Source organism: Yimella radicis (assembly GCF_054778255.1).
This window is the reverse complement of the sequence record NZ_BAAGZR010000024.1, coordinates 1-112,204: the sequence shown is the minus strand read 5'-3', so window position 1 is coordinate 112,204 and position 112,204 is coordinate 1. Positions and strand designations below refer to the sequence as shown.

The window sequence follows — 112,204 nt, the reverse complement described above, 5'->3', positions numbered from 1 at the left end:
GACTGCCTGCAGCGCCTTGGTGATCGCGCTGACCTGAGTGAGGACATCGATGCAATAGGTGTCGTCCTCGACCATGCGCTGGATGCCGCGCACCTGGCCTTCGATCCGGCGCAGCCGCTTGAGGTAGTCGTCCTTGGTCCCGGTATAACCCGCCATGCAGTCACTATACCCCTCGGGGGTATTTCGACGGCGGGCCGAGAACGACGAACCCCGCCTCACCGGGAGACGGGGTTCGTGGTTGATCAGATCTCGACGCGTCCGCCGGGTGTGTCGAACGTGACCGACAGGACGCAGGGCGTGCCGTGCGGCGCGACGAACTCGAAGTCGATGCCGGGCTCCCACTCGTCGCGGTCGACGCCCGGCTCACCGAGCAGGCCGAGCCACTCACGCACGCGGTCGGGCGAACCGGCGATGGTCATTGCCCTCAGGTCGGCAGCGGTGTCGCCGATCTCGGACGGGTGCGGCGCGTTGCCGTCCCACGCGATGAAGAACGGCACCTGAGCATCGGACATCAGACCCTTGACACCCAACTGTGTCCAGGTGACCTCGGTGCCGTCCGGACGGTGCCGGTTGCCGGGCGCCGCGGTGCGACCGACGAGCTTCTCGGCGGCCCCCATGTCAGCAACCTCGACGACCCAGCCCAGCCAGCCGCCACCCTGCTCGGAACGGGCGCGGACGGCCTGGCCGAACGGTGCCTTGTCGGACGCCGGGTGGTCGAGCACCTCGACGACCTCGATGAAACGCCGGTTCGCCAACGGGATGATCACGTTGCGCGTTCCGAAGCGGGGGTGAACCCCGCTGTCGCCGGGTTCGACACCCAGCGCCTCCCCCAGACGCTTCGCCGTGGGGATCAAGCCCTCGGCCTCAGCGGCATAAACCACATGGTCGACTCGCATGCCATAGATCGTGCCACTGCGATCAGTCCGGAACGTAATCGGGGTCACCTCCACGGGGGCCTCCCCTGGTCGGACCACTCGCAGGTGAGGGCGCTCAGCGTCGGGCACGTTGACGCACCGCCTCGTACAGCACGATCGCGGCGGACGTCGAGACGTTGAGCGAGTTGGCGCGACCCACCATCGGGATCCTGATCCGCGCGTCCGCCCGCTCCAGCACTTCGTCGCTCAGGCCGTACTTCTCGGTGCCGACCGCGATGGCGACCGGTCCGGTGAGGTCGGCGTCGGTATGCAGAAGCTCGGTGTCGGGCGTTGCGGCGAGCAGGTGAATACCGTTGCGATGCAGATAGTTCAGAGCTTCATCCGTGGAAGCGGAGGCGACCGGCACCGAGAACACCGTGCCCTTCGAGCCGCGCACCACGTTGGGGTTGCCCCAGTCGGTCACCGGGTCGGCAGCGATGACCGCGTCGACACCGGCGGCGTCCGCAGTGCGCAACATCGCACCCAGGTTGCCCGGCTTCTCCACCCCCTCGGCGACGAGCACCAATGGGTCGGCCGGCAGGTCCAACTGGTCCAGCCCGTGTCGGACGGACGGAGCCACAGCGAGGAAGCCGTCCGCGCCTTCGCGATACGCGACTTTCTCGAACGCCTGCCGCGCCAGCCGCACCACCTCGACCCCGTTGTCGCGTTCCTCATCCACCACCTGCTGCTGCACGTCGGCGTCGAGCATCAGCTCCGGGCAGAAGTACAACGTGCGTAACCGGACGCCGGCTTCGAGCGCGAGCACGAGTTCGTCGTACCCCTCGAGCAGGGTCAGACCGAGTTCTTCACGAGTTCGCCTGCGCCGTAGTGAGATCAACTGCTTCAGGCGTGGGTTCGCCGCGGACGTGATGGTCAACTCAGCCATGATTCGCCTCGGAATCGCTCACAGCGACTCCAGCACCTGCGCGAGACCGTCTTCCTCGACGGTACCGGTCACCTCGTTCGCGACAGCCTTCACGTCGTCCGGCGCCTGACCCATCGCCACACCACGCCCGGCCCAGGTGAGCATCTCCAGGTCGTTGCGATGGTCGCCCACCGCGACGGTGTCGGCAAGGTCGATCTCCAGGTGCTCGCGGATCTTCTCCAACGCGAACGCCTTGCTGACACCCTCGGGGTTGATGTCGAGCCAGGCGGTGTAGCCGACGCCGTAGTTCACGCCGTGCAGTCCGAGGCCCTCGGCGAGCTCGACGAACTGCTCGGCGGTGCCGCTCGGTGAGCGGAAGGTGATTCGGGTGGTCGGCTGTGCGAGTTCCTCCCAGGGCACGACGCGCACCTCGCCGACGAGCTCGCCGTCCGGGAAGTGGTCACTGACCAGGTAACCCTCGCCGATGACCTCGACGGCGACGAGTCCGTCCGGCCATGCCCCCTTCAACCGGTCGAGCACCGGACGCGGATCGAAGGTGATGCTGTCGATCAGCCGGTAACCGTGCGGTTCCTGTGGGTCGATCTGCGCCGTCACTGCACCGTTGGAGCAGACGAGGTAACCCGCCTGCAGACCGAGCAGTTCGACGATCGGCATCGTGCCGGTGACCGAGCGACCGGTCGCGATGACCACCTCGTGCCCGGCGGCGATCGTCTCGGACACCGCCTTACGGACGCGGTCGGACGCGTGACCGTCGTAGTGGATCGTGGTGCCGTCGATGTCGAGACCGACCAGGAGTTTCGTCACGTCGTCACTGTACGAGCACGACCCTGCGTGCATGGCGAAGGGCGGGGCGCCGACCGGCACCCCGCCCTTCCGCAAACGTTCGTCGGCTACTTCTTCAACGCCGAGACCAGTCCCACCGCGATGGTGGCCAGTCCGAGCAGCAGAGCCATCCACAGGCCCCAACCGGTGCTGATGTCGACCTGCGCACCGCTGGTTGCGGTGTCCTTGAGCTTGTCCATGTCCTCCTTGACCTCGCTCCAGTCGAGCAACGCCAAGATCGTCGCGATGGCGCCGAGCGCAGCGGCGACGATGCCGCCGATGCGACCTCCCTTACCGAGCCCGCGCAGCACACCCATCGCCGCAATACCGATGCCCATCAACAGGATCGGCAGACCGAACGGGTCACGACCTTCCTGATCGGACTCGTCCGGCTTGTCGGCGCCGGGCGGGAGGCCCTCGTAGGACTCGCTGCCGAAGCCGTTGATCGAGTAGCTCATGTCGAAGTTGTAGCCGGAAGTGTTCATCTTCACGTTGGCGCTGGCCCACGTGCCGAAGGTGACGAGCGCGAGCAGCAGACCGAGAGCGAGCAACGCCCAACCCAACGTCTTGCCCAGACCGCTCGGACGGGTCGTGGTGGCGGAAGCACCGGAATAGCCGGGCTGGCCGTACCCGCCCTGCGGCTGGTTCCACTGACCCTGCGGCTGGTTACCGTACGGGCCGCCCTGCTGCGGGTACTGCGGCTGTCCGTAGCCGGGACCACCCTGCGGGCCGCCGTACTGACCACCCTGCGCAGGGCCGCCGTAGCCGGGTCCACCCTGCTGACCGGGGCCGTACCCCGGGCCACCCTGCTGCGGGTTTGCGTACTGACCGCCACCCTGCTGACCCTGGCCGTAGCCGGGGCCGCCCTGCTGCGGCTGTTGTCCGTAACCGCCCTGCTGGCCGTAGGAGTTACCCGAATTACCCTGCTGTGGGCCGGAGTTGGCTCCCGGCCGCGATCCGTGCTGACCGCCCTGCCGAGGGTCGGACTGCCCGCCCTGCGGCGGCAACTTCGGCATGGCGTGAGTCGGCTGATCCCAGCCGCCTGCTCCCTGATTGTCGGACACGTCCAACTCCTCTTGATCCGAGCGCCGATGGTGGGCACCGGCGATTCCCCAGAGCGAGGTTAGTGCAGGACCGTTGCGCGGCGCTGGAACAAGTAGCGGCAGAAGCGCTCGACCTAGGCGATCGGCTTGAGGACGTCCGTGCCGACGAGCGGCTGCAGCGCGGCCGGCATCCGCACCGAACCGTCCGCCTGCTGGTGGTTCTCCAGCAGGGCGACGATCGGACGCGTGTCGGTGAGCATCGTGCCGTTCAGCGTCGCCGCGACCTCCGGCTTACCGTCGGCGCCGCGGTATCGGACACCGAGGCGGCGGGCCTGGTAGGTGGTGCAGTTCGAGGTCGAGGTGAGCTCGCGGTAGGTGTCCTGCGTGGGCACCCATGCCTCGCAGTCGAACTTGCGTGCGGCGGGCCCGCCCAGGTCGCCGGCGGCGACGTCGATGATCCGGTAGGGCACCTCGAGGCCGTCCAGCACCCGCTTCTCGATGCGCAGCAGGCGGTCGTGCTCGGCCTCGGCGTCCTCAGGCTTGCAGTAGATGAACATCTCCGTCTTGGTGAACTGGTGCACGCGGAAGATGCCGCGGGTGTCCTTGCCGTACGAACCGGCCTCGCGGCGGTAACAGGTGGACGTCGCCGAGTAACGCAGCGGACCATTGTTCAGATCGAGGATCTCGTCGGCGTGGTAGCCGGCGAGCGCCACCTCGGAGGTGCCGGTGAGGAACAGGTCGTCGGCTTCGAGCAGGTAGACCTCGTCCGCGTGGCTGTCGATGAACCCGGCGCCCGCCATCGTCCGGCGCAGCACGAGGTTGGGCACCATCAGCGGGGTGAGTCCCTCTTCGCGGGCGATCTGCTGGCAGTACGCCATCAGCGCCTGGGCGAGCACCGCGCCCTGACCCTTGAGGTAATAGAACCGCGAGCCCGACACCTTCGCGCCGCGCTCCATGTCGATGGCGCCCAGCTTCTCGCCGAGGGCGAGGTGGTCGAGCGGCTCGAAGTCGAAGGTCGGCTTGGTGCCGCGCTCCTCGATGGTGACGAAGTTCTCCTCCCCACCGGCGGGCACACCGTCGATGACGACATTGCCGACCTGACGCATCAGGGCGGTGAACGCATCGCCCTCGGTGTCGGCGGCGGCGTCCAGTTCCTTGACCCGTGCGGCGAGGGTGGCGGCTTCGCCACGGACGCGGTCGGCCTCGGCCTCGAGTTCGCTGACGTCCTCGCCGGCCTTCTTCGCCTTGTTGAGGCGGCCCATCACCGCGCCGACCTCCTTGCTGACCGACTTCTGCTGCGCGCGCAGCTGCTCGAACTCACCGAGTGAGGATCGGCGCGCCTTGTCGGCGTCCAGAATCTTGTCGACGACGGACTCGTCCTCGCCACGGGCACGCTGGCTGGCTTTGACGGCGTCGGGGTTCTCGCGCAGCAACTTGATGTCGATCACGCGAGCCAGGCTAGTCGCTGAGCCAGACCCATTACCTCCCGGTTTACTGCAAGGCCGCATCGGCTGGCAGGCTTGGGCCCGCCATGAAGCGCGCTGCGGTGGTCGTCAACCCGATCAAGATCAAGGACATGCGCCTGCTGCACCGCGAGGTGGAGCAGGTGATGCGTCGTCATGGCTGGGCGGCGCCCGTCTGGCACGAGACGACGATCGAGGATCCGGGGTTCGGTCAGACCCAACAGGCGATCTCCGACCAGGTCGATCTGGTCGTTGCCCTCGGCGGCGACGGGACGGTCCGGAACGTCTCGACCACGCTCCTCGGAAGTGGCATCCCGCTCGCGATCCTTCCTGCCGGCACCGGAAACCTGCTCGCCCGCAACCTGGGCTTGCCGATCCGCAATCGCAAGGTCGCGCTGCGGGCAGCGCTCGCCGGCCGCGACCGGGCGATCGACACGCTGTTCGTGGAGATCGACACCACCGGGGACGGGGTCGCGGACGAGTCCGCGATCTGCACGGTGATGACCGGGTGCGGGCTGGACGCCGAGATCATGGCGTCGACGTCCGAACGCCTCAAGGCGCGAGCCGGCTGGCTCGCCTACCCGATCGCGGGACTACGGCACATCAACGCCCGGCGCACGCCGATGCGAATCGCATTGGACGACAACGACTTCGAGGATGAGCGTCCACTGACGACCGTGCTGGTCGGCAATTGCGGACGCCTGACCGGTGGCGTGCGCCTGATGCCGGACGCCGAGCCCGACGACGGCGTCCTGGACGTCCTCGAACTGTCTGCCGAGCGCGCCTCATGGGCGCCGTTGATCACGCAGGTGCTGTCGGCCTCGACCCGGACCACGTCCCAGGTGCGGCACCGCACCGCGGAGTCGATCCGGATCGAGTGCGAGGAACCGACCCGCGTCGAGATCGACGGTGAGGTGCACGAGCACGCGCTCGCCGTCCGGATCTCGATCAAACCGAAGTCGCTCGTGGTGCGCGTTCCTCGTTCGTCGAATCCCTCGTGACCCGCCTCTTCCGGTTCCACTCCGAGTTCGATCTGGACGCCGCGCCCGGCCGGGTCTTCGAGGTATTGCGCGACATCGACAGCTGGCCGCTGTGGTGGCCGCAGGTGCATTCGGTCGAACGCATCGACGACGTCAGCGGCCACGTCGCCATTCGCTCAGTACTACCGATCACGTTCCGAATCAAGCTGATTGCGATGGTGGAAGATCCCACCAGTGGGACGCTCAAGGCCTCGCTTGAAGGCGACCTGACCGGTTGGACGCAGTTCGTCGTCTCCCCTGAAGCCGGACGAGCCCGACTGGTCTACGACCAGGAGGCCGTCGCCACCAAGCGCGGCTACGGTCTTGCAGCCAGCATCGGCGCACCGGTGCTGGTCCTCAACCATCGACTGATGATGCGCGCAGGCATGCGCGCTCTGGAACGACGAAGCGCCGGCACCCCGTGAGGTGCCGGCGTTGTTGAACATCGGTCAGTAGAAGAAGACCTTGCAGGTCTTGTCCACGTCGGCGTACGACCCGAGCTTCTTGTGGTCGAGTCGGATGTGCACCTCGGCCCCGCGGGCGTTCGTGCCGCGCGCGGACTCCATCGTGATCGTGTCCCACACACCTCGCGTGATGTAGTAGCCCCCCCACCGATTTCCGCCGACCCAGCTGTGCTGCATCATCACTGCGGACAGTCCGCGGAAGGTGTAGTTGCTGTTGGTCTTGTAGTAGATCGGCTTGATGACGACCTTGTCGCGCAGCTTGCCGTTGTATCGCGTCACCTTGTAGGACGCCATCACTGTGCCGCTACTGGTCTTGACCCGGCAGGTCTGGATGTCGTCGTCGACCGCCTGCGCTGCGGGTGAGGCGACGACGCCGATCCCCGCCGCCATTCCGGCTACCACCAGCGCTGCCGCTGCCCGCGTACGAACCGTGTTCTTCACGGTGTTTCTCCCTCTCGGGCCCCGCCGCGCGGGGCGTGTGAACCGGCAGTGCGACGTCGAACTGCGATTCATGGTTCCCGGCACGTAAGCGAGCCTGCTTCGATCACCGGATACACCCAGGGATTGGAACCGCTCATCGGCGATCTCGGCGTGCTGGACGAGCACGGACGCCCCGTCGTCTCCCGCGGACATCAGGCGCCGGGCGCTGCGGTGCTGAGGGAACGTGGTTCATCGGCTACACCAACCCGATCAGCGGCAACCTGCGGGAACTGCGCATCGACTCCGGACGCATCGCCCACGCGATGCGTCACCGGGCGGCAGCGGAGCAGCGCGCGACCGCCTAGGCTGAACGCGTCCCGACCGGCCCGAGCAAGGACTGATCCGATGCGCTCCGCACTCGTTCCCGCCACCTTGGCCGCAACCGCCCTGGCGACGGGACTGCTCGCCGGGTGCTCCGACGACGCGGGCGACGGCGCCGCCACGTCGGCCACCTCCGGGACGACCGGCGTCTCGGGCACCAGTTCGGCCCCTGCCGATCCTGGCTCGACGAACCAGACCTCCAGCGGCACCAGCGGTGCATCCTCGTCCCCCGAATCCGGTTCTGCCCCGGGGACATCCGTATCGACTCCGACCTCAGCGACCAGTAGCCCGGCCGGCTCTTCGACGACGTCGACGGTGGTGCCCCAGCCGAAGGACAACAGTCGTCCGACATCGATCGCTGCGACCCCCGGACAGGGCTGCGTGCCGACGAGGGTCGACGTCCCGAGCGTCGGGATCACCGAGCCGATCGTCGCCATGGGCACGAACTCCCAGGGCCAGATCTACCCGCCCGCCCGCACCACCATGTGGTACGACAAATCGCCGCAGCCCGGCGACAAGGGCGTTTCCGTCGTCGCCGGTCACGTGACGTACGACGGGCCGGACGACTTCTACGAACTCGACCGCGTCGCGATCGGCGCGTCCGTCTCGGTGAAGTGCAGCAACGGACGCACCCTGGCCTGGAAGGTCACCGAGCGGCAGTCGATCAACAAGACCGCACTCACCAGGGACGCCCGCGTCTGGGGCTCCTCGCAAACCCCGGTCGTCGCGCTCATCACCTGCGACCGTGCGTCCAAGGTCGTCGACGGTCACCACCTGAACAACTACGTGGTCTGGGTTCGTCCGGCCTGACTTCGGGGTCGCTTCGTCTTCGTCCTGCCCCAGGGACCGAAGGCGCCTTCAACAGGCGCCTCGTAGGAGCAGGCGACCGCCACACCACGACCGGCTGCAGACGTCGCCTAGCTGAGAAGGGACTCGACCTGCCGACGAAGTTCCTGGGACCGCCCGGTCAACGGGTTCGGCGCAGGACGGAATCGCGGATCTGATGTCGCAGATACTGGGCGCGCCGATCTGACGACCGGTGCACCGGATACGTGCGCAATGTCGTTCCCCATCCGGACGACACGTATCCGCACCCGGTCCCGCACGCTCACTTGCCGGTGATCGTGGTCGATGCGCAGGTGGAACCCGTGGTGGCGGGCACGTGGGTCACGCTCGATGCAGCGCGTCAGTCTCTGGACGCGCGCCATTGGTGGCCGATCGTCGAACAAGCGCTTCGTCCGGCTCGGTAGCCGCCGTCAACCGGCGTCCGCGGCCTGTGGACAACCAGCGCCAAAACAAGGGGCTGTGGATACCCGCCGGTACGTGAATTTCGCTGCCGGCGAACGAAATTCATAACCGATCCTCTTCCATTCATATTCGAACACATGTACGATTAATGCATCAGGTAGAGCACTTCTGGGGAGGGCTGACCGGTATGGCCATCGACGACATTCCACTGCCGCACGACCCGCTGGCCCAGGGCCCGATCGCGTTCGGGATGCGCGAGGCTGCGCCCAGTCGCCCCGGTGAGGCAGCCGGCTGCGTCGACACCGTGGCCGGTGCGCTGCCGGCCGTGCGGCGCCTGGCCGACATCAGTACGAACCTCACCGACGCCGAACTCACCGCGGCCGCACGCTCCGCGCTCGCGCACATGCAACAGACCGAGGCGCTTGTGGTCGCCCTGACGACCGATGCGATCGATCGCGGCTTGGTGGCCTCCTCCACGGCAGCCGACGCAGCGCAGTGGATCGGCCGCCTGTCCCGCGGCGAATCGATCACCGCCGTCATGGGTGAGGCGGGCACAGGCGCGGCCGGCCTTCTCGTCCCGATCGATCAGGAGCCGAGCGCGGCGACGGACGCCGATCCGGAGGAACCCCTCCAGGTCGTCGCCGGACTGGAGCCCGGACACTGCTCGCGCCTGGCGAAGCTTGCCCAAGCCTGTCGTGCACCCAAGAACGCACTGGTGCTGGACGCGATCATCAGCGGACGCACCAACACCGCCATCGCGGCGACCGCACTGCACTGCACGAGATCGGACCGGTCACCGCGATACTGCCGGGCGCCGATCGCGACGAGTTGTTGGGCGCGTTCCTCTGCCTGCCGCCCGGGTCCGGCGCGAAGGCAGTCCGTGAACTCACCCACCGGATCGTCGCCCGCTTCGCTGACGACGACCAGCCTGATGCCAAGGAAGACGCTATGCAGCGGCACGAGTCGCTGTCGTGGTCCAACCTGCCGAACGGGTTGGTACGGCTCATCGCCGACCTCAGCCCCGACAACGCCGAGAAGGTGAAGCACGCGATCCAGGCGATGGCCGCCCCTTCGCCGGCCTCCGAGTGCTGCGACAACGTGCACCACAACCATCGGACGGACGAGGCCGACGGCTATGCTCACCACGACAGTTCGAAGAGCAAGGGCGAGCCCGATCTGCGCACCCCCGGGAAGCGCCGCGCCGATGCATTCACCGAACTCATCCGTATTGCCGCGCAGACGGTCGACAACGACGGTCAGACCAAGTCTGCCGGCACCGCGAGAATCGTGGTCACCATCAACTACGAACACCTCGCCGGAGTCCTGTCCGGCCTCGGTTACAGCCAAGGCGGAGTCGGGATGACGCCCGACACGGTCAGACAACTGGCCTGCGACGCCGAGATCATCCCGATGGTGCTCGGATCGAAGAGCCACCCGTTGAACGTCGGTCGAAAACGTCGACTGGTCGACAAGGAACTCCGCGCAGCAGTGATTCAACGAGATCGACACTGCACTCATCCGGGGTGCACCAGACCGCCGGTCATGTGCGAGGTCCACCATGTGAAGTACTGGTGGCACGGCGGCGAGACCTCGCTGCTCAACTCGGCACTCATGTGCAGCACCCACCACCGCATCGTCCACCGCGACAACCTGACTGCGACCGTCACCGATGAAGGCGTGACCTGGCATCAGCCCGGCGAAGGGGTGCAGCAATGGAGCACCGGGGCAGCGTCCTAACTGTCCACACGCAACATCTCGAACCACGTCTGCGATTCGCCGAACGCCTCGTCCGTCGCCGTCGGCACCACAGTTGCCGGACGCCGGTCGGCCCGCGGGTAGGAACCGAAGAAGCGCACCTTCGCCGCCACGCGGTGCAGCGACTTCAAGGTCTCCGCCACGCGGGCATCCTCCAGGTGACCCTCGAAATCGATCGAGAAGCAGTACGAGCCCATCGCCACACCGGTCGGACGCGACTCCAAACGGGTCATGTTGATCCCACGGGCGGCGAACTGCTCGAGCAACGCCAGCAGACCACCGGCGTGGTCGTCGTGCTGGAAGAGCATCAGCGTCGTCTTGTCGGCCCCGGTCGAGGCCGGCAGCTTGCCCGGCCCTGACACCACGACGAAGCGGGTCACCGCGGACGCGTTGTCGCCGATTCCCTCGGCCAGTACTTCCAGCCCGAACGTCTCCGCAGCCATCCGGGCACAGACCGCAGCCTGATAGGGCACGTCACCGTCCGACGCGAGCGCCTCGGCCGCAGCTGCCGTGGAGAGGGTCGGAACGTACTGTGCCGCAGGGGTGTTGGTGCTCATCCACCCGCGCACCTGTGCCCAGGCGTGCGAGTGCGAACCCACCGCATCAATGGACTCCAGCGGCGTTCCGGGACGCCCTGCAAGGACGAACGTGATCGGTACGAGAACCTCGGCCCGGATGAACAGGTCCTCGCGGGCGTTGAGCGCGTCGAGCGTCGCCGAGACTCCGCCCTCGACCGAGTTCTCGATCGGGACGACACCGAAGTCGACCTCGCCCGACATCACGGCGTCCAGCACCGCGGGCACGGTCGAGAACGGCACCGAACGCTCCAACTCGGCTGCAGCGCCGTTGGATTCGAGGTACGAGGCAAGCGCGGCCTGGGTGAAGGTGCCGCGAGGTCCGAAGTATCCGTAGCTCATGTGATCCTCATCGGTGCGGGTGCCGTTGCAAGTCGCAAGAATCGGCGTGCGTTTGTGCCCTTGGCCGCGCCCGGCGAAGGGCACCAACTCACGCCGATTCGGGTGGGGCGGTCAGGCATCGCGGTGGTCCGATCGCGCCGCAGCGAGGGCCTGGCGCTCTTCGGGTGACAGCGTGATCTCGCTGCGCCCGTCGATCACGCCCTTGGCGTAGGTGCGTGACTCGCCGCGGGCGTGGATCGAACTGATCACCAGACCATCCCCGGAGTCGTCCAGGATCGCGGCCGAGAACGACAGGCGACCGCCCATGTCGCCGAACGCGTCGTAACGGACCACCGAGACGTGTCGCAGCCCGGCGGCGACGTGCTCGTGCACTCCATCCACGCGTCCTGCGAGTGCGGTGACCCGCTGGTCGAGTGCACTGATGCGGTCGTGCTCCGCCTTCACCACGGACGCAACGTCGTGACCGCGTTCGCTCGAGCCCCAGAGCACCTCGAAGTTGCACTGCACCGCGCGCAGGCGCAGGACGGCCACTGCAGCACCCGCCAATGCGAGCACCGCGACGACGAGGGCGAGCAGCGCCACAGCGGTGGAGGTCACCTGGGCAGGTTAGTCGGGCACTAACCTGGCGCGGACATGGATCTCGCACTCGCCTTCACCGTCTTCACGACGCTCTTCATCCTCGAACTCCCGGACAAGACGTTCATCGCCACCTTGGTGTTGTCGACGAAGTACCGGCCACTGCTGGTCTGGATCGGGGTCGCATCCGCCTTCCTCGTGCAGACGGTCGTCGCGGTCGCGTTCGGTGGCCTTCTCGGACGGCTGCCGGAAACGCCGGTCAAGGCCGTCGTCATGGTGTTGTTCCTCGTTGCCGGTGTGCTGCTGCTCAAAGGCGCATCAAGGGCGGACGAGGAGGAGCACGAGGTCGAGGAGGAGTTCGGCGCCAAGGCGACGAAATCGGCCCAGGGCCTGAAGGTCATCTCGACCAGCTTCCTGGTGCTGTTCCTCGCCGAGTGGGGCGACCTGTCCCAGCTCGCCACCGCCGGATTCGTGGCCCGCGGCGGCAACCCATGGGCGGTCGGCGTCGGCGCCTTCCTTGCGCTGGCGCTGGTCTCCGGTCTGGCCGCGCTGCTCGGACGCACCTTGCTGCAGCGCATCCGGTTGGCCACGATCCGACGTATCGCCGGCTGCATCTGCCTGTTCTTCGCCGCCACGATGGCGCTGCAGCTGGCGGGGGTCGACCTGCCGCACTGGCTGCCCCTGTGAGCGACGCTGTCAGCTGCGGGTGAAGCGTTCGTCACGTTCGAACCCGGGGCCGCCTTTCGTTTCGGTACGGCACAGGCGCGGCGCCTAGGCTGACCTGATGCTGCGCCGCTGGATCCTCATCACCGCATTCACGGTGATGGCGTGCATCGCAGCGTCGGTCGCGTGGTCTGCTGTCCAGGCCCGACCACCGGTCCAGCCGGTGAGCGACCAACCCGGTCCGCTCATCGTCATCTCGGCTCGCGGCCTGACGCTGACCGACGGTCCGGACGCACGTACGTCCGCCCTGTGGGACCTCGCCCGGGAGGGTGCGGTCGGCGCGATGACGACCCGCGGCATGTCCGATCACAGTTGCTCGCCGCACAGTTGGCTCAGCCTCTCCGCCGGGGTCCGCACCACCCTGTGGAAATCCGTGCGCGCGACCCCGCCCGGCGAACCCACCGAACCGTGCCCAGTGACACCCGCACCCGAAACGTACCCGGATGGTTCGGCAAACTTCCCCGACTGGCCGTCCTGGCGACGGGCCACGCTGGCGCGCCAGCAACCGGCTCCGATAGGTGCCGTCGGCAGCCTGTTCAGCCAGTCCACGTCCGGGCGGTGCATCGCTGCCGGCGGCCGGGACGCGGCCCTCGGCGCCGCCGACAGGAACGGCGTCGTCGGGCACTACTCCCCGGACCCTCGCGCGGTCGACATCAATCGATGCAACATCACCTTCATCAGCCTCGACCGTCCGGACGACACCTTCCTGCGGCGCATTCTCGACAGCGCTCCCCCGCGCTCGACGATTGTGGTCGGCTCCTTCGGGGACGACGCCGGCCCGGAGCGCCTGCACCCCGTGGTCGTGGTCGGCCCCGGCGTCCAGCACGGGCTGCTCACGTCGGCCTCGACCCGTCAGCGCGGCATCGTCCAGCTCACCGACCTGTCCGCATTCATCTTCTCCCGCGCAGGCGACAAGGCCCCGAACCTGCCCGAGGGACGCAACCTGCTGGTCCAGCCGTCCGGCAGTCCGACCGCTCCGGTGCTGCGTACGGCTGAACTCAGCCACGCGCTGCACGTCGAGCACGCGACGGTCCGGGACTTCGTCATCGGCTTCTACGTCGTGATCGTCGTGCTTCTCGCTGCCGGGTATGCAATGGTGCTGGCCGCCCGCGGCCGCGACAAGCTGCGCGCAGCAGCGCACCAGTTCGTCGCCTTCGTCGCGGCGACCGCCGTCGCAATGCCGGTGTCGACCTTCCTGGTCAACGCCTACCCGTGGTGGCGGCACGACCGGCCCAGACTTTTTCTCGTCGGCGGGGTCGTGCTCATCGCGGTCATACTGGCAGCGGTCGCTCTGCTGGGGCCGTGGCGGCGCTGGCTCGGTGGTTCGACGGCCGCGCTGTGTCTGATCACGGGAACGGTGATCGCCCTGGACGTCACCCACGGGGACGACCTGCAACTGCTGTCGATGTTCGGACTTCAACCGGTCTACGGCGGACGCTTCTTCGGCATGGGCAACGTGGGTTTCGCCTTCTTCGCGACCGCGGCCCTGTTGTTCGCCGCGATCGTCGCCAGCCCGCTCACCCGGCACGACGAGGGACGTCACGGACTGGCAGCGCTCACCGTGGCCCTGGTCGGCGTGGCGGCGATCGTCGTCGACGGTTACCCCGGGTGGGGCGCCGAAGCCGGCGGGCCGATCGCGATGCTCCCCGCGTTCGCGTACCTCACGATCAACGCCGCCGGGCTGCGCCTGACCTGGTTGCGCTTCCTGATCATCAGCGCGGCCGCGGGATTGGTCGTCGTCGGCATGGCGGCCTTGGACTACCTGCGCGGCCCGACCGAACGGACCCACCTGGGTGACTTCTTCGCCCAAGCCGTGATGAACGGCAACTTCTCGCGCGCCGAGCGGGTGTGGCAGGCGAACTGGAACATGCTCACCGAGAGTCCGTTGTCGCTGCTCGTGCCGCTGATCCCGCTGCTGCTGAGCTACGTCCTGCTGCGCCCGCAGACCCCGTTGGGTGCACCACTGCGCCCGATCTTCGCGCACCTGCCGGTGCTGCAGAACGGAATGGCCGCCGTCACCGTGTGCTGGATCATCGGCTTCGCGGTCAACGACTCGGGGACGGGGATCCCTCCCGCCGGGCTGATGCTGCTGGCTCCGCTGGTCGTGATGCAACGGGCGCGGATCGCAGCCATCTCCCGATCAGCAGGAGAGCCCCGAACGCAGCGATGACGTAGCTGTTCGCCAACAGCTGCCAGAACGGGTTGAGCGACCAGTCGGTCGCGATGTCGCCCGGGGAGTTCATCGCCCAGAACGCCCACCACGGCCACTTGAACGTGTATGTCACGAACAGCAGCCCGATGATCGCCAGCCGCTTGCGGTCGCGTCCCGCGAGGCTGATCAGCACCGGGAAGACCACCAACAGCCAGTTGTGGTGGTGGATCCAGGACACCGGCGAGATGAGCACACCGACCAGGGCGACCGCGGCGACCGCGGCGAGAGTGTTGCGCCGGTCGTGGGCCTGCTTGGCGATCCGCATCCCGACGAACAGGACGGCCACCACGAGCACGATCCAGATCAAGGACCCAGCCAGGTTGTCGCCGCGCAGGCGGTAGATCGTGCCGCGGATCGACTGGTTGGAGACACCGGCGTTGGAACCGAGCCGGTGAGGGTCGAGCAACGCGCCGAACCAGAAGTCGACCGAGGTCTGGAAGTCGACCGCCGCTGCCAGGAGCGTGAGCCCAGCCGCTGTGCCGGTCGCGGTCCAGAACGCGCGCCACTGACGAGTGATCGCGAGATGGACGATGAAGATCGCCGGGGTGAGCTTGATCGCGGCGGCGAACCCGGTCAACACACCGAACGGGATCCGACGCACCGGACGCCACCGGGTGAAGTCGGCCAGCACGAGCAGCAGCAGGAACGCACCGACCTGCGCGAACCGGAACCCGTCGGTGACCGGGAGCATGTGCTGGGCGACCGCGAGCGCCAGACCGAAGGTCAGCGGACGCCACCATTCTGGCTTGGTCCACCAGCGCCGTCCGACGATCCAGACGATGGCGACATTGGTCAGTGCCTGGAGCGCGTACCAGAGCACGCCGGCGACGTGGAACGGAATGAGTGCCAGCGGGACCGCGAGCATCGACGGGAACGGCGGGTAGGTGAACGGCAGCAGCTGCGGCGGCGGCGTGATCGACTCGTACACCGGCCGGCCGATCAGGTGGGAGATGCCGGCATTGCGGTAGACCTCCAGGTCCACCTGCCAGCGACCCGGCCGGGCATCGATCAGGTGCAGCCAGACGAGCGGTGCGAGTGAGGCCAGGATCAGGGCCGCTGCACCGACCCAGGCGAGTCGGCGGCGGGTCTGATCGGTCACCCGGACATTGTGCCTGTCCACCGGCAGCAGGCGAGTCCCGGGATCATGCGGCGGTCGCAGCTCGGCACCGTCGAACTGCAGCACGGGTGGACGCCTACCCTTGAGCGCATGACCCGCCGGTACACCCTCGTCGTCCTGGCTGCTCTGGTCTCCTTCGCCGCTCTCCTGGGGTTGGTGAACCTGGTCGATCGCGCCCCCGACCGCACCGATCTGAAGGCCGACCGGTCGATCGTCGTGATCGCCGCACCCGGTCTTCGCTGGGCTGATGTCACCCGCGCCGCGTACCCGGATCTGCGGGAGACGCTCGACTACGGCGCGATCGGTTCGGTCACGCCTCGTGGCGGCAAGACGGGTACGTGTTCGACGGACGCCTGGCTCAGCGTCTCTGCAGGACGAGGTGTGTCGGTTCCTGCGCTCTGCACCGATCCGCCGAAGCCGGCGGTCGCCGGGAGCGGCGCCAGGTTCGCCGACCGGTCGTCGTGGGACACCGACGAGGCCGACCGGATCGGCCTGCTCGCCGACCGCTACCGCGCAGCCGGGAAGTGTGTCGCGGCCGTGGGCCAGGACGCGGCCCTGGGCGCCTTGGGCAGTGACGGCACGGTCGACTCGTTCACCGCCTCGGCGAAAGGCACTCGCTACGACAAGTGCGCCCTCACCCTCGTCGACGCATCCGGCGGTTCGGCGCGCACCACGATGGCCCAGCTGAACGAGGCGTTCGCCGGCATCCCCGCATCCGCGACGGTGATCGTCACCGGTCTCTCCGACGGACCCGGCCAGCAGGAGCCCGGCGACGCACGGCTTCGGATGCTGTTCGTGCTCGGCAACTCGGTGAAGCACGGCACGCTGTGGTCGGCGTCCGTGCGCCAGTCGGGCATCGTCCAGTTGCCCGACCTGACCGCGACATTCCTCGCACCACTTGGTCCCGTGCCCTCGCAGGTGCAGGGATCACCGTTGCAACTGGCTCCCAATGAGACTCCGTCGTCCTCGCTGGTCAATCAGGCGCGGCAGGCAGACGACCAGTTGCGCGGCGTGTTCGACCTCAGCGTCCCGTTCTTCGCCGGCTGGGCCCTGCTCGGACTCATCCTCGGGATCCTGCTGTGGCGCAGCCGCACTCGTGTCGTCGGCTGGCTGCCACCAGTCCTCACCGTGTGGGCCGCCGTTCCGGCTGCCACCTTCCTCAGCGCCTTGGCACCATGGGCGGCTTGGCCTGCGGCGCCGGTCTGGCTGGTGGTGTTCACGCTGCTGTTCGCAGGCATCATCGCGGCGATCGCATACGCCGGTCGGTGGCGCCGCACCCCGACCGGCCCGATCATCGCCGTCGCGATCGCCACCTGGGTGATCATCGGTGTCGACGTGATGCACGGTTCGAGGCTTCAGTTCGGATCGCTGCTCGGCCTGCAACCGATCAACGGCGGCCGCTTCTACGGCATGGGCAACGTGGGGTTCGGACTCTTCGCCACCAGCGCCCTGATCGCGGCCGGCCTCGGTGCCGGCGCGCTGATCGTCCGCGGTGAACGACGCCTCGCAGCGGTCACCATCGCCCTCGCCGGCCTGGCCACCGTGATCATCGACGGATGGCCCGGCTGGGGAGCGGACTTCGGCGGTCCGCCGGCCGTGGTGCTGGCCGCCGTGGTGCTGGCCCTGCTCGCGCTCGCCGTCCGGTTGCGTCTGCGTCTGGTGCTGTTCGCCGGGGTGGCCGCGCTGGCCGTGGCGGCAGTGCTCGCGTTCGCCGACTGGCTTCGTCCGGCCGAATCCCGCACCCACCTGGGCAAATTCGTGCAACAGGTGATCGACGGCGAGGGTCTCGACGTCGTCGGGGACAAGCTCGGTGCGAACGTGCAGTTGGTGTTCGGGACGCCGTTCAGCCCGCTCGTGCCCATCGCCCTCGCCGTGCTGATCTGGATGATGGCCCGACCGACCTCACGTCCTGGCCGGGCGCTCGATGACGCGCTTGCCCGCGTCCGCTTCGGCCGCGAGACCTTGATCGGTCTGCTGGTGCTCTGGACCATCGGATTCGTGCTCAACGACTCCGGACTCGCTTTGCTGCTCAACGGAATCGGACTCGCCCTGGCGCTCGCTCTTGCACTCGCGGCTCAGACCCTTCGCCGCGAGCAGGACCCGACGATCCACATCTGATCCGATCCTCGGATATCGAGCTTGCTCGGGTCGCGTGGCGGGGCTGTCTCGGCCCCCGCGCCGGTCAGGCCCGAAGTCTCGCCAGTGTGCTCACCGCACGGTTGACCTCTTTGCCGAGTTCGGTCGGCCAGTAGTGCACCCACGTGCCGCGGCGCTCGCAGTCGATGAGCCCGGCTTCGCGCAGTTTCTTCAGGTGGTGCGAGACCGTCGGCTGGGACACCCCGACGTCCTGGATGTCGCAGACGCACAGCGAATCGGTAACCGCGGCGATCCGGGAGAACAGACGAAGCCGCACCGGGTCGGCCACGGCCTTGAGCAGCACCGCAGCAGCCTCGGCATCCGGGACGCACAGTCCGGCCGGCTCACCAGGCGCACAGCAGTCGGTGGCGGGAGCAGGCGCGAGCTTCGTCATCCATCCATGTTGACAAATATCGAAGCAATCCGCCAGGGTTGCTGTATCGACGTTCATCTAATCCGAGGAACAACTCATGGTCGACCGGTCCGACATCCGTGAACAGGTACGGCAGCCGTACGCCGACTCCGCTCGCTCCACCTCTGAGCGAGGCCGCGTACCGAGACGCGCTCGAAGCGAGCGGATGGACAGACGTGGGGATCTGCTACACCCACGAGGTGCACGAGTTCGCCAAGGCTGCGATCGTCCGGGCGGTACGCCCATGAGCGACACGCGGACGCACACCGCGAAGTCCGAGCCATCGGTCGCCACCAAGCTCTCGACTCTCGATCGCTTCCTTCCGGTCTGGATCCTTGCCGCGATGGTCATCGGGCTACTGCTCGGCCGATTGGTGCCCGGCCTCGGATCCACACTCGGCGCCGTGGAGTTGGACGGAGTCTCGCTTCCGATCGCCATCGGACTGCTGGTGATGATGTACCCGGTGCTTGCCAAGGTGCGCTACGACCGGCTCGACACCGTTTCCGGTGACCGGCGTTTGTTGGGCGCGAGCCTCGCGCTCAACTGGATCATCGGCCCGGCCCTGATGTTCGTCCTCGCGTGGATCTTCCTGCCCGATCTGCCGGAGTACCGCACCGGCCTGATCATTGTCGGCCTGGCCCGTTGCATCGCGATGGTGATCATCTGGAACGACCTTGCCTGCGGCGATCGGGAGGCCGCTGCCGTACTCGTCGCGATCAACTCGGTCTTCCAGGTCATCGCGTTCGCGGCTCTCGGGTGGTTCTACCTGTCTGTCCTGCCGGGCTGGCTCGGACTCGACCAGACCCAGCTCGACGTGTCCGCATGGCAGATCGCCAAGTCCGTTCTGATCTTCCTCGGCATCCCCTTGCTTGCCGGATACCTGAGCCGCAGGATCGGCGAGAAGCGTTGGGGCGCAGACGCGTACGAGCGTTCCTTCCTGCCGAAGATCGGCCCGTGGGCGCTGTACGGCCTGCTGTTCACCATCGTGATCCTGTTCGCGCTGCAGGGTGAACAGATCACCTCTCGCCCGATGGACGTTGCCCGGATCTCACTCCCGCTCCTGGCCTACTTCGTCGTCATGTGGGGAGGCGGTTACCTGCTCGGCCGAGCTCTCGACATGAGCTACGAGCGCACCACGACACTCGCCTTCACCGCCGCCGGAAACAACTTCGAACTCGCGATTGCCGTCGCGATCGCGACCTTCGGAGTCACCTCCGGCCAAGCACTCGCCGGTGTGGTCGGTCCACTGATCGAAGTGCCCGTGCTCGTCGCTCTGGTCTACGTCGCCCTCGCCCTGCGTCCACGCTTCGACCGCTCTACCAGCACTGCCAGTTCCAAGGAGAATCATGTCTGAGTCGCGTCCGTCCATCCTGGGTCCGGCCGTCCGCGTCTTCGAGCCTGCGCTGTGCTGCAACACCGGGGTCTGCGGGCCGGAACTGGACGAGGAGTTGGTGCGCTTCACCGCCGACCTCGATCACCTGCAGCATCAGGGTGCCGACATAGAGCGGCACAACCTCGGGAACGATCCATCGGCGTTTGCCGCGAACCAAGTCGTCGCCGACTTTCTGCGGGTCGCGGGTTCAGCCGGTCTGCCGTTGACGACGGTGGACGGAGTGACCGTCGCGACCGGGCGGTATCCGGACCGCGATGAACTCTCGCGTTTCACCGGTATCACTGCACCGGCCGGTCTTCCCGCCGGCGTTACCGATGTGGGCCTGTCCTCGACCGCGAAAGCCTGCGGTCCCGACGCCGAATCCAACTGCTGCTGAACGGAGTTCGATATGACCTTGACGTTTCTGGAAGAACTCCCCCGGTTCGTCTTCTTCACCGGCAAGGGCGGAGTCGGGAAGACCTCGCTGGCCTGCGCAACAGCAGTGAGCCTCGCGGAATCCGGCAAGCGCGTCCTTTTGCTGTCGACCGACCCGGCATCCAATGTCGGGCAAGTGTTCGACCTCACCGTCGGTGACCGAATCACGCCCGTACCCCAGGTACCCGGACTGGATACGCTCGAGATCGACCCGAACGAGGCCGCCGAGGCCTACCGGGAGAAGATCATCGCACCGGTCCGTGACCTGCTCCCCCAGGCCGAGCTCGACTCGATCACCGAACAGCTTTCGGGTTCGTGCACGACCGAGATCGCCTCTTTCAACGAGTTCACCAGCTTCCTGGCCGACGACGAACGCATCAGCGACTACGACCACGTCGTCTTCGACACCGCACCGACCGGACACACGATCCGACTGCTGCAACTGCCCGGTGAGTGGAGCTCCTTCCTGGACGCCGGCAAGGGAGACGCCTCCTGCCTGGGCCCGATGGCCGGGCTCGACCGCACCCGCGCGGTCTACGCCGAAGCCGTCCGCCGCCTGGCCGACCCCGCCACCACCCGACTGGTGCTGGTCGCCCGAGCCCAGCAGGCGACCTTGCGCGAAGCAGCACGCACCAGCGAAGAACTCGCACAAATCGGCATCACCAGCCAACACCTCGTCGTCAATGCCGTTCTCCCCGCAGCCGCCACCGGTGACGACCTGGCCGACGCGGTCCACCGCCGAGAGACCGACGCCATCGAGAATTTGCCCGCCGCCCTGAAGCCTCTGCCGCTGACCACCGTTCCTTTACGGGCGCACACGGTCGTCGGCGTGGACGCCGTCCGAAACCTTCTTGCATCCGACATCGAGGTTCCCGACGGCGCCGAAAGCAGCGAGCAACTGGACCTGGGCCCGTTGGCCGGGCTCGTCGACGAACTCGCGACGTCCGATCACGGGCTGGTCATGTGCATGGGCAAGGGCGGAGTCGGCAAGACGACAGTGGCCGCTGCGATCGCCGTGGCGCTCGCCGACCGCGGGCACGCTGTTCACCTGACGACCACCGACCCGGCCGCACACCTGGACGAGGTGCTGGAACAGGAGGTGGTCGGCAACCTGACGGTGTCGCGCATCGATCCCCAGCTGGCCACGCAGGAGTACCGCGACAAGGTGATGGCGAGCAAGGGCAAGAACCTCGACGACGCCGGCCGGGCACGGCTGGCCGAAGACCTCTTGTCGCCGTGCACCGAAGAGGTCGCCGTCTTCGGGCAGTTCTCCCACATGGTCAACCAGGCCCGCCGTCACTTCGTCGTCATGGACACCGCGCCTACGGGGCACACGCTGCTGTTGATGGACGCGACCGGTTCGTATCACCGAGACATCGCCCGCAGCATGGGCGACTCCGGCACGTACACCACCCCGCTGATGCGACTGCGCGACCCCGACCTGACCAAGGTCGTGATCGTGACCCTGCCCGACACCACCCCGGTGTTGGAGGCGACCGAGTTGCAGAACGACCTGGAGCGTGCCGAGATCCACCCGTGGGCCTGGGTCGTGAACGGCTCGCTGGCCGCAGCGCACGCCACCTCGCCGTTCCTCGCCGCCCGCGCCGCCGCCGAGGAGCAACACCTGAACCAAATCAGCCGACGGGCCGACCGCACCGCGATGATCCCGATGCTCGCCGACGAGCCCCACGGCCCGCAGGCTCTCCGCCGACTCACCGAGTCGAGCCACCAACCCACCTGACCCATCACTCGGTCGTCCGCGAGATACGCGACGACATCCAGGCGGGCGTCACTACGCTGCTGCGCGAGATCCTCTGAGCATTCACCGATCTGCCTGCCCGGAAGGAACACGGATGTCCGAACACACTGATCGCCCGTCCGTCCTGTTCGTCTGCGTGCACAATGCAGGGCGCTCGCAGATGGGCGCGGCCTACACCCACCACCTGTCCGCCGGCGCGGTCGAACGGTGAGCGGCGCGCAGGGACACGGGCACGGCCACGACCACGCGTCCGGGTTGGTCGATCACCGCAGACGGTTGGCGGCCGTGCTTGCCATCACCGTCACCGTCCTGGTCGTTGAAGTCGTGGGCGCGATCGCGTCCGGCAGCCTGGCGTTGCTGGCCGACGCCGGCCACATGCTCACCGACGTCGCCGGCCTGACGATGGCGATGGTCGCCGCCACGCTCGCGCGTCGGCCGGCAACACCGTTCCGCACGTGGGGATTCCTGCGCGCGGAGATCGTCGGGGCGGCTGCGCAGGCAATGCTCCTGCTCGCCGTCGGGGTGTTCATCCTGGTCGAGAGTGTCCAGCGACTGCTCGAGCCGCCCGAGATCACTTCAACCGTCATGGTCGTCTTCGGAATCGTCGGTCTGGTGGGCAACGCCATCGGGATGGCCGTGCTGGCCGGTTCGCGATCAGCCGACCTCAACATGCGAGCGGCGTTCCTCGAGGTCGCCAACGATGCCCTCGGTTCGGTCGCGGTGATCGTTGCCGCTGTGGTGATCGCGACCATCGGCTTCACCCGGGCGGACGCGTTCGCCTCGTTGGTCATCGTCGCCTTGATCGTGCCGCGCACCGTCCGCCTGCTCCGCGAAGCGGTGCACGTGTTGATGGAGTCGACGCCTCCGGGTCTCGATCTCGTGGCCGTCCGGAAAAGCATCCTGGCCCTTCCCCACGTGCGTGACGTGCACGATCTGCACGCGACGCAGGTTGCGACCGGAATGCCCGTGTTGACCGCACACCTGGTCGTCGACGACACCTGCTTCCGCGATTCGCACACGCTGCAGTTGCTCGACGCCGTCCAGCGAAGGCTCCGGGACGACTTCGCGATCGAGCACTCGACCATCCAGTTCGAGGGACCCGCGCACGGCGGTCACGAGTACCCGACCCACGCCTGACCGGCGTGGGTTCTGCGCTACGTGTGGTCGGTTGCTTTCGTTGAGCGCCACGCGAGAGCGGCGAGCGCCAGCAGCGAGGCCCAGCACACGTACGGCGTGACATTGGTGCGGAACCCGAGCGTCCATTCCTGCACGGACGGCGCGACCCCGGTGGCGCGACCGGGCACGTACGCCAGCGTCATGAACAGGTGGCGCACCAGCAGGATCGCGTCCCACACGAACGGGATCACCAGCGGCAGCAACATCCAGGTGACTGCGTCGTACCAGGGCAGTGTGTACGGCGCGAGCAGCACGTAAGCGGTCATCAGCACGAACGTCCCCAGGACGGCGTCGCGGGTGCGGTCGTCGTGGATCGAGTCTGCGAGTCCGAGTCGGCACGCCAGCCGATAGCCGAACCAGGCGAACGCGATCATGCCGGCGGCGGACAGACCGAAAACGACTGCGGTGACGGCCCATTCGGGCATGAAATGGCGAAGCCCCCGGATAACCGGCGACCACGGGGACGCGTACGAGAACGAACCGCCGGCCGCCTTCAGCTGGCGCAGCACGTTGGGCCCGGCGATCAGATACGCAGGTACGACGACCAATGCGAAACCCCCGAACAGTCGCAGCACGGAAGACTTCAGTCGCTCGCGGTCGAGCGTCCGCCAGGCCCACAGGATCGCCACCAGGACGACGCCGTAGGTCACCTTCGTCGCGAAGGCTGAACCGACGAAGATCCCTGCCGCCACAGGCTTCTTGTGCATCGCCCAGAGCGCGCCGAGCACGAACACTCCGGCGATGAGGTCGACATGGGCGCCGAGCACCAGGACGCTGAACACCAGTGGGTTGAAGGTCCAGAGCACGTCCACGCGGCGCCGGGAGACATCGTCGGCGGCCATGCGCAGCAACAGGATTCGCACGGCGACCCAGGCGAAGACGACGAACCACTGCCAGATCCAGACGGTGTCGCGCAGGTTCGTCCCGCCGACCGCGGACGAGACCGCCTGCAGCGCGGTCGAGATAGGCCCGTAGATGCTGGGGGTGTCCTGCCACGGCGCCTGCACGGCACTGGCCACCGGGTCGAGGCCCTGATGCCACTTGATCGGTGACTCGACGTACGGGTCGTCACCACTGACGGCGATGCGACCGTAGGCGGCGTAGTTGATGTGGTCAGCCGAACCGAACGGTCCGGTCAGCAGCGCTCCCGCGCCGAGCAGCGCGACGGCCCACCACCGGGCCGGACGCGGAGGCATCCGCAACAGGCCGAGCAGAACGCCGATCGTTCCGGCGATGCAGGCGACGAACAGGATCGTCGTGACGACGGCGGCACTGGGATACCAGGGAACGAAAGGGCCGGGCGCGAACTCGCCCGGTCCGAGAGGAGGTTTGGCTGCGGAGGTGCGGCCGGCGCCGACCAACAGAAGAAGGCCGAACGCAAGCAGCAGCAACGGGATTCGTGACTGCCGAAGCAGCCTCACCGTTTGGCCCGCCGTTGGCGAAGCGCGATCCAGACGTCCTTGAACTGATTCGCACGATGCAACTGCGCGCCCAGATCGGTGCCGGTGACCCGGTGGTGCAGGGCGACCGGCACCTCTTGCACGCGCAGACCGGCCCGCAGGACATCGATCGTCATCCCGACCTCGACACCCCAGCCGGTGGCGAACGGCAGAGCTTCGTCGAGGGCCTCCCGGTTCAGACAGCGCTGTCCGGAGAGCGGCTGCTCGAAACGTCGCCCGGTGGCCTCCTGGATGCCATCACGAGCCAGTCGGACGACGCGTCCGGTGCCACCACCGGAGGTCTTCTGCGCAGGCAACGTGGCGATGGTCATGTCAGCCTCCTCCGCAAGGATCGGCCGAATGAGCGGGGTGATCTCGTGAGCGGAGTCCTCCAGATCGGCGTCGACGAACAGCACGGGGCTCCTGCCGTAACCGAGCTGCTCGGCGTAGACGACACCGCTGTCCATCGCGGTCGCCTTGCCGAGCGTGCGCGGGTGCCGCGACACGTAAGCGCCTGCGTCCGCTGCCAATTGGTGTGTTCCGTCGCCGGACCCGTCGTCGACGACGATGACGCTCAGCACCTCGGGCAGGCTCAACACCGCCTGCACCGTGGCTTCGATCCTTGCCGCTTCGTCCTTGGCCGGGACGATCGCGATGACCCCTTGCCGGACCGGCATCAGCGCAGCGTGATCTGTCGACTCACGACGCCGTTACGGGCGCGACGCTCCTGCGGCGTGAGCGCGGCGTCGTTCTTCACAGCCTTGTCGAAACGGGCGGCGAGCGCCTTCATCTCGGCGTCGTGCGCGGAAGCTTCCACGGACGCGTCCACCTCCCACACCGGGACGAGCAGGCCGTACGCACGGAATGCACCGAGCAGACGTCCCTGGCCGAGGCCGCTCTCACCGGCAGCGTGCAGACGCGCGAGGGCATCCGTCGCCTTGTCCTCGTCGACCTCGAGGATCCAACGCACATAGGTGCGCTGACCGATCTGACACCAGTACGCGGACGGGACGTCCTTCATCCGGACCGTCGGCGACACGGACTCGTTCGCACGGTCCATCGAAGCACGACCGGCCTCGTCGAGGTCCTGGCCCTCGACCCAGAAGTCGAACCCGTCGTGCACGGTGACCTCGAGGTCGTCGCTCTTGACGAAGTCCTGCATCCGGGGGCTGTCGGCGGTGGTGCGCGGAGCGTCCTCGAGCGGCATGCCGGCCTCGAGTTCGATTGCGGCGCGGACGACTTCGGCCAGGTCGCGGCTGGCATCACCGGAGCCGGTGAGCGACTGCAGGGCGACGAAGATCTCGCCGGTGTCGCGCTTCATCGCCGGCCAACCCATCGGCAGGACGGTGGCGAGCGTGATGTCGTGGCTGGTGCCGTCGACCTCGACGGTCACCGGGGCGGACGCGGCCGGCACGATCTCGCGCATGGCGACCCACTGGGCCTGGTTCGGCAGGCCTTCGAAGGGTCGGGCGACGTACGGTGCCGGTTGTACTTTCGCCGGCTTGATGCCGGCGGCCTTGTTCTGTGCTTTACGTCGCGAAGCCTTGCCCATGGTGGGTCAGCGTACCTACCCGTGGCACCGAATCGGTCCCGGGCTCAATGCGCTCCTCGCGTCACCTTGGTTTCGGCGCCTACGCCTTCCTTCGTCATGCGTAGGGCTCAACCAGCGCAGGTGGGTGGCCCGCAGGTGAGTTACCGGTCAGACCCGGCGACGACTCGGGCCACCCATGGCAGCCCAGACGGTGGTGCGGCTGTCCTCGTCCGCGACGCCCCACTCGTGGGCGAGGGAACGCACGATGCGCAGGCCGCGGCCGCTGTTGGCCCAGGGGGTCTGGGGCTTGGGCTGGGGCGAACGCTCACCACCGCCGTCGCTGACCTCGATCTCAATGCGCGGCGGCCGCACCTTCCAGTGCACTCGGATGGTGCCGTCGGGCAGCGGGCGGCCGTGCAGCAACGCGTTGGCGACGAGTTCGGAGACGACGGTCTCGGTCTCCTCGATGACCTCGGTGGGTACGAGTGAACCGGCGAGGTCCTCGGTGAACACGCGCCGCACCTCCGGCACGGAGTCGCTGGTGAAGGCAAGGCGCACGGTGCGCACCCAGGAGTCGTTGGTGGAGCCGTCTTCGGTCATGCGCGCAAGTTTGTCATCTCAGGAGTAGGCGCGCTCGACAGCCTCTCGAACTGCAGCGGGTCGGTTGGTGATGATCGCGTCGACGCCGAGGTCGAGGCACAACTGGATGTCCTCGGGCGAGTCGACGGTCCACGCGTGCACGTGGTTGCCGACCGCGTGGTGGCGGGCCACGAACTTGCGGTCCCGGCGCAGCAACCCCATACCGGGACCGGCGATCGAGGCATTCGGACCGACGCAGGTGCGGTAGCGAAGCAGTTGCACGGTCTCGACCAACTGCACCCGCTCGAGTTCTGGCGCCAACCGTACGAAGCGCGCGACTGCCCGGGACGAGAACGACATGAGTCGCACCTGCAGATCGGCCGTCGCCGTATCGAGCAGCCCGTACTCCTCCAGCACCTCGGCGAGCACTTCCTCGATGCGAGCCGGTTGCCGGAACGGGTGCTTGGTCTCGATCACCAGTTGCAGCTTGCGCGGCCCGTCGAGCAGCGTCTCGATCAGTTCCCGGAGGGTGAGCAGCGAGCCGGTGTGACCCTCGCCCTTCCAGGAGCCCCATTCGAACTCCTGCAACTGTTCCAGCGTCAACTGGGAGACGACGCCGGTGCCGCTGCTGGTGCGGTGGAGTGTGCGGTCGTGGACGCACACGAGCTGCTCGTCGGACGTCAGCCGGACGTCGCACTCGACGCCGTCCGCGCCGTCCTCGAAGGCTTGTTCGTACGCCCTCAGTGTGTGCTCGGGGTGAGCCTCGCTCGATCCGCGATGGGCAATCACCAGGGGCGGTGTCTCACGCACGACTGCAATCCTGCCGCACTCAACAGCCACCCCGCACCAAGGCGCGACCGTCGCGCCTTACGCCGTGGTACGGACTCGTGCCCGGGCGTAAGGCGTGATCGTCGCTCCTTACGCCAAGCGGACGCGTCCGTCTGAGAAGGTGGCGCTATGACTGACGTGGAGTTCCAGGTGGAGGGGCGTCTCGGCCGCATCGTGCTCGACCGGCCGAAGGCACTCAACGCACTGACGTTGCCCATGGTCGAGGCCGTCGATGCGCAACTGCAGCAGTGGGAGCGCGACGAAGCGATCAGCTCGCTCACGATCGAGGGCGCCGGCGAGCGTGGGCTGTGCGCGGGCGGCGATGTAGTCGCAGTGCGCACGGAGATCCTCGACAGCCAGGACGGTCAGCACTTCTTCGGAGCCGAGTACGCGATGAACGCCCGCCTGGCCGCCTACCCCAAACCGATCGTGGTCTTCCAGGACGGGTACGTGCTCGGTGGCGGCGTGGGGGTGTCGGCACATTGCTCGTTGCGGCTGGCAACCGAACGCACCAAGGTCGCGATGCCGGAAACGATCATCGGCTTCTTCCCGGACGTGGGCGCGATGCACCTGCTCGCCTCGGCGCCCGGCGAGATCGGCACCCACCTGGCACTGACCGGGCAGATGATCTCCGGTGCGGACGCGGTTTACGCCGGGCTCTCGGACGCCGTTATCGACTCGGCGTCGTGGCCGGCCGTCGTCTCCTCGCTCGCCGACGGACGCGCACCTGACTATGAGGCGCAGTACGTGCGCAGCGAACTTGCCGGACAACAGGATTGGATCGACGAGTGTTACGCGGGGGATGACGCGTTCGTCATTCTGGAACGCCTTCGCACCTCGTCCGTCGAGCAGGCCCGGGTGGCCGCCAAACTGATTGCGCAGCGTTCGCCCTGGTCGGTCTCGGTCACGCTGGCGGCTCTGCGCCGGGCGGCCTCGATGGAAACGGTCGACGAGGTGCTGGCCCAGGACCTGCGACTGGCCCGCGTCGTGTCACACCACGCCGACTTCGCCGAGGGCGTGCGTGCGCAGTTGGTCGACAAGGACCGTGCCCCGAAGTGGACGCACGCCTCGCTCGACGAAGTTCCGAAGGACGAGGTCGACGCAGCGTTCGACTGAGGCCGATGCCCCGGTGCAGTTCAGAGGGTGATCAGGTCGTGGCGCACCAGTGCGCCGGCCTCGATCTCCAGCATCCCGGCAGTCGGACGCGGCTGCCGGCGTTTGTCGGTCGGCGATCCGGGATTGAACAGATGGCACCCGTCGTCGACCACGTCCATCGGGATGTGCGAATGCCCGTAGACGACCAGCTCCGCGTCCGGGAAACGACGCCGCATCCGGCGGCCACGACCCTGGCGCGCACCGGAGTTGTGGATCATCGCCACCCGCAGACCGTCGATCTCCCACTCCAGCGTCTCTGGCACCCCGGCGTTCCACGCCGCCACGTCCGGCCCGTCGTTGTTGCCGAGTACCACTCGCACGGGCGCGTAAGCGGCCAGTTCGTCGAGCACCGACGGGACGCACACGTCACCGGCATGCAGGATCAGGTCGGCCTGCTCGAGCAGCGGAACGAGCGCCGGCGGCACCGTCTTCCAGAAGCGAGGCGCATGCGTGTCGGCCAGCACCAGGACTCTCGTCACGACTCAGTTTCCGCGGAGGCGTGAACGCACCTGTGCCGGCGAGGGATTGGTCTCGCAGTCCCCGTCCGGGAAGACCACGGTCGGCACAGTGCGGTTGCCGTGGTTGATCACCTCGACGAGTTCTGCCGCGGCGGGTGAGCGCTCGATGTCGATCTCGGTGTAATCGATGCCCTCGCGGTCGAGGCCGGCCTTCAACCGGCGGCAGTAGCCACACCACCCGGTGGAGAACAGCGTGACGGTGCCCGCGGCCGGCAACTCGACGCCGCGGGGAAGGATCTGGCTCACGTTCATGACCACACCAACACCACAGCGTTGATCGGGATTCCACCGTGCGCCGCCCGCTGCCCTCCGCTGTGCCGGAACACCGACGAATGCGAGCGGTTTCGGCGCCTACGCATTCGTTCCTCATGCGTAGGGCTCAACCAGCGAGAGGGTATGGGCTCGACCAGCGGCAGGACGCTGACCCACACAACTCCCGCTGGTTGAGCCACGCCGATGAGGAACGAATCAGCGTGCGCCGAAACCACTCCCGCGCACGAAGCACCCGCTCAGCGATCAGCGAGCAACTCCGTGACCCCACACAATCCCCGCTGGTTGAGCCACGCCGATGAGGAACGAATCAGCGTGCGCCGAAACCACTCCCGCGCACGAAGCACCCGCTCAGCGATCGGCGAGCAACTCCGTGACCCCACACAATCCCCGCTGGTTGAGCCACGCCGATGAGGGACGAATCAGCGTGCGCCGAAACCACTCCCGCGCACGAAGCACCCGCTCAGCGATCAGCGAGCAACTCCGTGACCCCACACAACTCCCGCTGGTTGAGCCACGCCGATGAGGAACGAATCAGCGTGCGCCGAAACCACTCCCGCGCACGAAGCACCCGATCAACGGTCGGCGAGCAGCTCGGTGACGACGGTCGGGTCGTGGAAGTCGATGTCACCCGTGGGCAGGTGCTGGACGCGTTCGTGACCCTTGCCGGCGACGACCACGACGTCGCCCGGACGCGCCTCGTCCAGGGCTTGACGGATAGCTTCGCGGCGTTCGAGCACGACCGCCGTGTTCGAACTGTCGGCACCGCTCATCACCTCGTCGGCGATGGCCTGCGGGTCCTCGGAGTACGCGTCGTCGGTGGTGATGATGTTGATGTCACCCAGTCGGGAGGCCACCGTCCCCATCGGTGCACGCTTAGCCGGATCCCGTTCTCCCGCAGCGCCGTACACCACGATCAACCGGGCATCATCACCTCGCGTCGAGGTCACCTCACGGGCCACCTCGAGCAGGGCGCGGAGTGCATCGTCGGTGTGGGCGTAGTCGACGATCACCTCGAACCCGCGATCCGCAGCGGCCGGGACCCGCTCGAACCGGCCGGGCACCTGCGGGATGGTCTGCGCCGCCGCGACGAGCGTGTCGGCGTCCATGCCCATCTCCAGCAGCAACGCCGACGCGCCCGCGACATTGTGCACGTTGTAGTCACCCAGCAGCGGAGTACGGAACGCGAGTGACTGCCCGGCGGGGGTTTTCAGCATGAACGCGGTGCCCGCACCCTCAAGCCGGACATCCTCGATGCGGTAGTCGGCGTCGGCGGAAGCACCGTACGTGAGCGTGCCGTCTACTTCGTCGGCGATGCGGCGACCGTACTCGTCGTCGGCATTGACCAGCTTGGGTCCGTCGGTGCGCTCGAACAGCCTCCGCTTGGTGCGGTAGTAGTCCTCCATGTCGGGATGAAAGTCGAGGTGATCCCGCGTGAGATTGGTGAAGAGGGCTGCCGCGTAACGCGTGCCGAGCACTCGGTGCAGCGCGAGACCGTGCGAACTGGTCTCCAGCACGACATGCTTCGCGCCGCCGTCGAGCATGCGACGCAGGTTGCCCTGGACGACAGGTGCCTCGCCCGTCGTCCGCACCGCCGGTTCGCGGTGTCTCCCGACCACGATCTCGGCAGTGGTGAGCAGGCCAGTCGCGTCCTCGCCGTACGCGGCCGACAGAATCCCGTGCAGCACATACGAACTCGTCGTCTTGCCGTTCGTTCCGGTGACGCCGTAGACGGTCAGTTCATGTGACGGATTCCCGGCGAACGCACACGCCAACTGTGCCAGGGCAACCCGGGCGTCCGGCACAACAGCCGTCGGCACGCCGTCGATCGGTTCCTGCGCCACCACCAGTCGTGCGCCGCGGGAGATCGCGCCCGGAGCGTACTTGGCACCGTCGCTGGTGAACCCCTTGATCGCGACGAACACCCCGCCGGGCTGCACCTGGTTCGATGCATTGGTCACGGCGGTGAACTCGCCCTCGACCGGCACCTCGGTGCTCAGAACGGTTGCAATTTCAGCGGAGTTCAGCCTCACCCGACGAGCCTAGCAACGGGCGCCCGACCCGCCTTCGACGCGCTTGCCGACCGACCTCGTGGCGAGGAGCCGTCCTGGCGATAATGGACGCGTGTTCGTCGTGGCGTTGATACTGCTGGCGGTGCTGCTGGCCTGGCCGATGCCCCGTCTTCTCCCCCGGCTCACCGCACTGCGTTCGGTGCCCGCGGCGGCCTTGCTGCTGTGGCAGAGCGTATCGCTCGCCGCCGTCGCCTCTGGACTGCTCGCAGCCCCGCTGGCCGTCCTTCTGTACGCCCGAGCGACCTCCGGACATCACGATCCCGACCCCGGCAAGCACCTGACACTCCTGCTGGCCGGTCTCGTGGTCACCGGCTTCCTGCTGGCTCGCCTGCTGCTGCAGGGCCACCGGATCGGCACGGACCTACGCCGCGGACGCCGTGAGCACACCGAACTGGTCGACCTCATCGGTATCGATGACGCGGCCCTCGGGGAGAACGTCCGGGTGTTGGCTCACCCGACACCGACGGCGTACTGCGTTCCCGGCTCCAGCCGGCGGGTGATCCTGACCCAGGGAACGCTCGACACTCTCGACGCGGATCAACTGGAGGCCGTTCTGGCACATGAGCGTTCGCATCTGCGACAGCGGCACGACCTCGTCCTGGAGTTCTTCACGGTGTTGCACACCGCCGTGCCCGCGGCCGTGCGCAGCACTGCCGGGCTGCGCGAGGTGAAGTTGCTGATCGAGTTGCTGGCCGACCGCTGGGCCGTCGGTGTGACCGGCAAGCGGCCGGTCGCCACCGCGATGCTGGCGCTCGCCGAAGGACAACACCCGGCGTCGGCGCTGGGCGCGACGGACGATGCGGTGATCCGCGTCGAGCAGCTGGCGTACGGCACCTACCGCCGGCGACTGGCTCTCGGAACGGTGTTGACCGCGATGTTCGTGCTGCAGCTGCCCGGGCTGCTCACCGTTGCGACTCTCGTCGGCTGATCAAAGCGCCTCCAGCGCCTTGCGGACGCGGGCGAGATCGCGGTCGGGCATGTCCTGCAGGAAGTGCAGCACGGCGTCCGACTCGGCCGAGCCACCCCAGTCGGCGAGCGTTTCGCGCAACGCCTGGGCGGTGAGCTCCTCACGGCTGGACGCCGCGCTGTAGCGCCAGGCACGCCCGTCCCGGACGCGCTCGGTCAGGCCCTTCTTGGCCAGACGGTCGGCAACCGTCATCACCGTCGTGTAGGCGCGCTTCTTGCCGTCGGTCTGTTCGAGGCGTTCGGCGATCTCACGCACGATGAGTGGAGTCTCGGTGGCCCACAGGCACTCCATGATCGCGCGTTCGAGGTCGCCGAGGCCGTTGGCGCTGACGTTGTCACGATTCATGAGGTCCATCCCGATGGTGCAGGCTCGTAGGAGCGGTGATCGTTCAACTTTACGACTCGCTGGGCACCGATGGTTCCCACCGGCTGGTGCGCGACGAGGATCACGGTGCGGCCGGTGGTCGCGCTGTGCAGGTCGGCGAGCACCTCGCGTGCGGTCGGGGTGTCCAGGTGAGCGACCGGCTCGTCGAGCAACACGATCGGACGACCCGAAAGCACTGCGCGTGCGATCCCCAGTCGGGCTCGTTCTCCTCCGGAGACGCCTCGGTTGCCGTCGCCGAGTTCGGTGTCGAGGCCGGCGGGCAGCGCGGCGAGCCAGTGTCCGAGCCCGGACTGCACCAGGGCTGCCGCGACCTGCTGGTCGGACGCTCCCGGACGAGCGAGCAGCATGTTGGCGCGCACGGTGCCGACGAAGATGTGGGGTTCGTCGTCGACGACGGCGAACAGGTCACGGACGGCGTCGAGCGACAGGCTGCGGACGTCGCGTCCGCCGATCAGGTACGACCCGGACGCCGGGTTGAGGTGACGAGCGAGCACCGCGAGCAACGTGGACTTGCCGGAGCCGTTCGGGCCGGTGATCGTCACGTGCTCGCCCGGACGGATCATCAGATCGAGCGGCGCCAGGTGCACCGCATCGTCGGTCCAGGCGGCGCTGACATCGCGCAGCTCGACAGTCGTGTCCGTGCCCGGTTCGTCGTGAGCAGTCGCGACGACCGCCGGAGCCTGGTCGAGCAGGACGCTCAGCCGCTTCGTGGCAGCTCGGCCGCGGGCGAGCGCGCCGACGGCGTCCGGGATCAGGCCGAGCACGTCGCCGAGCGCCAACGGCATGAACACGAGCAGGGCTGCCAGGGGCGTGTCCAGGTCACCGCTACGCACCGGGTCGAACAACAGGTAACCGAGTGCGACGGTGGCAGTCCCGGTGAGCGCCAACGAGAGTCCGAGACCGACCGAGCGCCCGCGGGCCTGCCGGCGACTCGCGCCTTCGAGCTCGGCCTGCGCCTCGTCGATCCAGCGCAGAGCTTCGTCGGATGCCCCGATCGCCTGCAGCTCGGCGGGGTTGGCCGACACGAGGTGCGCCGCGCGCTGCACCGCTGCGCGTGCTTCGAGTACCTGCGCCTGGCCGCGGCGTTCCAGCGCGAGGTCGAGCGCCCCCACGAGCACGGCTGAAGCACAGAACATCACCAGCACGAACCCGGCTGTTGCGTTCAGCACGAATGCGACGGTCACCGCAGCGGCCGACGCGACCAGTGTGGCGATCAACGGCACGACGGAGCGCACCTGTAGATCGACGACATCGTCGAGGTCCCGGACAACGCCGGTGAGCAGATCGGCGCGACGCCGGCGTCCGAGCCTGGCCGGGGTCAGCGGGATGAGTCGCCGGTAGACCTCGGTGCGCTCGTGCCGCAACGAGTTCAACGCGGCGTCGTGCGAGATGACCCGCTCGACGTAACGGAACGCCGGGCGTCCCATGCCGAACGCGCGAACCCCGACGACCGCGGTGAGCAGGGTGAGGATCACCGGGTGCTTGCTCGCCTGCACGATCAGCCAGCCCGAGGTGGCGGTCAGGAAGACACCGCATCCGACGGCGAGGCCGCCGATGATTGCGGCGATCACGATCTTGGCGCGTGACGGAGGCGACTGCTTCTTGATCGATGGTCCGTACGGGGTCCACTGGTTCATCGGGCCGCCGCCCGGTGAGTGAGGCGGATGGTGTGATCGGCGCGGTCGATGAGTTCGTCGTCGTGGCTGACGACCACCACCGGACGCCGCGCGGCGAGATCGACGATCAGGTCGCGGACGTCGTCCGCCGCCTCGGGGTCGAGGTGCGCCGTGGGTTCGTCGACGAGCAGCACGTCGGCGTCGCTCAGCCAGGCTCGGGTGAGAACGAGACGGGCGCGCTGGCCGGCGGACAGGCCGAAGCCGTTGTCTCCCAACGCAGTCTCCAAACCGGCGGGGAGGGTGCCGAGGATGCGCTCGAAGCCGGTGGCAGACATCGCCTCGTCGAGACGTGAGGTGTCGCTGACACCGAAGAGCAGGTTGTCGCGCACGCTCATCGGCGCGATGAACGGGGTCTGGGTGACCAGGTGGGTGGTCGGACGCTCGATGGTGCCGGCCGTCGATGTGCGCAGTCCGGCGAGCAGTTCGAGCAGCGTGGTCTTGCCGCATCCGGAGGGTCCGGCCAGCACGGTGAGGCCCGGCTCGACCGTGAACGAGACGTCGTCCAGCACGTCGTGGTCGGTGCCCGGGTAGCGATAGCGGACGCCGTCCAGCACCAGCGCTCTCCTTGCGGCTCCTGCGTCCGCAACACCTTGGTTTCGGCGCGTGCGGTTTCGTTCCTCATCCGCACGGCACGACCAGCGGTCGGACGGCGCGCTCGGAAGCAACGAATCGATCGCCTCGACACCGTCGGCGGCGGCGTGGAACTCCTGCCCCACCCGGCGGATCGGCCAGTACGCCTCCGGCGCGAGCAGGATCGCGGTCAGCGCGACACCGAGTTCCAGTTCGTCCCATGCCAGACGCATGCCGGTCCAGACCGCGACGATCGCGACCGAGATGGTGGCCAGCAGTTCCAGGGCTGCGGACGACATGAACGCGATCCGCAGCGTGCGGACGGTGGCGACCCGGTGCCGGTCGCCGACCGCAGAAACCTGTTCGGCCTGGTGCTCGGCGCGGCCGTAGGAGACCAGCGTCGGCAGTCCGCGCATCACGTCCAGGAAGTGACCGGACAAGCGGGTCTGGGTCTTCCACCGCTTCTCGGTGGCGTCCTGCGTGAAGCGTCCGATCAGGGCCGCGAACACCGGCAGCAGAGGCAACGTCAGCACCACGATGAGCGCGCTGCTCCAGTCGACGAACAGCAGGCAGAGGACAGCGAGCGGTGGCACGACGGCAGCCGCCACCAAGGAGGGCAGGTAGCGGGCGACATACGGCTCGACCGCACTCGCCCCGTGGGTCGAGACCGTCATCAGACGGGCGGCGTCCGGACGCTCGTCCGCAGGCGCCGCGAGCATCCGTCGCAGGTAGTCATGACGCAGTGCACCCGAGATGCGGGTCGCCGCCCAGGACGCGACCTGCTCGGTGAGCAAGGACAGCAGACCGCGGATTACGAAGACGACAACAACCGCGACCGCCGGGCCCGTCAGCGAGTGCCCGCGGACCAGAGCTACCACCAGCGCCGCGATCGCGAACGCACCGGAGATGGCCGCGACCCCCGACAGGCCACCCAGCACACCGAGCACCACAACGGGCACTCGGGTGGCGGGTACTTCCTTGACCAGTCGGGGGTCGAACGGCTTCATGTCAGGCGTCCACCTCGTCCTGGATCTTCAGCGGGTCGACGGCGCCGGGGATGTGCTCGACACTGATCCGGCGACGGAACACCCAGTAGTTCCACGCGGTGTACGCCAGCGCGATCGGGGTGAAGATCAGCGCTGCTCCGGTCATGATCTGCAGCGTCAGGTGCGAGCTGGACGCGTTCTCGACCGTCAGGTTGAACCGATCATCCGTCGTGCTCGGCATGACGTTCGGGAAGATCGCCAGGAAGTAGGTCGCGACGGCCATCACCCAGGTGATGGTGGTGCCGATGAACGCCTTGCCCTCCGCACCCTTGGTGTTGAAGAAGATCGCCGCGAGCAGCGACACTGCCGCGATCGCCGTGGTGATCCAGGAGCCGACGTTGCCGGTCTTGAGGCCGACCCACAGCAGCAGCACGACGGCCAGTACCGCCGTCACCAGGCCGGCCTTGGTGGCGAAGGCGCGGGCGTCGTGGCGGATCTGACCGGCGGTCTTCAGCGCGATGAAGTGGCCGCCGTGGGTGAGCGACAGGCCGACGAACACCAGACCACCGAGCAGCGACAGCGGGTTCAGCAGCGTGAACAGGTTGCCGGTGAAGATGAACTCCTGGTGCCGGTCCTGGGTGATCGGCACACCGGCGACGATGTTGGTCAGCGCCACACCGAGCAGCAGCGGCGGCAGCAACGAGCCGATCATGATGCAGAGATCCCAGCCTTTGCGCCACTCGTCCGAGTCACGCTTGTGGCGGTACTCGAAGCCCATGTTGCGCACGATCAGGGCGACCAGGATGAGCAGCAGTGCCAGATAGAACCCGCTGAACAGCGTGCCGTACCAGGCCGGGAACGCCGCGAACATCGCACCGCCGGCGGTGAGCAGCCAGACCTCGTTGCCGTCCCAGAACGGGCCGATGGTGTTGAGCAGGACGCGGCGACGCTTGTCGGTGTCGGCCTTGTCCGAGCCCTTGCCGAGGATCGGTAGCGACATCCCGACCCCGAAGTCGAAGCCTTCGAGCACGAAGTAGCCGGTCCACAGGACGCCGATGATGATGAACCAGAGTGTTTCGAGAGACATGTGTTCTCAGTCCTTTTCGCGAATGTCCGGCGGTCAGTAGGCGAACGCCAACTGGTCGTCGTCCTCGAGCATCTTGGGTTCTTCGAAGGGCTCGGCCCCCTTCTTGATGTAGTCGAGGAAGAGCTTCACCTCGATCACGGCGAGCACCGCGTACAGCAGGGTGTAGACGATCAGCGAGATCGCGACGTCGGCGGTCGAGGCGGCCGTGGACAGACCCGTCTCGGTGGTCATGACGCCGTAGACCAACCACGGTTGACGACCGATCTCGGTGAAGATCCAGCCGAAGCTGTTGGCGAACACCGGCGCGAACGGGGTCAGCACCGCGATCCAGATGAACAGCTTGCTCGTCGGAGTACCGCCCTTGCGGGTCTTCCACAGCACCAGCGCTGCGCCGGCCGTCGCCGCCATGCCCAGGCCGATCATGAACCGGAAGGACCAGTAGGAGCCGGGGATGTTCGGCACGTAGCTGGAGGGGCTGATGTAGTGCTCGGGGACGCCGTATTCCTTGTTCTTCTCCGCGATGGCAGCCGGCAGTTCACGACGCAGATCGTTGATGCCGGCGACCTCGCCGTTCATGTCACCGGTGGCCAGGAACGACAACACCTTGGGGACGGTGACGGCGAACTCCTCCTTGCTGCCGTCCAGAGATCCGATGGTGAACACCGAGAAGCTCGCCGGCTGCTCGGTGTCGTACAGCGCCTCGGCGGCAGCCATCTTCATCGGCTGGACGTCGGTCATGATCTTGCCCTGGATATCGCCGGAGATGAGCATCGCGACGCTGGCGACCAGGGTCACCCAGGCACCCACGCGGGCGCTCTTGCGGTACATGCCGCGGTCGGCTTCCGCGCGTCCCTTCATCAACTTCCACAGACCGACTCCCATGACCATCGCGCCACCGGTCATGTAGGCGGCGGACACGACGTGCGGGAAGGTGACCAGTTGCACCTTGTTGGTGAGGACGGCGACGAAGTCGGTGAGTTCTGCGCGGTTCTTCAACTCGTTGTACTTGAACCCGACCGGGTTCTGCATGAACGAGTTCGCGGCCAGGATGAAGTAGGCCGACAGGACGGTGCCGATGTGCACCAGCCAGATGCACATCACGTGCAGCTTCTCGGGTATGCGCCCCCAACCGAAGATCCACAGGCCGAGGAAGGTCGACTCCAGGAAGAAGGCCAGCAACGCCTCGAACGCGAGCGGGGCGCCGAAGATGTCTCCGACGAACCGGCTGTAGGCCGACCAGTTCATCCCGAACTGGAACTCCTGGACGATGCCGGTGACCAGGCCGAGCGCGAAGTTGATCGTGAACAGCTTGCCGAAGAACTTCGCCAAGCGCAGCCACTCCGGGTTGCGGGTGCGCAACCACGCGGTGTGGAAGCCGGCGACAACGGCGGACATGCCGATCGTGATCGGCACGAAGAAGAAGTGGTAGACGGTCGTGATGGCGAACTGCCATCTCGCCAGATCAAGCGCATCCACTGGGCGTACTCCTGAAATTCCCGGGTCCGGACACAGGTGGTCCCCGTGTCGCCGAGTCCGATACTACTCCTAGTAGTACTACCCGCCACCTGTACTGGATTTTTACCGCGTGATACCCGTCACGCAGACGGGCCTGGCACCCACCTGGGCCGATCTTCCCCTCTTCGGTTTCGCCGTGTGCGCGATGATCCCGGGCCAGACCAGGGAGGTCGGCCAAAAACTGCCGCATCGCGCTGTTCGCCGTCCCCGACCAGCAACCGGCGCCTGGAACAATCGCCGGATGACTTCACCGCTGCGACGCATCGCCGTGTTCTGCGCATCCCGACCCGGGATCGACGACTCGCTGACGAAGGCTGCATACGACGCCGGGAACTGGCTGGCCCGCAACGACATCGGCCTGGTGTACGGCGGTGGGGGCAGCGGTCTCATGGGCGCAGTCTCCAGTGGCGCACTGGACGCCGGTGGCGAAGTGATCGGCGTCATCCCGCAGTCGATGATCGACCGCGAATGGGGTCGGCACGACCTCACCCGACTCGACGTCGTCCAGACCATGCATGAGCGCAAGGCCTTGATGGCGGACCATGCAGACGCGTTCCTCTGCCTGCCCGGTGGGCTGGGCACCCTCGAGGAGATCTTCGAGGTCTGGACCTGGCGCACGCTCGGCTATCACGACAAGCCGGTGGGCTTCCTGGACACCGGCGGCTTCTGGCAGCCGATGCTCGAAGTGTTGCAGGCGATGGTCGCGAACGACTTCGTCCACGAGGCGACGCTGAAGGACATCGTTGTGGAAGAGACCATGGACGCGGCCGTCGCAGGTCTGGCCGAACGCGTCTGACCACCTGTCGACAATTTACCGGCGCACTGGACGTCCATGTGTTCAACGAACCGGGCAAGACCATGCCGGCGGCACGGTACATCCGGGTGCACGCCACCGAGCGCGCGACGAACTACGGCTACTCGATCGAGGAGCTGCAGGTCTTCACCGACTGAGGATTCGCAGCATTACGAAGGTCAGTGCGTGCCGGGCCGTGTGACGCCGGCCACCTCACATCGGGGAGAATGCTGCGCGTCCGGGACGTTGAAACCACAACCGTCACCCGAGGCCCACCCCCGAACAAGGACCCCGCTTGAACGTCACCCCGCTCGTCTGGACCCTGACCATCACCGGCATCATCGGTCTGCTGCTGTTCGACTTCTTCTTCCACGTCCGCAAAGCACACGAGCCGACGCTGAAGGAATCCGCCACCTGGTCGGCGCTGTACGTCGGCGTCGCCCTGCTGTTCGGCGTCGGCCTCTGGTACTTCGCAGGCAGCGGCCACGGCGGCGACTACTTCGCGGGCTACATCACCGAGAAGGCACTGAGCGTCGACAACCTGTTCGTGTTCCTGGTGATCATGGCCAGCTTCAAGGTGCCACGGGCCTACCAGCAGAAGGTGTTGCTCGTCGGTATCGCGATCGCATTGGTGGCCCGTGCCGCCTTCGTCTTCGTCGGCGCCGCGATGATCAGCACGTTCAGCTGGACGTTCTACTTCTTCGGCCTCGTCCTGTTGGTCACCGCCGGCCACATGCTCAAGCCCGAAGGCGAGCAGGAGCACTCCGCCGACAACATCGTCAGCCGGATCGCCAAGAAGTTCTTCAAGGCGTCCGATGAGTACGACGGCGACAAGTTGTTCACCCGGATCGACGGCAGGCGGGTCATGACCCCGATGCTGCTGGTGATGATCGTCATCGGCGGCACCGACATCCTGTTCGCCCTCGACGCGATCCCGGCGATCTACGGTCTGACCGAGGTGCCGTACATCGTGTTCACCGCGACGGCGTTCTCCCTGCTCGGTCTGCGGCAGCTGTACTTCCTGATCGACGAACTGCTCGACCGCCTGATCTACCTCAGCTACGGCCTGGCCGTCATCCTCGGCTTCATCGGCGTGAAGTTGCTCCTTCACGCACTGCACAAGAACTCGCTCGGGTTCATCAACGACGGCAAGCCAGTGGACGTCATCGAACTCACCACACCGGTCTCGCTCGGCGTGATCGTCGGCGTCCTCGTGATCACCGTCGTCGCATCTCTGATCGCTTCGCGCAAGAAGGCCGAGGAGAAGGAGCTCAGCAAGGCCGGGCCCACGCAGTGATCAGCATGCAGTGATCAGGCGACCCGCTTGGTCCTGATCTGCAGCGCCGCGAGCCGGTCGAGGGTCGGGTCCCACATGCGGGTCAGGTGCGGCGCGATGTTGCTGTTGACGGCGTAGGTGAGCACGAGCTCGCACCCTTTGCCCTCGATGGGCAGCAGTCGTACCGACAGCGTGTCGAGGCCCTCCTGGACGAAGTCGGCACCGTCGACGCGCCAGGTCAGGTCGAAACCGTGCTGATCCCAGTGCAGGCAGGTGCCGGAGATCGTGACACCGGTGGACGCACTGGAGATGCGGTAGGCGTCACCGCGTCCGCGGCGCGGAAGGTCGTAGCTGACGCCGTCGATGTGGGGCCAGAACCACTCACTCATGACGCGGGGGTCAGTCCATGCAACGACGACATCGCTGACCGACATCTGCAGTCGCCGGTGGAAGATGTAGTCCTGGTTCATGCCACCAAGCTAGCCAGATCCGCCTTTTTTTTGGATCGGACGAGCGTTCTGTAAAAAGTCTTTACCTTCTCTATTGGATATCTTTACCTTCTTCAGTGGATCGTCGAGCGCCCGCTTTGGACAGTCGTCCAGTCACGCGATGACGCGCAATTCTGGGGAGTCGCCATATCCAATTCGCCGATGAAGCATTCGGTGCGTCAGACTCACGAGCATGTTGCACGTCGCCTTCTTCGAGCCGCAGATCCCGCCCAACACCGGAAACGCGATTCGCCTGTCTGCGTGCACGCCGGTGCATCTGCACCTGATCGAGCCGCTGGGCTTCTCGATGGAGTCGGCCCGGTTGCGCCGCGCCGGTCTGGACTATCACGACCTGGCGACCGTCACCGTCCATCCCGACTTGGATGCCCTCTGGTCGCATCTGCCCGGCGCTCGGGTTTTTGCCTACACCGGACGCGGCGACACCGTCTTCAGCTCGATCGCTTACCAGACCGGTGATGTGCTGCTGTTCGGACGAGAGGCCGACGGCCTGCCCGAGGAGGTCCTGTCGCACTCACGCATCACCGCGCAGGTGCGAGTGCCGATGATGCCGGGACGCCGATCCTTGAACCTCAGCAACACCGCAGCGATCGCTGTGTACGAGGCATGGCGGCAATGGGACTACGCGCTGCCGAGCGCAACGGACGCGGCCGTCTCGTAGCGCGGCCTGCCCGACTGGCCTTCCCGCAGGTGGGAGTGCACCAGTTCGACCTCCTCGACCAGCCACGGCGCGGACCGGAAGGTGTCGAGCACCTGCAGCCACTTGCGGGCGTCCAGTGATCGCTTCAGCCGTGCGATCGTGAGGTGTCCGACGAAGCGCTGACCGTCCGGGGTCGCACCGGCGCTGTTGCACGCGTTGCGGACGCCGGCGGCGAGGCGACTCATGTCGGCAGCAGGTGCCAGCCACAGCACCTTGGCGGTGAACTCGTCCGGGAAGGCGCCCGCTCCGGCCAGTGACAGCTCGAAGGACTCGTGTTTGGCGGCAGTGCGTTCCAGCGCCTCGACCAGATCGTCGACCCTGTGCTGCGCCACTTGCGGAAGGAACGCGAGCGTGAGGTGCCACTGCTCGGGGTCGATCCACGGCATGCCGTCGCGGGGCGCGAGAAACTCGCTGAGTTCTTCCTTGATCGGTTCCGGCGGCACCACCGCCACGAACATCCGCGCGCTCACGCCTGCTTGAAGAAATCGGGTGCAGTCATGCATTCGAGCCTAGGCGAAGAGCAGGATGGAGCAATGACGATGCACGCGGACGATTACCAAGCCTTGCGCAGTCGCTACGACTCGATGACCTACCGCCGATGCGGACGCAGCGGCCTCGACCTGCCGGCCATCTCGCTCGGTCTGTGGCACAACTTCGGCGACGACTTCACGCTCGACAACCAGCGCGCGATCCTGCGCCGGGCCTTCGATCTCGGAGTGACGCACTTCGACCTGGCGAACAACTACGGCCCCCGCACGGCAGCGCCGAACGCAATTTCGGCACGATCTTCGCCCAGGACTTCAAGCGCTACCGCGACGAACTGATCCTGTCCAGCAAGGCCGGGTACGACATGTGGCCCGGGCCCTACGGCCAGGGCGGCGGCAGCCGGAAGTACCTGATCTCCTCACTCGACCAGTCGCTGAAGCGCATGGGCGTCGAGTACGTCGACATCTTCTACAGCCACCGGTTCGACGACACCACGCCGCTGGAAGAGACGATGGGCGCGCTGGACTCGATCGTCCGGTCGGGCAAGGCGCTGTACGTCGGCATCTCCTCCTACAGCGGGCAGCGGACGCGTGAAGCGGTCAAGATCCTGCAGTCGATGGGGACGCCACTGCTGATCCACCAGCCCTCGTACTCGATGCTGAACCGCTGGGTCGAGGACGACCTGTTGCACGTGCTGGAGGAGACTGGCACAGGCTGCATCGCGTTCTCCCCGCTGGCCCAGGGCATGCTCACCGACAAGTACCTCAAGGGAGTGCCCGCCAATTCCCGTGCAGCGCAGGGCAAGTCACTCGGCGAGAAGATGCTGTCGGAAGAGACGCTGAAGAACATCCGGGCGCTGAACCGCATCGCCGGCAAGCGTGGCCAGACCCTCGCTCAGATGGCACTCTCGTGGGTGCTGCGCGACCCGCGGGTCACCTCGGCGCTGATCGGTGCGTCCAGCGTCCGGCAGTTGGAGGACAGCCTCGGGGCACTCGACAACCTCGAGTTCACCGACAAGGAGCTGAGCGCGATCGACAAACACGCGGTCGATTCGGGCATCAACATCTGGAAGCGGTCCAGCGACAGCTGAACCACACCGGATTGTGCCCGCGATTGCGTTCAAGGTCCCGCTGGAACGCGCGCATTCGCATGGGCTCAGCGGGTCAGGCGGTCCAGGAACGCTCTGAGCAACACCCCGCTCAGGCGACGGTGGGTTCCGATCCGTCCGAGGAGACCATCGGCTTGCCCGCCTCATGCCAGGCCTTCATGCCGCCCTCGAGGTTGGCGACATCGAGACCGAACTCGGCGAGCGAGGGCAAGGTGCGCCGGACGCGTCCGCCGCCCTTGCAGGTGACGATCAGCTGGCGGTCGCCGGCGAGGTCGCGGATGTGGTCGAGGTTCTGGGACAACTCACCGAGCGGGATGTGGACGGCGTTGGGTGCGTGCCCGGCGTCCCACTCGTGCTGTTCACGGATGTCGAGGAACACCGCATCGTCGGGAAGGTCGGTGACAGGGACGTCCGGGAATCGGCTCATTCATCGAGAGTAACCGTTTGCGCCGGGGACAGCCGTAATCACAGCGTGATCACCGTCGGCCCAACTGCGCGGATCGACCGAGCCTCCAGCGCAGTGATCAGGGTTCAGGTTCAAGGGGGCGGGGGCCCGACATGCACATCAATTCACCGGTCACTGGGCGACTGTCGACCTGGCCGGCTTCCGCGCCTGAATCACCTCACTCGTACTGGCCGTCGCTGCGGCGCAACAGGAATCGTGGCAGCACCACCCACAACGCGATGACCAGCAGGACGCACAGCACGGCCGCGATGTAGCCGGCTGTGCGGCCGATCACTACGTCGACGATCAATGCGGTCGCACACACCAGCGCGAGCCCGAGCATCATCAGGCCGGCCATCGTGAGCTTGTTCGCGGCCTTGAGGAGTTCATCCTTCGCCCGGCGCCGGAACAGGATGCGGTGGATGACGACGGGGCTGATGATGCAGAACGTGGACGCCGTGATCAGGCCGACGATCGCGACGTAGAGATGGATCTGCTGCCCCTGCAGGATGTCGAACCGCGCCTGGAACGGGAGGGTCAGCAAGAAGGCGAACAGGATCTGGATGCCGGTCTGGGTGACACGCAGTTCCTGCAGCAGTTCGTTCCAGTTGCGATCGAGCCGCTCGCCGGGTGACTCGCCGCGCTCGTCGTCCCCCTGGTCGTAACTGATGTCCTGGTGTCCCATCCGTTCAACGTACTGGTCGCGAATCTGCCGGTGGGGGGTTTTCGGTCCGGCGACCCGCGACCCGCACGTCCGGCGTCGAGGGCGTCCGACCTTGAACACCCGTCGCCGCCAAATACTTGCATCGTGAAAGAATCGCGCGATGGGACCCCTCTTGGATCGCATCGCCTCCGCACTTTCCGGTCGTCGGTCCTGGTGGGCCCTGATCCTGGCCGTTCTGCTGGCGGGTCTCGCCTTCGCGATGGGCGCTACCTCGAGTTCGAGTGCCCCGGTGTCGCTGCCTGCCGGCGCGGAGTCGGCCAAGGTTCGCGAAACCCTGAAGAGCTTTCCCGGTGGTGAACTGTCCCAAGGCGTCGCCGTCGTGACCCGCGAGGACGGCGCCGAGCTCTCCCCCCAGGACCTCTCCGCGATCGGCCAGATGCGCGAGCGGATGCTCGCCGTCGACCGGGGGGACGCGGTCAAGAACGCACCATCCTCGGGCCCGCCGGTCGTGCCTTCGCCGGACGGCAAGGCCGCGATCGCCTTCGTCCCGTTCGACGGCTCGGTCACCGGTTTCCCCCTGGTCGACTCGGTCAAGGAGGTGCGTGAGGCCGCCAATTCCGGTCTGCCCCAGGCACTGAAGATGGAGTTCACCGGCGGCCCGGGCTTCGGCGCCGACACCGCCAACGCATTCGCCGGAGCTGACCTTCGGCTCATCCTGATCACCGCGCTCGTCGTCGCCGTGCTGCTGCTGATCACCTACCGTTCCCCGATCCTGTGGCTGGTGCCGCTGATCGTGGTCGCGCTCGCCGACCGGGTCGCATCCATCGTCTCCGGCCGTGTCGTCGAAGCGTTCGGACTGGTCAGCGACGGCTCGACGTCCGGCATCACCAGCGTCCTGGTGTTCGGAGCGGGCACGAACTACGCGTTGCTGCTCGTCTCGCGATACCGCGAGGAACTGCGTCACGAGACCGACCACCGAGTCGCCCTGCGCACCGCCGTCCGGCATGCCGGTCCGGCGATCCTGGCCTCCAACCTCACCGTCGTGCTGGCCCTGGGTGCCTTGTTGTTCGCGATCCTGCCCAGCAACCGCGTCCTAGGTCTGAGTGCTGCCTTCGGCCTGCTGGTCGCCCTCGTGTTCGTGATGCTGATGCTGCCACCGGCCCTCGCGCTGTGCGGACGCAAGCTGTTCTGGCCGTTCGTTCCGAAGCCGGGCGACCACAAGGACGAGAAGGAAGGCATCTGGCACCGCCTCGCCGACGGCGTCTCGAGCAAACCGTGGATGTACGGCGGAGCGGGCGTGCTCGTCCTGCTGATCTGCGCCGCCGGACTGGTCGGCGTCAAAGTCGGCCTGTCGCAGACCGAGCAGTTCCGTGTCGCGGCCGAGTCCGCCGACGGGGTCGAGACGATGGCGAAGCACTACCCCGCCGGTGAGGCGAACCCCACCCGGATCGTTGCGAAAACCGCTGCAGCGCAGCAGGTTCAGCAGCGTGTTCAGGGCGTCGACGGAGTCCGCTCGGTACGTCCGAGCGGTCGCTCCGAGGCGGGACTCTCGTCCTGGACGGTGGTGCTGGATGCGCCTCCCGGCACGGACGGAGCCACCGGCAGCATCCGCGGGATCCGGGGTGCGCTGAAGGGTGTTCCGCAGGCCGAGGCGATGGTCGGCGGTCCGGACGCCGAAGCGCTCGACCAGTCGACCGGTGCCGAACGTGACCTGAAGCTGATCGTCCCGCTGATCCTGCTGGTCGTGTTCATCGTGCTGGTGGTGCTGCTGCGAGCGCTCGTGGCACCCGTCCTGCTGATGTTGTCGACGGTGCTCAGCGCTATCGCAGCGATCGGTCTCGGCAGCTGGATCAGCACCAATGTCGCGGGATTCCCGGCGCTGGACGACGGCGTCCCACTGTTCGCGTTCCTGTTCCTGGTGGCACTCGGTGTCGACTACACGATCTTCCTGGTGATCCGTGCGCGCGAGGAGAACGCGAACCACGGCACCAGGGAGTCGATGGTGCGTGCCGTATCGGCAACCGGTGCGGTGATCACCAGTGCGGGCGTCGTGCTCGCCGCAGTGTTCGCGGTGCTCGGGGTGCTGCCACTCATCGTGCTCACCCAGCTCGGCATCGTGGTCGGCCTGGGTATCCTGCTCGACACCTTCCTGGTGCGCACGGTCGTGATCCCCGCGCTGTGGAGCATCGTCGGTCCGAAGGTGTGGTGGCCCTCGAAGCTGAGCTGAGCACCCGGCGCGATCGACCCGTCCCGGTACGAGTGTGCCGACACCCCGGTGACCGGCTGGCTCGACGGTCAGCTCGCGAACGTGAACATGCCGAACTTGATCGCGCTCAACCGGCTCGGTGCGCTCGACATCCCGGCGTACCGCACGCTGATCTTCGGTCAGGCCAGCAAGGGCGACCGGTTCGGCTACAACGGCGAGTACACCAACGAGATGAACCGCACGATGCGCGACCTGCGCAGCTTCTGGGACATCAAGAGCGACGACATCTCGCTGATGCCGATGCACGGCGCGGCGTCGTTCACCGACCAGAAGCAGGTGTCGCTTACCGTGCAGTTGGCCTTCGGCGTCTCGCCCGCCACCGGCGACGCGATCGCCGCGCTCTACCCGATCCTGTTCGCCGCCGACCCGGCACTGAAGGGCGGCGACCACCCCATCTTCACCTTCAACGCGTTCGCGTACACCGAGGACGGTGCGCCTGCGAATGAGCAGCTCGGCATCCCCGACCGCATCGTGATGGGCGACGGCGTTTTCGCCGGCATGGCAGCGATCGGCCTGGGCCGCACCGCGCCCCGCTCGATCCTCGCGCACGAGTTCGGACACCACGTGCAGTACGAGAACAACCTGTTCGACTCACCGCTGACCGGACCGGAGGCGACCCGACGCACCGAGTTGATGGCCGACGGCTACGGCTCGTACTTCATGACCCACAAGAAGGGTCAAGCGCTGAACAAGCACCTCGTCGTGCAGGACGCTATGGCGTTCTACAACGTCGGCGACTGCCAGTTCACCTCCGACGGCCACCACGGCACCCCGAACCAGCGTCTGCGCGCTGCGAACTGGGCGTCCGACCTCGCTCTGGCGACCAAGCCGCGGTCCAACGTGATGCCGTCATTGGGCTTCGCGCGGCTCTTCGACCAGAAGCTGCCGGATTTCGTCGCGCCCGACGCCGGCTGACCTGGTCGTTCCACGCACGGTGCCCACGGACCTCGGTTCGTGGGCACCGCTGTCTGCACCGCGAATCCGCTTCATCCACAGCGTTGTTCACACCTGTGGATAAAACTACATCGATGTAATTTGTCCGGACTTCATCGCCATTACGGAACGGATCCGGGCAGGCTGGACGTCACTCCCCCGGTTCGGCACTGGTTCGCCGGACCCTGCCGATCAAGCGTCTGTCGAATCGGCGTGAGTTTCTGCCCTTGGCCGTCCCTGGCGAAGGGCAGAAACTCACGCCGATTTGGTTTGGTCTCAGCTCACGCTGCGCAGGTACTTGCCGAAGTGCGGGACGGTGAACGCGACACGTCCGCGTTCGTTGGAGTAGACCAGCCCCTTCTTCAGCAGCGCATCCCTTGCCGGAGAAAGCGATTGGGGTTTGCGGCCGAGGACGTCGGCGACATCGGACGTGAGCACCGAGCCGACCTCGTCCTTCTCCGAATCGGGCAGTCGGCCGCCGGCCTCCGCCATCGCGCGTAGGTACTCCCGCTCCCCCGGCGTCGCACGTTCGTAGCGTGAACCGAAGAATCCGACGGCGAGGTCGGCCTCGGCCTGTGGGGCAGCAACGGCCACATCGGACGCGGTGATCGGCGACTTGGGGGCCAACTCCCACACCACCTGGCCGTACGCCTGGATGAAGTACGGATAGCCGCCGGTCACCTCGTACATCGCATCGAGAGCGCCCTGCTCGAACTCGGCGTCCTCGTCCTGCGCCGGACCCTGGAGTGCACGGTCGGCCGCCTCGCGGGGAAGGCGATCGATCCGTGCGTAACGGAACAACCGCTCGGAGTAAGACTTGGACGCCGACAGCACTGCCGGCAGGTGCGGCAGGCCGGCGCCGACGACGATGACCGGCAGACCGGACTGGCTGATCTCGTGGCACGCCGCGCACAATGCAGAGATGTCCTCGGGGTGCAGGTCCTGCATCTCGTCGATGAAGATGCCAATACCGCGTCCCATGTCGGCAGCCAATCCGCCTGCGTCCGAGAGCAGTTCGACCAGATCGATCTCGATATCGCCGGAGTCGGCGCGCCCACTCACGGCCGGCGCGTCGATGCCCGGGCTCCACTTGTCCCGCAGCTTCGCGTTGGGTGCCGCGTCGCGCTGGGCGAAGGCCTTGATGACGCCCAGGACGTGGTCGACGTCCTCGCTCTGTGGGTGTCCCAGTTCGCGGACCGCCTGATGCAGCGCACTCGAAATCGGTCGGCGCAGCCGTTGGTCGGGCCGAGCCTCGAACTTGCCGGTGCCCCACTTCGCCCGCACCGCCTCGGAGCGAAGTGCGTTGAGCAACACCGTTTTTCCGACACCGCGCAGTCCGGTGAGCACGATCGACCGCTCCGGACGACCGCGCGCGATGCGCTGGAGCACCACCTTGAACTGGTCGAGTTGCTCGTCACGACCGGCGAGCTCGGGCGGACGTTGGCCGGCGCCGGGCGCGTACGGGTTACGGATCGGGTCCATGCGAGGACTGTATGCGCATCTCTACCGGACACCCGATATTTCGCTAGCGAGTCCGATGGATCCACCAGAGGTGGCCGCAATCCCCCGATCAGGAAGTCTCATCAAATCTATTGCAGTTGCGATAGTCGCCTAGTCGACCTCATCACAGCACTGACGCGCAGTGACAAAGAGCATGTTTGTTCACCTGATGAATGTGATCCTTGACACATTAGCGAGATGTACGCAACGGTCTGCCGCAGCCGGCACGCCCCCTGCTGCCGCCGACAAGGAGTACTCCGATGTCCAAGCGCATGCTGTCCGTGAGCGCCGCCGTGGCAACCACCCTCGCTCTCTCGATCACCCTTCCCCAGCAGGCCGAGGCCGCGTCCGACCCGGTCGGACCGACCCAGCTGTCTTTCCCCGCCGCCCTCGCATGGTCCACCTTCTCCCCCAACGCCGTAGCGCCCGGCATGAACGACTGGGACTGCAAGCCCAGCGCCGCACACCCGCGTCCGGTGGTGCTGGTGCACGGCACCTGGGCGAACCGCTACGCCTCGTTCGCGCTTCTGTCACCCGAACTCAAGCGCGCCGGCTACTGCGTGTTCGGCCTCAACTACGGCGACGAGAACGACTCGATCGCCGGCAAACTGCCCGGCGTCTACGCAACTGCCGCGATCAAGCCGTCCGGCGCCGAGATCTCGCAGTTCGTCGACCAGGTGCTCGGCAGCACGGGTGCGGCGCAAGTCGACATGGTCGGCTGGTCGCAGGGTGGCATCGCGGCCCGCTCTTACCTGCAGTTCTACGGCGGCGCCAACGCCTCGAATCCCGCCGCCAACAAGGTGAAGAACCTCATCCAGTACGGCGCGACCAACCACGGCACCACCCTCAGTGGTCTGGCGACGCTCGCCGATCAGCTCGGGATCCTCAACCTCACGCCGGCCGCACTCGGCCAGGCCGCCGTCGACCAGACCATCGACTCGCCGTTCCAGCAGCAGCTCAACGCCAACGGCGACACCGTGCCCGGCGTCAACTACACGGTGATCGGCACGAAGTACGACGAGGTCAGCACGCCGTACACCCGCACTTTCCTCACCGCCGGACCTGGCGCGACGGTCAACAACATCACCCTGCAGGACGGCTGCGCGGTCGACCTCAGCGACCACCTGTCGATGATCTACTCGTGGCGCCTGATCGGCCTCACAAAGAAAGCGCTCAACCCGGCCGGCAACGTCTACGTGCCCTGCGTGCCGCGCCTGCCCGTCGTCTGACGCCGTAATCCCGTCGCCGTCTCGCGCGGCGACGGGATTAGATGGTGCGGTGACCACGATCCACACCGCCCGCCTCACCCTGCGGCCGATCACCGACGCCGATGTCGCCGACGAACGGATCATCAGCTGGCACACCGACCCGGCCGGGTACGAGCTCATGTCGGAGGCGCCGCGCACCCGTGACGACGCAGTCGAGTCGCTGCAGACCTGGCGGGAGGGGTGGGACGCCGACGGCATCAGTTACTGGATCGCCGAGCACGAGGGCACGCCGGTTGGCATCGGCGGGGTGCGCGCGATGAACTACCAGAGCCACCCGCACCTCAATCTCTACTACCGGCTCGACCCGCAGTCGTGGCGCCGCGGCTTCGGCAGCGAGATTGCCTGTGCGGCAACGGCATACGCGCAGGAGTTCTATACGGCGGGACCGGTCATCACCCGCATCGCACCGGCCAACGAGCCGTCCCTGCGCATCGCCGAGCGCGCCGGAATGGAAGACCTCGGCCCATTCCGGATGCCCCAAGACCCGGAGCACCTTCCCGACAACCTGCTCTTCGAGTCGCCCACCGCGCGGCTCGGCATCGGCGAGGCCTACGACGAGGTGCTCGACCTGTGGTGCCGGGTGAACGCGGACGGTGGTGCGGTCGGCTGGGAGGGTGCCGCACCCCGCGACGAGGTGGCGACGGTGCTCGACCGCCACCTGTCCGCCGAAGCAAGCACCCTTCTGCGCCTGCACGCGCCGAACGAGGAGACCTGGAACGACCCGTCCCAGGTCGGCCCGCTGCTCGGGTTCGGCTTCATCCAGCGCGCGACGTGGTTCTCGACCGCGCACCGCGCCACCCTCTACCGCGTGATGACGGACCCGCAGGAGCGCGGGCGCAATCTCGGACGCATCCTGATGGGCGCCCTGCACGGGCAGGCACGCCGGGACGGTGTCGAGACCTGCGAGATCAGCTACCGCGGGGGCACCGGACTGGAGAAGTTCTACGAACAACTGGGCTACGTCGAGACCGGGCGCCTGCCGGGAGGTCTGCGGTTCAGCTGGGGCGAGGTCGACGACGTGGCGATGGCTCGACGCCTCTGATCGGGTCTTATCTGCCTATCTAGCAACTCAACTAGAGGCCGCTAGCGGAAGACATCACGTGCCTCCTTGGTCAAGCGTCCATGGTGGCAGTGGCCGAGCGAATGCGGGAGGGGCTTCGGCGAATCCGTCAGTCGAGCCGGGTGACCTCGAACCGCCCCGTCGGGTGGGCGATGAGTTCCTGAGCGCCGACGATCTGGATCTCACGCGTGGCCGCGGTGTGGGTGGTCTCCATGACGCCGAACACGGAGTCGGCGGTCGCGGCGAGCGCCTGCTCGGCGGGTTCGGTGAGCAGGTGCGCCAGGAAGATCGCAGTGGTCGCGTCACCGGCACCGACCACGTACATCGGCAGCAACGGGGTGGTGACGATCCAGGCGCCGTCCCCGTTGACGACGGCCAGCTGGACGGAGTCGGCCGGGGTCTCGTCGGTCTGCACCGAGGTGACCAGCACGGTCTCCGGTCCGCGATCACGGATGGAGCGCGCGGCGTCCAGCAGTTCGGCGACGGAGTGGATCTCGCGCTCACCGGTGAGGTACTGCAACTCCCACTGGTTCGGGGTGATCACGTCGGCGGCCGGCACGACCTTGTCACGCATGAACTCGGGGATCCCCGGACGCACGAAGAACCCGCGTCCGACGTCGCCCATGACCGGGTCGGCGCAGTAGATCGCCTTCGGGTTCGCCGCCTTCACCCGTGCGACGGCGTCCAGAATCACGGTGCCGATCGGGTCGGCGCCCATGTAGCCCGACAACACGGCGTCGCATTCGGGCAGGACGCCGCGCTCCTCGATGCCGGTGATCACGTCACGCACGGTCTCGGGTTCGAAGACCGGTCCCCGCCACTCGCCGTAACCGGTGTGGTTGGAGAAGTGCACGGTGTAGACCGGCCAGACCTCGTGCCCCAGGCGCTGCAACGGGAAGACGGCGGAGGAGTTACCGGCGTAGCCGTAGGCGACCGAGCTCTGGATCGACAGGATCTTCATTCCCGCGATGCTAGTACGGCCGTGCCGTACACCTGTGCTGCAGTTCGTCGGTGCGCAGGCGCCACACCCGTGCAATCCCGGACCCAGGATTCTGGGCCGCGCCGAACTGCAGCACGGGTGTACGACGATCCCTACGCTGGTCACCATGAGCGAAGAACTGCAGCCGAAGGACATCGCCGACGACGCGATCATTCTCGACGTCCGCGAGCAGGACGAATGGGACGCGGGCCACGCCCCCAACTCGGTACACATTCCGCTCGGGGAGATTCCGGAGCGCCTGGGTGACCTGCCCGAGGGCGAGCCGCTGCCCGTGGTCTGCCGTTCGGGCAACCGGTCGAGCCGCGCCGTTCAGTGGCTGGAGGCGCAGGGCTTCGAGGTCGCGAACGTCGCCGGCGGGATGAAGCAGTGGGAGTTCGACGGCAAGCCCGTCGTCACCCAGCACAACGTGGAACCCACGGTCATCTGACACACAGACCTTCACCGAGTGGCCGGGCTGTGAACTGGTGGCCGGGCTATAGCCCGGACGCTGGTTCATAGCCCGGCCACTCGGCGTCAGGTGAGCATCACTTGAGCAGGCGGGACATGCGCCGGTCGGCGAGCGTCTTGCCGCCGGTCTGGCAGGTCGCGCAGTACTGCATCGAGCGGTCCGCGAAGGACACCTCGCGCACCACGTCGCCGCACTCCGGGCACTTCTCGCCGGCACGTCCGTGCACCCGCATCCCGGAGCGCTTGGCGTCCTTGAGTTCGGCGGCGGGCTTGCCTGCGGAGGCTTCGATCGCGCCGTTGAGGGTATCCCGCATCGCATTGTAGAGCCGCGAAACCGCTTCAGGATCAAGGGAATCCGCCTTCGCGTACGGCGACAGTTTCGCGACGTGCAGCACCTCGTCCGAGTAAGCGTTGCCGACGCCGGCGATCACCGACTGGTCGCGCAGCACGCCCTTGATCTGACCCTTCTTCGCGGCGAGCAACTGCGCGAACACCTCGAGCGTGAACTCGTCGGACAACGCGTCCGGCCCGAGGGAGGCGATCTGCGGCACTTCGGTGGTGGGGTCCTTGACGATGTACGCGGCCAGACGCTTCTGCGTGCCCTGCTCGGTCAGGTCGAACGCCGAGCCGTCCTCGAACGAGACCCGCAGCGCCACCGGGGACTTGCCGCCCGGACGTAGCCGGGTGCCCGGTGCCTTCTCATACCAACGCAACCAGCCCGCGCGGGACAGGTGGAAGACGAGGTGGATGCCGTCGACGTCGAGGTCGATCCACTTGCCGAACCGGCGCACGTCGGTGACGAAAAGTCCGCAGAGTGCCTGCGGCGCAGGCGAATAGGTCTTGAGCACGCTGAACGAGGCGAGCTCGACGTCGGCCACCGCGACGCCTTCGACCCGCGAGCGCAGGAAGCGCACGAGGGACTCGATCTCGGGCAACTCAGGCATGGGAGACGCCGGTGTCGAGGGTGCGCAGGCAGGAGAGTTCCTGGAAGAGGGCGTACCCGTCGCCGCCCTCGACCTTGAAGGTCGGCGACTCGCGTCCGTCGTCACGCGACAGTGGGTGACCGTGCGACAGCATCTGCTGGGTGACGGTCAACTGTCGGATCGCGATCGCCCGGACGTTGTCGGGCATCTCGGCGGCGAACTCGTCGTAGATCTCCGGATCGTGCTGCCCGTCGTCGCCCACCAGCAGCCACTGGATGTTCGGGAATTCGACTGCCAGTCGGCGCAATTGGGAACGCTTGTGTTCGCGTCCGCTGCGGAAGACGGCGGTCTCGGTAGCACCCCAGTCGGTCATCAGCAACGCGCCGGTCGGGAACCCGTGGCGTTGCAGGAAGCGATTGATGATGGGCTGGGTGTTCCAGGCTCCGGTCGACAGGTACAACATCGGCGATCCGGGATTGTGCGCGAGCAGCGACCGATACAGCGCCGACATCCCGGGCACGACTCGGCGGGCCGTCTCCGGCAGCACGAACGTGTTGTACGCGGCGAGCATCGGACGCGGGAGCGAGGTGACGACGCAGGTGTCGTCGATGTCGCTGATGATCCCGAACCGGATGTCGTCGCCGATCACCTGCACCGGGGCAGTGCTCTCGACCGTTCCGCAGCGCACCCGGGCGTGGTGCCAACCCGGCTCGAGTCCGTGGCCCTGCAGAGTGATGTCGAAGTAGCCACCGCGGTCGGAGTGGGTGTCCACGACCGCATCTCCGAGTCGCACCTGTACCGGCTGCCGGGATTGCGGGGCGGCCATGAAGACCCTGATGCCGCGCCGCACACTGGCGTACATCGGGTCGATCGGTTGGTCGGCGGCGTCGACGCGTGAGAGCACGATGCGTCCCATGACCCGTGCCTGGGTACCGCTGGCGTAGCCGGAATAGGCCAACACGCGCGTGACGAATCCACGTCGCGACAGCAACCTGCCCAGCACACTGTTGAACGCGTCCTCGGCGCGGGCGGCGGGGTGCATCGAACCCATGGGCAACACCCTAGGCGAACCGTCCCGCCTAGTCTGGACGCGTGGTGAACCGCAAGCGAGCGCGTCCGACCCGGCGCACCTTCGTGGCCGCGACCGTCGCCACCACCGCCGGCGCCGGCGGCCTGCTCGGCTACCAGGCCTGGCCCCGCCGCGAGTACCCCCGCCACGTGCCGCTGTACTCCGCAACCGTTGCCAAAGGGCCTGCACCGCAAGGCGATCCGGTGCCCGGCGAAGACCGCACGCTCGTCCAGTCCGGGGAAGTGAGCCTGTTGATCCGGGACAGCCGAGTCCTGCAGACGGCACCGGACGCGTCCGCCCTGCTCACCAGCGAGAACATCATGCTCGCTACCGCTCCGGAGTGGTCGCGCACCGGTGGTTTCAAGGAGTTCGCGCGCTCGGCGTTGCAGGACGTGTTCGTGCTCTCCGACGGTCTGCCGAGTCCGGTCGCCGCGTGGACGCCGTACTGGCGGTTCAGCTGGCCTCGCGACAGCGCGTTCGTCGCGGTGGCTCAGGCGATGACCGGTCAGCCCGACGCCGCCGTGCGAGTCATCCGCTTCCTGCGGTCGGCGCAATCGGACGACGGCTGGTTCGAGGCTCGATACGTGCCCGGCACCTCACGCAGCCCCGACCGCCGGGCACGGCAGTTGGACGGTTCGGGATGGGCACTGTGGGCGGCCGACCAGGTACGAGCGCGTCTGCCGGCGGACCGGGCTCGCGTCGAGGTCGCGTCCTGGAGATCGCTGATCGTGCGCAGCACCGACCGGATCATCGCCGCGACGAACACGTCGTCCGGGTTGCCGCCGGCGACCCCGGACTACTGGGAGGTGACCGAACGGTCACCGACTCTGGCCACGTGCGCCGTGCTCGCCGCCGGCCTCGAAGCGTCGGTGCGTCTGCTGACCGCACTCGGCGACACTGCGCGAGCCGAGCGAGCCAGCCGTGCGCTGACTCGGTTGGACGCGACGATCATGAGCGCCTACGGCCGGTACGGCTACCCGCGCCACCCCGGACGCAGCGACCCGGACATCGGCGCTGCCTTCCTGCTTCCACCCTTCCGGGACGCGGTGAACGAGCATGCGCTGCAAGGCCTGGTCTCGCTGTTGCCCCGGCTGAAACGACCGGCCGGCGGGTTGGCACCGGGTTCGAGTTGGCACCGGGACGGGATCAGCTGGACGCCCGAAACCGCCACTGTCGCAGCGGTTCTGGGTGCATCTGGTCAGACGCAGCGGGCCAGGGACATGGTGCAGTGGCTCGGTGAACATCGCACGATCGGTGGTTCGTACCCGGAGAAGGTGCTGGAGACGGGCGAGCCTGCCGCGGTGGCGCCGCTCGCTTGGACCGGGGCTGCGGTGCTGCTCGCGATCCAGGGGCTCGAGGGTTGACTTCCCACTTCCCGGCGAACAGCTCAGGGACGACGAAAGCGCGACAGTCGCGCGTTACGCCCTGGTGCACGTCCGAACCGCGGCGTAACGGACGACTGTCGCGCCTTCATGTCACGGGTGAAACCAAAACGAACTCAGATGAAGGACGGAACCGCGGTCCACGCCTCGCCGGGCTCGCCGGCACCGTCGCGGAGGACGGTCGCTTCGATGAGGCCGTACGGGCGGTCGGCGGCAATGAAGACCTCGCCGTTGTTCTCAAGGCCGAACCGGTCGAGGTCGTAGAGGAAGTGGTGCTTGTTGGGCGCGGAGAACTTGATCTCGTCGATCTCCGGGTGCGCCTCGAGCACGTCGCGGCCCATCGCGTAGAGCGTCTCCTGCAGCGCGCGGCTGTACGTGGTCGCGAACGCGGCCAGGCAGAGCTTCTTGACGTCATCGTAGACCTCGTCGAAGTTGACGCCGTCGATCGTGTTGAAGCGCCAGCGCGCGGTGAGGCTGGTCGCCATGATGCGGTCGTCGGCCTCCTCGAGCGTCGTGTACTTGTCCTTGAGGAAGCCCTTGAACTCCGAGCCGGTCGACTTCAGGACGATGAGGTCCTCCAGGCCGGAGACGACCCACACCTTCTGGTCGGCGTCGCGACCTTCGACCGTGATGATCGCGGTGCGGGTCTCGGTGCCGCGGCGCACGAACGAGTGGTCGTGACCCTGGCCGTCGACCTGGATGCGGTCCCAGGCGTACTCCTCGATGCGGATCTGCGATCCGGTCGCCTTTGCAGCGGCGGTCAGGAAGTGCTTGCCGAGCGCGACGCCGTAGGCCTCCGGCGACTCGATGCCGACCTCCTTGGCGAACGCGAAGGACGTGTTCTTCTGGGTGTCGGTCGGCAGGACGTCGCCCTGGTTGCCCTCGAGGTGGGCGGCGGTGAAGTCGCCACGCAGCGAGGTCGAGACATTGAGGTCACGGATCGAGTGACGGTCGGTGTCGCGGTAGACCCGCATCACACGGTTCTCCGCCTTGCCGTACTGGTTGCTTCCGAGAGAGATCGCCATCGGTTCTGCTCCTTTGCAGGGGCGCCCTCCGCGGCCAGGACACCCAAAGACTAGGTTCTGAGGTGCATTTCGCGATGCGAAATTTAAATACCGACTGATGGAACCGTAGGGACGCACATCACACCCTGTCAAGGGTGGAGTCCATGCCTCGACGACAGATGTCACGACGCCTCGCCCGGCGGTCGTCATGACGGCCGGTTCTCGATACTACGGGCGTATTCAAGGGAGGTGGTCGTCATCGCGACCGGTTGTCAGGGACGCTCGGACGCGATCTGTCGCAACAACTCGTTCGCCCGCACCAGCACTTGGCGATCCTGCTCTGACAGTCCGGCGAGCACCGGAGTGATCGTCGCCGACCGCGCCCGCCGCGCTTCGTCGAGCACCCGGCGTCCGGCGTCCGTCAGCGAGATCAGGCTCGCGCGGGCGTCGTCCTCGTCGCTCGCACGGACCAACAACCCTTGTTGCTCAAGCCTTTTCACCTGAGCGGTCATCGTCGGCTGACTGCAGTGGTCGGCCTCGGCGAGCTCACCCACCCGGGCGTTGTCGTGCGCCTCGACCAGGCTCAACAGACGTGCCTGACCGGTCGGGATCGGCAACTCCGAATGCTTGGTCGCCCAGCGGTTGAGTTTGGCCACCGCCGACAACAACTGAGCACCGAGGTCGTCCGCGGGTATGTCGCTCATCGCTCAGCCCTCTGAGGAATCCCGCAGTTCACGCTTCAGGATCTTGCCGGTCGCTCCCTTGGGCAGCTCGCCGATGAACCGCACCTCGCGCGGGTACTTGTAGGCGGCCAGGCGCTCCTTGGCGAAGTCCTGGATCTCCTGCTCGGTCAGCTGCGAGTCGCCGGTACGGACGACGTAGGCGATCACTTCCTCGCCGTAGTGCTCGTGCGGGACGCCGATGACGGCGGCCTCGGCGACGTCCGGGTGCTCGTACAGCACTTCCTCGACCTCGCGCGGGTACACGTTGTAACCGCCGCGGATGATCATGTCCTTGCTGCGGTCGACGATGAAGAAGTAACCGTCGTCGTCCATCTGCGCCAGGTCGCCGGAGAAGAACCAGCCGTCGCGGATCGCCTCGGCAGTGGCGTCCGGGCGCTTCCAGTAGCCCTTCATCAGCAGGTGGCCACGGATCGCGATCTCGCCGATCTCGCCCTTGGCGGTGTCCGAACCGTCCGGCTCGGCCAGGCGCATCTCGACGCCCTCGAGCGGGGTGCCGATCGAGCCGGCCTTGCGCTCGGCGTTCGGGTGGTTGAACGACGCGACGGGCGAGGTCTCGGACAGGCCGTAACCCTCGAGCACGACGCAGCCGAACTTCTGCTCGAACTTCTTCATCACCTCGACCGGCATCGCCGATCCGCCGCTGGCGCAGACCCGCAGCTTGGGGAAGTTGACCTCCCGGTCGGCGGTCGCAGCCAGCAACGCCTGGTACATCGTCGGCACGCCCTGGAAGATCGTGACGCCGGCCTTGTCGAGCATCTCCAGCACCGCGCCGGGCTCGAAACGAGGGACCATGGCCAGCGTCGCGCCGGTGGCGACGGAGGTGTTGAGGCCACAGGTCAGGCCGAAGACGTGGAACAACGGCAGGCAGCCGGCGATCACGTCGTCCGCGGTGATCGCCATCAGCGTGCGTGCGACGACCTCCTGGTTCTTGTTCAGCGAGAAGTGGGTCAGCTCGGCGCCCTTCGGACGACCGGTGGTGCCGGAGGTGTAGAGGATGACGGCGGTGTCGCTGTCGTCGCGGTCGACGAACTCGGTGCTCGGCTCGTACTGCTTGATCGACTCACCGATGCCGGCAGGCAACGGCACCTCGATGAACGGGACACCGGCCTCCTCGGCCCCTGCGGCGGCGTCGCCCGGCATGCCGAACATCAGCTTGGCGCCGGAGTCAGACAGGTAGTACTCCACCTCGCGCGGACGGAACAGCGGGTTCATCGGGATGACCACGGCGCCGGCCTGGAGCGCACCGTAGAGGATGACCGGGAAGTCGAAGACGTTCGGCAGCGAAATGGCAACCCGATCGCCCGGCTGGATCCCCTTGTCCTTCAACAGGTTCGCCACGCGTCCGGCCGCGTCGGCCAGCTGGGCGTAGGTCATCGAGTGCTCGCCCATCCGCAGTGCGACGTTGTCGGGGTGCTGGGCGGCGGTGTTCTGCAGATTGCAGGCGAGATTGGTCATGAGCCGAGATTAGTTGGCGTTCCCGGCGTTCGGGTCGGTGCGGCCGAAAACGACCACGACTTCACGATGGTGCGGCCCTTCAGAGCCAGGAGACGTGCGACTTCAGCAGCGCGTAACCCACGAACGCGACGATGTCGAGGATCGTGTGCGCGATGACCAGGGGCATCACCCGCTTGGTGCGGCGGTAGACGAGCCCGAACACCAGCCCCATGACGACGTTTCCGACGAACCCGCCGAAGCCCTGATAAAGGTGGTAGGTGCCCCGGATCAGCGCCGACACGACGAGCACCTGGATCCACGACCAGCCGGCTTGCGTCCAGCGGGTGAAGAGGTAGCCGATCATGATGACCTCTTCGAGCAATCCGTTCTGCAGTGCTGCCAGCACCAGCACAGGGATCGCCCACCAGTGCTCGCCAAGACCCGACGCGGCGAGTGTCGTATTGAGTCCGAAAGCTCGCGCCGCGAGGTACAGCAGCAGACCCGGAATGCCGATCACCGCAGCAAGGGCTGCGCCGAGCGCGAGATCGGGTCCTTTGCGTCTCCCGTCGAGCCCCAGCCACGTTGTCGCAGAGGACATTTCACGGTTGAGTAGATGGATCACCAGGAGCACCGGCACGATTGCGAGACCGACGCCGACCAGTTGATAGAGCAGGTCGAGCCATGACGCGCTCGCCTGGCTGCGGTTCATCGTGGTCGTCTGCTTGTTGAGCGCGACGTCGGTCGACAGGCTGCGCATGATCGACAGCACCGAGTAGATCGCCGACGCGCCGAGACTCAGGAGCAGGACGAGGACGGTCTCGTGCACGAGAACGCGACGACGCAGTGGCGTCACCGGCACGTCGTAGGCAGGCAGGCGCATCAGCGCTGGTCGGTGCCCGTGGCGGTGTCCGGTGCGATCTCGGACGTGCTGCCGGATGCAGTGCCGGACTTCGGTTCGGACCCCCGCGCCGCCGCGTCACGCAACGGGACCGACGGATCGACCGGAAACACCTGCCCGGGCCCCCAGTCCTCGACCTCGACGTCTTCGACTTCGTAGCGCCGACGCCGGCGAGCACCGCTGCCAGCCGCAGCCGCACTGCCAGCGGGGCCCGCAGGGCTCGCCTGGTCGGCGAGCGCGGCGCGATGGCGGGTACGTTCGCCGACCGGTTCGTCCGACGTCGGCGCGTCGGCCCGGCTCCGGCGAGTGGCCCTGGGCGCACGGGGAGTTTTCGGGCGCGACGAACCGCCGATCGTCGCGTAGAGCGTGATCGCGAACCCGAGAAGCGTGCTGATCAGCACCCACAACCAGATGTGCGGGAAGAGCCAGGTCATGCGCCGTCTCCCGCTTCGCCGGCGGGGGCGTCGTCGGCATGAGCGTTGTCGGCCGCGGACGACCCGTCAACCTGCGATTCGCCGGCACCCGGCGCCGCGACCTGCGCCTCATGTGGGAACAACATCACCGCGACCAACCAGGCCGCGAGCGCACCGACCGCGAACCCGACGAGGCACCAGGCAATGGTCTGGATCGTCAACCAGGTCACTGCGCGCTCCCCTGCACCACGACCGTGCGCACTCCGGGCATCTTTGCCAGGGCGTCGCGCGCCCGCGTGGTGTCGGCGCCGTCGGCGGTGCGCAGCGTCGCGTCGCGGCCGTCGAACCTCACCGTGGCGTCGCTCGCTCCGACTCCCTGCAGCACCTGCTGGGCGCGCCGGCTGAGGTCGTCCTGGATGGCGTGCTTGCTCGACTGCGCGCCGACGAACCCGAAAATCAGCGGCACGCCGAACAGCGCCGCGATCCACCACGGCGCCGGGGTGCGGCGCACGCGCGCGCCGGTTGTCGATGTCACTTCGTGCTGCTCCTGTTGGGGTCGGGCCGTCCCGAACCTACCCGGTGAACCAGCGTCCGGACAGGCGGCGGCGCCGGTGCCGGCCGCCTGCCCGCGCCGTCCGCAGGGTTGGTGGCCCGCACTACATTGTGCGGGTGAGCACCCTGTGGCGTGGCGAGAAGATCTGGACCGGAACCGAATTGGTCACCGGCGTGTTGGTCGAGGCCGGGCGCGTGGTCGCGACCGGCGACGCCGAATCTCTTGCCGCACAGACGGTTTCGCAGATCGAGACATTGCCGGGTGCGCTCGTGGTGCCGGGTCTGCACGACGCCCACATCCACACCGCGGCGCTGGCGCGGGTGCGCACCGAGGTCGACGTGCGCGGCAGCCGCGACGAGTCGGAGGCCGCCGACCGGGTGGCCGCCTTCCTGGCCGACCACCCGGGCACCGACCTGGTGTGGGGCGGTGCGTGGGATGCGAACCTGTGGGGCGGTCGAACGCCTCACCGGCGCACCCTCGACCTGGTGACCGGACCACGTCCGGTGGTGCTGGCCAGCGCCGACTACCACTCGCTGTGGGCGAACTCGGCAGCGTTGCGGCTCGTGGGCTACGGGCCGGAGACCACCGACCCGGCCGGCGGACGTCTGGAACGCGACGCCGAGGGGCTCACCGGAGTGTTGCGGGAGACCGCCTGCACCCCGTTCGATGACCTGCCGGTCGACGACGCCGACGTGCTGCCCGGGCTGATGGCGCAGACGATCGACGACCTGCTCGCCGTCGGGCTCACCGGCATCACCGACATCGACCACGAGGACGCCCATGTCGCGTTCCGCCGGCTGCACGACGGGCAGCGCCTGCCGATGCGGGTGAGCAAGGCGATCCGGCACGAAGACCTCCCGCTGGCGATGCAGCAGGGGCGCCGCACCGGCGAGGGCGACGACTGGATCCGGGTGGGGCCGCTGAAGCTGTTCGCCGACGGCGCGCTCGGTTCGCACACCTGCCACATGACCGATGCGTTCGCCGGTGAGGACGGGCACGACGGGGAGCATGGCGTGCCGACGCTCACCCAGGAGCAGCTGAAGGTCTACACCGAGCTCGCGGTGCGGGCCGGCATCGCGGTGGCGACCCACGCGATCGGCGATCGCGCCGCCACCGAGGTGCTCGACGCGTACGAACACGTGCTGGAGGTCACCGGCTCCGACCTGCGGCTGCGCATCGAGCACGCCCAGCACCTGCGCCGCGCCGACCTCGCGCGGATGGCGCGCCTCCGCGTGGTCGCCTCGATGCAGCCGGTGCACTGCACCACCGACTTGGAGCTCGTGGATGCGTTGCTCGCCGGCCACGACATCGTGTCGTACGGCTGGCGGTCGGCGCTCGACGCCGCAGTGCCGCTCGCGTTCGGGTCGGACGCCCCCGTCGAAGACCCGAATCCGTTCGTTGCCCTGCACGCGGCGGTCACCCGACAGCGCGTCGACGGCACTCCCGCCGGCGGCTGGCAGCCGCACGAGCGGGTGAGCATGGTTGAGGCGCTGGCCGCCCACTCGCGCGGGGCCGCCTACGCAGCCGGTTGGGACGACGTGGGCACGCTTGCCCCCGGCATGCTCGCCGACTTCGTGGCCGTCGACACCGATCTCATCGCAGCGCCCGAGCGCGCGCACAAGGCGCGGGCGCTCGCGACGGTTGTCGGCGGCGAGGTGCGGTTCAGCCGCTGAGGCCCGGTGCGAGGGCGCAGCGGTGCACGCTGCCGTTGTCGACCGCGAGATCCCAGTCGAGTTGCCGGTGAGTGCGGCCGGCGAGCACCGCGAGGGCCATCCGCAGCGTGTCGCCGTGAGTGACCAGCACGAGGTGTTCGGTGGGCGCCGTCGCCAGTTCGGCCATCAGCGCGCTCAGCCGACGGTGCACGTCGAGCAGGCTCTCGCCCCCGCCCCAGCGCACCTCCTCGACCGGCACGCCTTCGGGTGCGGGTTGCGCGGTCAGTTCGCGGGCGAGCCGCCCTTCCATCTCCCCCAGGCCCTGCTCCCGCAGCCGCACATCGGTGCGCACCGGCAGGTCGAGCGCGGCACCGATGATCTGGGCCGTCTGCTGCGCGCGCACCAGGTCGCTGCTGACGATCTGCGCCGACTGCGCGCCGATCGCTGCGCGCAGCGTTCGGGCTGCCGCGAGCGCCTGGGTGCGGCCGAGTTCGGTGAGCGGCGGGTGCGGCGTCTGCCCCTGAATGCGCCCCTGCTCGTTCCACGTCGACCGGCCGTGGCGGACGAGGTGGACGGTGGGCATGAGCCCGATCGTAGACTCGTGCCCCATGTCGGGGCTGCTGGTGACGGGAACGAGCTCGGACGCCGGAAAATCGTTGCTGGTCACCGGAATTCTGCGTGCCTGGGCCCGACGCGGAGTGCGCGTCGCCCCGTTCAAGGCGCAGAACATGTCGAACAACTCGATGGTCTGTGCCGACGGCAGCGAGATCGGCCGCGCGCAATACCTGCAGGCCGAGGCGGCCGGCGTCGAGGCCACCTCGCTGCACAACCCGGTGCTGCTGAAACCGGGGTCCGACCGGCGCGCGTTCGTCGTCGTGCGCGGCCGCCCGGCCGGCGAGTTGCGGGCGGGCGAGTACGCCACCGGACGCACCCACCTGCGCGAGGCGGCGTTCGCGGCGTACGAGGAGTTGGCCGCGTCCGTCGACGTGGTGGTGTGCGAGGGAGCCGGGTCGCCGGCCGAGATCAACCTGCGCGCGGGTGACTACGTCAACCTCGGTCTGGCACGGCGGTTCGGCCTACCGGCCTTGCTGGTGGCCGACATCGACCGCGGCGGCGCGCTGGCCGCCACCTACGGCACCTGGGCGTTGCTCGACGACGCCGACCGCGCGGTGCTGCAGGCGTGGTGCGTCAACAAGTTCCGTGGCGACCGCTCGGTGCTCGACCCCGGCCTCGACACGATCGTCGAACGCACCGGCATGCCGTGTGTCGGCGTGCTGCCCTGGCTCGACGACGTGTGGCTCGACGGCGAGGACGCCCTCTCCATCGGCCGCTGGAAACCCGCTGCAGCACAAGAACATTCGCTCACTGTGGCGGTCGTCCGCCTGCCGCGCACCTCGAACGCGACCGACGTCGACGCGCTGGCCGCCGAACCCGGTGTCGAGGTGCGCGTGACCACCGACCCGTCGTGGTGCCGGGAAGCCGACCTGTTGGTGCTGCCGGGTTCACGGGCGACGGTCAGCGATCTCGCCTGGTTGCGTTCGCGCGGGCTCGACGCGGTGGTCGACGAGCGGGTGCGCGAGGGTCGTCCGGTGCTCGGTATCTGCGGCGGCTACGAGATGTTGCTGGAGTCGATCGTCGACTCGCTGGAGAGCGGCGACGGCGTGATCGCGGGCCTCGGCCATCTGCCCGGTTCGGTGCACTTCCGGCCGGAGAAGGTGCTCGCCCGGCCGCACTCCACCTGGCAAAGAAATGCGGTGTCCGGCTACGAGATTCACCACGGCATCGTCGAGGGCGTTGTCGACGACGTGGTCGGCGACGACGTGGTCGGCGACGACGGGTCGTTCCCGGGCGGCAGCGTGCGCGGCCCGGTGTGGGGCACGATCTGGCACGGCACCCTGGAGAACGACGCCTTCCGCCGGGCCTGGCTCACCGTGGTCGCGCAGCAGGCGGGCTCCACCTGGAGCCCGCAGCCCGGCCCGGGGTTCGCCGACCGCCGGACGGCGATGATCGACACGCTCGCCGACGCCGTCGAGCGGCACCTCGACCTCGACCGACTGCTCGACCTCGCCCGACGGGAATCTCATGACCACTGACCCGATTCCGTTGCAGGTCAAGATCATCGGCATCGGCGCGGGCTCGCCCGGCCACGTCACCGCCGACGCCGCCGACGCCCTGCGCAGCGTCGACGTGTTCGTCGTGGCCGACAAGGGCGCCGCCACCGACGAGTTGCTGCAGGTGAGACGCGCGATCCTCGACCGGTTCGTGCCCGACGGCGGCTACCGGTTCGTCACGGTGCCCGACCCGAAGCGCGGCCCCGACGCCGGCCGCGATCGCGACCAGTACGGCGCCGCGGTGCGCGACTGGCACGCCGCCCGCGCCGACGCGTACGCCGCCGTGCTGGGCGAGTTGCCCGAGGGCACCGTGGTCGGGTTCCTGGTGTGGGGCGACCCGGCGTTCTACGACAGCACGATCCGCGTGGTCGACGCCGTCGCCACCCGAATGCCGTTGCAGGTCAGCGTGTTTGCCGGAATCAGCGCCATCCAGGAGTTGGCTGCCGCGCACCGCATCGTGCTGCACGAGATCGGCGAGCCGGTGCACATCACCACCGGACGCCGCCTGGCGGGCGAGTGGTCGCCCGACCTCGGCACCGTCGTGGTGATGCTTGACGGCGCGCTCTCCTGCCGTGAGCTGGTCGAGCGGGCACCCGACCTGCAGATCCATTGGGGCGCCTACCTGGGGATGCCGCAGCAGGAGCTGCGCTCGGGCCGGTTGGCCGACGTGATCGACGAGTTGGTCGCCACTCGGGCTCGGCTGCGCGAGCAGCACGGCTGGATCATGGACGTCTACGCGTTGCGCTGAGCCGTTCGCGCTCTGGTTCGCACCGTCGTCCGCCGGGCGGCCATGCCCTGCAGCACCATCCCCGCCGCGAGGCAGGCACCCACCCCTTCGCCGGCGCGCAACCGCAGCTGCAGCAACGGTTCGAGGCCGAGCCGCCGCAGCACGAGTCCGTGCGCCTTCTCCCGGCTGCGTTGTCCCGCAATGAGATACGCCTGCACCGAGGGTTCGATGCCGACAGCCGCGAGCGCGGCCACGCTGGTGGCGAGACCGTCGAGCAGGACCGGTCGTCCGGCGCCGGCTGCGCCGAGCACCACCCCGGTCAGCACCGCGAACTCCGGTCCCCCGACCGCGGCGAGCGTCCGGTGCACGTCGTCGGTGTGGCCCAGCCGGTCGATCGCCGCGGCCACCACCTCGATCTTCTTGGCCACGATGTCGGCGTCGGCGCCCGAGCCGAGCCCCACCACGTCGGTTGCGGGTGCGCCGGTGAGCGCGCAGGTGAGCGCAGCGGCCACCGTCGTGTTGCCCACCCCGACCTCGCCGAGAGCGACGAGTCCGGGCGAGCCGACTCCGGGGACACCGGCACCGAGCCGGCGTCCGGCGTCCATCAATCGGCGGACGTCGGCGGCCGACATCGCGTCGGTGGTCATCAGGTCTCCACGCGGGTCGTGCGGCCGCACGTCGACAGCGCCCTCGACGTGCGCCTCACCCACTCCGGCGTCGACCACCACGACGTCGAGTCCGGCGGCGCGGGCATGAGCGGTGCCGAGCGAACGGCCCCCGACCGCGCTGGTGAGCACGTCACGGGTCACCGACCGGTCATAGGCACTGACGGCGTGGGCGGTCACTGGATGATCGGCGCCGACGAGCACGAGCTGGCCCGTGTCGAGGTCGGGTCCGGCCGCAGCGCGCACGAGGTTGAGCGCGCGATCGAGTGCGCCGAGCGCCTCCGGCGGGCTGAGCAGCCGGTCGGTGTCGTCGGTGCCGTCGACCCGGCGCCCCGGCTCGGGCCCGCGCAGATGCGAGGTCGGTGGCGCCGGCGGGGCTGAATCGTCGGGCCAGCGCTCCTGCAACACCACGTCGTCGAGCGGGGCCTTGCGCGACCACGCCGCGCGTTCGAGCCCGGGCGCGGGCGGACGCTCGTCGGGCCAGCCCACACACAGCCAACCGAGGGTCACCACGCCGTCCGGAAGGTGCAGCAGGTCGGCGAGTTCGGCCTGGTCGAACAGCGTCACCCAGCCCACGCCGAGGCCGAGCGCGCGGGCGGTGAGCCAGAGGTTCTGCACCGCGCAGGCGCACGACCACAGGTCGGCGTCAGGGAAGGTGGCGCGACCGAGCACCCCGGCCGCGGGGGTACGCCGGTCGCAGGTGACGACCACTCCCACCGGCGCCTCGCGCAGCCCTTCGAGCTTGAGGTCGAGCAGCCGAGCGGCCCGCTCCGAGGTCAGCTCGGACGCCTGCTCGAGCCGGGCGCGGTCGGCGAGATGCGCAGCGCGGTCACGGGTGGCCTGCGAGCGCACCACGAGGAATCGCCAAGGCTGCGAGTGGCCCACCGACGGCGCGCTGTGCGCGGCCTCGAGCACCTGCCGCAGCAGTTCGTCAGGCACCGGATCGGGCCGGAACCGTCGGATGTCACGCCGTCCGCCGACCACTGCGGCGAGGGCGTCGACCACCTCGGGCGGCATCGCCCAGCCGGCGGGGTCGTCGCGACGCTGCTGCGCCGAGGTCGTGTCGCCGACCAGCGGCACCGGACGCTGCGGCGCTGACTGCTCGCTCATTCCTCGAGGTCGCCTTCCACGTCGAGGTAGACCTGCTGCAGTTGCGCCATGAGCTCGGGGTCGGGCTCCTGCCACAACCCGCGGTCGGCGGCCTCGGCGAGCTTCTCCACGATCGACTGCAACGCCCACGGATTGGCGTGCCGCAGGAAGGCCTGGTTGGTGTCGTCGAGCACGTACTCGGTGGCCACCGACTCGTACATCCAGTCGGGCACGACCGAGGCCGTGGCGTCGAAGCCGAACAGGTAGTCGACGGTCGCGGCGAGCTCGAAGGCGCCCTTGTAGCCGTGCCGCTGCATCGCCTTGATCCACCGCGGGTTGACCACCCGCGACCGGAACACCCGGTTCGTCTCCTCCTGCAGGGTGCGGGTGCGCACGTTGTCGGGTGAAGTCGAATCGCCCACGTACGCCTCGGGATCGGCGCCGGTGAGTGCGCGGACGGTGGCGACCATGCCGCCGTGGTACTGGAAGTAGTCGTCGGAGTCGAGGATGTCCGACTCGCGGTTGTCGACGTTCTTGGCCGCCACCCGGATGCGTCGGTAGTTGCGCTCCATGTCGCCGCGGGCCGGTGCACCGTCGAGTCCGCGTCCGTAGGCGTAACCGCCCCAGGTGGCGTAGACCTCGGCGAGGTCCTTGTCGTCGCGCCAGGTGCCCGACTCGACCACCTGCAGGATGCCCGCCCCGTAGGAGCCCGGCTTCGAGCCGAAGATCCTTGTGCGGGAACGACGTTCGTCGCCGTGCTCGGCGAGGTCGGCGGCGGCGTGCTTGCGCACGAAGTTCTGGTCGTGGGGTTCGTCGAGCCCGGCCACCAGCGCCACCGCGTCGTCGAGCATCGAGATCACGTGCGGGAAGGCGTCACGGAAGAAGCCGGAGATGCGCACGGTGACGTCGATGCGCGGGCGGCCGAGTTCCGGCAGCGGCAGGGCCTCGAGGCCCACGACCCGACGCGACTGCTCGTCCCACACCGGCACGACGCCGAGCAGCGCGAGCACCTCACCGATGTCGTCGCCGCTGGTGCGCATGGCGGAGGTGCCCCACACCGACAGGCCCACCGACTCCGGCACCTCGCCGTGCTCGTCGCGGTAGCGCCGCACGAGCGACTCCGCCATCGCAGACCCGGTCTGGTAGGCCAGCCGCGACGGGATCGCCTTCGGGTCGACCGAGTAGAAGTTGCGGCCGGTGGGCAGCACGTTCACCAGTCCACGCAGCGGCGAACCCGACGGGCCCGCCGGCACGTATCCGCCGTCGAGGGCGTGCAGCACCATCGGGATCTCGCGCGTCGTCTGCTGCAGCCGGGGCACGACCTCCTCGCACCCGAACCGCAGCGACGCCGTCGCCGCCGGGTTCGGCTCGCCGGTCACCTCGGCGACGATCCGCTCGACGTCCGCGGCGTTCCAGCCGGCCTCGGCGACCCGGGTGACGAGCGTGCGGGCCAGCTCTTCGACGCGGTCGGTCTGCTGCGACGTCGCGTCGTCGGCGAGCCCGAGAGCGTGCCGTAGACCGGGGATGCCGTCGCCGCGTCCGCCGAAGACCTGGCCGGCGCGCAGGATCGCGAGCACCAGGTTGATCAGTTCGTCGCCTTCGGGCGCCTGTCCGAGCACGTGCAGTCCGTCGCGGATCTGCACGTCCTTGATCTCGCACAGCCAGCCGTCGAGGTGCATCACGAAGTCGTCGAAGCTGTCGTCGTCGGGGCGCTCGCTCACTCCCAGGTCCTGGTCCATCCGGGCCGCCTGCAGCAGCGTCCAGATCTCGCCGCGCAGCGCCGGCGCCTTCGCCGGGTCCATCACCGACACGTTGCCGTATTCGTCGAGCAATTGCTCGAGTCGGGCGATGTCGCCGTAGCTCTCGGCGCGCGCCATCGGCGGAACCAGGTGGTCGACGACGGTGGCGTGGGCGCGGCGCTTGGCCTGGGTGCCCTCGCCCGGGTCGTTCACCAGGAACGGGTAGATCAGCGGCAGCGAGCCGAGCGCGGCGTCGGTGCCGCACGACGCCGACATCGCGAGGTTCTTACCCGACAGCCACTCGAGGTTGCCGTGCTTGCCCACGTGCACCACCGCGTGGGCGCCGAACTCCTGCTCGATCCAGCGGTAGGTGGCCAGGTAGTGGTGGGTCGGCGGTAGGTCGGGGTCGTGGTAGATCGCGATCGGGTTCTCGCCGAAGCCGCGCGGCGGCTGCACCATCAGCACGACGTTGCCCGCCTGGATCGCGGCGCAGACGATCTCGCCGTCGGGGTCGCGCGAGGTGTCGACGTAGAGCTCGCCGGGCGCCTCGCCCCAGGTGTCCGACATCGACTTCCGCAGGTCGGCCGGAAGCGCCTCGAACCAGCTGCGGTAGCGAGCGGCCGGGATGCGCACCTGTGCGCTGCTCACCTGCTCCTGGGTGAGCCAGTCGGGGTCTTGTCCACCGGCCGCGATCAGCGCGTGGATGAGCGCGTTGCCGGCGGTGGTGTCGAGCGCCTCGCCCTCCACCGCGGTCACGTCGTCGAGCCCGGGCAGCGCGCCGCGCGGGCCGAGGTCGTAACCCGCCTCGCGCATCGCCCGCAGCAACCGGATCGTCGACACCGGGGTGTCGAGCCCGACCGCGTTGCCGATGCGGGAGTGCTTGGTCGGGTAGGCCGACAGCATCACCGCGATGCGGCGCTGCTCCGGTGGCGTGTGCCGCAGCCGCGCGTGCTTCACCGCGATGCCTGCCACGCGTGCGCAGCGCTCCGGGTCGGCGACATAGGCGGGCAGCCCGTCGGCGTCGATCTCCTTGAACGAGAACGGAACCGTGATCAGGCGTCCGTCGAACTCGGGCACGGCCACCTGAGTGGCGACGTCGAGCGGCGACATGCCGTCGTCGGAGGCCGCCCACACCTCGCGGCTCCAGGTGAGGCACAGCCCTTGGATGATCGGGATGTCGAGAGCGGCCAGCGGACGCACGTCCCAGGTCTCGTCCTCGCCGCCCGCCTGGGCGTGCGCCGGCTTGGTGCCTCCGGCCGCCAGCACCGTCGTGACCAGGGCGTCGAGCGTGCCGAGCTCGGCGAGCAGGCCGTCCGGTGCGTCGCGCAACGACGCGGCGTGGATCGGCACCCCCACCCCGCCCGCGGCGTCGATGGCGTCGCAGAGGGCGTGGGCGTAGTCGGTGTTGCCGGCGGCGTACTGGGCCCGGTAGAAGAGCACCCCTACCCGCGGGGCACCCGGATCCGCTTGTGCTGCAGGGCGATCGAGCACACCCCAGGTCGGCAGCTCCTGCGGCGGCTCGAACTCGTCGCCGGTGAGCAGCAGCGTGTCGGACAGGAACGCGTGCAGGTTGGTGAGGTTGTCGGGGCCGCCGTTGACCAGGTAGCGGTGCACTTCGTTGACGACTCCGGCGGGCACCCGGCGCGACAGCTGCATCATCGCGGCGTTCGGGGTGAGTTCGCCGCCGAGCACGATCAGCGGCACTCGTTCGCCGAGCGCCCGGATCTCGTCGGCGACGTCGTCGGGGCTGCCGAGGATGCGGGCGATCACGATGTCGGCACCCTCGACCGCGGGGCCGATCGGGGTGCGGGCGGGGTTGGCCCAGGCGAACTCGGAGCCGCTGGCGCGCGCGCTCAGCAAATCGGTGTCGGACGTGGACAGCAGGGCGATACGCGCCATCGGCGAAACTCCTTCGCGGGGTCCGCGCCCCGGAACGATCGGGACCGATCACGATCGGATCGGCCGGCTCCGCAGGCGTTCCTGACTCACCCTTCGGGTTTCACAGTGGCGGGACCGTCCCGGATTCGCACCGGGTTCCGTCTGCTGGGGCCGAGACGACCCTACCCCGACGGTCGCGGCGGTCGACCTGCGTATCCTCCACCGCGTGACCGTGCCCACCGATCGCTCCGGCGCCGACCGCTGCCCCGGCCTGCTGCGTCCGCACCTCGCCGACGACGGCGCCCTGGTGCGTCTCCGCCTGCCCGGTGGACAGCTGTCGACCGCCACGCTGCACCGGCTCGGCGACATCAGCAGACAGCACGGCGCGCCCTTCGTGCAGCTCACGTCACGAGGCAACCTGCAGTTGCGTTCGTTGCCGAATCCACTGACACCACAGCTGATTTCGCAGATCGAGGCGACCGGTCTGTTGCCGTCGGCGAGTCACGAGCGGGTACGCAACATCATCGCCGACCCGTTCGACGAGACGCTGCCGCAACTGGTCGCCGCACTCGATGCGGCGCTGATCGCCGACCCGCTGCTCGCCGGTCTTTCCGGACGCTGGCTCTTCGCCGTGGCGGGCCGCGAGGGGCAGGTGCTCGGCGAGCCCTACGACGTCGCGTTCCAGCGGTTGTCGGAGACGAGCGGCCGGCTGCTCGTCGGGGGCATGGGCCTCGACTGCGCACCCGAGGAGGCCGTCGCAGCCATGCTCGACCGTGCTCGGTGCTTCCTGCGGGTTCGCGACGACGAGTCGCACTGGAACGTGCGTGACCTGCCGCCCGAGTCGCCGGTGTTCGCAGGCCTCGCCCCCGTGGATATCGATGCCGCGCCGCCGCCGACCCCCGGTCGCCACACGCCGGACGGTGTACGTCACGGTGCCTTCGTGCTCGGAGTTCCCCTGGGAATGCTCACGATCGAGCAGATCGATCTGCTGCGAAGCGTTGCCGAGGAGATCGTGGTGACTCCGTGGCGTTCGATCGTCGCGCGCACCGGCGACATCGGTCTCGACGTGTTCGAGGCCGGTGGTTTCGCGGTCGCGGCGCACTCGCCGTGGGCCACCCTGTCCGCGTGTGTCGGCGCGCCGTGGTGCCGGCGCACCGACACACCCACCGTCGAGCTCACCACCGCCGCGGCGGTCTCACTGCCGATCGACAGTCCCCGCACCCACGTGGTCGGGTGTGAGCGCGCCTGTGGCCGACCCGCCGGTGAGCACCGCCTCGTGATCGCGCCCCGAACCGTCCAGGAGATCCTGCCGTGAACCTCGATTTGCTTGAGCCGCAGCCACTTCCGCCGACGCGCCGGTATGACTACCTCACCGACGGACCGGAGATCTACCGCCGGTCGTTCGCGATGATCCGCGACCTCGCCGACCTGTCGGCGTTCCCGGTGCAGACCGAGCCGGTCGTCGCGCGGGTGGTGCACGCGGCCGGTGACCCCGCAGTGACCGAGTGCGTGGCCGCTCACGACGACGTCGTGCGCGCGGCCCGCGCCGCGCTGCGCGCGGGTGCGCCGATCTTCACCGACTCGGTGATGCTCGCCTCCGGCATCACCCGCACCCGTCTGCCCGCCGACAACGAGGTGGTGTGCACCCTGCGCGACGGGCGGGTGCCGGCTCTCGCGGGACGGTGGAGCACCACGCGCGCGGCCGCTGCGGTGTCGCTGTGGGGCGACCGGCTCGACGGCGCGGTCGTCGCCATCGGCAATGCGCCGACCGCGTTGTTCCATCTGCTCGAGTGGCTGCACGACGGAGGGCCGCGACCGGCAGCGATCGTCGGCATGCCGGTCGGGTTCGTCGGGTCGGCCGAGTCGAAGGTTGCGCTGGCCGAACACCGGCTGGCCGACGGTCACGTCGTGCCCTGGATCACCGTGCACGGTCACCGTGGCGGATCGGCCATGGCCGCAGCCGCCGTCAACGCTCTCGCCTCGACCTCGGAGATCTGACATGCGTTCCGCCACAGCTGAATCCGGCCACCTGTATGGCGTCGGCGTCGGGCCGGGCGACCCCGGTCTCATCACCCGCCGCGCGGCCGAGCTCATCGCGTCGGCCGAGGTGGTCGTCTATCACGCCGGCACCGGCCGCTCCTCCAACGCGCGCGCCATCGCCGCCGACCTCATCCCGGCCGACGCGATCGAGGAGGAGTTGCGCTACCCGGTCACCACCGGCGCGGCCACCCACCCGGACGGTTACCACGCGCAGCTCGCGGAGTTTTACGACGAGTGCGCCGCGCGCCTCGCTGTTCACCTGGACACCGGTCGGTCGGTGGTCGTGCTCGCCGAGGGCGATCCGATGCTCTACGGCTCCTACACCTATCTGCACGAGCGGCTGGCCGACAGTTACCCGACCGAGGTGGTGGCCGGCGTCCCCGCCTTCGCCGCCGCGACTGCCGTTGCCGCCGAGGCGATCTCGCGCCACGAGGATGTGCTCACCGTGCTGCCAGGCACCCTCCCCGTTCCGGAGCTTGCGCGCCGCTTGGCCGACAGCGACGCAGCCGTGGTGATGAAGCTCGGCCGCACCTTCATCGGAGTGCGCGAAGCGCTGCGTCAGGCGGGCGTGCTCGACCGCGCCGTCTACGTCGAACGCGCTTCCCGCGAGGGCCAGCGGGTGTTGCCCGTGGCCGACGTCGACCCCGCGACCGTGCCGTACATGTCGCTGATCGTGGTGCCCGGGCTCGACCGTCGGGCCGACTCCGCGGGGCGGGCCGCCACCGCTCAGGCCGAGGCCGAGCCCGCGTCCGGCACCACACCCGGCACCGTGCACGTCGTCGGTCTCGGCCCCGGTCCCCACCGCTGGCTCACTCCTGAGGTGGCCGAGTTGCTCGGGCGGGTCGACCACGTGGTGGGCTACGCGCCGTACGTAGACCGCGTGCCGCAGCGAGAGGGCCTCACCCGCCACGCCAGTGGCAACACGGTGGAGGTCGAGCGCGGCCGGCTGGCACTCGATCTCGCCGCGCGCGGCGACGAGGTGGCCGTAGTTTCAGGTGGCGACGCCGGGGTGTTCGGCATGGCATCGGCGGTGTTCGAAGCCGCCGAGCGCGCGGTGGCCGACGACCCGCACTACGCCCAGGTGCCCGTGCAGGTGTCTCCCGGAGTCTCGGCCGCGCAAGCCGCCGCGGCGCTCGTGGGCGCGCCGCTCGGCGCCGACTTCGCGATCATGTCGCTGTCCGACCGGCTGAAGCCGTGGCAGGTGGTGGCCGACCGGTTGCGCGCCGCGGCGTCCGTCGACCTGGTCATCGCGCTCTACAACCCGCGCTCGCTCAGCCGTCCGGAGCAGTTGTTCGCGGCCCGCGACGTGCTGCTCGAGGTGAAAGACCCGTCGACCGTCGTCGTGGTCGCGCGCGATGTCGGCAGGGCGGAGCAGTCGGCCACCGTCACCACGCTCGGCGAGTTCGACCCGGCCACCGTCGACATGAAGTGCCTGGTGATCATCGGCTCCTCGAGCACCCGGGTGTCGCCCACCGGACACGTATGGACCCCGCGCTACGTGGAGTGAAGACAGTCGCTGGCGGCAGTTAGGGACCAACCATGCAATCGTCGGGGCAGACTGTCGGTGGTCTGGCGCATGCTGTACGTACCCGAAACGACCAGAGCGGGAGGATCAAGAATGACCATCGTACTCGAGCCGAGTGTCGACGACCTTGAGTTGGAACGCGAGCACCTACTTAAGGCGTCCCCGTTCACAGCCCAGGAACTGCATGAACGAGCTGCCGCCTGCAGCCTGACCCCGAGCGAGGCGCGTGTGCTGCGGAGGTTGGAAGAGATTCGCTATCTCCTCGGGGAAAGTGACTGAGGCGCGGAGGTGCCCCACCAAACCTTGGCCGACCACGCCGAAGCATTCGCGAAGGAGTTAACGAGCACGTTCCGCGGCGTTCTCGGGAACTCCGCACCTGAATTCGTTGCCGAGGCCTCACCAAGAAGGGACGGCGCCACCACTCGAGTGCTCATTCGCCCAAAGGATAGTGTCGACATCCGTCTTGATATCGACGATGCTCACGCCCTGACGTTGATCTGTCAGTACCAGGGCGTCTGGGACCACCAAGCGACCTATCTGAAAATCAACAAGGCGGAGATCCATGTGCGTCCAGCGGAGGTCACCACCCCGCTGTTCCGATACGAGTACGTGGACGGGATGACCCCAGCCTTCCCGTGCGCCCACCTCCAAGTCCACGCACACCGGGACGAGTTCCTCTTCGCGTTGTTGCGCTCCCACCGTGGCAAGCCATCTTCAAGAGCGAAGGCAGCCATCGGTGAGTCCAAGTCGGCAGCGCCTCACTTATCCAATGTTCATTTTCCTCTTGGCGGACCGCGGATGCGCCCGTGCGTTGAGGACATATTGCACATGCTCATTAGCGAGTTCGGCATAAGAACCGAGCCGGACGCGCAACAGGTGATTGAAGAAGGACGTGCTCGATGGCGACGCCGTCAAATCGCAGCATCCGTTCGCGATGCACCCTTAGAGGCGATACGAGTACTGCGCGACGAGTTGGGTTATGCGATCGAAGCGCCCAAGGGCGGGCCGCCGGTCGAGCGCACTGACCGACTCACTCGATTCTGACCACCTCTGTGAGATCGAAATGAGCCCTCGTTGTGGGGCGAGACGTGGCCTCCAGTCCACCGTCGAATGTTCGCCGGTTTAGTCGCGGCAACTAAGCGCCAGCACAGTACCCACCAGGTCGTCGGCGGTGCGCGGACGGTCGTCGGCGAGCAGGTCGAGCCCCAACGCGGCGCCCACCCGCACGACGGCCGGCACCGCCACCCGCGAGGCGGTGAGGGCGTCGGCGTCCGACATCACCTCGGCGCACGAACCTTGTCGAATTCCGCCCTGCTGCAGCAGCACCACGTCGTCGGCCCACGCCCAGGCGAGATCGCTGTCGTGGGTCGACACCACCACGGTGGTGCCGGCCCGTTCGAGCCGGGCGAGTGCGTCGAGGGCATCACGCACCCCGACGTCGTCGACCCCCGCCGTAGGTTCGTCGAGCAGCATCACCGCCGGACGCATCGCCATCGCCCCGGCGAGCGCCACCCGTTTACGTTGCCCGTAGGACAGGTGATGCACCGGCCGGTCGGCGAGCGGCAGCAGGTCGAGCAGCGCGAGCGCCTCCTCCACCCTGGCGCGCACCTCCGGCGCCGGCAGGCCGAGGTTCGTCGGGCCGAAAGAGACGTCGCGCCGCACGTCGGCGCTCACCAACTGGTCGTCGGGGTCTTGTCCGACGAATTGCACCCGCTGCCGGTGCTCGTTCAGTCGCGATCGGCTGTGGTGCAACGGTGTTCCGTGCCAGAGCACCTGCCCTGCGGTCGGGCGCAGTGCTCCCGCGAGCGTGCGCAGCAGCGTCGTCTTGCCCGAACCGTTCGCACCGAGCACCGCGATCCGGCGGCCGGCACGCACCTCGACGGTGGCGTGGTCGAGCACCTCCGGGGCGCCGGGGTAACCGACGTCGACCCCGCGCAACGCCAGCACCGGTGGCTGCGATCGGTCGCTCATCGCAGCACCACCGATGCCGCCGCAGCCACGGCGACGACCGCCATCGACGAGCCGACGAAGGGCCACGACACGGGCCGTTCGGGCGCCAGCATGCGCAGTGACCCGCTGTACCCGCGACCGGCCAGGCCGCGTTCGAGTCGTGCGGCGCGGTCCCACCCGTGCACGAGCGTGCGCACGAACAGTGCCGCGACCGACCGACGCGCAGAGGAACCACGGGCGTAGCCGAGTCGGGCCGCCTGCGCCTCTCGGGTGCGGGTGAGCGTGGCCCCGAGCACGAAGATCAGCCGGTACATCGCGCCGGCCAGATCAAGCATCACCTCCGGCACCCGCAACCGCCGCAACGATTCGAAGACGTCAACGACCGGCGTGGTCGAGGCGAGCAGCAATACCGCTGCGCTGCAACCGAATGCGCGTGATCCGATGAGCACGGCCGACGACACGCTGCGTTCGTCGACGGCCAACGGTCCGGCGGTGAGCACCGGGTGCGGCACCGCGCCGACCGACACGACCACGCCGACCAGCCCGATAAGGGTGAAGATCAGCGGGCCGGTCCAGGCCGCCACGAAGGTGCGCCACGGCACCCGCGCGCAGGCCACCGCGGCAAGCAGCGCGAACAACCCGATGCCGATCGGCACAACGGGTGCCGTGGCCGACACCGCCACCAGCAGCAGCCCGCCCGACAAAACGGCCTTCTCCGCCACCGAGCGCGTACGCCAGCGGTTGGTCCAGGCCGCGTCGTCGAGGGCGAACCTCGTCACGCGCGTTTGCCCTTGCGCCGCTCGTGCAGCTTGCCCACGACGAACCCGAGCACGATGCCGCCGAGGGCGGCCTGCATCGCGAACAGCCCCGACTCCACCTCGCCGCCGGGGATGCGGAACGGCAACTCGAACCACGGTCGGTACCCGCTGCTCTCGATCGCGGCACCGGCCGCGGCATCGGTGCCGCCCTGGTCGCCGTGGCCGGCTCCGAACATGAGTGCGGCGACGAAGATCGCCACCACGGTGAGCACGATCGCCACCGTCACCAGATGCTTACGCACGACCCGCCACCTCCGGCTCGGCCGCGGGCTGTTCGGCGGCCGGCGCGAACACCGTCCGCAGCTGCTCGGGAGCCCAGTCGCGCAGCGCCCGGAACAACAGCACGCCCACGAGTCCTTCGATCACCGCGAGCGGCACCTGGGTGAGCGCGAAGATCGCGAGGAAGCGGCCGAACGCGCCGACGATGCCCGACCCCGGGTCGGGGTGGGCCAGCGCGAGCTGCGCCGAGGTGACCACGTACGTCGACAGGTTGGCGAGCGCGACACCGGTGAAGATCGCGATCCACGGGTGCACCCGGCGCAGCACCCGGAAGCACAGGTAACCGATCCACGGGCCGGCGATGGCCATCGAGAAGACGTTCGCGCCGAGCGTGGTGATGCCGCCGTGCGACAGCAGCAGCGCCTGGAAGATCAGCACGACCGTGCCGAGCGCCGCCATCACCGGCGGTCGGAAGATGATCGCGCCGACACCGGTGCCGGTGGGGTGCGAGGAGCTGCCGGTCACCGACGGCAGCTTGATCGCCGACATCAGGAAGGTGAACGCGCCCGACGCCGCGAGCAGCAGCTTCGATTCGGGGTCGTCGTCGACGATCTGTCTGATCCGACGGACGCCGTGCACGACGAAGGGCGCGGACGCAGCGGTCCAGGCGAGACAGTGAAGGGGTGGCAGGAAGCCGTCGGCGATGTGCAAAGCACCGCACCTCTCTCGGGATGACGCGTCCCGACGAAGAACTGCCGGCGGGGAGTTCCTGACTCGCAGCGTTGGCTGCTCACAGTGGCGCGACCGTCCCCGACTTCCACGGGGTTCCTCGATCCGTCCGGCAATGGACGTTCCGGAGGCTACCCGACGGCGGGTCGGGTGCGGCGACTGGAGTAGAGGTGCGACTCGACGAACTCCTGCGCGGCGAGCGCCCGCCCGACGATGATGACGGCGGCCTGCCGCAGCCCGTGGGCCTCCACCTGGTCGGCGATATCAGCGAGCGTGCCTCGCAGCACCAGTTCGTGCGGACCGCTCACCTGCGAGCCGACGACCACCGGGCAGTCGGCGCCATAGTGCGGCACGAGTTCGTCGGCCAGCCGGCGCACGTGCCGGATCGCGAGGTGCAGCACCAGGGTGGCACCGGTCGCGGCGAAGTTCGCGAGCCTTTCACCCTCGGGCATCTTCGTCGAATCCCGTTGTGCCCGAGTCAGCACCACCGACTGCGCCACCTCGGGCACGGTGAGTTCACGGCCGACGAGGGCTGCCGTTGCGGCGTACGCCGAGACGCCCGGCGTGATCTGCCAAGGCACCCCCGCCGCATCGAGCCGGCGGGTCTGCTCGGCGACGGCCGAGTAGATCGTGGGGTCGCCCGAACACAACCGCGCGACGTCCTTGCCCGCGGCATGCGCCCGCGCCATCACGGCGATGATGTCGTCGAGGTCGAGGTGTTGGGTGTCGACCAGCTCGGCATCCGGCGGGCAGTGCGAGAGCACCTCGTCGTCGAGGTAGGTGCCGGCGTACAGGCACACCGTGCACTGCGCGAGCAGGTTCGCGGCACGCACCGTGATGAGGTCGGCGGCGCCGGGGCCGGCGCCGATGAAGTGGACGGTCATGGGGTCTCCTTGGGCTTGCCGGCGCTCCATTGCACGACCGGCCGGGCCGGCGTCCACGACAGGTGGCGGCCGAGCGGGCGGGCGTGTTCGACGCTGATACGGGTGAGTTCGCCGCCGTATCTGCCGGCAGCCGCGAAGAGGATCTGCTCGGTGTCGAGGGTGACCGCGTGGGCCACGAAGCGGCCACCACCGCGCAGCCGCCGCCATCCTCGTTCGAGAAGTTCGGCGGTGAGACCGCCGCCCACGAAGATCGCATCGGGCGTCTCGAGCTCGTCGAGTACGACGGCCGACCGGCCCTCCACCACCTGCAGCAGGTCGTCGACGCCGAGGCGAACACTGTTGCGGCGCAGCCGTTCTGCGCGCTCGGGGTGCTGCTCGACGCTGACGCACCGGGCGTCGCGGCCGGCGAGGCACCATTCGATGCCGACGCTGCCCGAACCGGCACCGAGATCCCACAACAGCGCGCCGGGCGTCGGACGCAGGTGGCCGACGGCCGAGGCCCGCAGGTCGCGTTTGGTGATCTGGCCGTCGTGTTCGAAGCAGTCCTCGGCGCGCCCCGGCGCCGGCCCGTCGAGGACGGCGTCGGTCGGCACCGCCACCGTGCACAGCACCAGATCGGGGGTGCGTTCGCCGTCCCAACGGCCGGCAGTCGCCGTCCGGCACCCCTCGTCGGTGCCACCGAGATGCCACCACGCGGTCATCGCCGCATCGAGACAACCGGCGTCGACGAGCAGGTCGGCGAGCGCCGCCGGAGTGGTGCCGTCGGAACAGAGCACGATCAAGCGGGCGCCCGGCGCGAGCCGACGCCGCACCCGGTGCAGCGACCGCCCGACGACAGTCACCACCTCGCACGACTCGGCCGACCAGCCGGCCCGCGCCCGGGCCAACGCCACCGACGAGACAGCCGGATGCAACCGCACCGCATCGGCGCCGAGCAGCTCGATCAGGGTGCTGCCGATGCCCGAGAGCGTGGGGTCGCCGCTGGCCAGCGCGACCACCTGGCCCGGCGGCAATTCGTCGACGAGACGGGGCAATTCGGCCCGTAGCGGCGACGGCCACACCCGTCTGGTCTGACCCTCGACGGCGGGCAGGGAGGCCAGCTGGCGGCGTCCGCCGAGCACGACGGCGGCGTCGCTCACGAGACGCTGCAACCGCTTCGGAAGGTCGGCGAAACCCGCATCGGTGACCCCCACGACGTCGATCATGGGGCCTCACCCTAGGTCAGGGTCGCTGTGCCATGATGACCCGGACACCAACGAGGAATCCGGTGCAAATCCGGAGCGGTCCCGCCACTGTGAGCCGTCGGCCAACGCCGACAGCAAGCCAGGACGTCCGAGGTGTCGGCCCGGCCGAACCCGGCGTGGGTCCACCGCTATGACGAGCGTGGTAACTCGTCAGGAGGTTCGATCTCGTTGTCGCAGTTTCCTTTTGCGGCCATCGTCGGTGCCGACGACATGGCGCTTGCTCTCGTGCTCACCACCGTCTCGCCCGAGGTCGGTGGTGTGCTGGTGCGCGGCGAGAAGGGCACCGCAAAGTCGACCATGGTGCGCGCCCTCGCCGAGGTGCTGCCCGACGTCGAGGTGGTCGAGCACTGCCGCTTCGGCTGCGACCCGCGCCGCGACGAACGCTGCCCCGACAGCCCGCACGACGACACGCCCACCCGGATGCGCCCGGCGCGACTGGTCGAACTCCCGGTCGGCGCGACCGAGGACCGCGTCGTCGGCTCGCTCGATCTGGGCAAGGCGCTCGCTGCCGGTGAGACCAGCTTCGAGCCCGGCCTGCTGGCGCAGGCGCATCGCGGCCTGCTGTACGTCGACGAGGTCAACCTGCTGCACGACCACCTCGTCGACCTCCTCCTCGACGCCGCCGCGATGGGCCGCAACACCGTCGAGCGCGATGGGGTTTCGATTTCTCACGCCGCCCGCGTGACCCTTGTCGGCACGATGAACCCGGAGGAGGGTGAGCTGCGCCCGCAGCTGCTCGACCGCTTCGGGCTCACCGTCGAGGTGCGCGCGTCCCGCGACCCGCAGCACCGCGCGGAGGTGGTGCGCCGGCGACTGGCGTTCGACGCCGACCCGATCGCGTTCGCCGACCGCTTCCGCCCCGAGCAGCAGGAGCTGCGCAGCCGACTGCACGACGCGTCGGCCCGGGTCGCCACGGTGCGCCTGGGTGACCGTGCGCTGGCCACCATCGCCCGGGTGTGCGCCGGGTTCGACGTCGACGGCATGCGCGCCGACATCGTCACCGCCCGCGCAGCCCGCGCCCACGCCGCCTGGTGCGGGCGCGACGAGGTGACCAAGGACGACATCCGCGTGGCCGCCCGACTCGCGCTGCCGCACCGGCGTCGACGCAACCCGTTCGACGCGCCGGGCCTCGACGAGGAACTGCTCGACCGGTTGCTCGACGAAGACCCCGACCCCGAGCCCGACGGCCCCGAACCCGACGGCCTGGAGCCCGACGGCCCGCAACCGGACGAGCCCGGCGACGAATCCGGCGACGAGTCCCCAGAGGGCGGAGACACCGGCGACGGTGGCTCGCCGGGAAAGCCCGCCGACGACCGGTCGACCACGCCGGCGCCGTCCGACCGTTCCGACGACAGCTCCGACGGGCTCAGCGACCACGCAACCGACGACCCGGCCGGCGACGACGCGAGCGACAACGCCGCACCCACCGAACGCCCGAGCGCCGTCGGCGTCGCCGCTCCGAACTCGGCGTTCCGAGCTCGCACGTTCACCGTGCGCGGCATCGGCGCCGGGTCTGCCGGGCGCCGCAGCGCCGCCATCACCTCCGCGGGTCGCACCATCGGGTCGACACGCCGCGCCGACGGTGCACAGCGCCTCCACCTCCCGGCGACGATCACTGCCGCGGCCCCCCGACAACACGAACGCGGACGTCGCGACGGTCGGCTGCGGTTCGCCACCGACGACGTGCGCCTGCGCATCACCCAGGGCAAGGAGTCGAATCTCGTGCTCTTCGCCGTCGACGCCTCCGGGTCGATGGGCGCACGGCAGCGGATGAGCGAGGTGAAGACCGCCGTGATGAGCCTGTTGGTCGACGCCTACCAGCGGCGCGACCGGGTGGGCGTGATCAGCTTCGCGGGCGCCGGCGCCGACCTGGTGCTGCCGCCCACCGGTTCGGTCGAGGCGGCGGCGTGCTGCCTCAGCGACCTGCCCCACGGCGGTCGCACCCCGCTGGCCGAGGGGCTGCTGCGCACCCTCGCCACGGTGCAGGTCGAGCGGCTGCGCGACCCGCACCGACGCCCCCTGGTGGTCGTGCTCACCGACGGCAGGGCGACCGCAGGGCCCGACGCCCTCGTCCGCGCTCGTGAGATCGCGACGGCCTGGCCGACCCTCGGCCTGCAGACCGTGGTCGTCGACTGCGAATCGGGACGCTTCCGGATGGGGCTCGCGGTCGACCTCGCGGCCCGGATGGGCGCCGAACACGTGCCGCTGGAGCGGGTGGCCGCAACCGAGATCGTCGATGTGGTGCGCCGGTCGACCGGCGCCGGGAAGGCCGCCTGATGGTGCAAGGACAGACGCCCGTCGAGGCCAACGACGGCCTCACCACCCGGCAGCGGCGCAACCGTCCGCTGGTGATCGTGCACAGCGGCGCCGGCAAGGGAAAGTCGACGGCGGCCTTCGGACTCGCGCTGCGCGGCTGGAACCAGGGCTGGTCGATCGGGGTGTTCCAGTTCGTGAAGTCGGCCAAGTGGCGCATCGGCGAGCAGGCCGCGCTCGAGGCGCTCGACCGGGTGCACCGCGAGACCGGCGAAGGCGGGCCGATCGAGTGGCACAAGATGGGCTCGGGTTGGTCGTGGTCGCGCAAGGCCGGCAGCGAGGACGACCACGCCGCCGCGGCCCGCGAGGGCTGGGCCGAGATCAAGCGGCGGCTGCAGCAGCAGACCCACGGCCTGTACGTGCTCGACGAATTCACGTACGTGCTCAAGTGGGGGTGGGTCGACGTCGACGACGTGGTGCGAACCCTGAGTGAGCGCAACGGTTTTCAGCACGTCATCATCACCGGACGCGACCCCCACCCGAAGCTGCTCGAGATCGCCGACCTGGCCACCGAGATGACCAAGATCGCGCACCCGTTCGATCAGGGTCAGAAGGGCCAGAAGGGCATCGAATGGTGACCCAGCCGCGGTTGGTGGTGGCCGCCGCGGCGTCGGGCCAGGGCAAGACGACCGTGTCGGTCGGCCTCATGGGCGCATTGCGGGCGCACGGTCACGCCGTCGCCCCCGCCAAGTGCGGACCCGACTACATCGACCCCGGCTACCACGAACTCGCCACCGGCCGGCCGAGCCGCAACCTCGACCCGTGGCTCACCTCGCCCGAGCTCGTCGCGCCGCTGTTCCTGCGCGGATGCCTGCACCCGACACCCGCCGACGTCGCGGTGATCGAGGGCGTCATGGGGCTGTTCGACGGACGGCTCGGAGCCGACGGGTTCGCCTCCACCGCCCACGTCGCGGCGCTCACCGCCTCGCCGGTGCTGCTCGTCGTCGACATCTCCTCGGCCGCGCGCACGGTCGGCGCGCTGGTGCGCGGCCTCGCCACCCACGACCCAGCGGTGCGGGTGGCGGGCGTGGTGCTCAACAAGGCCGGCAGCGACCGACACGCCGCCGAGGTGCGCCGCGCCGTCGAGCAGCAGGGATATCCGGTGCTCGGGGTGCTCCCGCGCGATGCCGGCATCAGTGCACCGTCGCGCCACCTCGGGCTGGTGCCGGCGTCGGAACGACACGACGCGCAGGCCTCGCTCGACCGCCTCGCCGAGCAGACCGCACAGCACATCGACATCGACGCGGTCTTCGAGATCGCTTGCACCGCAAAGCAGTTGGACGCCGAACCCTGGGCTCCGCCGGTCGTCGACCGACCCGCCCGACGAGTGGCCGTCGCGGGCGGAAGGGCGTTCACCTTCCACTACGCCGAGACCGCCGAGATGTTGGCGGCCGCCGGCTGCGAGCCGGTGCGCTTCGACCCCGCCACCGACCGCGACCTGCCGTCCGGCACCGCCGGGCTCTACCTCGGCGGCGGGTTTCCCGAGGCACACCTCGGCGCGCTCGCCACCAACACCCGGTTGCTGGCCCAAGTGAGCGACGCAGTGTCGTCGGGTCTGCCGACGGTGGCCGAATGCGCCGGTCTGCTCTACCTGTGCGAATCGCTCGACGGCCGGCCGATGGCCGGGGTGCTGCCCGCGCGCGCCGCGATGCAGCCGCGCCTCACCCTCGGCTACCGCGACGCCACACTCACCGTCGACAGCCTGCTCGGCCCCGCCGGCACCACCGTGCGCGGTCACGAGTTCCACCGCACCCGCACCGACCCCGGTCACGGCACCGCGGCGGCCTGGCACTTCCCCAGCGGTCCCGAAGGTTTCGCCCTCGACCCCGCCCGCACCGGTCGCACCACCGTGCACGCCTCCTACCTGCACACGCACTGGGCGGGAGCGCCGCAGCTTGCGGCGGCGTTTGCCGATGCGGTGCACGAGTTCGCGCCGGTCATCGACGCCCGGCCGGTGCGCGCCGTGGGCTCTGTCGACCCACGCGCCGTCGACCCACGCCCGGCGGCCGATAAGCAGTCGACCGTCAGCGACGCACACCACGACGACACACGCCCCGGCGACGCACACCACGGCGACGACGACATCCGCGACCGTCCCGACCTCGTCGACCTCGCAGTCAACGTGCGCCTGCCCGCGCCGCCCGCCTGGTTGGCCCGCGAACTCGCCGACGGCATCCCCGGGCTCGGCGCCTACCCCGACGCGACGGCGGCCCGCCACGCGATCGCCCGCCGACACCGGGTCGACCCGTCGATGGTGCTGCCCACCGCCGGGGGTGCCGAGGCGTTCACCCTCATCGCCCGCGCGATCGAGGGCCGCACTCCGCTGATCGTCGAACCGCAGTTCACCGAGCCCGCCCAGGCGCTCGCGGCCGCCGGGCGCACCGCCGACCGGCTCGTGCTGCGCGCCGAACACGGGTTCGTGCTCGACCCGGCCGCTGTCGACCCCGCGGCCGACCTGGTGTTCGTGGGCAACCCGACCAACCCCACCGGCGTGCTCCACCCACGCGCCACCCTGCACGCGCTGCGCCGCCGCGGACGCGTGCTGGTGATCGACGAGGCGTTCGCCGACGCCGTGCCCGGCGAGACCGAGGCGTGCATCTCGCCCGACCCGGAGCAGCTGCAGTCGATGCTCGTCGTGCGCTCGCTCACCAAGACCTGGGGCGTGGCCGGCCTGCGCGCCGGCTACGTGATCGGCGACCCGCAACTCATCGAGCTGCTGCGCCGCCAACAGCCGCACTGGTCGGTGTCGTCGCCCGCTCTCGCCGTGATGCTCGCGACGACGTCCGACCGTGCGCTGCGCGAGTCGGCGCAGGCCGCCCGCGACCTCACCTCCGCCCGTGAGCACCTCGCCGGCGCACTGGAGCGCCGCGGGCTGCGTCCGGTGCCCGGGGTAGCACCCTTCGTGCTCGTCGAAGTGGGCGACGAGGTGCGAGAAGCGTTGCGACACAGCGGTTTCGCCGTGCGGCGCTGCGACACCTTCGCCGGCCTGTCCGACCGTTGGATCCGGGTTGCCGTGCGCGACCCGCACACCATCGACACCTTCCTGAGAGCGCTCGACGACGCTCTCGCCATTACCCGTAGCGCCGCTGCAGCCGAACCCGAAGAGGTGCCCGCATGACCTTCTGGAAACCGGGTGACCGTGCCCTGTTGCGCCGGCCGGGCGCCGATGCCGACCACGCCGTGCACCGTCTGCTCGAGGCCGGCTTGTTCGTCGACGTCGAGACGCAGACACCCGGCCCCCGGCTGCTCGACCTGCAGTCGCGCGGACTCGTCGGGATCGTGGCGCACCCGGACCTCGACGACTACGCGGTGGTGCTGCGCGACGACGTCCGCCCCGCCGACGCGCCCACCGGCAGCACCGGGCCCGGACGGGTGACCCTCGTCGGCGGCGGCCCCGGACCCACCGAGCTGCTCACCGTCGCCGGACTCGCCGCCGTGCGGGAAGCCGACGTCGTCGTGTGCGACCGGCTCGCCCCGCTCGGTGCGCTGACCGGCATCAGCGCCGAAATCGTGCACGTCGGCAAGATCCCGCGCGGCGAGTTCACCCCCCAGGAACAGATCAACCGGCTGCTCGTCGAGCACGCCCAGCGCGGACGAAATGTGGTGCGGCTCAAGGGCGGTGACAACTTCGTGTTCGGGCGTGGCGGTGAGGAATGGAACGCCTGCAGTGCGGCCGGCATCGAGGTGCGTGTCGTGCCCGGGGTGAGCAGCGCCCTCGCGGCGCCGGCCCTCGCCGGGGTGCCGGTGACCCACCGCGACATCACCCAGGGTTTCGCCGTGGTCAGCGGACACGTGCCGCCCGACGACCCGCGCAGCACCGTCGACTGGGACGGCATCGCCCGCAGCGGCCTGACCCTGGTGGTGCTCATGGGCGTGGCGACCCTGCCCGCGATCTGCCGACGCCTGATCGATGCGGGGCTCGACCCGCACACCCCTGCCGCGTCGATCAGCGACGGCGGCCTGCCCAGTCAGCAGTCGGTGCGCGGCACCGTCGCGTCGATCGCGGCCGACGCCGAGACCGCCGGCATCCGCGCCCCCGCCGTCACCGTCATCGGGGCGACAGTGGATGCGCTCGACGCCGCGAGCGTCGACCGGCTCGCAGCGGTCCGATGAGGGCGACTCCTTCGCCGGCTCTGGCCGGCCTGCGGCTGGCCGTCGGCACCCTGACCGTGGTGCCGACCGGCGACATCGGCCCCGTCGACCTGCGCACCGCAGGGTGGGCGATGGCCCTCGCTCCGGTCGCCGCGCTGCCGGTGGCCCTCGGCGCCGCCGCGGTGACGTGGGCCGGCACCTGGCTCGACCTGCCGCCACTGGCGGTGGGCCTGTGCGCCGTGGCGACCACTTCGCTCGCCACCCGTGCGATGCACCTCGATGGTCTCGCCGACACGGTCGACGGCCTCGGCGGCGGATGGACCCGCGAACGCGCGCTGGAGATCATGCACTCCGGCGACATCGGACCGATGGGCGTCGTTGCGCTCGTGCTCGCGCTCGGTCTACAGGCGGCCCTCATCGGCAGTCTCGCGTTGCTGCCGTGGGGCGCCCTGCTCGTCGCCGTGGCGGTCATGGTCGGGCGAGCCTCGACCGTGCTCACCTGTCTGCGCGGCATCCCGTCAGCCCGCCCGACCGGCATGGGTGCGACGGTCGCCGGCACGGTGGCGTGGCCGGCCGCCGCGGCGGTGCAGTCGGTCTCCGTGGCGCTGCTCACCGGCGCGGCCGCACTGGCCGGTCTGCCCTGGTGGCACGGAGCGCTGGCGGGAGTGTTCGCGGCGCTCGGCGTGCTGTGGCTGCTGCGGGTGTGTTGCCGCCGGTTCGGCGGGGTGAGCGGCGACATCATGGGCGCCTCCATCGAGCTGGCCACCACCATCGCGCTGCTCGTGCTGGCAGCGGGCGCACTGCGATGAAGACCCTCGTCACCGGCGGGGTGCGCTCGGGCAAGAGCGCCGCGGCCGAGGCGGCCATGTCGGCTGCGGCGCCCGACGGCGCCGTCGTCTACGTGGCCACCGGACCCACCACCGACGACCCCGACTGGGCCGATCGCATCGCCGAGCACCGCGCGCGGCGCCCCACGGACTGGACGGTGCTCGAGACCACCGACCTGGCCGCCGCGCTCACCGACCGCACCGAGGCACTGCTCGTCGACTGCCTCGGCACCTGGCTCACCGCCCGCCTCGACACCCTCGCGGTGTGGGACGCGCCGTCCGCCGAGTGGGCGCGGGCGCTCGACGCCGAGTTCGACGCGGTGGTCGACGCGCTCGCCGCCCGCCGCGAACCGGCCGTGCTCGTCAGCAACGAGGTGGGGCTGGGGTTGGTGGCGCCGCACCGGTCGGGACGCATCTTCGCCGACAGCCTGGGCCGGCTCAATCAACGAGTGGCAGCCGTGTGCGACCGCGTGGTGTTGGTGGTCGCCGGGCAGTCGCTGGTGATCAAGTGAGCACGCGCCCCTATAAGCGACGTGCCGCCGGGTTGCTCGCCGGCTACCTCGCCGACCGCGTGCTCGGCGATCCGCGGCGGCTGCACCCGGTGGCCGGATTCGGCTGCACCGCAGCCGCATTGGAGAAGCTCACCTACCGACCGACGCGGGCGGCCGGAGCGGCGCACGTGTGCCTGCTGGTCGGTGCCGTGGCGTTCGCCGGACGGTTGCTGCCGCGGCACACGGTGGTCGTCGCGGCGGCCACGTGGACGGTGCTCGGCGGCCGATCGTTGGAGCGTGAGGCGCTCGCGGTGCACGACCTGCTGGCCGGCGGCGACCTCGACGGTGCGCGGGTGCGGGTGCGCAACCTGGTCGGTCGCGACACCAGCGGCCTCGACGCGGGCCAGGTGGCGCGCGCCGCGGTGGAGTCGGTGGCCGAAAACGGTTCGGACGCCGTCGTCGCGCCGCTGTTCTGGGGTGCGGTGGCCGGCACGCCGGGATTGCTGACGCATCGCGCGATCAACACGCTCGACGCGATGGTCGGCCATCACACTCCCCGATACGAGCAGTTCGGTTGGGCCGCAGCCAAACTTGATGATCTCGTCAATTGGCCGGCGGCGCGGGTGAGCGTGCTGTGCACGATGCTGGTGCAGCCCCACCGAGCCCGGGCGATCGTGGCGACGGTACGCCGCCACGCGCCCGCCCACCCCAGCCCGAACGCCGGCCCGGTGGAGTCGGCGTACGCTGCCGCCCTCGGGGTGCAACTCGGCGGCACGAACAGTTATCACGGCGCGGTCGAGCACCGCGGGGTGCTCGGCGACGGACGGGCCGTCGCGCCCGATGACCTGCTGCGCGTCGTCCGGCTGCATCGCGGGGTGTGCGGCGCGGCCCTTGCGCTGAGCGTTGCCGCGTCGCTCGGCGTCTCAGCGCTGCGAAGCTGATGGCGACGCCCGGACCGTCTCTGCGGCGGCCGCTGGGACAACGCCTCGCTGTTTTCGATCTCGCTGGAGCTGCGATCACTCCTCTGCCGTACCCCTGGACGAGGGTGTTGATCGATTCCGGGTGCAAGGGCCGACCAGTCGGCTTGTTCCCTTTGGTCACTCCTTGGAAAACAGGCCCGGTGGTGATGCCGCGGACTCGAGACAGACGCTCAGCGCGGTGGCCGGGCACCGGTGAGGGTTACCGGAACGTGGTAGGCCACAAATTCGGCTTCGGTGCCGTGAACTGCACCGCATCCGTGGCCACTGGTCCCGGTGCGACCGAGACAGAGTGCGTTGAGGGCGTCGGAGGTGAGTTGGTCAGCGCGTGCATGACACACTCCCACGGCCGATTACATGGCATTCCGTGCATTATCCCGTGCTATACGCTCCGGGTGACCGAACGACTCCGGTCACACCGACGTCAGGGTTCCAGCGCACGGCGCCGCCGTCAGGTCCCGAAGACGACTCGAGCGTTCACCATCGCAGGACCGAGCCCCCAGACGCGCCAAGTGTCGTCGGGGTAACAAATGAGGGTCATGTAGACCGCGGCGACGTTGAGGGATCCTCACGCGAGGGCCTTGTTGATGGTGGTGAAGAACTTTTTGACGGCTTCCTGCTCATCGGCGGTAAGGCCCTTGAAGCCGTTTTCTCCGAGCCACGTCATGAACGCGCGCGCCAGTTTGAGTTTGGAGAATCCGGCCGCCTCCTTCGTGAGGATGTCGACGAGGCGGCGCTGGGGCTGGGAGGCGGCGACTTGCTCGACGTCCCAGCCGCAATGGTCTTTTGCGACCTCGACAAGGGTCTCGCGCAGTAGGTCCTCGATCTCGGGGCCCTTCACGGTGCCAGGTGCGAAGTCCTTGGTGCGCAGGATTCGCTTCTTGTCCAGCATCGCGACGAGCTCATCCTGCTCCGCGGCCTTGTCACCGGCCTGGTCCGAGTCCAGCAGGGCCGCGACCTTGAGGGTTTGGCTGACCAGGACGGTGACGTAGTAGACGACCTTGCTGGCGCTTGACGCAGGCACGAGGGCGACGGCGTGTCGGAACCCGCTGCCGGCATCGGCGGCGGCCGTGGTGAGGGCCTCGATGTACAGCATGTCGGTGTAGCCCTCACAGACCAGGTTGCGCGTCTGCGAGAACATCGATTGCGCGAGCTCGTATCCCAGCGCAGCCTGCAGCGGGTACAGGGACGCGGGGTCATCAACCGCAACCCGGGTATGGACCTTGGTTCCGCTTGCGCGGTCCTTCATTTCGACGATCCGTACGAGGTCGAGTTCGTCCGAGCCGACCATGAACGGGGAGTGCGTGGTGTAGATGACCTGGTTGGTGCCGGCCAGCTTGCCGACGGTGTAGCGAAACTGCTGTTGTTTGAGCGCGTGCAGGCTCAGACCGGGCTCGTCCAGCAGGAGAATGGCGTCCTTGAGGTCGCCCTCGGACTGGGCGCGGAACACGACGAAAAACGACACTAGCCAACGGAACCCCTCGCTGCGCTGGTCCAGCTCGACCTCGACGCCAAGGTCGTCCTCGACGGAAACCTTGAGGTAGTGCCCGTCGGCGTTGAACCGCAACGTGACCTGTTCGTTGCCCCACACCTCCCGGATCTGCTGCGTGAGATTGACGCTGGCCGCGTTCAGGCGATGCCCTCGGTCGTCAAGCTTCTCCTGGTAGGCCTTGACCGCCGCTTCGTACTGCTCGGGACGGTTAGGGTATGAGCTCTCATTCGGAGCACCGTCGGCGAGCTCAGCCAGTTCGGCGGCTGTCAGGCCGACGATCCTAAGCAGACACAGGTTGCCGAAGTCGACGTCGTCCTCGGCGTCGCCGGCTGCCTCTCGCGCGGCTAGAGACTTCAGGTTGATGCGAGGGCGGACCTGGAAGTAAGTCGAGTAGTACACAAACTTCGGCAGGCGGCCCTCGAGGACCCTCAAAGCCGCCGTGCGCTGCTGTCCCACTGACAGCTCGGCCCGTAGTCGGCGCAGCCGACTCAGCTCGCGGTAGTTGTCCTCGTCAATCTCGGCAGCGGCCTCAGCGAGGACCGCATCAAGCGCTTTCGCCTGGTCTCCGGCCAGAACAGTGGACGGCGTGAATGAAGCCTTAGCGGCGTCGAGTCGGACGAGCAGGTCCTCGTTCAGACCGTCTACCTTCGTGAGTGCCTTCCGTGTGCGTGCCAGATCCTCCTCGATGTCGTGGAACTGCTTGGTCGCCGGTGCGCCGTCGATCCTGCGCCAGGCTTTGTTGTCGAGCTTGCGGGCGAAGGTGTAGCTGGCGATGTCGCTGAAGGCGGGTGCAATTGCAGTGACGGCGGCGCGATCGTCGTCATCGAGCGTGAACGTCGCAACGACGACTTCGACGTCGCTTTCGTCTCGCTCGCCTCGCTGAACTTGGGTGTAGCGGGCACGGGGGTAGTCAGTCAACGCACAGAAGCCGGGACGCGACTCGGGCGCGTTGATCTGCTCGATAGCGGTCAACAAGCATGTCTTCCCGGCCTCGTTGATGCCGACCAGAATCGTCTTGTCGTGCTCGACCTCGAACTCACCGCTGTCGTTGACGGACCGGTAGTCCCGTACTCGCACTCGCTGAAGCCTCATCGCGACGCCTTTCGTTGATTCACACCCACGATAAGTGGCTGTGCCGACATCTTCGACGCGCTTGAGGACGCTGCGCAGATAGATGACACCTTGAGGTGACCCCTACCCTGGCTGGCCAGTGCGATGCGGAAACGGCGGGTTGAGCTGCCAACGGGTCCGGGTGGTGCAGAACCCTTCGTTTCAGCTACCGCCCCTCCGTGGGTGCTGAGATGGCCAAGTCCGATGTGCGCCACGCGATGAAGAATGCACACATGTCGCGCATCGGCTTCTTGCACACGTCGCCAGTCCACGTTCTAACTTTCGACAACCTTCTGAGCGAGGTCGCCCCCGAAGCGCACCCCGTGCACGTGGTCGACGAGTCCCTTCTAACTGATGCCCGCGTGAATGGTCCACAGTCGGTCGCTGACCGCGTCGAGGCTCAGCTGCGCAGCCTGAAAGATCGGGGCGTAGAGCTGATCTGTTGCACGTGCTCAACCCTTGGGAGCGTTGCTGAGCAGAGCGAACCAGGAGTGCCGGTCTTCAGAGTGGACCGGCCTATGGCTGCCCGCGCCGTCCAGGCCGGGCGCAGAATCGCCGTCATCGCAGCCCTTGACTCCACTCTCGCGCCCACGCTGGCGCTGCTTGAAGAAGAAGCCAGCGCGGCAGATCACGAAGTTGAGACCACGTCGATCGTGGCGAAGGACGCCTGGGACATGTTCGAAGCCGGGGACCAGGTGGGATACGTCGAATGCGTCGCACGAACCGCCCGGGCCGCGGCGACGACCGCAGATGTCGTCATCTTGGCTCAAGCCAGCATGGCCCCGGCGGAAGCGTTGCTCACCGATCTGCCTACCCCTGTGTTCAGCTCACCACGTCCCGCAGTGGAGTACCTCGCTGCCCGGCAGTAGCTCGTACCGGGGAGCGCCAGCGTCGGACTTGTGAGCCGGATGGTCGTGCTCACAGACTCGTTGAGCTACACCTCAACATCTCGGGTTGGCACCTGACCGCTGCTGTACCAGAAACGGTGGGTTGAGCTACCGAGCTGCCCCGGTGGTGCAGAATCCTTCGTTTGGGCTACACCAATCTGCCTGGTTGACCTGCGGAAATGCGTCAGTGCGCCGAGTTGGCGCCGAGTTCAACGGTGAGAACTCCGACGGCGATGAGGAGGACGCCGAGGGTCATGGTGCGGGTGAGGGGTTCGTGGAAGAGGACTCGGGCGAGGATCGCGGTGAGAGCTACGCCGGATGCTGCCCAGATGCCGTAGGCGACGCCAAGGGCCATGCCGTCGGCCAAGGCGAGACTTAAGGCGACGAACGCCACGAGATACCCCGCGGTGACGCCGATGAACCATTTCTTCACCCGGCCACCGTCGGAGGCTCGTAGCGACATGGTCGCGACGACTTCGGACAAGATGGCGCCGGCGAGGAAGATCCATCTCATGAGTTGACTCCTGCTTCCTGGGCTGCGGTTTGCTGAGCTTTCTGGGAGCCGAGTTCGACGGTGAGGACACCGCCGATGATCAGAACCATTCCAAGACCCATCACAGCGGTCAGAGGTTCACCGAAAATCGCAGCGGATAGCACGGCGGCGAGCACGACCCCGCTGGCTCCCCAGATGCCGTAGGCGACGCCGATCTGCATTCCTTCGCGCAGGCAGAAGGTGAGGAAGACGAAAGCGCCGATGTATCCGGCAGCAACCACGATGTACCAGGATGGGTGATTGAGCGCCGCCTTGAGAGACAGCGTCGCCCCCACTTCGGTAGTGATGGCGCCGGCGAGCAGGAGCCACTTCTTCATGGGGTTGTTCCTTCGATCAGGGAGCGAATGCTGGAGACGACGGCTTCGAGATCCGCGCCGTGGAGGGTGAACACACCGGTGGCCTGGGCACCCCAGAGCCCGTCGGCGGCGAGTCGGGCGGTGGTCAGCCTGGCTCGGGTGGCGGCGTCGAGATCGTCCGGGAGTTCGAGCCAGCGGCCCATCCGCGTAGTCCACGGTTCGGTGAGTTCGGGCCGGTACGTCGCTTGGCCCCAGATGATGAACTCGGCGCGCTTGGCGGCCCCGTGGGCGGCGACGTGAACGTAGCTCAGGAGCCGCTCGGTGGCGTTGGCGTTCTCGAGGGGCTTGCCAAGGGTGGCAGTCATGTCGTTCTCGACGTTGGCCGCAGCGTGGTCGACGATCGCGGCGAGCAGCACGTCGCGGTTGCTGAAGTGATACAGCAATCCCGGTTTGGTGAGCCCGGCCTCGTGGGCCACTGCGTCAAGGGTGATGTCGCCACCCTCCGCTGCGTTCATGACGCGGAGGGCAGCTTCCAGGATCGCGGAGCGCTGACTGGGTCGCATATAGCTAACTTTACCATTTGGTAGGTGAAGCCTTGAACTGCGGGCGTTGGTGGGTGCACCTGGGGTACACCCCAAGCGCAGAGTTACCGCGAGACAACAAAGCGTCTGCATCTGGGGTCAATCTGTGGCTTTCGCCGTTATATGGCGGGGTTCTGTCGACGCTCTGTGGCGGCATCTGCTCATGGCGATACACGCGAGCACCGGTCTGGTCACAGATAGCGGCAGACGGTCGTGGTGTCGCATTTGGTGGGGTCGCTGGTGGTGGCACTGTGGTGAAGGTGCGCGACGGTGTGTCGCAGTGCTTGCAGGTCGGCGATTTGGCGGTCCAGGTCGCCCAGGTGGGCTTCGAGCAGGGCGTGCACGTGCTGGCAGGGTGCGACTCCGGCGTCGCGGATGTCGAGGATCTCGCGAATCTGGGCCAGGGTGAGCCCAGCGGTGCGGCCGCGGCGAACGAAGTCCAGGCGCGCCAGGGCCGCAGGGGTGTAGTCGCGGTATCCGTTGGCGGTGCGCTCAGGCGCAGGTAGTAGGCCGGCTTCTTCGTAGAAGCGCAGCGTCTTGGTTGTGGTGCCGCTGGCCACGGCCAACTCACCGATGCGCACAGTGGCCCCTTTCTCGGCTCTCGTCCATGTTCGCCTTGACCTTCCCCTGCGCTGGAACGTCCACTATGGACGCTGAAGAGGGGTCACGCGAAGGAAGGTGGGCAAATGGGTGTGGACTACGACGTCGATCTGGCCGTGATCGGCTCAGGAGGCGCGGCGATGTCCGCCGCCATCGCGGCCAGCCAGGCCGGTAAGAGCGTCGTGCTGGTTGAGCGCGGTGTTCTGGGCGGGACGTGCGTGAACATCGGCTGCGTGCCGTCCAAGACGCTCCTGGCGGCCGCCGGGGCCCGGCACGCCGCGCTCACCAATCCCTTCAAAGGTGCCCCAACGTCAGCCGCACCGGTGAACCTCGGCGATCTGGTGGCCCAGAAGGACGCACTCATCGAGCGCCTGCGTGATGCGAAGTACGCCGATGTGGCCGCTGCCTACGGCTTCCAGGTCCGCCCAGGCCAGGCCAGCTTCCTGGACGGGGACACCCTGGCCGTCGACGGCCAGGCGCTGCGGGCCCGGGCCTATCTGGTCGCCACCGGTGCCACCCCCGCCATCCCGGAGGTGGTCGGTCTCGACTCTGTGGACCGGCTGACGTCCACCACCGCGATGCAGCTGACCGAGCTGCCTGAGTCCCTGGTCGTTATCGGTGGCGGGTACGTCGGGATGGAGCAGGCCCAGCTGTTCGCTCACCTCGGCACCCGGGTCTCTGTGGTCGGGCGTCTGGCGCCGCACGCCGAGCCGGAGCTGGCCCAGAGACTTCGGGAAGTCTTCACCGACGACGGCATCACCGTGGTCGAAGAGCGCGCGACCACTGTGGCCCGCGAACCAGGCCCCGCAGGAGAGGTGGTGGTGACCACGGACTCGGGCGAACAGGTGCGCGGCGCGCAGGTCCTGGTGGCCACCGGACGCCTGCCCCGCACCGACGGCCTGAACTTGGCCGCTGCCGGTGTGGACGTGGACGAGCGCGGCTTCGTCGTGGTCGACCAGACCCAGCGCACCTCCAACCCGCGCGTCTGGGCCGCCGGTGACGTCTCGGGGGCTCCCCCGTACGTCTACGCCGCCGCCGCCGGCGGTCGGGCCGCCGCGCTCAACGCCCTGACCGAGGACAGGTACCCGCCGGCAGCTCGGGTCGACTACGCCGGCTTTCCTGCGGTCGTGTTCACCCGGCCCCAGCTGGCCTCGGCGGGGTTGACCGAGGACGAGGCCCTCACCCGAGGGCACGCGTGCGACTGCCGCGTCCTGGACCTGTCCGATGTCCCCCGGGCGCTCGTCCAGCACGACACCCGCGGGGCGGTGAAGCTCGTCGCCGACGCCGTGAGCGGCAAGGTTCTGGGCGTGCACGCTCTGGCGGACGGGGCCGGGGAGATCATGCTGGCGGCCACCTACGCCATCAAAAGCGGCATGACCGTCGACGATCTGGCCGACACCTGGGCGCCGTACCTGACCATGAGCGAAAGCCTGCGCATCGTGGCCGGCCTCTTCCGAAACCAGATGCCGACGTCATGCTGCGCCTGAAACCCGCGGCCCCAGCGGGGTGGACGAGGGCTCCCGCGGCGGCCCGCCTGGCGCCGTGAATGTGCCTTAAAAACCTACAGTCTTATGAGACACCAGGCGGGGACCGGACGCCGAGACCGCTTCATGGGCCGATGGGCACCTTCTGCCTCTCGCGAAGTCGTCTCACCGTGAACTGTCGCAGGGTGGTGCTCGGTAGGGGTTTGTGAGTCATAATCATGTCATGAGGCTCTTGGGGTACACCCGCGTGAGCACTGCGAGTCAGGACGCGCAGTTGCAGTTGGATGCACTCGTGGATTCCGGGGTGCAGAAGCGGGATGTGTTCGCGGATGTGACCTCGGGTAGCCGGACCGCGATCGAACGCCCGGGGATGAAGCGCCTGTTGGACTATGCCGAGTCCGGCGACACGGTCGTGGTGTGGCGCATCGACCGGCTCGGCCGATCCTTGATCGATGTCCTCAACACCGTGAACCTGATGCGCGACAAGGGCGTAAAGATCAAGTCGCTTTCGGACGGCATCGACCCGGAGACCACTTCCGGCCGGTTAATGCTGGGCATGCTGGCCACGCTGGCCGAGTACGAGCGCGAGCTGATCACCGAGCGAGTCAATGCCGGCATCGCTGCGGCGAAGCAGAGCGGTACCCGGTTCGGTCGGCCGCCTGTTGACCCGGCGGTGATTGCGGAGAAACTCGACATCGCTCGGGACGCCCGCGCCAAGGGTCGCACCGCCGAGGAAGCCGCCCGATTGGTCGGATGGTCTCGCGCCACGCTGTACCGGCACCAACAGGCTGCCCGCGACCGCGACATGGTCTCCCAGCAGGTGTGACATGGACGGGCCGCAGCGGTGGCGAATCCTCCGGCTTCACGTCGAGGACGGCATCTCGCTGACGACCCTGGCCCGTGACACCGGCACCGGGCTGCGGACACTGCAACGCTGGCACCAGCTTTACAAGACCGGCGGCATCGCGGCGTTGGAGCCGCGGCCACGACGCGACACGGGATCTCGACGCACTCCGGCGGAACTGGTCACGTTTCTCGAGCACCTCGCGCTGACCCGCCCACGCCCGAGCACCGCTGCATTGCACCGGCTCACCACGGCCGAAGCGGGTCGCTTGGGTTTGGCGGCCCCGAGCTATGCCACGGTCCGCGCCATCGTCCACGCTTTGGACCCGGCCCTGGTGACGCTTGCTCTGGAGGGGCCGGCAGCATATCGGGACCGCTATGAACTGGTGTTCCGCCATCGCGCCGAACGGCCGAATGTGACGTGGCAAGCCGATCACACCGAACTCGACATCCTCATCACCGGCGCCAGCGGCACCCCCGACCGGCCCTGGCTGACGGTGGTGATGGACGACTACTCCCGCGCGGTCTGCGGGTACATGGTCTTCACCGGGGCGCCATCGGCGATGAACACCGCGCTGGTGCTACGACAGGCGATCTGGCGCAAGACCGAACCGGCCTGGGCGATGTGCGGACTACCCGACGTCCTCTATATCGATCACGGCAGCGACTTCACCAGCCGCCACCTCGAGTACACCGCGGTCTCACTGAAAATCCGCCTCATCTTCTCCACCGTCGGTCGCCCGCAAGGCCGAGGCAAGATCGAGCGGTTCTTCGGCACAGTCAACACCGAGCTCCTGGCCACCCTGCCCGGACATCTGGCACCAGGGGCCAAGACACCTCCATCTCTGGATCTACCTGCGCTCGATCAGGCGATCGCCGGTTTCATCGCCACCTACAACGAGCGGACCCACCGGGAGATCGGGACGAGCCCGAAGAAGGCGTGGATCGGTGACGGGTGGTTGCCACGCATGCCCGAATCCCTCGATGAACTCGACGGACTGCTGCTGACGGTGCCCAAGCACCGCACCGTGCAGCGTGACGGCATCCACTTCCAAGGCCGGCGCTACCTCGCGCCAACTCTGGCACCGTTCGTTGGCCGCCCGGTGACGATCCGCTACGACCCGCGTGACATCTCCGAGGTTCGCGTATACGACCGCGACACCTTCCTCTGCGTGGCCATCGATGAGGCGCACCCGAACCAACGGGTAAGCCTGCAAGAAGTCGAGACCGCACGCCGAGCCCGCCGGCGCCAACTGCGCAAAGACATCAACGACCGCATCCCGCGTATCGCCGATCGGGCCGAACCGCGCACCGCCGCCCCCGGAGCGCGGCCAACCAAGCTGCGCAGCTACGAAGAGGACTAAGGATGGCCAAGGACTTCATCATCACCAAGGAACATCGCCGGTTCACCGAATTCGCCACCGCGGTACGCAAGGAACGCACCATCGGCATCTGTCACGGCGACGCCGGCATCGGCAAGACCCAATCGGCACGCCGATACGCCCACTGGGACACCGTGGAACCGTTCATCACCGAATGGGGGCCGCGCACCGAAGACGACGCCAAGCTTTATGCAACTGCGAACCGGTGCCGGACCGTGTTCTACACCCCCGAGGTGCTCCCCAGGCCCAAAATCCTCATGCACGAGATCGCGCACCTGCAGACAAAGCTCGGCATCTGCATCGACGAACACCAGCGCAACATCGGCAAAGTCACCGGCGCCCGCTCAGGTCACACCAACAAGTGGGTCGAGCTGCTCATCATCGATGAAGCCGAACGACTGGCCCCGACCGCACTCGAACTCCTCCGTGATGAACACGACCGCTACGACCTGGCGATCATCCTCATCGGCATGCCTGGCATTGACCAGCGGTTTCGCCACTACCCTCAGCTCTACAGCCGCCTCGGATTTTCACACCGATACCGGGCACTAGGACGCGAGGAACTGCTCTTCGTCCTCGATCGCCATTGGAAACGCCTCGGCCGCACTCTTGACCCAGACGACTTCACCGACGCTCAAGCGATCGCCGCGATCGAACGCATCACCCGGGGCAACTTCCGCCTCCTCGAACGCCTCTTCCCTCAGATCGCCCGAGTGCTCAAGATCAACCAACTCGAGACCATCACCGACGACGTCATAGAATCCGCCGCCAGCATCCTCGTGATCGGAAACTAACGCCCCCAAGCGATCACAGAAAACCGCCGCAAAGCACTCAAACCCACACGTCGTTCCTCTCGATAAGTAGCGGTGGTGTCCGGTGAGGGTTCCCCTTACGGGCATGCGATCTGGGCTGACGCCTGTGACCGAGTGTTCAGTGCGCGCTGTATAGTTCAGTCCATGCTGACTATTGCTTCGCGTCTCGACGTGATGAACCGCCTGGGTCGTGCACTGGCCGACCCCACTCGATCCCGGATCATCTTGACCCTGCTCGACCATCCCGCTTACCCGGCGGAACTGGCCCGAGATCTGGACCTGACACGCCCGAACGTGTCCAACCACCTGGCATGCCTGCGCGATTGCGGGATCGTCGTCTCCGAGCCCGAGGGTCGTCGGACACGATATGAGATCGCCGATTCGCACCTGGCGCAGGCGCTGACGGCACTGGTCGATGCCACCCTGGCAGTGGACGAAGACGCCCCGTGCATCGATCCCGCCTGCTCGCTTCCCGGATGCGACGCAGCTGGGGAGGGCGCATGATCCTCACCTCGGTCTTGCAGGCGATGGGCCTGTTCGCAGCGACCAACATCGACGACATCATCGTGCTCTCCCTCTTCTTCGCGCGAGGGGCAGGCCAGCGCGGCACTACCGCCCGCATTCTGGCCGGCCAGTACCTCGGATTCGCCGGCATCCTCGGTGCCGCGGTCCTGGTGACTATCGGTGCCGGAGCATTCCTGCCCTCGGCAGCCATCCCGTACTTCGGTCTCATCCCTCTGGGCCTCGGCCTCTGGGCCGCATGGCAGGCCTGGCGCGGAGACGATGACGACGATGACGACGAGGTCAAGGTTGCCGGCAAGAAGGTCGGCGTGTGGACAGTCGCAGGCGTCACCCTTGCCAACGGCGGCGACAACATCGGCGTCTACACCCCTGTCTTCCTCAGCGTGGAACCTCTCGCAGTAGTCGCCTACTGCATCATCTTCCTCGCGCTCGTCGCGGTCCTGGTGGCCCTGGCAAAGTTCGTCGCCACCCGCCCCCCGATCGCCGAAGTGCTCGAACGCTGGGAGCACATCCTCTTCCCCATCGTTCTCATCGGCCTCGGCATCGTGATCCTCGTCAGCGGCGGAGCCTTCGGACTCTGACGTAGCGGCAGCGATCCAAACGGCCCCGACCGGGCGCACCCCTCTCGGTTCAGACCGCGACACCTACCTGCAGCCAGTCCTGCGTGATCGCGGCAACAAGACCGCCACGGAGCGCTGCAAAAACCCCGCCACCAAGCGAACGAAGCCACAGAGATCCGATCGGCCTTCCCGGACACTTTCCATCTAGGGTCTAGATATGGCTGGACAGGTCGTCGGATATGCCCGCGTCTCGTCGACGTCACAGAACCACGACCGTCAACTGAGCGCGATTGGAATGGTCGGGGAACTGTTCACCGGCCATGTGTCCGGCGAGAACAGGCAAGGCCGGGAGGGCTCGCCGCTGCACTGCGATACCTGCGACGCGGCGACACGATGCGGGTCGCGTCGATGCACCGGCTCGCTCGCTGGTCGACCGTGAGCAGTGGGTCGACGACCTCACCAGCAATGGCGTAGCGTCGAGTTCGCCAAGTAGCGTCTTACCTTTACGCCGGGCTCGAGCGACCCATCTGCCACATTCCAGCGACAGCTCATCAGAGCCGGCGCCGGGCTGCGCTCGTTGATCCGTGAGCTATTGCGAGTAGCCCTACCCACCGATCCGGGCGCGCTGCCGATACTTCTCCTTCTCCTCTTCCGAGAGAGACTCACAAAGAAAGGAAGTCCTGCCGGCCGCCTTCGAGCAAGAGACCGATCCCGACGGAAAGTACAGCAGCAGCGGCTTGGGTTCGGACAGGTTTCGGGCCGCCGTTCAAGTTCCTCGCTCGCGTGGACCTCCACGTTGGAACTCCCTAGAACGAACGGGTGCCACCATTGTTGCCATAAGAGGGCATGACACAACAAAGACCACGCGGAATGCACCACGGTTGCTCGATGACGGTCAGTCCGTGGCTGAGCGTCCGGCGACGATCCGCACGAGCACGGCCTCGACGCTTGGTTCCTCGACCAGCCCCGACGGCACGTCTGGGCGGCGGACGACGACCACCGGCACGCCGAGTTCGCCGGCCGCGGTGAGTTTGGCGGCGGTGTAGGCACCGCCGGAGTCCTTGCTGAGCAGTACGCCGATGTTGTTGCGCTGCAAGAGTTCTCGCTCCGACTCAAGCGTGTAGGGGCCACGGTCGAGCACGGCCGTCCATGCCGGCGGCGCGTCACCGAGCGGCTCGACCACCCGCACCAGCACCGGCATCTCACGCCACGCGGCGTAGTGCGGCAAGGTCTGCCGACCGGTGCTGAGGAACGGCACGCCACCGGTGTGCCACAGGTGGTCATCTGCCGCCTGCAACGCCTCCTGGTGGTCGTCGACCCACGTCCAGGAGTCGGCGTCAGGGTGGTGCGTCCACCCGGGCCGCGCCAACCGCACCGCCGGCACGCCCGCGAGCCGCGCCGCCTGTGCGGCATTGGCCGTCATCGCCGTTGCGTAGGGATGGGTGGCGTCGACGAGCAACTCGATCTGCTCCGCCTGCAGGTAACGGGCGAGCCCCTCGGCCCCGCCGAACCCGCCCGAACGCACCGGTCCCGCCGGCAGGCGCGGGTTCTGGACGCGTCCGGCGAGCGACGAGATCAGCGGCACTCCTGCGGCCACCAGACCATCGGCGAGCGCTCTCGCCTCGGCCGTCCCGCCGAGAATCAGCACTGTCACGGTGACAGTTCTACCGGTCGGTGCACAGCGCGTGCGAGCGCACCGGCCCGGTTACTGCCCTGCGCTCAGCGATGCGTCCTGGATCCGCTCGAAAGGATGCGCCTGCTCCACCTGCAGTGCGAGCTCGAGCAGCAACCGCTCGGCGCCGTGGGTGGCCGACAGCATCGCGCCCACCGGCAAACCCCGGTCGTCGACCCCCGCCGGCAACGAAATCGCAGGAGCTCCAGACGCATTGGCGAGTGGGGTGAATCCGACGAGGTCGAGCAGACGATCGAAGTGCACCGATGGGTCGACCTCCGGACCGAGGAAACCCAACTCGGGAGTGGGCGCCGTGAGCACCGGAGTGAGCACGACGTCCGGGCCGCGCCGGAACTCCCGGCGGCTCGCAGCACTCGAGGCAAGCAGGCGGGCAATGTAGAGCGGTGCCTTCGGCAACGAGGCCTTGCCGCGGCGGGCGAGTTCGACGGTAAGCGGCTCGAGTTTGGACGCGTCGAATCCCTTGCCGAACAACTTCTCCCCCTGGCTCGACCCCATGAACGCCAGGAACTGCCAATAGCGCGAGAAGTCGTCGGCGAAGAACTGCGGCACGTTCACCGCATAGGGCTCGACAGTGTGCCCGAGCCCTTCGAGGGACGCGGCGAAGGTCTCCACGACCGTCCGCACCTGGGGGTCGGTCGCCGGGGCGACCGGCGAGTCGAGCATCAGGCCGATCCGCATTGGCCGCTCGAGTGGGCGCTCGATGCGGCCAATGGCCGGCAGCGTGCGGTTCTTGTAGGTCTTCTCAGCCTCGGAGTAGAAGTGGGCGACATCGCGCACCGACCGGGCGAGCACCGAGTCGCTGACGATGCGCACCGGCATCTTGCCGGCGTCACCGAGGCGCAGACGTCCACGCGTCGGCTTGAGCCCGACGAGTCCGCAGGCTGCCGCGGGGATGCGCACCGACCCTCCGCCGTCGTTCCCGTGGGCGATGGGCACGACGCCGGACGCCACGAGCGCGGCTGATCCACCGGACGACCCGCCTGCGGAAACATCTGTGTCCCAGGGATTTCGGGTGGTGAACGTGCGCGACTCCGTCGAACAGGTCCACCCGAACTCGGGCATGGTCGTGGTCGCAATCGGGATCAGGCCGGTGGCCAGGTACTGCGCCGCGACGGCGCCGTTCTTCTGGTGCGGGGTGCGCGGGAACGCCGCCGATCCCTCGGTCATCGGAAGGCCGGCCACCGGGATGTTGTCCTTGAACGCCGCCGGCACCCCCGCGAACGCGCCGGTTCGGCTCTCCCCGGCCCGTCGCCGGGCTCGTGCGAAGTCATCGCGCATCAATGCGTCCAGCGTGGGGTTCAACTTTTCGGCGCGCACGATGGCGGCCTCGACCGCGTCGCTCGCCGAGATCGAGCCGGACGCGATCGCTTCGGCGACCCCGGTCGCGTCCAGGTCGCCGAGGGCGTCGTCGGTGAAGGCATGAACTCGCTGTCCCATGCGTCCCTACTATGCAGTACAGCAAGACCTGGCCCGCCCCGCCGTGACCGCCCTCACAGCCCTCACAGCCCTCACAGCCCAAAAATTTGACCAATGGCCTGACCCTTCCATAGCGTTCTGTTATTCATTGCATAGTCAAGAGTTATCTATGTTCGAAGGGTTTCGCTGTGCCTGCGTCCGACTCCGCCATCCCGCCTCTGCCGCCGTACCCGGGCCACGACCGCGGCAGATGGCTCGGCCTCATCGCGGGTGCCAGCGCACTCGCCCTCGCCGCCGGGTTCGGCATCGGCCGAGCCACCGCGGGTGACGACGGCAGTGGCCCGAAGCTGACCACCGTCAAGGTCGGCACCACCGAGGCGAACAGTGACATCTGGCCGATCATGCAGCGCCTGGGCAAGGCCGAGGGCCTCAACATCGAGCCGGTCAGCTTCAGCGACTACACGCAGGCGAACCCGGCCCTGTCCCAGGGACAGATCGACCTCAACCTGTTCCAGCACCTGCAGTTCCTGGGCAGCTACAACGTCGAGGCGAAGCAGAACCTCACCCCCATCGGCGCGACCGTCATCACCCCGCTCCCGCTGTACTCCAAGAAGCACCAGAAGCTGAACCAGATCCCGGCCGGCGGCAAGATCGCCATCCCGAACGACGCCACCAACCAGGCACGAGCGCTGCTGGTACTGCAGGCGGCAAAACTGCTGACCCTCAAGGACGGCGGCAACGCCCTGTCCACACCGGCCGACATCGACAAGGCCGCCTCGAAGGTGACCGTCGTGCCCGTGGACGCCGCACAGACCGTCGCGTCCCTGCCTTCCGTGGACGGCGCGATCATCAACAACAACTTCGCGCTCGATGCCGACCTCGATCCGAACAAGGCGCTGTTCCAGGACGACCCGAAGTCGCGCAACGCCGAGCCGTACATCAACGTGGTCGTCTCCCGTGCCGAGGACAAGGACAACGCGACCTACGCGAAGGTCGTGAAGATCTGGCACAACCCCGAGGTCCTCGCTGCGAAGAAGAAGGAAACCAAGAACACCGCGGTGATCATCGACCGTCCGGCGGCCGACCTGAGCAAGATCCTGCAGCGGCTCGAGAAGGACATCGCGGCGAAATGACCGAGTCCATCATCCGCTTCGAAGGAGTCGGCAAGACCTTCAAGCGTGGCAAGTCGTCCGTGCGCGCTCTCGACGACATCACTCTCGACATCGAGGCCGGTGAGATCTTCGCGTTCATCGGCTTCTCCGGTGCGGGCAAGAGCACCCTGGTGCGCCTGATCAACGGTCTCGAGGCACCGACCGACGGCACCGTCACCGTGCACGGCCACACGTTGAACCGCTTGTCCCCCAAGAAGATTCGCGAAGTTCGCGGCGACATCGGGATGGTCTTCCAGCAGTTCAACCTGCTGCGTTCGCGCACCGTCTACGGCAATGTCGCCTACCCGCTCGAACTCGCGGGGTGGAGCAAACGCGACATCTACGAGCGCATCACCGAACTGCTGCACTTCGTCGGTCTCACCGAGCGCGCCTGGGCCTATCCCGAGGAGCTGTCCGGTGGCCAGAAGCAGCGGGTCGGCATCGCCCGCGCACTCGCCACCAAGCCGTCGATCCTGCTCACCGACGAGGCGACCAGTGCCCTCGACCCGGACACGACCCGCGACGTCCTCGCGCTGTTGCGCAAGGCCAACGAGGAGCTCGGCACCACCGTCGTCGTCATCACCCACGAGATGGAGGTCGTCCGCTCGCTCGCCGACCGCGTCGCGGTGCTGGACGCCGGACGCATGGTCGAGCACGGCAGCGTCCGAGAGATCTTCTCCGCACCGAAGGCCGACGCCACCCGCCGCATCGTCGGCGCGACTCTGGACACCCAACCGGACGAGCAGGAGATCGACGAACTCGAAGCCTCCTACCGCGGACGTCTGATCACCGTCACCGCGAACCCGGGCGAGAACCTCGGCGCAGTCATCGGACGCGTCGGTGAGCGCGGTGTCGGGCTGGAGTTCGTCCACGGAGGTGTCACCCGGATCAAGGGCGACGACCTCACCACGTTCACGCTCAACCTGACCGGGCAGGAGTCCGACGTCCAGACCGTCGTCGACGAACTCGCCCGCATCGCCACCGTGAGGGAGGTCGCCTGATGGGTAACGACACCGACTGGGGTGTACTGTCGCCGATTCTGCAGGAATCGATCTGGCAGACGCTGCTGATGGTCGCGGTGACCGTGGTCGTCGGCGGCGGGCTCGGGTTGGTCCTCGGCGTGCTGCTCTACACGACCCGCGCCGGCGGCATCCTGGCCAACCGCGCCGTCTACACCGTGCTCAACGTGCTGGTGAACATCGTCCGGCCGATCCCGTTCATCATCTTCATCACCGCGGTCGGTCCGCTGACGCTCAACGTGATGGGAACGACGGTCGGGACGCGTGCCGTGCTGTTCCCGCTCGCGCTGGCTGCCACGTTCGGCATCTCGCGCATCGTCGAGCAGAACCTCGTCTCCGTCGACCCCGGCGTGATCGAGGCGGCCGAGGCGATGGGTGCGTCACCGTGGCGGACCATCCGGACGGTGCTGATCCCCGAGGCGCTCGGCCCGCTGGTGCTCGGTTACACCTTCGCCCTCGTCGCGGTGGTCGACATGACCGCGATCGCCGGCGCCATCGGCGGTGGCGGTTTGGGTCAGTTCGCGATCACGTACGGCTACCAGCGCTTCGACTGGACCGTCACCTGGGTCGCGGTCGCGATCATCGTGGTGATCGTGCAGGTCGCGCAGTTCAGCGGAAACGCTTTGTCGCGCAAGATCATGCGCCGCTGACCCTCACATCAACCCGTGAGAATGCCGCCCGCGGGTACGCAGACCGACGACGGTGCACAGAACCAGCATTGAGAGCACGATCGGCACTTGCATAGGCAGCGTTCCTCGCCACCAGTCCCCCCAGAAACCGGCCTCATTGCGCATTGCAGGACCGATGCGCAGGAAGAGCGCGAAAGCAACCACCACACCTACGGACCCGGCGGTCGTCAGCGACGCCCATCCACTTATCAACACCGTCCCCGCAGTCACCAGAGCGAACGCCGACGTCGCGTCGATCGAACTCGAGGCCTGTGCGGCGAGAAGGACGGGAAGTATCAATGCCGATATCCACAGCAGGTCCCAGCCGAGCATCGGCCTTCCGGGAAGCGTGGCAACACTGCCCATCGCGTCGAAACACGACCGAGCCACCGCAGGGACGAGCAAGATCGGCAGCAGACCGCAGATCGCCGCTTGGCCGATGATCGGCACAGGCACGCTCAAGGTTCCAGCGACCGCAGTGACGGCGGCAACGGCCCAGGCCACGACCGGGATGATCCACCCGCCGTGAGCCTTGATGTAGGCCGTGATCACGGAAAGACGCCCTGGAACTCAACCGGCAGATCCACGGCCGCGCAGGTCTTCAGAGCCTGCACAGTCGAGAGCAGCCAACTCCGCGCCGCAGAAGACTTCAACCATGCCTGCGCAGACGCCGACAGACCCGGCGGCGTCTTACCGGTCACCTCGTTCTCGAGCACCCATGCGCCAAGTGTCCTTTGGCTCACAAGCCGTCCAGCCACCGGGTCAGGGCAGGCGTGGAACTGCATGACGGCAAGCGCTCGGAGGTCCGGTGGCACCTGCCGCGGCGGGACGGTCGTGATGATGCCGGCGATCGACACCGCTTCGTGATCGGAGGCTGAGTTGAAGGCGGTTGTGAAGGGGGGCAAGGTTCCTGCTCCGAACCGCTGAACCGTCTGCACGTAAGGCGCAAGACTTCGACTGACGGCATTCGGATCGACTGGCTCATCGGACCACACACATACCTGCGGCGTCACCCCCGCGCAGTTGGTGGGCGACCCCTGGCGAACCCCCCACGCTTGCGTTGGCGAGGCAGACACAACGGCCACCGCACCAGCAAGAAGGACCCCCGCGACAGCTTTACGTCGAATGCTCGGTGAATGTCCGAGAACCAACACTCCCACCCCGAGCACAACTAAGAGCATGGCCATCCAACGACTGAAGAACGGCGCAGTGAGCATTGAATTTCCGATCACACCGGCCGTGTTTCCGCCCAAGCTGAACATCCAACCGGCATCGGAAAGTGTTCCCATGGTTACTACGAACAGACCTACAGCCGCCACCGCCACCGGAGTGACCACATTGGGGTATCTCAACCCGATAAGAGTGCCCAGCAGTGGCACCGTGAAGACGAGCAATAGTGTGAAGACGATTTGCCAAAGATTGCGTGGGACTGTCAAGGATGCGCTACCAGCGAGAACCGTTAGGACGACCGCAAATCCGATGAGCATCGAAATCACTGAAGGGATTCCCCCATGAATGACACCCGAGACGAGATGTCGCCGTCCCTGGGTCATGACTGAATCGATTCGAGGTGATCCTGAGATGCTGGACTGCACCGCAAGCCACGCATTAACGGCCGACGAAACCACGCAAACCTGCCAGGCCGGGAACTGAGCCCAATCCAGCGCGCTTGTCGCATCGTAGGTGAGCGCCTGATTGGTGACCCCTCGCGACATGATCATGGCGAGTGCAACACTCAGTGACATGATGAGGCCGGCCCCGAAGACCGGCCAGATGACAGGAGTGCGAACGGACCAACGCACGGTCAGACCTTCTCTGCATCCAACAGCCGTACGAACGCTTCCTCACGATCAGCCCCCCCGGAGTCGGCGAGCAGTTCCAGAACGCCGTCCGTGGGTGAATCCATCGTCACTCGGCCGGAACGAATGATCACGATGCGATTGGCGACGGCCAGTATGTCTTCGATCAGGTGGCTGCTGATCAGGACGGCCGAGGACTCTTCGACGGCGGCGATTGCCTTACGCATGCGGATCCTCTGATCCGGGTCGAGACCCGTGGTCGGCTCATCGAGAAGAAGCACCGACGGCCTGCGGCTGATCGAGTTGGCAAATGCCAAACGTCGCTGCTCACCACCGGACAGCGAGGTACATCGACGAGCTTCGTAGCCCTGCAACCCGACAAGATCCAATGCGCCCGGGACGAGATGCGCCGCCTGCCCCGGGGAGGCACCTTGCAACCACGCACCGTACTCGAGGAACTGCCGGACGGTGAACCCACGAGGCATACGCGTGGCTTGAGGAAGCAGACTGACTCGCGGGGAGTTTGTGTCCGACTCCCATTCGACAGTTCCTGATTTCGGTCGAAGAATCCCGGCGATCAGGTGCAGCAGAGTGGACTTGCCGGCCCCGTTGAGTCCGACCAACCCAGTTACTCCGGGATAAAGGTCGAGTGTGACGTCGGAGAGCGCCAATTTCTTGGACCGCCCATACCCGAACGATACGTCGTCGAGGCCGACAAGACGATCCATCAGTAGTTCCGCGTGTAGATGGCATCCGGGCTGCATGCGTCCGGGGCACTCGGCTTGTTCACACAGACCTTCGACAAGAGGCGAGCTGAGTATCCGCTTCTGGGAAGCGAGTAGTGTGGGCGGTTCGATGTCCAGCTGCCCAGTCCACCCAGGATTGCTCGACGCGACATCATGTGATTCCTCTGTTCCGCTCCCCCCTGCGGGGACAGCAGTAAAGGAATATCATCCACGGACCCTTCCGACCCGACTTTTTACGAAGTTTTTAACAAACTTGGACGGTCAGGTGCTGGGCTCGCCGGTATCAGGGCAGGGTTTTCGTTCAGCCTGTGGCGGTGGTCTTCGCCAGGGCTTCCGCCGTGAGCTGCAGGCGGCGGACGCCGGTGGCGTACGCGGGCACGTGTCTCAGGCCGTCGCGCTCGACGGCGTCCAGGATCCACGCCGCGACGGTCGGCGGCACAGCGGCCAGGAAGCGCTCCTGGTCGAACCGGCCAAGGGTGGTGATCTTCTTCGCCAACCGGGCGTTCGGGACGAAGCGGGGCGAGTCGACGATCACGAGCAGATCCTCGACGCTCGACGCGGCGACCCCGTTGAGGTCGGACTCCAGCGACGGACGCCCGGCAGCACTGTGCGCGTCGACGATGTACAGATGGTCGATCCAGGACGCACCGGCCTCGTTGAGGCAGCCGTCCATCGCCAGCTCGTGCGTGCCGGTGACGCGGATGTCGTCGAGGGCGATCACCCGGGCGCCGGCGACGTCGAGGCGTGGGTCGACGTGCATCGACTTCGCGCCGACCGCGAGTTCACGCGCGGCCGCGTCCATCGTGGCGTAGTCGCCGGGCGAGACACCGAGACGGTGCACCCGCAGCGGCTTCAGTTCCACACCGGGTGCCAGACGGCGCATGCGCGCGACGAACGGCGACACCAGTGACCGGGCTGCCGGCGGGACCGCTCCGTACCCGGACGAGGTGACGAAGATCCGTTCACCGTCGCGCGGCGCGACGATCGTGTGGAAACGGTCGGCGAGCGCCCGGCCGAACGCGATGGACGCGACGCCGTCGCCGTACTTGAACCGGCTGTAGTCGATGGCCGGGACGACGCCGTCCGACGGCAGGACGCAGGCGTCGGCGGCGAGCGTGTGCAGCGCGATTCGGTCAGACATGGACGACCTCCCGTTCGAGGGCGGCTCGCAGCGTGGCCATGCCGTCGGGGTAACCGGCCATGAAGATCTCACCGGTGGCGACCGCGCCGTCGTACATCTCCTGCACGAGCGCCTGCGGCACCTGAACGAGGAAGGGCTCCAGTTCGGGCGAGGCGAGTGCGCGCTTCAGGAAGCGGATCGTGAGGTGGAAGCGTCCGGCCTGCGCGGCCGGCACCATCTGCAGGATCGAGGTGATGCTGGCGTGGTTGAGTGCCGACTCGACGTGTGGGGACGCAGCCAGTTCGGGTTCGCAGATCGCGACGTACCCGGTGACCAGGCTCTTCGGATCGGCCGCCTCGAGTGCAGTCAGCACGGTGCGTTCGGCCAGCCCGGTGACGCGGACGTCGTCGATCACGACGCAGTGGGTGCTGTCGATCGGCTCGGCCAGCACGAACCCGATACGAGCCAACTCGGCCTCGCGCTCGGCCTGCGTGGAGGCGGCGTAGTCGGTGTGGGTGACAGAGTCCTTGTGCACCTGCACGATGCGCCCACCGGGCAAACCGCGGTTTGCCCGCTCGGCGTTCAGGCGGTCGAGCACCGCGTCGGCGAGGAACCAGCAGGACGGGCGGACCGCCAGGTACGCCACCGGCAAGGTGGGCACGGCGTCGTCGGTGATCAGGTGCGGACACTGCTCGATGAGCGCGTCGGCGAGCAGGTCGCCCAGCGCGCGGATCGCGTCCGCGTCACCGTGCTTCATCCGGGAGTAGGTGTCTGTGTCGAACGGTGCGCCGTCACTGGTGCGGACGGCGTCGACCGGGCCGGTCAGGCGCGCGGTGGTGACGCAGGTCGAATTCATCGTGTCCCCTCACGTCGGCCGCGCCCCCGCGCGACTGCTGTCAGTTCACCGCAACGCTTCCAACGCGTCCACGGTGCTCTTGCCGTCAGGCACGACCAGCACGGCTGTCATTCCGGCGTCACGTGCACCCTGCTCGTCGGCGAGCGGATTGTCGCCGACGTGTACAACGCAGGATGACGCAATACGTTCCCCGTTGGTTGCTTCCGCGAGGGTGAGAGTCTTCTCGAAGATTCGCCGGTCCGGCTTGGCCCAACCGACCTCGTTGGAGAAGACCATGCCGAGATTCCCGGTGAATCCGGCCAGCGCCAGCAGGTCACGCATCAGGACGCCCGGCAGCATCCCGGTGTTGCTGGTCAGGATCACCGGACGCGTCTCGGCCAGCTCGGCGACCAGCGCGGGGATGCGGTCGTCGAGGGCTATCGGGTGGTGTTCGCGGGCCATCTGCGCCTGCTGCTCCATCAGCTCCCGGACGACGTCCTCGCGAATGTCAGCGGGATGGGCGACCTGATCCGCGTGTTCTGCGGCCGGTCGGGCCAAATAGGCGAGGGTCAGCTGGACGCGCTCGGCGAACCCGACGTCCGTGCCGCGGGCCATGCAGATCTCGTCGGCCTCGCGGTCCATCGTCCGCAGCGCCTCGTCGAAGAAGTCGGGGTCGACGTCCGCGGCGAGAGCATGACGCAGCATCTCGTTGCGGGCAGGTTTGAAGTCGGGGTCGCTGCGAAGCAGCGTCCCCCAGATGTCCAGGCTGATTGCTTCGGCACGCACCCCCCGAACCTACTAACAAACGTCGAACCCACCAGGCGGGCCTGGTGGGTTCGACTGTCATGACGCGTCACTTCTGGGACACATGAATGTCGTCACTTCCGGGACACTGTGCCGGGCTTGTACCGGGGGACGGTCGTGAAGTGCTTGGTGGGTGGCGGCCAGGCGACGGTAGCGATGAGGT

109 protein-coding genes, 3 pseudogenes and 3 riboswitches (1 of these 115 cut by a window edge) are annotated in these 112,204 nt (G+C 68.0%); of the genes and pseudogenes, 49 read left to right on the top strand and 63 right to left on the bottom strand.

Annotated elements, in window-relative coordinates; genetic code table 11:
* The 6 genes from ACYU8W_RS12825 to serS all read right to left on the bottom strand — a co-directional run.
* Positions 1–156: the 5' portion of a metal-sensitive transcriptional regulator gene (locus ACYU8W_RS12825; RefSeq protein WP_499469616.1), read on the bottom strand. Its footprint begins 126 nt before the window's first position; only the first 156 of its 282 coding nucleotides appear in the window; the start codon lies at positions 154–156; its stop codon lies off the left edge, out of view.
* Positions 157–242: 86 nt separating this feature from the next.
* A complete protein-coding gene (locus tag ACYU8W_RS12820) occupies positions 243–896 on the bottom strand; it encodes a VOC family protein (RefSeq protein ID WP_499469615.1) in 654 nt (217 codons plus the stop codon).
* 94 nt (positions 897–990) lie between these two features.
* A complete protein-coding gene (locus tag ACYU8W_RS12815) occupies positions 991–1,800 on the bottom strand; it encodes a TrmH family RNA methyltransferase (RefSeq protein ID WP_129624412.1) in 810 nt (269 codons plus the stop codon).
* Between the two features lie 18 nt (positions 1,801–1,818).
* The gene (locus ACYU8W_RS12810) at positions 1,819–2,604 is read right to left on the bottom strand and encodes an HAD family hydrolase (protein WP_499469612.1); all 786 of its coding nucleotides are present in this window, start codon (positions 2,602–2,604) and stop codon (positions 1,819–1,821) included.
* Between the two features lie 86 nt (positions 2,605–2,690).
* Positions 2,691–3,686, bottom strand: a complete 996-nt coding sequence (locus tag ACYU8W_RS12805; protein ID WP_499469610.1) for a hypothetical protein — start codon at positions 3,684–3,686, stop codon at positions 2,691–2,693.
* Between the two features lie 113 nt (positions 3,687–3,799).
* A complete protein-coding gene (gene serS / locus ACYU8W_RS12800; protein ID WP_499469608.1) occupies positions 3,800–5,113 on the bottom strand; it encodes a serine--tRNA ligase in 1,314 nt (437 codons plus the stop codon).
* A gap of 83 nt (positions 5,114–5,196) precedes the next feature.
* Between serS and ACYU8W_RS12795 the strand changes: the two genes are divergently transcribed.
* Positions 5,197–6,129, top strand: a complete 933-nt coding sequence (locus ACYU8W_RS12795) for a diacylglycerol/lipid kinase family protein (protein WP_499469606.1) — start codon at positions 5,197–5,199, stop codon at positions 6,127–6,129.
* Positions 6,126–6,572, top strand: a complete 447-nt coding sequence (locus tag ACYU8W_RS12790) for an SRPBCC family protein (RefSeq protein WP_499469605.1) — start codon at positions 6,126–6,128, stop codon at positions 6,570–6,572. The genes ACYU8W_RS12795 and ACYU8W_RS12790 overlap by 4 nt, the downstream gene beginning before the upstream one ends.
* Positions 6,573–6,596: 24 nt before the next feature.
* Here the strand turns inward: ACYU8W_RS12790 and ACYU8W_RS12785 are convergent, their stop codons facing one another.
* Complete coding sequence (locus tag ACYU8W_RS12785; RefSeq protein ID WP_129624418.1) at positions 6,597–7,052, bottom strand: hypothetical protein; 456 nt, start codon at positions 7,050–7,052, stop codon at positions 6,597–6,599.
* 191 nt (positions 7,053–7,243) lie between these two features.
* The gene (locus ACYU8W_RS12780; protein ID WP_499469603.1) at positions 7,244–7,849 is read right to left on the bottom strand and encodes a hypothetical protein; all 606 of its coding nucleotides are present in this window, start codon (positions 7,847–7,849) and stop codon (positions 7,244–7,246) included.
* Here ACYU8W_RS12780 and ACYU8W_RS12775 point away from each other — a divergent pair.
* Positions 7,848–8,222, top strand: a complete 375-nt coding sequence (locus ACYU8W_RS12775; protein WP_170221658.1) for a class F sortase — start codon at positions 7,848–7,850, stop codon at positions 8,220–8,222. The genes ACYU8W_RS12780 and ACYU8W_RS12775 overlap by 2 nt on opposite strands.
* Before the next feature lie 583 nt (positions 8,223–8,805).
* Here the strand turns inward: ACYU8W_RS12775 and ACYU8W_RS12770 are convergent.
* Positions 8,806–9,348 (bottom strand): hypothetical protein, encoded by a 543-nt coding sequence (locus ACYU8W_RS12770; protein WP_499469600.1) that lies wholly within the window; start codon positions 9,346–9,348, stop codon positions 8,806–8,808.
* 140 nt (positions 9,349–9,488) lie between these two features.
* Between ACYU8W_RS12770 and ACYU8W_RS12765 the strand changes: the two genes are divergently transcribed.
* Positions 9,489–10,397: an HNH endonuclease gene (locus ACYU8W_RS12765; protein WP_499469598.1), complete on the top strand. Its 909-nt coding sequence runs from the start codon at positions 9,489–9,491 to the stop codon at positions 10,395–10,397.
* Here ACYU8W_RS12765 and pheA read toward each other — a convergent pair.
* Both pheA and ACYU8W_RS12755 read right to left on the bottom strand, forming a co-directional pair.
* On the bottom strand, positions 10,394–11,332 hold the full coding sequence (gene pheA, locus ACYU8W_RS12760; protein ID WP_499469596.1) for a prephenate dehydratase: 939 nt from the start codon (positions 11,330–11,332) through the stop codon (positions 10,394–10,396). The two genes, ACYU8W_RS12765 and pheA, sit on opposite strands and share 4 nt — an antisense overlap.
* Before the next feature lie 111 nt (positions 11,333–11,443).
* Positions 11,444–11,929 carry a DUF4446 family protein gene (locus ACYU8W_RS12755; RefSeq protein ID WP_499469594.1) on the bottom strand — a complete coding sequence of 162 codons (486 nt, stop codon included), beginning with the start codon at positions 11,927–11,929 and terminating at the stop codon, positions 11,444–11,446.
* A 36-nt stretch (positions 11,930–11,965) separates the two neighbouring features.
* Here ACYU8W_RS12755 and ACYU8W_RS12750 point away from each other — a divergent pair, with 36 nt between their 5' ends.
* The gene (locus ACYU8W_RS12750; RefSeq protein ID WP_499469592.1) at positions 11,966–12,595 is read left to right on the top strand and encodes a TMEM165/GDT1 family protein; all 630 of its coding nucleotides are present in this window, start codon (positions 11,966–11,968) and stop codon (positions 12,593–12,595) included.
* A 2,081-nt stretch (positions 12,596–14,676) separates the two neighbouring features.
* Here the strand turns inward: ACYU8W_RS12750 and ACYU8W_RS12745 are convergent.
* Positions 14,677–15,942: a glycosyltransferase 87 family protein gene (locus ACYU8W_RS12745; protein WP_499469590.1), complete on the bottom strand. Its 1,266-nt coding sequence runs from the start codon at positions 15,940–15,942 to the stop codon at positions 14,677–14,679.
* Between the two features lie 108 nt (positions 15,943–16,050).
* Between ACYU8W_RS12745 and ACYU8W_RS12740 the strand changes: the two genes are divergently transcribed.
* Complete coding sequence (locus ACYU8W_RS12740) at positions 16,051–18,078, top strand: hypothetical protein (protein ID WP_499469588.1); 2,028 nt, start codon at positions 16,051–16,053, stop codon at positions 18,076–18,078.
* Between the two features lie 64 nt (positions 18,079–18,142).
* On the opposite strand, the gene ACYU8W_RS12735 is transcribed toward ACYU8W_RS12740, so the two are convergent.
* Positions 18,143–18,490, bottom strand: coding sequence for an ArsR/SmtB family transcription factor (locus ACYU8W_RS12735; protein ID WP_239702643.1), 348 nt, complete (start codon positions 18,488–18,490; stop codon positions 18,143–18,145).
* A 262-nt stretch (positions 18,491–18,752) separates the two neighbouring features.
* On the opposite strand from ACYU8W_RS12735, the gene arsB reads away from it, so the two are divergent.
* From arsB to ACYU8W_RS12710, 5 genes and pseudogenes are all read left to right on the top strand, one after another.
* Positions 18,753–19,862, top strand: coding sequence for an ACR3 family arsenite efflux transporter (gene arsB, locus ACYU8W_RS12730; RefSeq protein WP_499469586.1), 1,110 nt, complete (start codon positions 18,753–18,755; stop codon positions 19,860–19,862).
* On the top strand, positions 19,855–20,277 hold the full coding sequence (gene arsD, locus ACYU8W_RS12725) for an arsenite efflux transporter metallochaperone ArsD (protein WP_499469584.1): 423 nt from the start codon (positions 19,855–19,857) through the stop codon (positions 20,275–20,277). The genes arsB and arsD overlap by 8 nt, the downstream gene beginning before the upstream one ends.
* A gap of 12 nt (positions 20,278–20,289) precedes the next feature.
* Positions 20,290–22,056: an arsenical pump-driving ATPase gene (gene arsA / locus ACYU8W_RS12720; RefSeq protein ID WP_499469582.1), complete on the top strand. Its 1,767-nt coding sequence runs from the start codon at positions 20,290–20,292 to the stop codon at positions 22,054–22,056.
* A gap of 112 nt (positions 22,057–22,168) precedes the next feature.
* A pseudogene (locus ACYU8W_RS12715) lies at positions 22,169–22,279 on the top strand (low molecular weight phosphatase family protein); the annotation flags it as partial.
* 2 nt (positions 22,280–22,281) lie between these two features.
* Positions 22,282–23,211 carry a cation diffusion facilitator family transporter gene (locus tag ACYU8W_RS12710; RefSeq protein WP_499469580.1) on the top strand — a complete coding sequence of 310 codons (930 nt, stop codon included), beginning with the start codon at positions 22,282–22,284 and terminating at the stop codon, positions 23,209–23,211.
* Between the two features lie 17 nt (positions 23,212–23,228).
* Here the strand turns inward: ACYU8W_RS12710 and ACYU8W_RS12705 are convergent, their stop codons facing one another.
* The 5 genes from ACYU8W_RS12705 to ACYU8W_RS12685 all read right to left on the bottom strand — a co-directional run bounded on the left by ACYU8W_RS12705 (position 23,229) and on the right by ACYU8W_RS12685 (position 27,609).
* Positions 23,229–24,671: an MptA/MptB family glycosyltransferase gene (locus ACYU8W_RS12705; protein ID WP_499469578.1), complete on the bottom strand. Its 1,443-nt coding sequence runs from the start codon at positions 24,669–24,671 to the stop codon at positions 23,229–23,231.
* Positions 24,668–25,366: a glycosyltransferase family 2 protein gene (locus ACYU8W_RS12700; RefSeq protein ID WP_499469576.1), complete on the bottom strand. Its 699-nt coding sequence runs from the start codon at positions 25,364–25,366 to the stop codon at positions 24,668–24,670. The genes ACYU8W_RS12705 and ACYU8W_RS12700 overlap by 4 nt, the downstream gene beginning before the upstream one ends.
* On the bottom strand, positions 25,366–26,241 hold the full coding sequence (locus ACYU8W_RS12695) for a DUF5926 family protein (RefSeq protein ID WP_499469574.1): 876 nt from the start codon (positions 26,239–26,241) through the stop codon (positions 25,366–25,368). Before ACYU8W_RS12695 ends, ACYU8W_RS12700 begins: the two co-directional genes overlap by 1 nt.
* A gap of 147 nt (positions 26,242–26,388) precedes the next feature.
* The gene (locus tag ACYU8W_RS12690; protein WP_129624434.1) at positions 26,389–26,820 is read right to left on the bottom strand and encodes an ATP-binding protein; all 432 of its coding nucleotides are present in this window, start codon (positions 26,818–26,820) and stop codon (positions 26,389–26,391) included.
* Positions 26,821–26,838: 18 nt separating this feature from the next.
* Positions 26,839–27,609, bottom strand: a complete 771-nt coding sequence (locus ACYU8W_RS12685; protein ID WP_499469572.1) for a glycerophosphodiester phosphodiesterase — start codon at positions 27,607–27,609, stop codon at positions 26,839–26,841.
* A 147-nt stretch (positions 27,610–27,756) separates the two neighbouring features.
* On the opposite strand from ACYU8W_RS12685, the gene ACYU8W_RS12680 reads away from it, so the two are divergent.
* Positions 27,757–28,743 carry a 3-hydroxyisobutyryl-CoA hydrolase gene (locus tag ACYU8W_RS12680; protein ID WP_499469570.1) on the top strand — a complete coding sequence of 329 codons (987 nt, stop codon included), beginning with the start codon at positions 27,757–27,759 and terminating at the stop codon, positions 28,741–28,743.
* A gap of 20 nt (positions 28,744–28,763) precedes the next feature.
* On the opposite strand, the gene ACYU8W_RS12675 is transcribed toward ACYU8W_RS12680, so the two are convergent.
* The 3 genes from ACYU8W_RS12675 to ACYU8W_RS12665 form a co-directional block, all read right to left on the bottom strand.
* Positions 28,764–29,261: a metallophosphoesterase family protein gene (locus ACYU8W_RS12675; protein WP_129624436.1), complete on the bottom strand. Its 498-nt coding sequence runs from the start codon at positions 29,259–29,261 to the stop codon at positions 28,764–28,766.
* 3 nt (positions 29,262–29,264) lie between these two features.
* Positions 29,265–29,552 carry a mycoredoxin gene (locus ACYU8W_RS12670; RefSeq protein WP_499469568.1) on the bottom strand — a complete coding sequence of 96 codons (288 nt, stop codon included), beginning with the start codon at positions 29,550–29,552 and terminating at the stop codon, positions 29,265–29,267.
* Between the two features lie 593 nt (positions 29,553–30,145).
* The gene (locus ACYU8W_RS12665; protein WP_499469566.1) at positions 30,146–31,603 is read right to left on the bottom strand and encodes a UDP-N-acetylmuramoyl-L-alanyl-D-glutamate--2,6-diaminopimelate ligase; all 1,458 of its coding nucleotides are present in this window, start codon (positions 31,601–31,603) and stop codon (positions 30,146–30,148) included.
* Positions 31,604–31,694: 91 nt separating this feature from the next.
* Here ACYU8W_RS12665 and ACYU8W_RS12660 point away from each other — a divergent pair, with 91 nt between their 5' ends.
* Positions 31,695–32,570, top strand: coding sequence for a M56 family metallopeptidase (locus tag ACYU8W_RS12660; protein ID WP_499469564.1), 876 nt, complete (start codon positions 31,695–31,697; stop codon positions 32,568–32,570).
* Here ACYU8W_RS12660 and ACYU8W_RS12655 read toward each other — a convergent pair whose 3' ends face one another.
* From ACYU8W_RS12655 to ACYU8W_RS12635, 5 genes are read right to left on the bottom strand one after another with little or no spacing between them, the layout of a single operon-like run.
* Positions 32,571–32,954, bottom strand: a complete 384-nt coding sequence (locus tag ACYU8W_RS12655; protein WP_239702655.1) for a BlaI/MecI/CopY family transcriptional regulator — start codon at positions 32,952–32,954, stop codon at positions 32,571–32,573.
* Positions 32,951–34,630, bottom strand: coding sequence for a thiol reductant ABC exporter subunit CydC (gene cydC / locus ACYU8W_RS12650; protein ID WP_499469561.1), 1,680 nt, complete (start codon positions 34,628–34,630; stop codon positions 32,951–32,953). The genes ACYU8W_RS12655 and cydC overlap by 4 nt, the downstream gene beginning before the upstream one ends.
* Positions 34,627–36,246 carry a thiol reductant ABC exporter subunit CydD gene (cydD, locus tag ACYU8W_RS12645; protein ID WP_499469559.1) on the bottom strand — a complete coding sequence of 540 codons (1,620 nt, stop codon included), beginning with the start codon at positions 36,244–36,246 and terminating at the stop codon, positions 34,627–34,629. Before cydD ends, cydC begins: the two co-directional genes overlap by 4 nt.
* Position 36,247: 1 nt before the next feature.
* Positions 36,248–37,312 (bottom strand): cytochrome d ubiquinol oxidase subunit II, encoded by a 1,065-nt coding sequence (gene cydB / locus ACYU8W_RS12640; RefSeq protein WP_499469557.1) that lies wholly within the window; start codon positions 37,310–37,312, stop codon positions 36,248–36,250.
* 33 nt (positions 37,313–37,345) lie between these two features.
* Positions 37,346–38,788, bottom strand: coding sequence for a cytochrome ubiquinol oxidase subunit I (locus ACYU8W_RS12635; protein ID WP_499469555.1), 1,443 nt, complete (start codon positions 38,786–38,788; stop codon positions 37,346–37,348).
* A 280-nt stretch (positions 38,789–39,068) separates the two neighbouring features.
* Here ACYU8W_RS12635 and ACYU8W_RS12630 point away from each other — a divergent pair, with 280 nt between their 5' ends.
* From ACYU8W_RS12630 to ACYU8W_RS12620, 3 genes and pseudogenes are all read left to right on the top strand, one after another.
* Positions 39,069–39,623, top strand: coding sequence for an LOG family protein (locus ACYU8W_RS12630; protein ID WP_499469553.1), 555 nt, complete (start codon positions 39,069–39,071; stop codon positions 39,621–39,623).
* A 38-nt stretch (positions 39,624–39,661) separates the two neighbouring features.
* Positions 39,662–39,778: a discoidin/SUN/FTP domain-containing protein gene (locus ACYU8W_RS12625; RefSeq protein ID WP_246092293.1), complete on the top strand. Its 117-nt coding sequence runs from the start codon at positions 39,662–39,664 to the stop codon at positions 39,776–39,778.
* Between the two features lie 137 nt (positions 39,779–39,915).
* Positions 39,916–40,881, top strand: a pseudogene (locus tag ACYU8W_RS12620) (TerC family protein); the annotation flags it as partial.
* 50 nt (positions 40,882–40,931) lie between these two features.
* Here the strand turns inward: ACYU8W_RS12620 and ACYU8W_RS12615 are convergent.
* On the bottom strand, positions 40,932–41,366 hold the full coding sequence (locus ACYU8W_RS12615; RefSeq protein ID WP_499469550.1) for an SRPBCC domain-containing protein: 435 nt from the start codon (positions 41,364–41,366) through the stop codon (positions 40,932–40,934).
* A 211-nt stretch (positions 41,367–41,577) separates the two neighbouring features.
* On the opposite strand from ACYU8W_RS12615, the gene ACYU8W_RS12610 reads away from it, so the two are divergent.
* Positions 41,578–42,063, top strand: coding sequence for a tRNA (cytidine(34)-2'-O)-methyltransferase (locus ACYU8W_RS12610; protein ID WP_499469548.1), 486 nt, complete (start codon positions 41,578–41,580; stop codon positions 42,061–42,063).
* On the opposite strand, the gene thpR is transcribed toward ACYU8W_RS12610, so the two are convergent.
* Positions 42,024–42,572, bottom strand: a complete 549-nt coding sequence (gene thpR, locus ACYU8W_RS12605; RefSeq protein ID WP_499469546.1) for an RNA 2',3'-cyclic phosphodiesterase — start codon at positions 42,570–42,572, stop codon at positions 42,024–42,026. The two genes, ACYU8W_RS12610 and thpR, sit on opposite strands and share 40 nt — an antisense overlap.
* Before the next feature lie 63 nt (positions 42,573–42,635).
* Here thpR and mgrA point away from each other — a divergent pair.
* Positions 42,636–43,678, top strand: a pseudogene (gene mgrA, locus ACYU8W_RS12600) (L-glyceraldehyde 3-phosphate reductase).
* A 109-nt stretch (positions 43,679–43,787) separates the two neighbouring features.
* Here mgrA and ACYU8W_RS12595 read toward each other — a convergent pair.
* Both ACYU8W_RS12595 and ACYU8W_RS12590 read right to left on the bottom strand, forming a co-directional pair.
* Positions 43,788–44,123, bottom strand: a complete 336-nt coding sequence (locus ACYU8W_RS12595) for a rhodanese-like domain-containing protein (protein WP_129624452.1) — start codon at positions 44,121–44,123, stop codon at positions 43,788–43,790.
* 196 nt (positions 44,124–44,319) lie between these two features.
* Complete coding sequence (locus tag ACYU8W_RS12590; RefSeq protein WP_499469544.1) at positions 44,320–44,826, bottom strand: DUF6328 family protein; 507 nt, start codon at positions 44,824–44,826, stop codon at positions 44,320–44,322.
* Between the two features lie 139 nt (positions 44,827–44,965).
* On the opposite strand from ACYU8W_RS12590, the gene ACYU8W_RS12585 reads away from it, so the two are divergent.
* Together ACYU8W_RS12585 and ACYU8W_RS12580 are read left to right on the top strand one after the other, a co-directional pair.
* Positions 44,966–47,032 (top strand): MMPL family transporter, encoded by a 2,067-nt coding sequence (locus ACYU8W_RS12585; RefSeq protein WP_499469542.1) that lies wholly within the window; start codon positions 44,966–44,968, stop codon positions 47,030–47,032.
* Between the two features lie 48 nt (positions 47,033–47,080).
* Entirely contained in the window at positions 47,081–47,986 is a 906-nt protein-coding gene (locus ACYU8W_RS12580; RefSeq protein WP_499469540.1) for a hypothetical protein, read from the top strand.
* A 294-nt stretch (positions 47,987–48,280) separates the two neighbouring features.
* On the opposite strand, the gene ACYU8W_RS12575 is transcribed toward ACYU8W_RS12580, so the two are convergent.
* Positions 48,281–49,486, bottom strand: a complete 1,206-nt coding sequence (locus ACYU8W_RS12575; RefSeq protein WP_239702662.1) for an ATP-binding protein — start codon at positions 49,484–49,486, stop codon at positions 48,281–48,283.
* Between the two features lie 278 nt (positions 49,487–49,764).
* Between ACYU8W_RS12575 and ACYU8W_RS12570 the strand changes: the two genes are divergently transcribed.
* Complete coding sequence (locus tag ACYU8W_RS12570) at positions 49,765–50,733, top strand: esterase/lipase family protein (protein ID WP_499469538.1); 969 nt, start codon at positions 49,765–49,767, stop codon at positions 50,731–50,733.
* Between the two features lie 49 nt (positions 50,734–50,782).
* On the top strand, positions 50,783–51,814 hold the full coding sequence (locus tag ACYU8W_RS12565) for a GNAT family N-acetyltransferase (RefSeq protein ID WP_499469536.1): 1,032 nt from the start codon (positions 50,783–50,785) through the stop codon (positions 51,812–51,814).
* 127 nt (positions 51,815–51,941) lie between these two features.
* Here the strand turns inward: ACYU8W_RS12565 and pdxY are convergent, their stop codons facing one another.
* Positions 51,942–52,793, bottom strand: coding sequence for a pyridoxal kinase PdxY (gene pdxY, locus ACYU8W_RS12560; RefSeq protein ID WP_129624460.1), 852 nt, complete (start codon positions 52,791–52,793; stop codon positions 51,942–51,944).
* Positions 52,794–52,938: 145 nt separating this feature from the next.
* Between pdxY and ACYU8W_RS12555 the strand changes: the two genes are divergently transcribed.
* Positions 52,939–53,259 (top strand): rhodanese-like domain-containing protein, encoded by a 321-nt coding sequence (locus ACYU8W_RS12555; RefSeq protein ID WP_141927346.1) that lies wholly within the window; start codon positions 52,939–52,941, stop codon positions 53,257–53,259.
* A 97-nt stretch (positions 53,260–53,356) separates the two neighbouring features.
* On the opposite strand, the gene ACYU8W_RS12550 is transcribed toward ACYU8W_RS12555, so the two are convergent.
* Both ACYU8W_RS12550 and ACYU8W_RS12545 read right to left on the bottom strand, forming a co-directional pair.
* The gene (locus ACYU8W_RS12550) at positions 53,357–54,223 is read right to left on the bottom strand and encodes an Fpg/Nei family DNA glycosylase (RefSeq protein WP_499469534.1); all 867 of its coding nucleotides are present in this window, start codon (positions 54,221–54,223) and stop codon (positions 53,357–53,359) included.
* The gene (locus tag ACYU8W_RS12545; RefSeq protein WP_499469532.1) at positions 54,216–55,253 is read right to left on the bottom strand and encodes an App1 family protein phosphatidate phosphatase; all 1,038 of its coding nucleotides are present in this window, start codon (positions 55,251–55,253) and stop codon (positions 54,216–54,218) included. The genes ACYU8W_RS12550 and ACYU8W_RS12545 overlap by 8 nt, the downstream gene beginning before the upstream one ends.
* Positions 55,254–55,294: 41 nt before the next feature.
* On the opposite strand from ACYU8W_RS12545, the gene ACYU8W_RS12540 reads away from it, so the two are divergent.
* Positions 55,295–56,635: a glycoside hydrolase family 15 protein gene (locus tag ACYU8W_RS12540; RefSeq protein ID WP_499469530.1), complete on the top strand. Its 1,341-nt coding sequence runs from the start codon at positions 55,295–55,297 to the stop codon at positions 56,633–56,635.
* A gap of 134 nt (positions 56,636–56,769) precedes the next feature.
* Here ACYU8W_RS12540 and pucL read toward each other — a convergent pair whose 3' ends face one another.
* The 7 genes from pucL to ACYU8W_RS12505 all read right to left on the bottom strand — a co-directional run bounded on the left by pucL (position 56,770) and on the right by ACYU8W_RS12505 (position 61,680).
* Positions 56,770–57,678 carry a factor-independent urate hydroxylase gene (gene pucL, locus ACYU8W_RS12535; RefSeq protein ID WP_141927342.1) on the bottom strand — a complete coding sequence of 303 codons (909 nt, stop codon included), beginning with the start codon at positions 57,676–57,678 and terminating at the stop codon, positions 56,770–56,772.
* Positions 57,679–57,929: 251 nt separating this feature from the next.
* Positions 57,930–58,361: a MarR family winged helix-turn-helix transcriptional regulator gene (locus ACYU8W_RS12530; RefSeq protein WP_499469528.1), complete on the bottom strand. Its 432-nt coding sequence runs from the start codon at positions 58,359–58,361 to the stop codon at positions 57,930–57,932.
* Positions 58,362–58,364: 3 nt separating this feature from the next.
* A complete protein-coding gene (locus ACYU8W_RS12525; RefSeq protein ID WP_499469526.1) occupies positions 58,365–59,855 on the bottom strand; it encodes a long-chain-fatty-acid--CoA ligase in 1,491 nt (496 codons plus the stop codon).
* 79 nt (positions 59,856–59,934) lie between these two features.
* Entirely contained in the window at positions 59,935–60,714 is a 780-nt protein-coding gene (locus ACYU8W_RS12520) for a CPBP family intramembrane glutamic endopeptidase (protein ID WP_499469524.1), read from the bottom strand.
* Positions 60,714–61,166: a hypothetical protein gene (locus ACYU8W_RS12515; RefSeq protein WP_499469522.1), complete on the bottom strand. Its 453-nt coding sequence runs from the start codon at positions 61,164–61,166 to the stop codon at positions 60,714–60,716. Before ACYU8W_RS12515 ends, ACYU8W_RS12520 begins: the two co-directional genes overlap by 1 nt.
* On the bottom strand, positions 61,163–61,375 hold the full coding sequence (locus ACYU8W_RS12510) for a hypothetical protein (protein WP_499469520.1): 213 nt from the start codon (positions 61,373–61,375) through the stop codon (positions 61,163–61,165). The genes ACYU8W_RS12515 and ACYU8W_RS12510 overlap by 4 nt, the downstream gene beginning before the upstream one ends.
* Complete coding sequence (locus tag ACYU8W_RS12505; protein WP_499469518.1) at positions 61,372–61,680, bottom strand: hypothetical protein; 309 nt, start codon at positions 61,678–61,680, stop codon at positions 61,372–61,374. The genes ACYU8W_RS12510 and ACYU8W_RS12505 overlap by 4 nt, the downstream gene beginning before the upstream one ends.
* Before the next feature lie 134 nt (positions 61,681–61,814).
* Between ACYU8W_RS12505 and ACYU8W_RS12500 the strand changes: the two genes are divergently transcribed.
* The gene (locus ACYU8W_RS12500) at positions 61,815–63,371 is read left to right on the top strand and encodes an amidohydrolase (RefSeq protein WP_499469516.1); all 1,557 of its coding nucleotides are present in this window, start codon (positions 61,815–61,817) and stop codon (positions 63,369–63,371) included.
* Here the strand turns inward: ACYU8W_RS12500 and ACYU8W_RS12495 are convergent.
* Entirely contained in the window at positions 63,361–63,933 is a 573-nt protein-coding gene (locus ACYU8W_RS12495; protein WP_499469514.1) for a histidine phosphatase family protein, read from the bottom strand. The genes ACYU8W_RS12500 and ACYU8W_RS12495 overlap by 11 nt on opposite strands.
* Positions 63,934–63,958: 25 nt before the next feature.
* Between ACYU8W_RS12495 and ACYU8W_RS12490 the strand changes: the two genes are divergently transcribed.
* The gene (locus tag ACYU8W_RS12490; RefSeq protein WP_499469672.1) at positions 63,959–65,443 is read left to right on the top strand and encodes a cobyric acid synthase; all 1,485 of its coding nucleotides are present in this window, start codon (positions 63,959–63,961) and stop codon (positions 65,441–65,443) included.
* Entirely contained in the window at positions 65,433–66,209 is a 777-nt protein-coding gene (gene cobF, locus ACYU8W_RS12485) for a precorrin-6A synthase (deacetylating) (RefSeq protein ID WP_499469512.1), read from the top strand. The genes ACYU8W_RS12490 and cobF overlap by 11 nt, the downstream gene beginning before the upstream one ends.
* Here the strand turns inward: cobF and bluB are convergent.
* Together bluB and cobN are read right to left on the bottom strand one after the other, a co-directional pair.
* Positions 66,194–67,963, bottom strand: a complete 1,770-nt coding sequence (gene bluB / locus ACYU8W_RS12480) for a 5,6-dimethylbenzimidazole synthase (protein ID WP_499469510.1) — start codon at positions 67,961–67,963, stop codon at positions 66,194–66,196. The two genes, cobF and bluB, sit on opposite strands and share 16 nt — an antisense overlap.
* Entirely contained in the window at positions 67,960–71,580 is a 3,621-nt protein-coding gene (gene cobN / locus ACYU8W_RS12475; RefSeq protein WP_499469508.1) for a cobaltochelatase subunit CobN, read from the bottom strand. The genes bluB and cobN overlap by 4 nt, the downstream gene beginning before the upstream one ends.
* A gap of 57 nt (positions 71,581–71,637) precedes the next feature.
* Positions 71,638–71,764, bottom strand: a riboswitch (cobalamin riboswitch).
* A 21-nt stretch (positions 71,765–71,785) separates the two neighbouring features.
* Here cobN and ACYU8W_RS12470 point away from each other — a divergent pair.
* The 5 genes from ACYU8W_RS12470 to ACYU8W_RS12450 all read left to right on the top strand — a co-directional run bounded on the left by ACYU8W_RS12470 (position 71,786) and on the right by ACYU8W_RS12450 (position 76,168).
* Complete coding sequence (locus ACYU8W_RS12470) at positions 71,786–72,874, top strand: ferredoxin-like domain-containing protein (protein ID WP_499469506.1); 1,089 nt, start codon at positions 71,786–71,788, stop codon at positions 72,872–72,874.
* Complete coding sequence (locus ACYU8W_RS12465) at positions 72,871–73,557, top strand: precorrin-8X methylmutase (RefSeq protein WP_499469504.1); 687 nt, start codon at positions 72,871–72,873, stop codon at positions 73,555–73,557. Before ACYU8W_RS12470 ends, ACYU8W_RS12465 begins: the two co-directional genes overlap by 4 nt.
* A gap of 1 nt (position 73,558) precedes the next feature.
* Complete coding sequence (locus tag ACYU8W_RS12460) at positions 73,559–75,106, top strand: precorrin-2 C(20)-methyltransferase (RefSeq protein ID WP_499469502.1); 1,548 nt, start codon at positions 73,559–73,561, stop codon at positions 75,104–75,106.
* A gap of 111 nt (positions 75,107–75,217) precedes the next feature.
* Positions 75,218–75,403, top strand: a complete 186-nt coding sequence (locus tag ACYU8W_RS12455; RefSeq protein ID WP_499469500.1) for a hypothetical protein — start codon at positions 75,218–75,220, stop codon at positions 75,401–75,403.
* A gap of 24 nt (positions 75,404–75,427) precedes the next feature.
* Positions 75,428–76,168: a hypothetical protein gene (locus tag ACYU8W_RS12450; RefSeq protein ID WP_499469498.1), complete on the top strand. Its 741-nt coding sequence runs from the start codon at positions 75,428–75,430 to the stop codon at positions 76,166–76,168.
* Between the two features lie 78 nt (positions 76,169–76,246).
* Here the strand turns inward: ACYU8W_RS12450 and ACYU8W_RS12445 are convergent, their stop codons facing one another.
* From ACYU8W_RS12445 to cbiE, 6 genes are all read right to left on the bottom strand, one after another.
* Positions 76,247–77,095: an energy-coupling factor ABC transporter ATP-binding protein gene (locus ACYU8W_RS12445; protein ID WP_499469496.1), complete on the bottom strand. Its 849-nt coding sequence runs from the start codon at positions 77,093–77,095 to the stop codon at positions 76,247–76,249.
* Positions 77,092–77,853, bottom strand: coding sequence for a cobalt ECF transporter T component CbiQ (cbiQ, locus tag ACYU8W_RS12440; RefSeq protein WP_499469494.1), 762 nt, complete (start codon positions 77,851–77,853; stop codon positions 77,092–77,094). The genes ACYU8W_RS12445 and cbiQ overlap by 4 nt, the downstream gene beginning before the upstream one ends.
* The gene (locus ACYU8W_RS12435; RefSeq protein ID WP_499469492.1) at positions 77,850–78,134 is read right to left on the bottom strand and encodes an energy-coupling factor ABC transporter substrate-binding protein; all 285 of its coding nucleotides are present in this window, start codon (positions 78,132–78,134) and stop codon (positions 77,850–77,852) included. Before ACYU8W_RS12435 ends, cbiQ begins: the two co-directional genes overlap by 4 nt.
* Positions 78,127–78,822 (bottom strand): energy-coupling factor ABC transporter permease, encoded by a 696-nt coding sequence (locus ACYU8W_RS12430; RefSeq protein ID WP_239702679.1) that lies wholly within the window; start codon positions 78,820–78,822, stop codon positions 78,127–78,129. The genes ACYU8W_RS12435 and ACYU8W_RS12430 overlap by 8 nt, the downstream gene beginning before the upstream one ends.
* Before the next feature lie 32 nt (positions 78,823–78,854).
* A riboswitch (cobalamin riboswitch) is annotated at positions 78,855–78,995 on the bottom strand.
* Positions 78,972–79,724: a precorrin-4 C(11)-methyltransferase gene (cobM, locus tag ACYU8W_RS12425; RefSeq protein ID WP_499469490.1), complete on the bottom strand. Its 753-nt coding sequence runs from the start codon at positions 79,722–79,724 to the stop codon at positions 78,972–78,974. Its footprint overlaps the riboswitch before it by 24 nt.
* Positions 79,721–80,929 carry a precorrin-6y C5,15-methyltransferase (decarboxylating) subunit CbiE gene (cbiE, locus tag ACYU8W_RS12420; protein ID WP_499469488.1) on the bottom strand — a complete coding sequence of 403 codons (1,209 nt, stop codon included), beginning with the start codon at positions 80,927–80,929 and terminating at the stop codon, positions 79,721–79,723. Before cbiE ends, cobM begins: the two co-directional genes overlap by 4 nt.
* Positions 80,926–81,137: riboswitch (cobalamin riboswitch) on the top strand. It overlaps the preceding gene by 4 nt.
* Between cbiE and ACYU8W_RS12415 the strand changes: the two genes are divergently transcribed.
* From ACYU8W_RS12415 to cbiB, 7 genes are all read left to right on the top strand, one after another.
* A complete protein-coding gene (locus ACYU8W_RS12415; protein ID WP_499469486.1) occupies positions 81,137–83,245 on the top strand; it encodes a VWA domain-containing protein in 2,109 nt (702 codons plus the stop codon). (Overlaps the previous riboswitch by 1 nt.)
* Positions 83,245–83,859 carry a cob(I)yrinic acid a,c-diamide adenosyltransferase gene (gene cobO / locus ACYU8W_RS12410; RefSeq protein WP_499469484.1) on the top strand — a complete coding sequence of 205 codons (615 nt, stop codon included), beginning with the start codon at positions 83,245–83,247 and terminating at the stop codon, positions 83,857–83,859. The genes ACYU8W_RS12415 and cobO overlap by 1 nt, the downstream gene beginning before the upstream one ends.
* Complete coding sequence (cobBC, locus tag ACYU8W_RS12405; protein WP_499469482.1) at positions 83,853–86,399, top strand: bifunctional hydrogenobyrinic acid a,c-diamide synthase/histidinol phosphate aminotransferase CobBC; 2,547 nt, start codon at positions 83,853–83,855, stop codon at positions 86,397–86,399. The genes cobO and cobBC overlap by 7 nt, the downstream gene beginning before the upstream one ends.
* Positions 86,396–87,394 carry a uroporphyrinogen-III C-methyltransferase gene (gene cobA, locus ACYU8W_RS12400; protein WP_499469480.1) on the top strand — a complete coding sequence of 333 codons (999 nt, stop codon included), beginning with the start codon at positions 86,396–86,398 and terminating at the stop codon, positions 87,392–87,394. Before cobBC ends, cobA begins: the two co-directional genes overlap by 4 nt.
* The gene (locus ACYU8W_RS12395) at positions 87,391–88,182 is read left to right on the top strand and encodes an adenosylcobinamide-GDP ribazoletransferase (protein WP_499469478.1); all 792 of its coding nucleotides are present in this window, start codon (positions 87,391–87,393) and stop codon (positions 88,180–88,182) included. Before cobA ends, ACYU8W_RS12395 begins: the two co-directional genes overlap by 4 nt.
* Positions 88,179–88,712, top strand: coding sequence for a bifunctional adenosylcobinamide kinase/adenosylcobinamide-phosphate guanylyltransferase (locus ACYU8W_RS12390; RefSeq protein ID WP_499469476.1), 534 nt, complete (start codon positions 88,179–88,181; stop codon positions 88,710–88,712). The genes ACYU8W_RS12395 and ACYU8W_RS12390 overlap by 4 nt, the downstream gene beginning before the upstream one ends.
* Positions 88,709–89,632 carry an adenosylcobinamide-phosphate synthase CbiB gene (gene cbiB / locus ACYU8W_RS12385; protein WP_499469474.1) on the top strand — a complete coding sequence of 308 codons (924 nt, stop codon included), beginning with the start codon at positions 88,709–88,711 and terminating at the stop codon, positions 89,630–89,632. Before ACYU8W_RS12390 ends, cbiB begins: the two co-directional genes overlap by 4 nt.
* Before the next feature lie 604 nt (positions 89,633–90,236).
* Here cbiB and ACYU8W_RS12380 read toward each other — a convergent pair.
* A complete protein-coding gene (locus ACYU8W_RS12380; RefSeq protein ID WP_499469472.1) occupies positions 90,237–92,252 on the bottom strand; it encodes an ATP-dependent nuclease in 2,016 nt (671 codons plus the stop codon).
* Positions 92,253–92,461: 209 nt separating this feature from the next.
* On the opposite strand from ACYU8W_RS12380, the gene ACYU8W_RS12375 reads away from it, so the two are divergent.
* Positions 92,462–93,139 carry an aspartate/glutamate racemase family protein gene (locus tag ACYU8W_RS12375; protein ID WP_499469470.1) on the top strand — a complete coding sequence of 226 codons (678 nt, stop codon included), beginning with the start codon at positions 92,462–92,464 and terminating at the stop codon, positions 93,137–93,139.
* A 202-nt stretch (positions 93,140–93,341) separates the two neighbouring features.
* On the opposite strand, the gene ACYU8W_RS12370 is transcribed toward ACYU8W_RS12375, so the two are convergent.
* The 4 genes from ACYU8W_RS12370 to ACYU8W_RS12355 form a co-directional block, all read right to left on the bottom strand.
* On the bottom strand, positions 93,342–93,671 hold the full coding sequence (locus ACYU8W_RS12370) for a DMT family transporter (protein WP_499469468.1): 330 nt from the start codon (positions 93,669–93,671) through the stop codon (positions 93,342–93,344).
* Positions 93,668–94,027: a DMT family transporter gene (locus ACYU8W_RS12365; RefSeq protein ID WP_499469466.1), complete on the bottom strand. Its 360-nt coding sequence runs from the start codon at positions 94,025–94,027 to the stop codon at positions 93,668–93,670. Before ACYU8W_RS12365 ends, ACYU8W_RS12370 begins: the two co-directional genes overlap by 4 nt.
* Positions 94,024–94,569 carry a TetR/AcrR family transcriptional regulator gene (locus ACYU8W_RS12360; RefSeq protein ID WP_499469464.1) on the bottom strand — a complete coding sequence of 182 codons (546 nt, stop codon included), beginning with the start codon at positions 94,567–94,569 and terminating at the stop codon, positions 94,024–94,026. The genes ACYU8W_RS12365 and ACYU8W_RS12360 overlap by 4 nt, the downstream gene beginning before the upstream one ends.
* Positions 94,570–94,778: 209 nt before the next feature.
* A complete protein-coding gene (locus tag ACYU8W_RS12355) occupies positions 94,779–95,168 on the bottom strand; it encodes a heavy metal-responsive transcriptional regulator (RefSeq protein WP_007928756.1) in 390 nt (129 codons plus the stop codon).
* A 105-nt stretch (positions 95,169–95,273) separates the two neighbouring features.
* Here ACYU8W_RS12355 and merA point away from each other — a divergent pair, with 105 nt between their 5' ends.
* From merA to ACYU8W_RS12325, 6 genes are all read left to right on the top strand, one after another.
* Entirely contained in the window at positions 95,274–96,674 is a 1,401-nt protein-coding gene (merA, locus tag ACYU8W_RS12350) for a mercury(II) reductase (protein WP_499469461.1), read from the top strand.
* A 220-nt stretch (positions 96,675–96,894) separates the two neighbouring features.
* Positions 96,895–97,497: a recombinase family protein gene (locus ACYU8W_RS12345; protein WP_094364518.1), complete on the top strand. Its 603-nt coding sequence runs from the start codon at positions 96,895–96,897 to the stop codon at positions 97,495–97,497.
* A gap of 1 nt (position 97,498) precedes the next feature.
* A complete protein-coding gene (locus ACYU8W_RS12340; RefSeq protein ID WP_499469459.1) occupies positions 97,499–98,878 on the top strand; it encodes a transposase in 1,380 nt (459 codons plus the stop codon).
* Between the two features lie 2 nt (positions 98,879–98,880).
* Positions 98,881–99,690, top strand: coding sequence for an AAA family ATPase (locus ACYU8W_RS12335; protein WP_094364516.1), 810 nt, complete (start codon positions 98,881–98,883; stop codon positions 99,688–99,690).
* 162 nt (positions 99,691–99,852) lie between these two features.
* A complete protein-coding gene (gene cmtR, locus ACYU8W_RS12330; protein WP_006590980.1) occupies positions 99,853–100,212 on the top strand; it encodes a Cd(II)/Pb(II)-sensing metalloregulatory transcriptional regulator CmtR in 360 nt (119 codons plus the stop codon).
* Entirely contained in the window at positions 100,209–100,811 is a 603-nt protein-coding gene (locus ACYU8W_RS12325; RefSeq protein ID WP_048695616.1) for a cadmium resistance transporter, read from the top strand. The genes cmtR and ACYU8W_RS12325 overlap by 4 nt, the downstream gene beginning before the upstream one ends.
* 874 nt (positions 100,812–101,685) lie before the next feature.
* On the opposite strand, the gene ACYU8W_RS12320 is transcribed toward ACYU8W_RS12325, so the two are convergent.
* Together ACYU8W_RS12320 and ACYU8W_RS12315 are read right to left on the bottom strand one after the other, a co-directional pair.
* Positions 101,686–102,444, bottom strand: a complete 759-nt coding sequence (locus tag ACYU8W_RS12320; RefSeq protein ID WP_499469454.1) for a cobalt-precorrin-6A reductase — start codon at positions 102,442–102,444, stop codon at positions 101,686–101,688.
* A gap of 51 nt (positions 102,445–102,495) precedes the next feature.
* Positions 102,496–103,920 (bottom strand): amidase, encoded by a 1,425-nt coding sequence (locus tag ACYU8W_RS12315; RefSeq protein ID WP_499469452.1) that lies wholly within the window; start codon positions 103,918–103,920, stop codon positions 102,496–102,498.
* 167 nt (positions 103,921–104,087) lie between these two features.
* Here ACYU8W_RS12315 and ACYU8W_RS12310 point away from each other — a divergent pair, with 167 nt between their 5' ends.
* From ACYU8W_RS12310 to ACYU8W_RS12300, 3 genes are read left to right on the top strand one after another with little or no spacing between them, the layout of a single operon-like run.
* Positions 104,088–105,032, top strand: coding sequence for a MetQ/NlpA family ABC transporter substrate-binding protein (locus ACYU8W_RS12310; protein WP_239702693.1), 945 nt, complete (start codon positions 104,088–104,090; stop codon positions 105,030–105,032).
* Positions 105,029–106,051 (top strand): methionine ABC transporter ATP-binding protein, encoded by a 1,023-nt coding sequence (locus ACYU8W_RS12305; RefSeq protein ID WP_499469450.1) that lies wholly within the window; start codon positions 105,029–105,031, stop codon positions 106,049–106,051. The genes ACYU8W_RS12310 and ACYU8W_RS12305 overlap by 4 nt, the downstream gene beginning before the upstream one ends.
* Positions 106,051–106,719 carry a methionine ABC transporter permease gene (locus ACYU8W_RS12300; RefSeq protein ID WP_129626272.1) on the top strand — a complete coding sequence of 223 codons (669 nt, stop codon included), beginning with the start codon at positions 106,051–106,053 and terminating at the stop codon, positions 106,717–106,719. Before ACYU8W_RS12305 ends, ACYU8W_RS12300 begins: the two co-directional genes overlap by 1 nt.
* Positions 106,720–106,722: 3 nt before the next feature.
* Here the strand turns inward: ACYU8W_RS12300 and ACYU8W_RS12295 are convergent, their stop codons facing one another.
* The 6 genes from ACYU8W_RS12295 to ACYU8W_RS12270 form a co-directional block, all read right to left on the bottom strand.
* Complete coding sequence (locus tag ACYU8W_RS12295; RefSeq protein WP_499469448.1) at positions 106,723–107,289, bottom strand: hypothetical protein; 567 nt, start codon at positions 107,287–107,289, stop codon at positions 106,723–106,725.
* Positions 107,286–108,482 carry a hypothetical protein gene (locus ACYU8W_RS12290; RefSeq protein ID WP_499469446.1) on the bottom strand — a complete coding sequence of 399 codons (1,197 nt, stop codon included), beginning with the start codon at positions 108,480–108,482 and terminating at the stop codon, positions 107,286–107,288. Before ACYU8W_RS12290 ends, ACYU8W_RS12295 begins: the two co-directional genes overlap by 4 nt.
* Before the next feature lie 59 nt (positions 108,483–108,541).
* Positions 108,542–109,264: an ATP-binding cassette domain-containing protein gene (locus ACYU8W_RS12285; RefSeq protein ID WP_499469444.1), complete on the bottom strand. Its 723-nt coding sequence runs from the start codon at positions 109,262–109,264 to the stop codon at positions 108,542–108,544.
* Positions 109,265–109,583: 319 nt separating this feature from the next.
* Entirely contained in the window at positions 109,584–110,423 is an 840-nt protein-coding gene (locus ACYU8W_RS12280) for a phosphoribosyltransferase family protein (RefSeq protein ID WP_499469442.1), read from the bottom strand.
* Positions 110,416–111,258, bottom strand: coding sequence for a phosphoribosyltransferase family protein (locus ACYU8W_RS12275; RefSeq protein ID WP_499469440.1), 843 nt, complete (start codon positions 111,256–111,258; stop codon positions 110,416–110,418). The genes ACYU8W_RS12280 and ACYU8W_RS12275 overlap by 8 nt, the downstream gene beginning before the upstream one ends.
* Positions 111,259–111,303: 45 nt before the next feature.
* Positions 111,304–112,023, bottom strand: a complete 720-nt coding sequence (locus ACYU8W_RS12270) for an HAD family hydrolase (RefSeq protein ID WP_499469438.1) — start codon at positions 112,021–112,023, stop codon at positions 111,304–111,306.
* Positions 112,024–112,204 lie beyond the last annotated feature (181 nt).

What these genes read in the sequence shown, in the direction of transcription:
- cbiE (WP_499469488.1), bottom strand. Translation starts at nt 80,929, where the DNA reads ATGATCGACGTCGTGGGGGTCACCGATGCGGGTTTCGCCGACCTTCCG.
- ACYU8W_RS12280 (WP_499469442.1), bottom strand. Translation starts at nt 110,423, where the DNA reads ATGTCTGACCGAATCGCGCTGCACACGCTCGCCGCCGACGCCTGCGTC.
- cydD (WP_499469559.1), bottom strand. Translation starts at nt 36,246, where the DNA reads ATGAAGCCGTTCGACCCCCGACTGGTCAAGGAAGTACCCGCCACCCGA.
- ACYU8W_RS12550 (WP_499469534.1), bottom strand. Translation starts at nt 54,223, where the DNA reads ATGCCTGAGTTGCCCGAGATCGAGTCCCTCGTGCGCTTCCTGCGCTCG.
- ACYU8W_RS12570 (WP_499469538.1), top strand. Translation starts at nt 49,765, where the DNA reads ATGTCCAAGCGCATGCTGTCCGTGAGCGCCGCCGTGGCAACCACCCTC.
- ACYU8W_RS12630 (WP_499469553.1), top strand. Translation starts at nt 39,069, where the DNA reads ATGACTTCACCGCTGCGACGCATCGCCGTGTTCTGCGCATCCCGACCC.
- ACYU8W_RS12455 (WP_499469500.1), top strand. Translation starts at nt 75,218, where the DNA reads ATGACCATCGTACTCGAGCCGAGTGTCGACGACCTTGAGTTGGAACGC.
- ACYU8W_RS12360 (WP_499469464.1), bottom strand. Translation starts at nt 94,569, where the DNA reads ATGCGACCCAGTCAGCGCTCCGCGATCCTGGAAGCTGCCCTCCGCGTC.
- pheA (WP_499469596.1), bottom strand. Translation starts at nt 11,332, where the DNA reads ATGAGCTACGGATACTTCGGACCTCGCGGCACCTTCACCCAGGCCGCG.
- ACYU8W_RS12490 (WP_499469672.1), top strand. Translation starts at nt 63,959, where the DNA reads ATGTCGGGGCTGCTGGTGACGGGAACGAGCTCGGACGCCGGAAAATCG.
- ACYU8W_RS12530 (WP_499469528.1), bottom strand. Translation starts at nt 58,361, where the DNA reads ATGAGCGACATACCCGCGGACGACCTCGGTGCTCAGTTGTTGTCGGCG.
- ACYU8W_RS12700 (WP_499469576.1), bottom strand. Translation starts at nt 25,366, where the DNA reads ATGCCGGTCCGGCAAGGGGTCATCGCGATCGTCCCGGCCAAGGACGAA.
- ACYU8W_RS12290 (WP_499469446.1), bottom strand. Translation starts at nt 108,482, where the DNA reads ATGTCACTGAGTGTTGCACTCGCCATGATCATGTCGCGAGGGGTCACC.
- cydC (WP_499469561.1), bottom strand. Translation starts at nt 34,630, where the DNA reads ATGAACCAGTGGACCCCGTACGGACCATCGATCAAGAAGCAGTCGCCT.
- ACYU8W_RS12380 (WP_499469472.1), bottom strand. Translation starts at nt 92,252, where the DNA reads ATGAGGCTTCAGCGAGTGCGAGTACGGGACTACCGGTCCGTCAACGAC.
- ACYU8W_RS12275 (WP_499469440.1), bottom strand. Translation starts at nt 111,258, where the DNA reads ATGAATTCGACCTGCGTCACCACCGCGCGCCTGACCGGCCCGGTCGAC.
- cmtR (WP_006590980.1), top strand. Translation starts at nt 99,853, where the DNA reads ATGCTGACTATTGCTTCGCGTCTCGACGTGATGAACCGCCTGGGTCGT.
- arsA (WP_499469582.1), top strand. Translation starts at nt 20,290, where the DNA reads ATGACCTTGACGTTTCTGGAAGAACTCCCCCGGTTCGTCTTCTTCACC.
- ACYU8W_RS12595 (WP_129624452.1), bottom strand. Translation starts at nt 44,123, where the DNA reads ATGAGCCGATTCCCGGACGTCCCTGTCACCGACCTTCCCGACGATGCG.
- pucL (WP_141927342.1), bottom strand. Translation starts at nt 57,678, where the DNA reads ATGGCGATCTCTCTCGGAAGCAACCAGTACGGCAAGGCGGAGAACCGT.
- ACYU8W_RS12335 (WP_094364516.1), top strand. Translation starts at nt 98,881, where the DNA reads ATGGCCAAGGACTTCATCATCACCAAGGAACATCGCCGGTTCACCGAA.
- ACYU8W_RS12740 (WP_499469588.1), top strand. Translation starts at nt 16,051, where the DNA reads ATGACCCGCCGGTACACCCTCGTCGTCCTGGCTGCTCTGGTCTCCTTC.
- ACYU8W_RS12610 (WP_499469548.1), top strand. Translation starts at nt 41,578, where the DNA reads ATGTTGCACGTCGCCTTCTTCGAGCCGCAGATCCCGCCCAACACCGGA.
- cobF (WP_499469512.1), top strand. Translation starts at nt 65,433, where the DNA reads ATGACCACTGACCCGATTCCGTTGCAGGTCAAGATCATCGGCATCGGC.
- ACYU8W_RS12820 (WP_499469615.1), bottom strand. Translation starts at nt 896, where the DNA reads ATGCGAGTCGACCATGTGGTTTATGCCGCTGAGGCCGAGGGCTTGATC.
- ACYU8W_RS12445 (WP_499469496.1), bottom strand. Translation starts at nt 77,095, where the DNA reads ATGAGCGACCGATCGCAGCCACCGGTGCTGGCGTTGCGCGGGGTCGAC.
- ACYU8W_RS12670 (WP_499469568.1), bottom strand. Translation starts at nt 29,552, where the DNA reads ATGAACGTGAGCCAGATCCTTCCCCGCGGCGTCGAGTTGCCGGCCGCG.
- cobO (WP_499469484.1), top strand. Translation starts at nt 83,245, where the DNA reads ATGGTGCAAGGACAGACGCCCGTCGAGGCCAACGACGGCCTCACCACC.
- ACYU8W_RS12345 (WP_094364518.1), top strand. Translation starts at nt 96,895, where the DNA reads ATGAGGCTCTTGGGGTACACCCGCGTGAGCACTGCGAGTCAGGACGCG.
- ACYU8W_RS12395 (WP_499469478.1), top strand. Translation starts at nt 87,391, where the DNA reads ATGAGGGCGACTCCTTCGCCGGCTCTGGCCGGCCTGCGGCTGGCCGTC.
- arsB (WP_499469586.1), top strand. Translation starts at nt 18,753, where the DNA reads ATGAGCGACACGCGGACGCACACCGCGAAGTCCGAGCCATCGGTCGCC.
- ACYU8W_RS12365 (WP_499469466.1), bottom strand. Translation starts at nt 94,027, where the DNA reads ATGAAGAAGTGGCTCCTGCTCGCCGGCGCCATCACTACCGAAGTGGGG.
- ACYU8W_RS12370 (WP_499469468.1), bottom strand. Translation starts at nt 93,671, where the DNA reads ATGAGATGGATCTTCCTCGCCGGCGCCATCTTGTCCGAAGTCGTCGCG.
- cobA (WP_499469480.1), top strand. Translation starts at nt 86,396, where the DNA reads ATGACCTTCTGGAAACCGGGTGACCGTGCCCTGTTGCGCCGGCCGGGC.
- cobM (WP_499469490.1), bottom strand. Translation starts at nt 79,724, where the DNA reads ATGACCGTCCACTTCATCGGCGCCGGCCCCGGCGCCGCCGACCTCATC.
- ACYU8W_RS12780 (WP_499469603.1), bottom strand. Translation starts at nt 7,849, where the DNA reads ATGGCGACGATCGGCTCGGTGATCCCGACGCTCGGGACGTCGACCCTC.
- ACYU8W_RS12495 (WP_499469514.1), bottom strand. Translation starts at nt 63,933, where the DNA reads ATGCCCACCGTCCACCTCGTCCGCCACGGCCGGTCGACGTGGAACGAG.
- ACYU8W_RS12390 (WP_499469476.1), top strand. Translation starts at nt 88,179, where the DNA reads ATGAAGACCCTCGTCACCGGCGGGGTGCGCTCGGGCAAGAGCGCCGCG.
- cobN (WP_499469508.1), bottom strand. Translation starts at nt 71,580, where the DNA reads ATGGCGCGTATCGCCCTGCTGTCCACGTCCGACACCGATTTGCTGAGC.
- ACYU8W_RS12655 (WP_239702655.1), bottom strand. Translation starts at nt 32,954, where the DNA reads ATGAATCGTGACAACGTCAGCGCCAACGGCCTCGGCGACCTCGAACGC.
- ACYU8W_RS12515 (WP_499469522.1), bottom strand. Translation starts at nt 61,166, where the DNA reads ATGACCTGGCTCTTCCCGCACATCTGGTTGTGGGTGCTGATCAGCACG.
- ACYU8W_RS12340 (WP_499469459.1), top strand. Translation starts at nt 97,499, where the DNA reads ATGGACGGGCCGCAGCGGTGGCGAATCCTCCGGCTTCACGTCGAGGAC.
- ACYU8W_RS12325 (WP_048695616.1), top strand. Translation starts at nt 100,209, where the DNA reads ATGATCCTCACCTCGGTCTTGCAGGCGATGGGCCTGTTCGCAGCGACC.
- ACYU8W_RS12305 (WP_499469450.1), top strand. Translation starts at nt 105,029, where the DNA reads ATGACCGAGTCCATCATCCGCTTCGAAGGAGTCGGCAAGACCTTCAAG.
- ACYU8W_RS12795 (WP_499469606.1), top strand. Translation starts at nt 5,197, where the DNA reads ATGAAGCGCGCTGCGGTGGTCGTCAACCCGATCAAGATCAAGGACATG.
- ACYU8W_RS12680 (WP_499469570.1), top strand. Translation starts at nt 27,757, where the DNA reads ATGACTGACGTGGAGTTCCAGGTGGAGGGGCGTCTCGGCCGCATCGTG.
- ACYU8W_RS12735 (WP_239702643.1), bottom strand. Translation starts at nt 18,490, where the DNA reads ATGACGAAGCTCGCGCCTGCTCCCGCCACCGACTGCTGTGCGCCTGGT.
- ACYU8W_RS12460 (WP_499469502.1), top strand. Translation starts at nt 73,559, where the DNA reads ATGCGTTCCGCCACAGCTGAATCCGGCCACCTGTATGGCGTCGGCGTC.
- ACYU8W_RS12775 (WP_170221658.1), top strand. Translation starts at nt 7,848, where the DNA reads ATGGGCACGAACTCCCAGGGCCAGATCTACCCGCCCGCCCGCACCACC.
- ACYU8W_RS12520 (WP_499469524.1), bottom strand. Translation starts at nt 60,714, where the DNA reads ATGCGCCTGCCTGCCTACGACGTGCCGGTGACGCCACTGCGTCGTCGC.
- ACYU8W_RS12695 (WP_499469574.1), bottom strand. Translation starts at nt 26,241, where the DNA reads ATGGGCAAGGCTTCGCGACGTAAAGCACAGAACAAGGCCGCCGGCATC.
- bluB (WP_499469510.1), bottom strand. Translation starts at nt 67,963, where the DNA reads ATGAGCGAGCAGTCAGCGCCGCAGCGTCCGGTGCCGCTGGTCGGCGAC.
- ACYU8W_RS12585 (WP_499469542.1), top strand. Translation starts at nt 44,966, where the DNA reads ATGGGACCCCTCTTGGATCGCATCGCCTCCGCACTTTCCGGTCGTCGG.
- pdxY (WP_129624460.1), bottom strand. Translation starts at nt 52,793, where the DNA reads ATGAAGATCCTGTCGATCCAGAGCTCGGTCGCCTACGGCTACGCCGGT.
- ACYU8W_RS12285 (WP_499469444.1), bottom strand. Translation starts at nt 109,264, where the DNA reads ATGGATCGTCTTGTCGGCCTCGACGACGTATCGTTCGGGTATGGGCGG.
- ACYU8W_RS12615 (WP_499469550.1), bottom strand. Translation starts at nt 41,366, where the DNA reads ATGAACCAGGACTACATCTTCCACCGGCGACTGCAGATGTCGGTCAGC.
- ACYU8W_RS12300 (WP_129626272.1), top strand. Translation starts at nt 106,051, where the DNA reads ATGGGTAACGACACCGACTGGGGTGTACTGTCGCCGATTCTGCAGGAA.
- ACYU8W_RS12375 (WP_499469470.1), top strand. Translation starts at nt 92,462, where the DNA reads ATGGCCAAGTCCGATGTGCGCCACGCGATGAAGAATGCACACATGTCG.
- ACYU8W_RS12750 (WP_499469592.1), top strand. Translation starts at nt 11,966, where the DNA reads ATGGATCTCGCACTCGCCTTCACCGTCTTCACGACGCTCTTCATCCTC.
- cobBC (WP_499469482.1), top strand. Translation starts at nt 83,853, where the DNA reads ATGGTGACCCAGCCGCGGTTGGTGGTGGCCGCCGCGGCGTCGGGCCAG.
- ACYU8W_RS12575 (WP_239702662.1), bottom strand. Translation starts at nt 49,486, where the DNA reads ATGGACCCGATCCGTAACCCGTACGCGCCCGGCGCCGGCCAACGTCCG.
- ACYU8W_RS12555 (WP_141927346.1), top strand. Translation starts at nt 52,939, where the DNA reads ATGAGCGAAGAACTGCAGCCGAAGGACATCGCCGACGACGCGATCATT.
- ACYU8W_RS12815 (WP_129624412.1), bottom strand. Translation starts at nt 1,800, where the DNA reads ATGGCTGAGTTGACCATCACGTCCGCGGCGAACCCACGCCTGAAGCAG.
- ACYU8W_RS12525 (WP_499469526.1), bottom strand. Translation starts at nt 59,855, where the DNA reads ATGACCAATCTCGCCTGCAATCTGCAGAACACCGCCGCCCAGCACCCC.
- arsD (WP_499469584.1), top strand. Translation starts at nt 19,855, where the DNA reads ATGTCTGAGTCGCGTCCGTCCATCCTGGGTCCGGCCGTCCGCGTCTTC.
- ACYU8W_RS12545 (WP_499469532.1), bottom strand. Translation starts at nt 55,253, where the DNA reads ATGGGTTCGATGCACCCCGCCGCCCGCGCCGAGGACGCGTTCAACAGT.
- merA (WP_499469461.1), top strand. Translation starts at nt 95,274, where the DNA reads ATGGGTGTGGACTACGACGTCGATCTGGCCGTGATCGGCTCAGGAGGC.
- cydB (WP_499469557.1), bottom strand. Translation starts at nt 37,312, where the DNA reads ATGTCTCTCGAAACACTCTGGTTCATCATCATCGGCGTCCTGTGGACC.
- ACYU8W_RS12590 (WP_499469544.1), bottom strand. Translation starts at nt 44,826, where the DNA reads ATGGGACACCAGGACATCAGTTACGACCAGGGGGACGACGAGCGCGGC.
- ACYU8W_RS12315 (WP_499469452.1), bottom strand. Translation starts at nt 103,920, where the DNA reads ATGGGACAGCGAGTTCATGCCTTCACCGACGACGCCCTCGGCGACCTG.
- ACYU8W_RS12690 (WP_129624434.1), bottom strand. Translation starts at nt 26,820, where the DNA reads ATGACCGAAGACGGCTCCACCAACGACTCCTGGGTGCGCACCGTGCGC.